Source organism: Lacibacter sp. (genome assembly GCF_057361365.1).
Genome location: NZ_JBMQSG010000022.1, coordinates 1 through 115343 on the forward strand (window position 1 = coordinate 1; position 115343 = coordinate 115343).

105 protein-coding genes and 13 tRNA genes (1 of these 118 running past the window's edge) are annotated in these 115343 nt (G+C 40.4%); 51 read left to right on the forward strand and 67 right to left on the reverse strand.

Going from position 1 to position 115343, the window contains the following annotated elements; translation table 11 throughout:
- Positions 1-379 precede the first annotated feature (379 nt).
- Positions 380-1558: an acyltransferase family protein gene (locus tag ACO1QW_RS18150; RefSeq protein WP_486260806.1), complete on the forward strand. Its 1179-nt coding sequence runs from the start codon at positions 380-382 to the stop codon at positions 1556-1558.
- 228 nt (positions 1559-1786) lie between these two features.
- Here the strand turns inward: ACO1QW_RS18150 and ACO1QW_RS18155 are convergent, their stop codons facing one another.
- Positions 1787-2614 (reverse strand): sugar phosphate nucleotidyltransferase, encoded by an 828-nt coding sequence (locus tag ACO1QW_RS18155; RefSeq protein ID WP_486260807.1) that lies wholly within the window; start codon positions 2612-2614, stop codon positions 1787-1789.
- A gap of 122 nt (positions 2615-2736) precedes the next feature.
- Positions 2737-4191 carry a RapZ C-terminal domain-containing protein gene (locus tag ACO1QW_RS18160; protein ID WP_486260808.1) on the reverse strand — a complete coding sequence of 485 codons (1455 nt, stop codon included), beginning with the start codon at positions 4189-4191 and terminating at the stop codon, positions 2737-2739.
- 188 nt (positions 4192-4379) lie between these two features.
- On the opposite strand from ACO1QW_RS18160, the gene ACO1QW_RS18165 reads away from it, so the two are divergent.
- Both ACO1QW_RS18165 and ACO1QW_RS18170 read left to right on the forward strand, forming a co-directional pair.
- On the forward strand, positions 4380-5471 hold the full coding sequence (locus ACO1QW_RS18165; protein WP_486260809.1) for a metallophosphoesterase: 1092 nt from the start codon (positions 4380-4382) through the stop codon (positions 5469-5471).
- 22 nt (positions 5472-5493) lie between these two features.
- A complete protein-coding gene (locus ACO1QW_RS18170; RefSeq protein ID WP_486260810.1) occupies positions 5494-6264 on the forward strand; it encodes a DUF2490 domain-containing protein in 771 nt (256 codons plus the stop codon).
- Between the two features lie 64 nt (positions 6265-6328).
- Here ACO1QW_RS18170 and ACO1QW_RS18175 read toward each other — a convergent pair whose 3' ends face one another.
- The gene (locus ACO1QW_RS18175; protein WP_486260811.1) at positions 6329-8269 is read right to left on the reverse strand and encodes a M1 family metallopeptidase; all 1941 of its coding nucleotides are present in this window, start codon (positions 8267-8269) and stop codon (positions 6329-6331) included.
- 216 nt (positions 8270-8485) lie between these two features.
- Between ACO1QW_RS18175 and ACO1QW_RS18180 the strand changes: the two genes are divergently transcribed.
- From ACO1QW_RS18180 to ACO1QW_RS18190, 3 genes are read left to right on the forward strand one after another with little or no spacing between them, the layout of a single operon-like run.
- Positions 8486-9331, forward strand: a complete 846-nt coding sequence (locus tag ACO1QW_RS18180) for an alpha/beta fold hydrolase (RefSeq protein ID WP_486260812.1) — start codon at positions 8486-8488, stop codon at positions 9329-9331.
- A gap of 38 nt (positions 9332-9369) precedes the next feature.
- Positions 9370-9861, forward strand: coding sequence for an RNA polymerase sigma factor (locus tag ACO1QW_RS18185; protein WP_486260813.1), 492 nt, complete (start codon positions 9370-9372; stop codon positions 9859-9861).
- Positions 9848-10456 carry a hypothetical protein gene (locus ACO1QW_RS18190; RefSeq protein ID WP_486260814.1) on the forward strand — a complete coding sequence of 203 codons (609 nt, stop codon included), beginning with the start codon at positions 9848-9850 and terminating at the stop codon, positions 10454-10456. Before ACO1QW_RS18185 ends, ACO1QW_RS18190 begins: the two co-directional genes overlap by 14 nt.
- A gap of 66 nt (positions 10457-10522) precedes the next feature.
- On the opposite strand, the gene ACO1QW_RS18195 is transcribed toward ACO1QW_RS18190, so the two are convergent.
- From ACO1QW_RS18195 to ACO1QW_RS18300, 22 genes are all read right to left on the reverse strand, one after another.
- Positions 10523-11968 (reverse strand): RtcB family protein, encoded by a 1446-nt coding sequence (locus ACO1QW_RS18195; protein WP_486260815.1) that lies wholly within the window; start codon positions 11966-11968, stop codon positions 10523-10525.
- 49 nt (positions 11969-12017) lie between these two features.
- Positions 12018-13115: a slipin family protein gene (locus tag ACO1QW_RS18200; protein WP_486260816.1), complete on the reverse strand. Its 1098-nt coding sequence runs from the start codon at positions 13113-13115 to the stop codon at positions 12018-12020.
- A gap of 435 nt (positions 13116-13550) precedes the next feature.
- Positions 13551-13611, reverse strand: a tRNA-OTHER gene (locus tag ACO1QW_RS18205).
- 208 nt (positions 13612-13819) lie between these two features.
- Entirely contained in the window at positions 13820-14971 is a 1152-nt protein-coding gene (locus ACO1QW_RS18210; protein ID WP_486260817.1) for an AAA family ATPase, read from the reverse strand.
- 25 nt (positions 14972-14996) lie between these two features.
- The gene (locus tag ACO1QW_RS18215) at positions 14997-15479 is read right to left on the reverse strand and encodes a ribonuclease H-like YkuK family protein (RefSeq protein WP_486260818.1); all 483 of its coding nucleotides are present in this window, start codon (positions 15477-15479) and stop codon (positions 14997-14999) included.
- A 187-nt stretch (positions 15480-15666) separates the two neighbouring features.
- Positions 15667-15753, reverse strand: a tRNA-Ser gene (locus ACO1QW_RS18220).
- 96 nt (positions 15754-15849) lie between these two features.
- A tRNA-Ser gene (locus ACO1QW_RS18225) sits at positions 15850-15933 on the reverse strand.
- A 75-nt stretch (positions 15934-16008) separates the two neighbouring features.
- A tRNA-Asn gene (locus tag ACO1QW_RS18230) sits at positions 16009-16080 on the reverse strand.
- A gap of 4 nt (positions 16081-16084) precedes the next feature.
- A tRNA-Lys gene (locus ACO1QW_RS18235) sits at positions 16085-16159 on the reverse strand.
- 5 nt (positions 16160-16164) lie between these two features.
- Positions 16165-16236: transfer RNA gene (locus tag ACO1QW_RS18240), tRNA-Val, on the reverse strand.
- A gap of 7 nt (positions 16237-16243) precedes the next feature.
- Positions 16244-16318, reverse strand: a tRNA-Ile gene (locus ACO1QW_RS18245).
- An 8-nt stretch (positions 16319-16326) separates the two neighbouring features.
- Positions 16327-16399: transfer RNA gene (locus ACO1QW_RS18250), tRNA-Ile, on the reverse strand.
- A 7-nt stretch (positions 16400-16406) separates the two neighbouring features.
- Positions 16407-16478: transfer RNA gene (locus ACO1QW_RS18255), tRNA-Met, on the reverse strand.
- A 9-nt stretch (positions 16479-16487) separates the two neighbouring features.
- Positions 16488-16560, reverse strand: a tRNA-Arg gene (locus ACO1QW_RS18260).
- 101 nt (positions 16561-16661) lie between these two features.
- Positions 16662-16734 (reverse strand) — tRNA-His (locus ACO1QW_RS18265).
- A 5-nt stretch (positions 16735-16739) separates the two neighbouring features.
- Positions 16740-16812, reverse strand: a tRNA-Gln gene (locus tag ACO1QW_RS18270).
- 214 nt (positions 16813-17026) lie between these two features.
- A tRNA-Pro gene (locus ACO1QW_RS18275) sits at positions 17027-17099 on the reverse strand.
- 72 nt (positions 17100-17171) lie between these two features.
- The gene (locus tag ACO1QW_RS18280; protein ID WP_486260819.1) at positions 17172-17309 is read right to left on the reverse strand and encodes a hypothetical protein; all 138 of its coding nucleotides are present in this window, start codon (positions 17307-17309) and stop codon (positions 17172-17174) included.
- Between the two features lie 78 nt (positions 17310-17387).
- On the reverse strand, positions 17388-17540 hold the full coding sequence (locus ACO1QW_RS18285) for a hypothetical protein (protein ID WP_486260820.1): 153 nt from the start codon (positions 17538-17540) through the stop codon (positions 17388-17390).
- A gap of 328 nt (positions 17541-17868) precedes the next feature.
- On the reverse strand, positions 17869-18279 hold the full coding sequence (locus tag ACO1QW_RS18290; RefSeq protein WP_486260821.1) for a Dabb family protein: 411 nt from the start codon (positions 18277-18279) through the stop codon (positions 17869-17871).
- A gap of 35 nt (positions 18280-18314) precedes the next feature.
- Positions 18315-19424 carry a PA0069 family radical SAM protein gene (locus ACO1QW_RS18295; protein ID WP_486260822.1) on the reverse strand — a complete coding sequence of 370 codons (1110 nt, stop codon included), beginning with the start codon at positions 19422-19424 and terminating at the stop codon, positions 18315-18317.
- Positions 19425-19581: 157 nt separating this feature from the next.
- Positions 19582-20205, reverse strand: coding sequence for a 2'-5' RNA ligase family protein (locus ACO1QW_RS18300; protein ID WP_486260823.1), 624 nt, complete (start codon positions 20203-20205; stop codon positions 19582-19584).
- A gap of 302 nt (positions 20206-20507) precedes the next feature.
- Here ACO1QW_RS18300 and ACO1QW_RS18305 point away from each other — a divergent pair, with 302 nt between their 5' ends.
- Together ACO1QW_RS18305 and ACO1QW_RS18310 are read left to right on the forward strand one after the other, a co-directional pair.
- Positions 20508-20951, forward strand: coding sequence for a LexA family protein (locus ACO1QW_RS18305; RefSeq protein WP_486260824.1), 444 nt, complete (start codon positions 20508-20510; stop codon positions 20949-20951).
- Positions 20952-20986: 35 nt separating this feature from the next.
- Positions 20987-22348: a Y-family DNA polymerase gene (locus ACO1QW_RS18310; protein WP_486260825.1), complete on the forward strand. Its 1362-nt coding sequence runs from the start codon at positions 20987-20989 to the stop codon at positions 22346-22348.
- 1 nt (position 22349) lies between these two features.
- Here the strand turns inward: ACO1QW_RS18310 and ACO1QW_RS18315 are convergent, their stop codons facing one another.
- From ACO1QW_RS18315 to ACO1QW_RS18325, 3 genes are all read right to left on the reverse strand, one after another.
- Complete coding sequence (locus ACO1QW_RS18315; RefSeq protein WP_486260826.1) at positions 22350-23297, reverse strand: DUF72 domain-containing protein; 948 nt, start codon at positions 23295-23297, stop codon at positions 22350-22352.
- Between the two features lie 9 nt (positions 23298-23306).
- Positions 23307-25916 carry an MGH1-like glycoside hydrolase domain-containing protein gene (locus ACO1QW_RS18320; RefSeq protein WP_486260827.1) on the reverse strand — a complete coding sequence of 870 codons (2610 nt, stop codon included), beginning with the start codon at positions 25914-25916 and terminating at the stop codon, positions 23307-23309.
- Between the two features lie 176 nt (positions 25917-26092).
- Positions 26093-26899 (reverse strand): N-acetylmuramoyl-L-alanine amidase, encoded by an 807-nt coding sequence (locus tag ACO1QW_RS18325; protein WP_486260828.1) that lies wholly within the window; start codon positions 26897-26899, stop codon positions 26093-26095.
- Positions 26900-27036: 137 nt separating this feature from the next.
- Between ACO1QW_RS18325 and ACO1QW_RS18330 the strand changes: the two genes are divergently transcribed.
- On the forward strand, positions 27037-27627 hold the full coding sequence (locus ACO1QW_RS18330; RefSeq protein WP_486260829.1) for a WG repeat-containing protein: 591 nt from the start codon (positions 27037-27039) through the stop codon (positions 27625-27627).
- A gap of 47 nt (positions 27628-27674) precedes the next feature.
- Here ACO1QW_RS18330 and ACO1QW_RS18335 read toward each other — a convergent pair whose 3' ends face one another.
- The 4 genes from ACO1QW_RS18335 to ACO1QW_RS18350 form a co-directional block, all read right to left on the reverse strand.
- Positions 27675-31034, reverse strand: coding sequence for a methylmalonyl-CoA mutase family protein (locus ACO1QW_RS18335; protein WP_486260830.1), 3360 nt, complete (start codon positions 31032-31034; stop codon positions 27675-27677).
- A 126-nt stretch (positions 31035-31160) separates the two neighbouring features.
- Positions 31161-32519, reverse strand: a complete 1359-nt coding sequence (locus tag ACO1QW_RS18340; protein WP_486260831.1) for a RagB/SusD family nutrient uptake outer membrane protein — start codon at positions 32517-32519, stop codon at positions 31161-31163.
- A 23-nt stretch (positions 32520-32542) separates the two neighbouring features.
- Entirely contained in the window at positions 32543-35608 is a 3066-nt protein-coding gene (locus ACO1QW_RS18345) for a SusC/RagA family TonB-linked outer membrane protein (RefSeq protein WP_486260832.1), read from the reverse strand.
- Positions 35609-35796: 188 nt separating this feature from the next.
- The gene (locus tag ACO1QW_RS18350; protein ID WP_486260833.1) at positions 35797-36489 is read right to left on the reverse strand and encodes a zinc metallopeptidase; all 693 of its coding nucleotides are present in this window, start codon (positions 36487-36489) and stop codon (positions 35797-35799) included.
- A gap of 509 nt (positions 36490-36998) precedes the next feature.
- Between ACO1QW_RS18350 and radA the strand changes: the two genes are divergently transcribed.
- From radA to ACO1QW_RS18380, 6 genes are all read left to right on the forward strand, one after another.
- Complete coding sequence (gene radA, locus ACO1QW_RS18355) at positions 36999-38393, forward strand: DNA repair protein RadA (RefSeq protein WP_486260834.1); 1395 nt, start codon at positions 36999-37001, stop codon at positions 38391-38393.
- A gap of 92 nt (positions 38394-38485) precedes the next feature.
- Positions 38486-39190: a ComF family protein gene (locus tag ACO1QW_RS18360; protein ID WP_486260835.1), complete on the forward strand. Its 705-nt coding sequence runs from the start codon at positions 38486-38488 to the stop codon at positions 39188-39190.
- Between the two features lie 65 nt (positions 39191-39255).
- Complete coding sequence (locus ACO1QW_RS18365; RefSeq protein ID WP_486260836.1) at positions 39256-40647, forward strand: choice-of-anchor Q domain-containing protein; 1392 nt, start codon at positions 39256-39258, stop codon at positions 40645-40647.
- A 99-nt stretch (positions 40648-40746) separates the two neighbouring features.
- Complete coding sequence (locus tag ACO1QW_RS18370) at positions 40747-41295, forward strand: glutathione peroxidase (protein WP_486260837.1); 549 nt, start codon at positions 40747-40749, stop codon at positions 41293-41295.
- A gap of 77 nt (positions 41296-41372) precedes the next feature.
- Positions 41373-42548 (forward strand): DNA polymerase III subunit, encoded by a 1176-nt coding sequence (locus ACO1QW_RS18375; RefSeq protein WP_486260838.1) that lies wholly within the window; start codon positions 41373-41375, stop codon positions 42546-42548.
- A gap of 133 nt (positions 42549-42681) precedes the next feature.
- Positions 42682-43770 (forward strand): carboxypeptidase-like regulatory domain-containing protein, encoded by a 1089-nt coding sequence (locus tag ACO1QW_RS18380; protein WP_486260839.1) that lies wholly within the window; start codon positions 42682-42684, stop codon positions 43768-43770.
- Between the two features lie 43 nt (positions 43771-43813).
- On the opposite strand, the gene ACO1QW_RS18385 is transcribed toward ACO1QW_RS18380, so the two are convergent.
- Entirely contained in the window at positions 43814-44770 is a 957-nt protein-coding gene (locus ACO1QW_RS18385) for a UDP-3-O-(3-hydroxymyristoyl)glucosamine N-acyltransferase (RefSeq protein WP_486260840.1), read from the reverse strand.
- Positions 44771-45085: 315 nt separating this feature from the next.
- Entirely contained in the window at positions 45086-45391 is a 306-nt protein-coding gene (locus ACO1QW_RS18390; protein ID WP_486260841.1) for a hypothetical protein, read from the reverse strand.
- Positions 45392-45517: 126 nt separating this feature from the next.
- Here ACO1QW_RS18390 and ACO1QW_RS18395 point away from each other — a divergent pair, with 126 nt between their 5' ends.
- The 10 genes from ACO1QW_RS18395 to ACO1QW_RS18440 all read left to right on the forward strand — a co-directional run bounded on the left by ACO1QW_RS18395 (position 45518) and on the right by ACO1QW_RS18440 (position 55220).
- Positions 45518-46396, forward strand: a complete 879-nt coding sequence (locus tag ACO1QW_RS18395) for a YicC/YloC family endoribonuclease (RefSeq protein WP_486260842.1) — start codon at positions 45518-45520, stop codon at positions 46394-46396.
- Positions 46397-46427: 31 nt separating this feature from the next.
- The gene (locus tag ACO1QW_RS18400; RefSeq protein ID WP_486260843.1) at positions 46428-46931 is read left to right on the forward strand and encodes a gliding motility lipoprotein GldH; all 504 of its coding nucleotides are present in this window, start codon (positions 46428-46430) and stop codon (positions 46929-46931) included.
- The gene (locus ACO1QW_RS18405) at positions 46931-47902 is read left to right on the forward strand and encodes a sensor histidine kinase (RefSeq protein ID WP_486260844.1); all 972 of its coding nucleotides are present in this window, start codon (positions 46931-46933) and stop codon (positions 47900-47902) included. The genes ACO1QW_RS18400 and ACO1QW_RS18405 overlap by 1 nt, the downstream gene beginning before the upstream one ends.
- Positions 47903-47912: 10 nt before the next feature.
- Positions 47913-48626, forward strand: a complete 714-nt coding sequence (locus tag ACO1QW_RS18410; RefSeq protein ID WP_486260845.1) for a response regulator transcription factor — start codon at positions 47913-47915, stop codon at positions 48624-48626.
- A 27-nt stretch (positions 48627-48653) separates the two neighbouring features.
- Entirely contained in the window at positions 48654-49595 is a 942-nt protein-coding gene (locus ACO1QW_RS18415) for a hypothetical protein (RefSeq protein ID WP_486260846.1), read from the forward strand.
- 94 nt (positions 49596-49689) lie between these two features.
- A complete protein-coding gene (locus ACO1QW_RS18420; protein ID WP_486260847.1) occupies positions 49690-50769 on the forward strand; it encodes a glycoside hydrolase family 130 protein in 1080 nt (359 codons plus the stop codon).
- Between the two features lie 38 nt (positions 50770-50807).
- Positions 50808-51197 (forward strand): hypothetical protein, encoded by a 390-nt coding sequence (locus ACO1QW_RS18425; protein WP_486260848.1) that lies wholly within the window; start codon positions 50808-50810, stop codon positions 51195-51197.
- Between the two features lie 167 nt (positions 51198-51364).
- Positions 51365-52144, forward strand: coding sequence for a hypothetical protein (locus ACO1QW_RS18430; protein WP_486260849.1), 780 nt, complete (start codon positions 51365-51367; stop codon positions 52142-52144).
- Positions 52145-52237: 93 nt separating this feature from the next.
- Positions 52238-53335 carry a VIT1/CCC1 transporter family protein gene (locus tag ACO1QW_RS18435; protein ID WP_486260850.1) on the forward strand — a complete coding sequence of 366 codons (1098 nt, stop codon included), beginning with the start codon at positions 52238-52240 and terminating at the stop codon, positions 53333-53335.
- A gap of 169 nt (positions 53336-53504) precedes the next feature.
- On the forward strand, positions 53505-55220 hold the full coding sequence (locus ACO1QW_RS18440; protein ID WP_486260851.1) for a tetratricopeptide repeat protein: 1716 nt from the start codon (positions 53505-53507) through the stop codon (positions 55218-55220).
- An 8-nt stretch (positions 55221-55228) separates the two neighbouring features.
- Here the strand turns inward: ACO1QW_RS18440 and ACO1QW_RS18445 are convergent, their stop codons facing one another.
- Together ACO1QW_RS18445 and ACO1QW_RS18450 are read right to left on the reverse strand one after the other, a co-directional pair.
- On the reverse strand, positions 55229-57010 hold the full coding sequence (locus ACO1QW_RS18445) for a BatD family protein (protein ID WP_486260852.1): 1782 nt from the start codon (positions 57008-57010) through the stop codon (positions 55229-55231).
- A 251-nt stretch (positions 57011-57261) separates the two neighbouring features.
- Positions 57262-57978, reverse strand: coding sequence for an SDR family oxidoreductase (locus ACO1QW_RS18450; protein ID WP_486260853.1), 717 nt, complete (start codon positions 57976-57978; stop codon positions 57262-57264).
- Positions 57979-58063: 85 nt separating this feature from the next.
- On the opposite strand from ACO1QW_RS18450, the gene ACO1QW_RS18455 reads away from it, so the two are divergent.
- Complete coding sequence (locus ACO1QW_RS18455; protein ID WP_486260854.1) at positions 58064-58765, forward strand: YjjG family noncanonical pyrimidine nucleotidase; 702 nt, start codon at positions 58064-58066, stop codon at positions 58763-58765.
- A gap of 91 nt (positions 58766-58856) precedes the next feature.
- Here ACO1QW_RS18455 and ACO1QW_RS18460 read toward each other — a convergent pair whose 3' ends face one another.
- The 4 genes from ACO1QW_RS18460 to ACO1QW_RS18475 are packed head-to-tail and all read right to left on the reverse strand — an operon-like array spanning position 58857 to position 62089.
- The gene (locus tag ACO1QW_RS18460; protein WP_486260855.1) at positions 58857-59513 is read right to left on the reverse strand and encodes a phosphatidylserine decarboxylase family protein; all 657 of its coding nucleotides are present in this window, start codon (positions 59511-59513) and stop codon (positions 58857-58859) included.
- 37 nt (positions 59514-59550) lie between these two features.
- Positions 59551-60213: a M949_RS01915 family surface polysaccharide biosynthesis protein gene (locus ACO1QW_RS18465; protein WP_486260856.1), complete on the reverse strand. Its 663-nt coding sequence runs from the start codon at positions 60211-60213 to the stop codon at positions 59551-59553.
- Positions 60213-61121, reverse strand: a complete 909-nt coding sequence (locus ACO1QW_RS18470; protein ID WP_486260857.1) for a phosphatidate cytidylyltransferase — start codon at positions 61119-61121, stop codon at positions 60213-60215. Before ACO1QW_RS18470 ends, ACO1QW_RS18465 begins: the two co-directional genes overlap by 1 nt.
- A gap of 11 nt (positions 61122-61132) precedes the next feature.
- Complete coding sequence (locus ACO1QW_RS18475) at positions 61133-62089, reverse strand: CPBP family intramembrane glutamic endopeptidase (RefSeq protein WP_486260858.1); 957 nt, start codon at positions 62087-62089, stop codon at positions 61133-61135.
- 43 nt (positions 62090-62132) lie between these two features.
- Between ACO1QW_RS18475 and dusB the strand changes: the two genes are divergently transcribed.
- Both dusB and ACO1QW_RS18485 read left to right on the forward strand, forming a co-directional pair.
- On the forward strand, positions 62133-63173 hold the full coding sequence (gene dusB, locus ACO1QW_RS18480) for a tRNA dihydrouridine synthase DusB (protein WP_486261608.1): 1041 nt from the start codon (positions 62133-62135) through the stop codon (positions 63171-63173).
- 61 nt (positions 63174-63234) lie between these two features.
- Positions 63235-63564 (forward strand): DMT family transporter, encoded by a 330-nt coding sequence (locus ACO1QW_RS18485; protein ID WP_486260859.1) that lies wholly within the window; start codon positions 63235-63237, stop codon positions 63562-63564.
- Here the strand turns inward: ACO1QW_RS18485 and ACO1QW_RS18490 are convergent.
- From ACO1QW_RS18490 to ACO1QW_RS18510, 5 genes are read right to left on the reverse strand one after another with little or no spacing between them, the layout of a single operon-like run.
- On the reverse strand, positions 63561-64079 hold the full coding sequence (locus tag ACO1QW_RS18490) for a hypothetical protein (RefSeq protein ID WP_486260860.1): 519 nt from the start codon (positions 64077-64079) through the stop codon (positions 63561-63563). The genes ACO1QW_RS18485 and ACO1QW_RS18490 overlap by 4 nt on opposite strands.
- Before the next feature lie 24 nt (positions 64080-64103).
- Positions 64104-65174 carry an MBL fold metallo-hydrolase gene (locus ACO1QW_RS18495; protein WP_486260861.1) on the reverse strand — a complete coding sequence of 357 codons (1071 nt, stop codon included), beginning with the start codon at positions 65172-65174 and terminating at the stop codon, positions 64104-64106.
- A complete protein-coding gene (gene trhA, locus ACO1QW_RS18500) occupies positions 65141-65773 on the reverse strand; it encodes a PAQR family membrane homeostasis protein TrhA (RefSeq protein ID WP_486260862.1) in 633 nt (210 codons plus the stop codon). Before trhA ends, ACO1QW_RS18495 begins: the two co-directional genes overlap by 34 nt.
- A 4-nt stretch (positions 65774-65777) precedes the next feature.
- On the reverse strand, positions 65778-66449 hold the full coding sequence (locus ACO1QW_RS18505; RefSeq protein ID WP_486260863.1) for a glutathione peroxidase: 672 nt from the start codon (positions 66447-66449) through the stop codon (positions 65778-65780).
- Positions 66450-66454: 5 nt separating this feature from the next.
- Positions 66455-67954 carry an aldehyde dehydrogenase family protein gene (locus tag ACO1QW_RS18510; RefSeq protein WP_486260864.1) on the reverse strand — a complete coding sequence of 500 codons (1500 nt, stop codon included), beginning with the start codon at positions 67952-67954 and terminating at the stop codon, positions 66455-66457.
- A 20-nt stretch (positions 67955-67974) separates the two neighbouring features.
- Here ACO1QW_RS18510 and ACO1QW_RS18515 point away from each other — a divergent pair, with 20 nt between their 5' ends.
- The 4 genes from ACO1QW_RS18515 (at position 67975) to ACO1QW_RS18530 (ending at position 69953) form a co-directional block, all read left to right on the forward strand.
- Positions 67975-68412 (forward strand): nucleoside deaminase, encoded by a 438-nt coding sequence (locus tag ACO1QW_RS18515; protein WP_486260865.1) that lies wholly within the window; start codon positions 67975-67977, stop codon positions 68410-68412.
- Between the two features lie 4 nt (positions 68413-68416).
- A complete protein-coding gene (locus ACO1QW_RS18520; RefSeq protein ID WP_486260866.1) occupies positions 68417-68719 on the forward strand; it encodes a DUF6958 family protein in 303 nt (100 codons plus the stop codon).
- 110 nt (positions 68720-68829) lie between these two features.
- Positions 68830-69192 carry a hypothetical protein gene (locus ACO1QW_RS18525; RefSeq protein WP_486260867.1) on the forward strand — a complete coding sequence of 121 codons (363 nt, stop codon included), beginning with the start codon at positions 68830-68832 and terminating at the stop codon, positions 69190-69192.
- A 161-nt stretch (positions 69193-69353) separates the two neighbouring features.
- Positions 69354-69953 (forward strand): superoxide dismutase, encoded by a 600-nt coding sequence (locus ACO1QW_RS18530; RefSeq protein ID WP_486260868.1) that lies wholly within the window; start codon positions 69354-69356, stop codon positions 69951-69953.
- Between the two features lie 86 nt (positions 69954-70039).
- Here ACO1QW_RS18530 and ACO1QW_RS18535 read toward each other — a convergent pair whose 3' ends face one another.
- On the reverse strand, positions 70040-70609 hold the full coding sequence (locus ACO1QW_RS18535; protein ID WP_486260869.1) for a DNA-3-methyladenine glycosylase I: 570 nt from the start codon (positions 70607-70609) through the stop codon (positions 70040-70042).
- 56 nt (positions 70610-70665) lie between these two features.
- Between ACO1QW_RS18535 and ACO1QW_RS18540 the strand changes: the two genes are divergently transcribed.
- On the forward strand, positions 70666-71145 hold the full coding sequence (locus tag ACO1QW_RS18540; protein WP_486260870.1) for a GNAT family N-acetyltransferase: 480 nt from the start codon (positions 70666-70668) through the stop codon (positions 71143-71145).
- On the opposite strand, the gene yidD is transcribed toward ACO1QW_RS18540, so the two are convergent.
- From yidD to ACO1QW_RS18605, 13 genes are all read right to left on the reverse strand, one after another.
- Positions 71142-71411 (reverse strand): membrane protein insertion efficiency factor YidD, encoded by a 270-nt coding sequence (yidD, locus tag ACO1QW_RS18545; protein ID WP_486260871.1) that lies wholly within the window; start codon positions 71409-71411, stop codon positions 71142-71144. The genes ACO1QW_RS18540 and yidD overlap by 4 nt on opposite strands.
- Positions 71392-71799 (reverse strand): ribonuclease P protein component, encoded by a 408-nt coding sequence (rnpA, locus tag ACO1QW_RS18550; protein WP_486260872.1) that lies wholly within the window; start codon positions 71797-71799, stop codon positions 71392-71394. The genes yidD and rnpA overlap by 20 nt, the downstream gene beginning before the upstream one ends.
- Before the next feature lie 97 nt (positions 71800-71896).
- A complete protein-coding gene (gene rpmH / locus ACO1QW_RS18555) occupies positions 71897-72064 on the reverse strand; it encodes a 50S ribosomal protein L34 (protein ID WP_182803479.1) in 168 nt (55 codons plus the stop codon).
- Between the two features lie 287 nt (positions 72065-72351).
- The gene (gene murI, locus ACO1QW_RS18560) at positions 72352-73179 is read right to left on the reverse strand and encodes a glutamate racemase (protein ID WP_486260873.1); all 828 of its coding nucleotides are present in this window, start codon (positions 73177-73179) and stop codon (positions 72352-72354) included.
- Between the two features lie 69 nt (positions 73180-73248).
- Complete coding sequence (locus ACO1QW_RS18565; RefSeq protein ID WP_486260874.1) at positions 73249-73761, reverse strand: OmpH/Skp family outer membrane protein; 513 nt, start codon at positions 73759-73761, stop codon at positions 73249-73251.
- Positions 73762-73828: 67 nt separating this feature from the next.
- A complete protein-coding gene (locus tag ACO1QW_RS18570) occupies positions 73829-74344 on the reverse strand; it encodes an OmpH/Skp family outer membrane protein (protein ID WP_486260875.1) in 516 nt (171 codons plus the stop codon).
- A 44-nt stretch (positions 74345-74388) separates the two neighbouring features.
- On the reverse strand, positions 74389-77064 hold the full coding sequence (locus ACO1QW_RS18575) for a BamA/OMP85 family outer membrane protein (protein WP_486260876.1): 2676 nt from the start codon (positions 77062-77064) through the stop codon (positions 74389-74391).
- Positions 77065-77253: 189 nt separating this feature from the next.
- Positions 77254-78021, reverse strand: coding sequence for an undecaprenyl pyrophosphate synthase (gene uppS / locus ACO1QW_RS18580; RefSeq protein WP_486260877.1), 768 nt, complete (start codon positions 78019-78021; stop codon positions 77254-77256).
- A 125-nt stretch (positions 78022-78146) separates the two neighbouring features.
- Positions 78147-79916, reverse strand: coding sequence for a SusE domain-containing protein (locus ACO1QW_RS18585; protein WP_486260878.1), 1770 nt, complete (start codon positions 79914-79916; stop codon positions 78147-78149).
- A gap of 11 nt (positions 79917-79927) precedes the next feature.
- Entirely contained in the window at positions 79928-80788 is an 861-nt protein-coding gene (locus ACO1QW_RS18590; RefSeq protein WP_486260879.1) for a SusE domain-containing protein, read from the reverse strand.
- A 20-nt stretch (positions 80789-80808) separates the two neighbouring features.
- On the reverse strand, positions 80809-82389 hold the full coding sequence (locus tag ACO1QW_RS18595) for a RagB/SusD family nutrient uptake outer membrane protein (protein ID WP_486260880.1): 1581 nt from the start codon (positions 82387-82389) through the stop codon (positions 80809-80811).
- An 18-nt stretch (positions 82390-82407) separates the two neighbouring features.
- Entirely contained in the window at positions 82408-85377 is a 2970-nt protein-coding gene (locus tag ACO1QW_RS18600) for a SusC/RagA family TonB-linked outer membrane protein (protein ID WP_486260881.1), read from the reverse strand.
- A 156-nt stretch (positions 85378-85533) separates the two neighbouring features.
- Positions 85534-88422: an alpha-amylase family glycosyl hydrolase gene (locus ACO1QW_RS18605; RefSeq protein WP_486260882.1), complete on the reverse strand. Its 2889-nt coding sequence runs from the start codon at positions 88420-88422 to the stop codon at positions 85534-85536.
- A 262-nt stretch (positions 88423-88684) separates the two neighbouring features.
- Between ACO1QW_RS18605 and ACO1QW_RS18610 the strand changes: the two genes are divergently transcribed.
- A complete protein-coding gene (locus tag ACO1QW_RS18610; protein ID WP_486260883.1) occupies positions 88685-89530 on the forward strand; it encodes an AraC family transcriptional regulator in 846 nt (281 codons plus the stop codon).
- Here the strand turns inward: ACO1QW_RS18610 and ACO1QW_RS18615 are convergent.
- A complete protein-coding gene (locus tag ACO1QW_RS18615; protein WP_486260884.1) occupies positions 89527-91170 on the reverse strand; it encodes an amidohydrolase in 1644 nt (547 codons plus the stop codon). The genes ACO1QW_RS18610 and ACO1QW_RS18615 overlap by 4 nt on opposite strands.
- A 94-nt stretch (positions 91171-91264) precedes the next feature.
- Between ACO1QW_RS18615 and ligA the strand changes: the two genes are divergently transcribed.
- From ligA to ACO1QW_RS18630, 3 genes are all read left to right on the forward strand, one after another.
- A complete protein-coding gene (gene ligA, locus ACO1QW_RS18620; RefSeq protein WP_486260885.1) occupies positions 91265-93367 on the forward strand; it encodes an NAD-dependent DNA ligase LigA in 2103 nt (700 codons plus the stop codon).
- A gap of 64 nt (positions 93368-93431) precedes the next feature.
- On the forward strand, positions 93432-94001 hold the full coding sequence (locus ACO1QW_RS18625; RefSeq protein ID WP_486260886.1) for an NUMOD4 domain-containing protein: 570 nt from the start codon (positions 93432-93434) through the stop codon (positions 93999-94001).
- Positions 94002-94116: 115 nt separating this feature from the next.
- Positions 94117-94791, forward strand: a complete 675-nt coding sequence (locus ACO1QW_RS18630) for a DUF2461 domain-containing protein (protein ID WP_486260887.1) — start codon at positions 94117-94119, stop codon at positions 94789-94791.
- An 88-nt stretch (positions 94792-94879) separates the two neighbouring features.
- Here the strand turns inward: ACO1QW_RS18630 and ACO1QW_RS18635 are convergent, their stop codons facing one another.
- Positions 94880-95869, reverse strand: a complete 990-nt coding sequence (locus tag ACO1QW_RS18635) for an aspartate-semialdehyde dehydrogenase (RefSeq protein WP_486260888.1) — start codon at positions 95867-95869, stop codon at positions 94880-94882.
- A 316-nt stretch (positions 95870-96185) separates the two neighbouring features.
- Here ACO1QW_RS18635 and ACO1QW_RS18640 point away from each other — a divergent pair, with 316 nt between their 5' ends.
- Together ACO1QW_RS18640 and ACO1QW_RS18645 are read left to right on the forward strand one after the other, a co-directional pair.
- Positions 96186-97904: a lamin tail domain-containing protein gene (locus tag ACO1QW_RS18640; RefSeq protein WP_486260889.1), complete on the forward strand. Its 1719-nt coding sequence runs from the start codon at positions 96186-96188 to the stop codon at positions 97902-97904.
- Positions 97905-97977: 73 nt separating this feature from the next.
- On the forward strand, positions 97978-99021 hold the full coding sequence (locus tag ACO1QW_RS18645; RefSeq protein ID WP_486260890.1) for a hypothetical protein: 1044 nt from the start codon (positions 97978-97980) through the stop codon (positions 99019-99021).
- A 42-nt stretch (positions 99022-99063) separates the two neighbouring features.
- On the opposite strand, the gene ACO1QW_RS18650 is transcribed toward ACO1QW_RS18645, so the two are convergent.
- From ACO1QW_RS18650 to ACO1QW_RS18660, 3 genes are all read right to left on the reverse strand, one after another.
- Positions 99064-99579: a hypothetical protein gene (locus ACO1QW_RS18650; RefSeq protein WP_486260891.1), complete on the reverse strand. Its 516-nt coding sequence runs from the start codon at positions 99577-99579 to the stop codon at positions 99064-99066.
- A 74-nt stretch (positions 99580-99653) separates the two neighbouring features.
- Complete coding sequence (locus ACO1QW_RS18655) at positions 99654-100577, reverse strand: PfkB family carbohydrate kinase (protein ID WP_486260892.1); 924 nt, start codon at positions 100575-100577, stop codon at positions 99654-99656.
- Between the two features lie 131 nt (positions 100578-100708).
- Positions 100709-101185, reverse strand: a complete 477-nt coding sequence (locus ACO1QW_RS18660; RefSeq protein ID WP_486260893.1) for a hypothetical protein — start codon at positions 101183-101185, stop codon at positions 100709-100711.
- A 189-nt stretch (positions 101186-101374) separates the two neighbouring features.
- On the opposite strand from ACO1QW_RS18660, the gene ACO1QW_RS18665 reads away from it, so the two are divergent.
- From ACO1QW_RS18665 to paaD, 6 genes are all read left to right on the forward strand, one after another.
- A complete protein-coding gene (locus tag ACO1QW_RS18665) occupies positions 101375-101965 on the forward strand; it encodes a TetR/AcrR family transcriptional regulator (protein ID WP_486260894.1) in 591 nt (196 codons plus the stop codon).
- Positions 101966-102126: 161 nt separating this feature from the next.
- Positions 102127-103212, forward strand: a complete 1086-nt coding sequence (gene paaE, locus ACO1QW_RS18670; RefSeq protein ID WP_486260895.1) for a 1,2-phenylacetyl-CoA epoxidase subunit PaaE — start codon at positions 102127-102129, stop codon at positions 103210-103212.
- 102 nt (positions 103213-103314) lie between these two features.
- Complete coding sequence (gene paaA, locus ACO1QW_RS18675; RefSeq protein WP_486260896.1) at positions 103315-104271, forward strand: 1,2-phenylacetyl-CoA epoxidase subunit PaaA; 957 nt, start codon at positions 103315-103317, stop codon at positions 104269-104271.
- Positions 104272-104294: 23 nt separating this feature from the next.
- The gene (gene paaB, locus ACO1QW_RS18680; RefSeq protein ID WP_486260897.1) at positions 104295-104660 is read left to right on the forward strand and encodes a 1,2-phenylacetyl-CoA epoxidase subunit PaaB; all 366 of its coding nucleotides are present in this window, start codon (positions 104295-104297) and stop codon (positions 104658-104660) included.
- A 48-nt stretch (positions 104661-104708) separates the two neighbouring features.
- On the forward strand, positions 104709-105491 hold the full coding sequence (gene paaC / locus ACO1QW_RS18685; RefSeq protein WP_486260898.1) for a 1,2-phenylacetyl-CoA epoxidase subunit PaaC: 783 nt from the start codon (positions 104709-104711) through the stop codon (positions 105489-105491).
- Between the two features lie 42 nt (positions 105492-105533).
- Complete coding sequence (paaD, locus tag ACO1QW_RS18690) at positions 105534-106052, forward strand: 1,2-phenylacetyl-CoA epoxidase subunit PaaD (protein WP_486260899.1); 519 nt, start codon at positions 105534-105536, stop codon at positions 106050-106052.
- A 78-nt stretch (positions 106053-106130) separates the two neighbouring features.
- Here paaD and ACO1QW_RS18695 read toward each other — a convergent pair whose 3' ends face one another.
- Positions 106131-107054 carry a hydroxypyruvate isomerase family protein gene (locus ACO1QW_RS18695; RefSeq protein WP_486260900.1) on the reverse strand — a complete coding sequence of 308 codons (924 nt, stop codon included), beginning with the start codon at positions 107052-107054 and terminating at the stop codon, positions 106131-106133.
- Between the two features lie 156 nt (positions 107055-107210).
- Here ACO1QW_RS18695 and ACO1QW_RS18700 point away from each other — a divergent pair, with 156 nt between their 5' ends.
- The 4 genes from ACO1QW_RS18700 (at position 107211) to ACO1QW_RS18715 (ending at position 111223) form a co-directional block, all read left to right on the forward strand.
- Positions 107211-108176: a formylglycine-generating enzyme family protein gene (locus tag ACO1QW_RS18700; RefSeq protein WP_486260901.1), complete on the forward strand. Its 966-nt coding sequence runs from the start codon at positions 107211-107213 to the stop codon at positions 108174-108176.
- 104 nt (positions 108177-108280) lie between these two features.
- On the forward strand, positions 108281-109600 hold the full coding sequence (locus ACO1QW_RS18705; RefSeq protein WP_486260902.1) for a Gfo/Idh/MocA family protein: 1320 nt from the start codon (positions 108281-108283) through the stop codon (positions 109598-109600).
- A gap of 177 nt (positions 109601-109777) precedes the next feature.
- Positions 109778-110419: an MgtC/SapB family protein gene (locus ACO1QW_RS18710; protein ID WP_486260903.1), complete on the forward strand. Its 642-nt coding sequence runs from the start codon at positions 109778-109780 to the stop codon at positions 110417-110419.
- Positions 110420-110446: 27 nt separating this feature from the next.
- Positions 110447-111223: an enoyl-CoA hydratase-related protein gene (locus ACO1QW_RS18715; protein WP_486260904.1), complete on the forward strand. Its 777-nt coding sequence runs from the start codon at positions 110447-110449 to the stop codon at positions 111221-111223.
- Between the two features lie 47 nt (positions 111224-111270).
- Here the strand turns inward: ACO1QW_RS18715 and ACO1QW_RS18720 are convergent, their stop codons facing one another.
- Entirely contained in the window at positions 111271-112722 is a 1452-nt protein-coding gene (locus ACO1QW_RS18720; RefSeq protein WP_486260905.1) for a T9SS type A sorting domain-containing protein, read from the reverse strand.
- A 21-nt stretch (positions 112723-112743) separates the two neighbouring features.
- Positions 112744-114279 carry a hypothetical protein gene (locus tag ACO1QW_RS18725; RefSeq protein WP_486260906.1) on the reverse strand — a complete coding sequence of 512 codons (1536 nt, stop codon included), beginning with the start codon at positions 114277-114279 and terminating at the stop codon, positions 112744-112746.
- A gap of 317 nt (positions 114280-114596) precedes the next feature.
- Here ACO1QW_RS18725 and paaI point away from each other — a divergent pair, with 317 nt between their 5' ends.
- Entirely contained in the window at positions 114597-115010 is a 414-nt protein-coding gene (gene paaI, locus ACO1QW_RS18730) for a hydroxyphenylacetyl-CoA thioesterase PaaI (protein WP_486260907.1), read from the forward strand.
- A 70-nt stretch (positions 115011-115080) separates the two neighbouring features.
- On the forward strand, positions 115081-115343 hold the 5' portion of the coding sequence (locus tag ACO1QW_RS18735) for a hypothetical protein (protein WP_486260908.1). The gene runs 421 nt beyond the window's last position; 263 of the gene's 684 nt are visible here — the first part of the coding sequence; it begins with the start codon at positions 115081-115083; its stop codon lies beyond the right edge, outside the window.

The window sequence follows — 115343 nt, forward strand, 5'->3', positions numbered from 1 at the left end:
AACCGTTAAGTACACGCAACCCATTAATGCATAAATTTGAAAAAAATGATCCTGTATAGCTCCTTTAGGATTACCAGTCCCGGGTGTATAGCTAATCCAGGATTTATTCTCTCACCTGTATAGCTATTTTAGGACTAGACAACCAACTTCGTTCATTCAAGTTCAAGCGTGGATACTCCCTGGATAGAGCCTAGATAAAGCGTACTTAAAGCGTATATGACGTAAAAATCAGACAACAGTTGGACGAGCCAACCGCCTGCTTTCAGGCTGGCTCAACCAACACCAAAAAACAACAACCTCCGTCATAAATCCTCCATCAGAAATCATCCCTCATACCTCACAAATCCTCCCTACATTCATTCTCACAAAACTTTCCGCATTGAACCAGCGTTTTTATTCCCTCGATGTTTTCCGTGGTGCCACCGTTGCACTTATGATATTGGTAAATAATCCCGGCTCCTGGTCACACATATATGCTCCCCTCGAACACGCCCCCTGGCATGGATGCACACCCACTGATCTTGTATTCCCGTTCTTTCTGTTTGCTGTGGGCAATGCAATGGCTTTTGTGATGCCAAAACTTGAACAAGCCGGCAATTCCATTTTTTGGAAAAAAGTAGTTAAACGGACCTTACTCATTTTCCTCATTGGCCTTCTACTCAACTGGAGCCCCTTTGTAAAATGGAATGGAAATATTTTGGAGTTAAAACCACTCGATAATCTCCGGATCATGGGTGTGCTGCAACGCATTGCCCTTTGTTACTTTTTCGCATCGGTGATTGTTTATTACGCCAAACAACGTGCTGCATTTGTGATTGCTGCAATACTGCTGCTTTTCTATTGGATGCTTTCTTTGCTATTGGGCACTCCGGGCGACCCTTATAGTTTAAATGGATGGTTTGGAACTGCTATAGACAAATCCATACTGGGCGAATCTCATTTGTATAAAGGTGAAGGCATTCCATTTGATCCCGAAGGATTGATGAGTTCTTTTGCTGCCATTGTACAGGTGATCTTTGGTTATCTGGTTGGTGATTATATTCAAAAGAAAACCCGTATGGCAGATGCATCAGGTCATCGTAATAAATTTGAACTGGTCGCATCTCTGTTTGTAACCGCTACTATACTCACCGTTACAGGTCTTGTATGGAATACGGCATTTCCTATCAACAAAAAAATATGGACGAGTTCTTATACAGTTTACACGACTGGTCTTGCCATCTACACCATTGCAACACTCATCTGGTTTATTGAAATTAAACAAGCAAAAAACGGACTCACAAAATTCTTTGATGTGTTTGGTAAAAATCCGCTCTTCATTTTTGTGTTGAGTGGTTTTCTTCCACGGGCATTAGGTCTCATTCGTATACCGAACGGAATCAATGCAGAAGGTTTACCAAAATATCTTTCACCATTTGGATGGTTCTATGAAAAGATTTGCAAACAAGTACCTGGTATTCCCGAAAACGGCTCACTGGTTTATGCCATCTGCATGATTATAATGTACTGGGCAATTTGTTATTGGCTGGATAAAAAGAAGATTTACATCAAAGTGTAGTAAGATAAAGAGATAATAGTAAAGCTCACGATGTTGAACATAGGATGATCGTGTGTGTACAATTGCTCTTCACCACAGTAGTACAAATGCTCCATCAAGGCATTTGCAGGAACATGGGGGTATTATGTTCCTGCTTGACTTTTTGGTTCTTTGTGTCAAGACAAAAGAACAAGCATCAAAATAAAAATGAAATGTTGTTGCAGACAGTTATTAATCTTATAAATACGGCTATTGAAAATTAGCTTCCGCCACCTTCACACTCTCCGGCTTCCCCACATCAACCAACTTATCACCACTATGGTCATAACCAAGTATGGTATGCTCAGCAGCAAGATCAAGATATGGTTCAGTTAAAGAAAACTTGCCGTGTTGTTTCACCAATGAAAAAAAACGTTGTTCAAATACCACTACACAGCTATACGCTTTTTCAACCAGTTTTCTCTTTTCGGCTTCGCTATAAAAAACTACCGGCCCCTTCTCTTCACCTGTTGTTATATTACGCCAGCCACATAATTTATCTTCATCGTCAAATAAAAAATTACGTGCTGTCTTTCGATTCGTTACTGCAAATGAAACCAGTGGCTTGCGCTGCCGGTGAAATGCAAGTAGGTCATTAAGATTTAAATCAGTAAGAATATCCACATTGATCGTCACAAATGGTTCTTGGTCTTCTAACAAATGTTTTGCTTTGTATAAACCACCACCGGTTTCCAATACCTCATCTCTTTCATCACTGATGATAATATTACTTCCCCAACCTTTATGTTCTTCAACTGCTTCAATGATCTGGTCAGCGAAGTGATGCACATTCACCACCACATCAGTAATACCATATTGCTGCAGGTATTCAATATTGCGCTGCAACAAAGGTTTTCCATTAACCAACGCAAGGGCTTTTGGATGATGATCTGTCCATGGTTTAAAACGAGAGCCCAATCCTGCCGCAAAAATCATTGCCTTCATACTTGATGTAATTACTTTTATTTTTCTCTGCGTTAACTCTTTTCTCCTTTCTCTGCGGTGAACCAGGAAACAACTTACAAGCCATAAACTCATAACCCATAACTTGCAATTCGTAACACTCCATTAACCATTAACCATTAACCATTAACCATTAACCATTAACCATTAACCATTAACCATTAACCATTAACCATTAACCATTAACCATTAACCATTCAATACGTTTGATTGATCCAGTTCTTTGCATCCTGCACTACATGTTTCAACTCGATCTTCACGCCATATTTATTTTTCAAATGACGGGCCAATGCATCAGCCGCATATACGCTGCGGTGCTGTCCACCCGTGCAACCAAAGCTTACCTGCAAACTCGAGAAATCACGTTGTATATAATCTTCAACAGCAATATCAACAATATTATAAACGCTGTTTAAAAACTGCGGCATCTTTGTCTGCAGTTCAAGAAAATCTTTCACACCTTTATCTCTTCCGGTTTGGGTTTTAAATTCTTCTATACGACCAGGATTTAAAATACCCCGGCAATCAAACACAAATCCACCGCCGTTATCCGTTTCATCTTTAGGAATGCCTGTTGATTTATATGAGAAGCTGTTGATGTGAACAACCAACGGCGTTTCATCTGTTGCCTTTGGCGGTTCAAAGCGACTGATCACTTCATCTTCTACCATTAAGCCAAGCAAACGTTCAAACTCAGGTAACGCAACCCCTATTTGCTTGTTTCTTAAAAACCATTTGAGGTTGCGTAATGCTAATGGAATGCTGGTTAAGAAATGTGCTTTACGTTCGAACAAACCACGAAACCCATACGCACCCAGCACTTGTAACAAACGGATCAGCACATAACCATTATACTGACTCACAAAACGATTGCGATCAATTGTTTTCTTCAATACATCTTCAACACAGTCCATATAAAACTCAAGCAAATCATTTTTCCATTCATCAGGCAACTCTGCTTTCGCCTGCCAAAGCATTGATGCAACATCATATTGCACGGCACCTTTCATACCTCCCTGGTAATCGATAAAATGAACCTTTCCTTCTTTCACCATTACATTACGACTCTGAAAATCACGGAACATAAAATATTTATGTTCAACTCTTGTAAGATAAATACTCAGGTCTTCAAAATCTTCCTGCAGTTTTTCTTTATCATACGGAATCTTCAACGTATCGAGAAAATAATAACGGAAATACAATAGATCAGAAAGAATCGCCTGCCGACCAAACTCTCTTGAAGTAATACACCAATCATAATTAAAATCTACATGGCCATTAATTTGCATATGCGCCAATTGATGCAGGCTTTGTTTAAACAAACCATATACATGATCATTGTATCCATGCGTTTGAAGTTCATCCAGCAATGATTGATCACCAAAATCTTCCTGCAAATAAATCTCATCGTTATCCGATACGATATAAATAGCGGGTACCGGGCAATTACTTTTCTTGAAATGCCGGCTGAATTTTAAGAAGGTTTGATTCTCCTTCACATTCTTACCGGTTGTGGCAATACAAATGGTGGGGCCGATTACACGGTAATACACACGGTCACTTCCACTCTGTGGAATTTTCTCAACTGAATCCGGCGCCTCACCAAACACCTCTTTATAAAGTAATTCTATTTGTTCAACAATCTGGGACATAGCAAATGATTGCGGTAAAAGTAAATGAAATATCCATAAAAAATATTGTGGATTATAACAACAGTATGCTGTTTTTATGGATATACTATCTGGGCGGAATCAAGCGAAAAATATCAAATGAAAAAAAGCTTCACCAATCACTTTTCACACCGCAAAGTTAAATCAGTAGCTAATCGTTAATTTTAGTGATGCGTCGCTTTCTGCAATCTATACTTGTACAACCGGTTAGCCGGCTTGCCAATCGTTTTTCAAGTAAGCCCAATCTTCAACGGGTGCATGACGCATTAACTAAATTGTATGAAAACACATTAAAAGAACCGGGTAAGAAAGGACTCCTGCTGCAAATGAATGCAGAAACAGATCGCTTCATTATTTTTAGTGATCAACATAAAGGAGCAAAGAATGGCAGCGATGATTTTATGATTGCCGAACCCAACTATCTCGCAGCATTGGATCATTATTACCGGGCTGGTTTTCATTTTATTTCATTGGGCGATAGTGAAGAGTTGTGGGAGAATACCGTTTGGCCGGTTAAATCGAAAAATAAACTTACCACGGAAGCAGAGAAAAAATTTCTTGCTGAAAAACGCTATACCAAAGTCTATGGCAACCATGATGTATTCTGGAACAACGATCCATTTGCATCGCTGCACTTGTTGAGCATGTATAAAGAAACAGTAAAGATTTATGAAGGCGTTGTATTGCAAACAACCATCAACAATACAAAGCTGGATATTTTTCTTACGCATGGTCACCAGGGCGATGGGCAAAGTGATGGCAATGCATTTAGTGCATGGTTTGTATCAAGAGTATGGGCGCCTATACAGAGTTATCTCAACTTAAATCCTAACACACCGGCAGCAAGCAGGGAATTAAAAACAGTACACAATCGTTTTATGTATGAGTGGAGCAAGCAGGATAAAAATCCTGTGCTTATTACGGGTCATACACATCAACCTGTATTTGCATCGCTTACACATCTCGAACACTTGTATAAAAATTTGATCGATGCACAACAAAAGAAAGATGAAGCAGCTGCCCAACAAATAAACAAAGAGATACGTTTTCGCCAGGAAGAATATGATTATGTAAATAGCAACTATACCAATATGCGGCCCTTTTATTTCAACACCGGTTGTTGTTGTTATAATGATGGCGATATTACCGGTATTGAACTGGCTGATGGCATGATTCGTCTTATCAAATGGAAAAAGAAAAGCACCGGCCCTGAACGTGAAGTACTGGAAGAAATGAAATTGAGCGATCTGCTCATTTCATGATCTCCCTTTAACTTTGCGGACCATGAAACAATCGATCAAACTTTTTACAGCCGTTGCTTTTTTGTTTATTGCATTTACCGGCTCAGCTCAAAACACAAGACTTAGAGATAATAATAAGATCGGCTGGTATGCCGCCACAGGCACATTTGCATTCAACAAAAAATGGAGTGCGCATCTGGAATACCAGTGGCGAAGAGAAGATTTTATAAAAACCTGGCAACAAAGTTTGTTACGCACGGGTGTAAACTATCACGCAAACAGCAGCACTACTTTAAGAATTGGCTACGCATGGGCTGAAACCTTTGCATATGGCGACTACCCAATCAATGCATTTGGCAAAACCTTTTCAGAACATCGGATATATGAAGCTGCAACGCTTGCTCAACGAACAGGAACACTTGACCTATCACACCGCATCATGCTTGAACAAAGATGGTTACCACGTTATGCGAGTGCAGCATCTGCAAAACCAGATGAATGGTTATTTATGAACCGTGCCCGTTACATGCTTCGTTTACAACATTCATTAATAGGCAAAACACTGGAAGATAATGAACCTTATGTTGCTGCTTATGATGAAATACTTATTGGCTTTGGTAAGAATGTAAATGAAAACATCTTCGATCAAAACCGTTTAGGTTTATTGCTTGGTTATCGTTTTTCTCCGAAGTTCAGATTGGAAGCAGGTTATCTCAGCCAGATTGTACAATTGTCAAGAGAGATTGGCGGACGAAATGTTTTTCAGCACAACAATGGTTTTATTATCAGCAGTGTGTTCAATGTCAACCTTTAGTTATAACTGCATATATAAAAAAGAGACCCGGTCGTTGACCGGGTCTCTTTTTTATCTGAACATTTTATTTTGTCCATTTATTATTCGCTGGGTTCGCATCAGGTAATCTCAACTCAGGATCAACGATCACTTCTTTTATTGCTGCTTTTGTTGCAACAGGGAAAGTCCATGTATCGCCACGCTGCCAAACTTCAACAGGTAGTTTAATGATTTGCTCTCCGCCGTTTACATCAATCACTTTCACTGTTACCGGCATCGGCATTTTCTCAAGCAACTGTAATTTAATTGTAACACCGCTGATGCCGCCTTCGTTAACAGGTTTTACTTCGGTTACTGCCACATCAAACTTCCATGTATTTAATGCCCAGCCACGCCAGAACCAGTTCAGATCTTCGCCGGCAACGTTTTCCATGGTGTGAAAGAAGTCCCATGGAGTTGGATGTTTAAACGCCCAACGACGAACATATTCTTTAAATGCTCTGTCGAAACGTTCTGCACCCAACACTTCATTGCGCAAAACATACAACATCATACCCGGTTTAAAATAAGCAGCCACACCAAGATTCTGTTGCTGCACAACATCAGCACCATTGAGCATGCCATCCATTTTATCGCCAAACACATAATTCGTCATGCCACTTACACTTGGCACTTCTTTGTATTCACCCTTATTAAAGGCTTCGCTTGAAAGGATGTTGATGAACGTATTGAAGCCTTCATCCATCCAGGCAAATTTGCGTTCGTTGCTGCCCACGATCATGGGGAACCAGGTATGACCAAACTCATGATCTGTTACACCAAACAATCCTGCATCTGTTGCACCTGCACTGCAAAACACAATGCCCGGATATTCCATTCCTCCCACAATACCTGCTACGTTGGTTGCAACAGGATAAGGGAACTCAAACAAGTATTTGCTGTAAAACTCAATACTTGCTTTTGTGTATTCAGTTGAACGACGCCAATCGTTACCATCTTTTTTCGATGCACTTTCTCTTGGATAAACACTTACCGCCATTGCTGTTTTGCCACTTGGTAAATTCATACGTGCTGCATCCATAATAAACGCTGTACTTGCAGCCCATGCCACATCACGTGTGTTTTCACATTTAAATTTCCATGTGGTAGAAAGATTGCCGGGACGTGATGAAGCTTTATTCACTTCATCAGCTGAACGGATCACTACCGTCTTATCACTGTTCATTGCTTCGCCCCAACGTTTGATCTGTTCTGCAGTAAAACATTCTTCTGCATTCATCAACCCACCGCTGCCAACAACAATCATGTTTGATGGTGCAGTAATGCTGTATTCGATTGTTCCATATTCAAGATAAAACTCACCTGCACCTAAATAAGGATTCACATTCCACCCGTTAATATCATCATACACTGCTGCACGTGGAAACCATTGCGCCACTTCATAAACCCAGCCATCTTTTTGTTTAAGACGACCCATGCGATCGGTTCCATATTCAGGAACGGTGAATTTATATTCGATCACAACTTTTGTTGATGCACCTGCACTCTTTAATACATCGGGCAACCACACCTGCATGCGTGTATCAGTTACCTGGTATTTTGCATCAACCAGTTTACCGCTCTGCTCAATTTTTACTGATTGAATGATGTTGCCTTCGGTAAACTCTCCATTGGCCCAACGGCCACCTAACGTGGTGGTAGTTGCGGACCCACGAGAATCCTTACGGTAAATATTCTGATCGAGTTGCAACCAGAGAAATCTTAATTCATCCGGGCTATTGTTTACATACTGCAATGCAACTGTGCCTGCTACAGTATGTTTATCAGGATCGATAGTTGCCTGGATATTATAATTGGCCTGGTTTTGCCAATATTTCGGCCCTGGTTGACCACTTGCACTTCTGTATTCGTTACCAAAGTTTGGATAGAAGAACGGATGAAATGCTTCACGATGATCGTACTTACTCTGTGCAAGCAATACAGTGGTAAAACACACACTCACTGCCAGGAAAAATAATCTCTTCATAGTTGTGATTAATAGTAGCGCTAAAGAAACGAAGCTTTGCCAATATGGAAAAGAATATTTTGTTAAAAGGCAGGCCCAGTAAGACTTTATAACTTTTAACAAGCCAGCTGGCAGCGGGCTTAAGAATATTTTTTCTTTTTCCTGTAATAATCCTTCTATCCAAGTATCAAATAGCTGTAAACCACAAAAAACAAGCATTTATAAACTATATCAATCATGAAAAAAGTATTCGCCCTCTTGATCATCAGCCTTATCATCTTTCAAGTAAAGGCACAAAACAATGCCTTTAAAGTAGAAGTTACCGGCAAAGGCAAACCCGTCATTTTAATTCCCGGCTACAGTTGCAGCGGCGAAGTTTGGAACGAAAGCGTTGCTCATCTAAAAGACCGCTATGAATGCCACGTGATCACCATTGCAGGTTATGCAGGCGTACCAAAACTGGATACACCTATCCTAAAAACAGTTCGTAATGAACTCATCAATTATGTAAAAACAAAAAAGCTAAACAAACCCATGTTGATCGGTCATAGTTTGGGTGCATTTATGAGTCTGTGGGTGAGCAGTGTTGAGCCCGACTTGTTTGGAAAGATCATTTGCGTTGATGGGTTACCGTTTGTGTCAGCAGTAGCTGATACTACCGCCAATGCAGAAGTATTGAAAAAAAATCCGCAGTTTAATCCGGAAGCTGTAGCCAAAAATTTTGAAATGATCCCGAACGAGAATTATGTAAAGAATATGACAAGAGCCATGCTTGCTCAAGTAAATGATACGGCCCGTGCACAGCAAATTGCAACCTGGAGCTCACAATGCGATCGTAAAACATTAGGCTATAGCATTGTTGAAATATCAACTACTGATCTGCGTGAGGATATTGCAAAGATCAAACAACCGGTATTGGTGCTCGGCAGTATTTATGGTACTGAAGCAAACAGTCATTTAATGTTGAATCACCAGTTCAGAAAAGTGCCAAACAAAACCATTGAAGTAGCCAACAGCAAACATTTTATTATGTATGATGTGCCTGAATGGTTTTATGCAAAAGTGGATGCGTTCTTACAATAAATTCAACGGTATCAATTTCAATATTATCTTACCGCCGAATGAAACAGGAAGAACAGTTTACAGAATTATATAACCAGTATGCTCCCGGCATACGCAAACTATGCCTTGGTTATACCGGCGATGCAATGCTGGCTGAAGATCTGTTGCAGGAAAGTTTTGTAAAAGTGTGGAAGAATATGGACAAGTTCAGAGGTGATGCAGCATGGAGTACCTGGATCTACCGGATAGCCTCCAACACCTGTTTAACGCACCTGCGCAAAAAGAACGAACAATTTGTAGATGCTGATGAAGAACGATTGGCGATGATACCGGATGATGAACGCAACAAAGAACAGGAAGTACAATTGTTGTATAAATGCATCAGCAAGCTAGCCGAAACAGACAGACTGATCATTACACTCGTACTGGAAGACAAACCTTATGAAGAGATTGCCGAGATTACCGGCATTACCGAAAATAACCTGCGTGTAAAAATTCACCGGATTAAAATACAGCTCAGCGAAATTTATAGCAGTTATGAAAGACTTTGATGCATTAAAAGATTTGTGGCAGCAGTCGAAACCGGCTGAACAAAAAACAGTGGACCTGCAGGTCATTACCCGTCAATCGAAAGATACAAGGACGAAATTATTCCGGCAGTTGCTGTTTGGGGGTATCATTTTATTTTTCACCGTCTTGTTTATCATCTGGACAATCTACTTCAGTAATGTAAAACTCACATGGGTGGTTACACATATTGCGGTATGGATCATTATTACAACTGTTTTGTTGCAATCCATCCTTACACTTTTTACCGCTTACAAAGTGAGTTTGGTTGATGATACGTTAGCGCCTGCTCAACACCTGCAACAATGGGAAGATTATTATAGCTTTCGTAAAAAGCAGATTCAATGGAATAAGCCGCTCTATTTTTTCTTTTTGAATTTAGGAATGGGGTTGTATTTTTTAGAAGTAGTCTATGGCCGTCCGATCGGTTATATTATTCTGCTCATTATTGTGTATTGCGGATGGATGCTGTATGCGTATTTCATTCTTGGCAAACGCATTTTAGCCAAAGAAGAAAAGCGGTTAAAAGGAATTATGGATGTGCTGAAGTTGATTGAAGAGCAGTTGAAGGCGGAATGATTAAATAAAAACTCCTGTTGCTTTTCAACAACAGGAGTTACTGATTACCCTTTCAACTTTTAAAGCCTATTCACCTTCCACTTCTCTCGTCTTCTGCCAAGGCTTTATACTCGGGCCATCCATCTTCACAATCTTCGGAGTAAAGCTTCCTACCACATCCACCAACGATTGCTGACTTTGCATCACCAGGTTGATGTCTTTGTAAGCAAAAGGTGCTTCGTCTAATCCTCCGCCAAACAATTTCACGCCATGTTTTTTCAATTCATCTTTCAATGCATTGTGGGTGATGCTTTGCATGGCTTTGGAACGACTCATTAAACGCCCGGCACCATGCGATGCAGAGTTAACCGATGCAGCTTCACCTTTTCCTTTTACAATAAAACCCGTTGCAGTCATACTTCCGGGAATGATACCCAGCACATCTTTACCAGCGGGTGTAGCACCTTTCCGGTGAACGATCACATCTTTTCCTTCCCACTTTTCTTTCCATGCAAAGTTGTGATGGTTCTCCACCATTTTCATTGGCTTTCGGCCAAGTTGCTTGGCGATCTTGTTATGAATAACGTGGTGACAGGCACTTGCATAATCACCAGCTAAGTTCATGGCTAACCAATATTCCATTCCTTCTTCTTCATCAAGTGTTAACCACGCAAGATTTTTTGCATCCTGTGGTAAACGTCTTTTGCTGATAGCGAGTTTGGTATAATGATTGGCGATGTTTGCACCCAACGCTCTTGAACCGGAGTGACTCAACAGTCCAAGATAGTTACCCGGTGCAACACCCAGCACTTCATCTTTCTCAGCAATTTCAACCACACCAAATTCCACAAAGTGATTTCCACTTCCGCTTGATCCTAATTGTTTCCATGCTCTTGTATGCAATCCTTTCAGTAACGGTAATTGAAAAAACAATTCGTTATCCATTACTTCATGGTTTTCACTTCTCTGAAACTGTGCACCACTTCCAAACAAGGTTGCTTCGCCCAACTCTCTTGCAAAGAATGCTTCTTTCTGTACCAATTCCTTCGGATCGATATCAAAAATGCTCAAACACATTCTGCAACCAATATCTACTCCAACACCATAAGGTATTACTGCATTCTGAGTTGCCAACACTCCACCGATTGGCAAACCATACCCATGATGTGCATCGGGCATTAAGGCACCGGCTACTGCAACAGGTAATTTTGCTGCGGTGTACATCTGGTGCATGGCACTTTGTTCAATATGCTCGCTTCCAAAAACATTAAATTGAATTCCGTTTTGATTCAACGACAACTCTCCTTCACTTTCTTTTTCTTCTGGCATCAATTGTTTTGCGATCAATGCCAGCACGGCATCATCTAAATAATTTGCAGGCGATGCCAACACTGCCTTTAACAGTTCCATCACTTCCTCCTTTGGGTGATGCTTGTAATTTTTCTGCATCACATTCATGGCGACGCTGATCACCGGTCCTTCCGGGTAGCCAATCGCTCTTAATTCTTTTCCTGATATTTTTAACTTACTCATATAATTTCGTTTAAAAGATAGGCTACATTGATTTGCAACCTATCTTATTTTATTTCTGCGGTACGAAGATCTGCTTCAACTGTTCGATCAACACGCCGTTACCGCTTACACTGATGTTGCTGATCTTGTCTGCGATCTTTTCTACATATTCCATTTCCTTCAGTTTCCACAACATCGCATTATCTTCCATCAGCTTGGCAGTGTTCAGCAAGCTACGGGTGCTGGCAGTTTCTTCACGACGCATAATGCTGTTGGCCTGCGCTTTCTTTTCGGCGATGAGCACCTGGTTCATGATCTCTTTTACATCACCCGGCAGGATAATGTCACGGATACCAAAACCAATTACTTCAACACCAAGGGTAGCAGCTTTTTCTTTCACTGCCTCCAATACAAAAGGTGCAAGGGCTTCTTTTTTCTCCAGCAATTCATCGAAGCCATAAGCAGCAATGTATTCACGCAGGGCCAATTGAAATGCCACGTACAATTGTTTATCGTACTCCTTGTTTTGCAACATTGCTTTTTCAATATCAGCAACTTTGTATTGTGCCCATGCATTCAAACGCAAAGCCGCTTTGTCTTTAGTAAGAATTTCCTGCCCGTTGATCTCCAGTTGCTGCAAACGTTTATCTGCTTTACCTACATGCACGGCAATATTGTTCTTCCACCAGTAGTACATACCGCTTTGCAAACGCTTTTGGTATTTACCATCTACAAACAGCAATGCTTCTTCGTAGTTCTCCACGCTGTAGCTACGCACATACGGAACCAGCAAACGGTTTTGCAATACAACACGATCAATGTTTTCATCGATCTCCACTTTGCCAAAGTCGGCCTTTACAAATACATATTCAATAGCACTTTTCCAGTAGGTATAACGACCTGCATTAAGTACCTGCTTCAGCAAACCATTCTCATACATCAACACAATTTCGTTATCCTTTACTTCCACAACCTGCAATGCATTTGCCAGATCAGCATCCTGCAACAGAATGTTCAGTTCAATTGGCGCAACAAATGGCTTGGTTACATCGTACACATACACTTCTTTGTTCCACAACCAATACTTACCTTCTTTCAGCATGTACTTATACACGCCATCTTTAAATACCAATGCCACCTGGTAGGCATTTACTTTTACACGTTTCATATCATTTTACTTGTTTTGTTGCGCATTGCATGCAAGGCACAGATTTTTTAAAAAGAATAAAGCCGGTTGTTTGATCATCCTGTTCTTACGGAAGCAAATAATCTGTATTGCTGTTGCAACGGGTTCATCAAACGCCTGTTGACAATACTTGTATCATCAATTCTGAATGATGAAGCAACTGCTGTTACAATACTTCTTTGTTTACTTTCGGGTAATTACCAGGCCCCTCCAAACCTCCCCAAAGGGGAGGCTTGTAACACTCCGAGTAAAAAGAAATTTCTAATTATCGGAGTGCTTAAAAGTCTCCTCTTTCAGAGGGATTTAGGGGAGGCTCGTCATTCACCCGGCTTTATTTGTCTGGTCAGCATTTGAGAAGCGCTGTACTTCGTTTGCTACATTATCAGTGTAGTGTTCTACCATTGAACTATTCACGCCTAAGTGAAACCGGATTCGAACCGGTACGTTTCTGTTGCTCTACCCACTGAGCTATTCACCTATGCAGGCGAAGAAGGAATCGAACCTCCGACTCACAGTGTATGGAGGGCTCCGCACATTGATGCAACAGCATACAGATAGCTACTGCGTCTGCACTGCAGTGTTTCCTTGAAACACGAACCTGGTTTGCTGTCAACATACTAAAACCCTTCTTGCCGTTAAGCAAGCTCTTGCCCCCATCTCCGAAAGGGGAGTAAGGAAAATTATTCCTAATTCATTAATTCAACCTGTCGCCTGAAACCGATCACTTCCGTTCTTTCAACCGGTTGTGTTTTTTCGGTTGGGTTAGCAATCTCTGCAATGGTCATTGGTTGATCGATGTTCACATCGAACCCAAGATGCTTCGATAGCCGATTTGCCTTTTCAACGCCGAGTTTACCAAACTCATATTTTGCGATCAAACGACCTTTGCGCATTAATGCTGAGTCGATCAGGTTCACTGAGCTGTTGAATGTGCAAATGATCTGAACACTTAAACAATCACTCATCAACCCATCACTTAAATTCAACAGGTTCGATACAGATGAATCACTGTTATATTTCCTGTCCATCATAATATTCTCAGCATCTTCAATGATCAAGACCGAATTTGGATTATCGATCAGCAAATCAATAAACTCAGGATTCATTAAATTTCCTGCAACCGATGGTGAAACAAACAATACTTTCTTTTTCAGTCCGCCAATTAAGTGACGTAAGTAAGTTGTTTTACCAGTGCCGGGCAAACCATGCAAAAGGATAATCCCTTTATCACTTTCTCTATTCAGCCTGGCTTTGATCGTTTCATCCACTTCTTTAAAATCATCGTTATAATACATCCCGATATCAAGAAGCGTTGGTTTAATTTCTACCTGCTTTAACTCTAATCCATCTCTTGAAAGCGTGATGATGTTGATTTCATAAGCTTCCTGTTTTTGAGGAAGTTTATAGGCGCTGAAAATGTTTACCAGGTTGTCTGCTTCATTATACCTGTAATTCGGATACAAAATCCTGGCATAGTCATTCATCAGCTCCACCATCACTCTATTCTTCAAAACAAAAAGCGTTTTACTAAAAACCTGTTTGCTTTGTGTCCAATCATAATAACATGCCTGGTAAATATCTTCCGTTATGTCTTTTGAGTTTTTATCCAGGTATTCAAATGCCTTGTTGATATCAATTTCATCTACATAAGTTGTACAAGGGATTGTTTTAAACCTGTACATGTAAAATGATTTTGCTTCCAGGTAATGATGTTCAAAAATTCCGGCAGTTCTTTTTTCTGATAACTGCCTTAGTTTTCTGCTGATCCACACAGCAACAGGAGGACATACTCCTATTAAGATCCAGATCAACAACATTATTGTTATATATAGCTCCATATAATCTCTTTTATTTTTTACTTAATTATTGCACTACTTTATTTGCACAACTGCTACTGGCAAAGGCTTCAGGTTTTGCTTTGAAAGCAAAGCCCATCCCCATGATATAACCCATTGCTTCTTTCAACGCATCATTGCTTTTAAAAGAAGGGTTAGTGTTAATATCGGCATGCACTTCCATATCTACATTGTACAACGTAAACAACCTGCACAATCCATACGCCACATCAATGCTCATGGCAACTTCCGTTAACATCCGTTGTTTAATGCTCATTTTTTGTTTTGTTGTTTCATTATGGATGTACATGAATCCACCTTTTCCTTTCCGGATAAAAACGATCACGGTTCCAAATTCAGTTTCCTTACTCTTCACCTGGCTATCGGTACCAATGCACACTTTTATTTTGTGTCCCATTTCTTTTTCACGTACCAACACAGCTCTTACTTCGTCCTCAATAGGCCGCCGAATTTTTTCTCCGTTCAATTTTCTCCATTGCCGCTGTTCCATTGTTTTGCGTTTTTAATTTTTCATTCTTCCTTTTTCATTTTAAGTGGTGCTCCGTGGAATTGAACCACGATGTCCGGGATTTCACTCCGGTGCATATATCCATTCTGCCAAAGCACCAGTTGTTTGTTACAGTTACTGACTGATATCTTATTTCCTCATCATCGAACTACACTGTTCCAAACAATTGCGGAGAGTAAAGGAATCGAACCTTTGTACCGAATAAACGATAGCCCAAGCTTAGCAGGCTGGCACATTACCACTCTGTCAACTCTCCTTTTTCTTTTTTGTTCCCGGCAACAAAAACTCCGATCATCTTCGTTGCGTCACACTCTTGTACTGCATATCACAAATCATGTTTTCCAATACACAGCGGAGAGAAAGAGATTCGAACTCTTGAGGTTTTTACACCCAGTCTGTTTTCAAGACAGCATCCATGACCAGCCGGACTCTCTCCGTAAGTGTGAGTGGTTATAAAAGCAGCGGTTTTACAGACCTCTACGACTCCCCAACTTCGTCGCATTTACAATTGCGGATGAAGAAAGATTCGAACTTTCAACCAACGGTCTAACAAACCGCTGCTCTGCCGTTGAGCTATTCATCCATTGTTGGCCCGGTGAGATTCGAACTCACAACCTCCCGGTTAAAAGCCGGGAACATCTATCCAGTTGAGCTACGAGCCATTTTGTTGCGACTGAAAGATTCGAACTTTCAACTATCACCTTGTAACGATGATCTTCTTCCATTGAATTAAGTCGCATTGTTTGTGATGACTGAAAGACTCGAACTTTCAACCTCTACCGTATCAGGGTAATGCTCTCAACCAATTGAGCTAAGTCATCTTATTTTGTTGACCCAATCAGATTTGAACTGATAATCTTGAACGTATAAGGTTCCTGCTCTAACCATTGAGCTATGGGTCAATGATTGTTGCGGCTGCAGGATTCGAACCTGTATCTGAAGCTTATGAGACTTCTGAATTAACCATTACTCTAAACCGCAATGAGTCTGTTGACTTAACAAGAGTCGAACTTGTATCTCTGCGTTCGTAGCGTAGTATTCTCATCCATTGAACTATAAGTCAAATTTGTACGGCTTCCGGATTTGAACCGAATACAATCATCTGCTACTTTCCTCTCAGAAAGCGAGGGAGATGATCGTGTTACCATTACACCAAACCGTATTGGTTGACTCCGGGACTCGAACCCTGTTCTTCACATTCACAGTGTGATGCTTTACCAGATAAGCGAAAGCCAACATTTGCTATTGAGGATAGATTCGAACTATCATCATCAGTGTCAAAGACTGATATGCTAAGCCATTGCACCACTCAATAATTTGTAACCCTGACCGGACTCGAACCGACATTTTCCTTTACAGGAACAGTATGGCTGTAAATGCGCTTCCCTACTTTGTAAAAACATTTCGGTGCAACTGCAAATTCTATTCATCAAAACGATTTGTATTGACGACATCTTCCATACACTTCACGGCTTCGTTAAAACTTTTACCGCAGCTTTTCCTTTTAAGCTACAGGGTTTCAAATTTTGTATAGCAGACAGGACTCGAACCTGTAGTCTCTCCGTTCCAGGCGGAGTATCCAACCAATTGGAATGCTGCTATATGTTTAGTGTTGGAAAAGCGCCCCGTTGCATCTCACGGGGTGCGCTTATTTCCATCCTCTGCACTATAATATCATCGCAATTGATGTGCTGCAGGATGCACTACATTCTCCTGCACATCTACATCATTGTTATTTTTCTCTTCATCATTTTTATTGCTGATCATTTGCAAAAGCAAACGAACGATCAACACAATTACAATCAGTTGCATTTCATCTCCTTTTTTCATCGAACAAAAAAGCCCGGTCGTTTTTTTCGACCGGGCTTTGCTCTTTCACTACATAATTGTCTATGTAGGAATACAATCCGGTCGCTTATGAATAAAATCAAGTACATAACTATTGGGCATACCATTCCTGTTTGGTTGCAGTAACCAACTATGCAATGATTTCATTGCATGTGTTAAACTCATTCGTATGTCTTCTCGTTTTGTTCTGATCATTTACTCATTGTTTTTTAATGGTGTTTTTCATTTCATAGCAACGGCCTTTCATGATGTTTACAAACAAAAAACTGTAAAACAAAAAACCCCGCAATCTCTTGCGGGGTCTGTGTTATAGCGAATTCGTTTCTTCAACTTTATTCAACAGCAGCATGTGCCCCGCAAACAGTACAGTCTCCCTTGGGACTAAACTGATTCACCGTTTCGATATGTGATTGTATGCGTAGCATTTTTTGTTGTCTATAATTTTTGTGAGTGCAAAGATGAATTTATTTTTTTGATGTTGCCAACTTTTTGATCAAATATTTTAAAAATATTTTTTTGAACATCAAACATCAACGGAATCATACACGATCACTTTGCTCCACACATGCGAGCATTCCTCAATAAATTTTAAGTGAATAGGATCGGTTTGATAGCTGGCCTGATCGGCACCGTTAGCAAACTGTACAAACCACGAAACCGCATACCCTGTTTCAATTACTTCACGGTTGGTATCGGCCGGTTTACCGATGTGAAAGTTCTGAATAGTTTTTACATTCGATAATTTTTTTAACCCTTCCACTAACTTGTCACGGTCGGTTTTGCTATCTGCATTCTTCAACCAGAAGTAAACATGGTGAATGAAGATATTTTTTAATTCTTTGCCCATTGGTTTTTGTTTGAACGAAGATAAGCCGGCAATGGCAGCTGTGGCTACAGAAAGTTTTGCGATGAATGATTTGCGGGTTTGTTGCATGGCGATTGTTTGATGCGTTAAGTTACTGCACAATTCTAAAACAAACTCGTCTGCATACCCGGCCTCCGAAATTTTGTTGTGTCCAGGCTCCATTCTTCTGCATTCATGCCATACAGCTTGCCATATTTTGTATACTGTTGCGCTACCATTTGTGCAATAGGCCCTTCGCCACGCATGCGCACACCCCAACGTGTATCGTTCACTTGTCCGTCATGACTGTGTTCAATATGATGCCATACTTTATCGGCACGGTCGGGAAAATTTTTATATAACCAATCGTGGAATAAAAATTTGATCGCACCATTCAAACGAATGAATGTGTAAGCTGTGAATGTTGCACCGTTATCCCTCGCAGCTTTCATGATGCGTTGCATTTCGTGCTCGTTCAATCCGGGAATCATTGGCCCCATCATTACACCCATGCGTACACCTGCGCTGCTGAGTTCGTTGATCACTTTTAGTTTTGCTTTTGCTGTTACAGTACGGGGCTCCATTACTCTGCGCAGATCTTCGTTCAACGATGTAATGGAAACCATTGCCGATACAATATTCTTCTTTGCCATTTCCTGCAACACATCTTTGTCTTTTAGTATCCATGCATTTTTGGTGAGAACACCTACGGGCTGATTAAACTCGTTGCACACTTCAAGCAAACCTCTTGTTAAACGAAATTGTTGTTCGGCTGGTTGATAACAATCGGTATTACCACTGAGCATAATGGGTGTTGCATCCCACTTGGGATGCATTAAAAATTTACGCAGCAACTGCGGTGCATTTTTTTTGACAAGTATTTTCTGTTCAAAGTCTATACCTGCACTGTAGCCCCAGTACTCATGCACATTACGTGCAAAACAGTAAATGCAACCATGTTCGCAACCGGCGTATGGATTCATACTGTAGCTCATTCGCACATCGGGGCTTTCCACTTTGTTGACAATAGTTTTTGGATGCACTTCGATGTATTGTGTTTTGAGACTAGTTTCTTCCCATTCGTCAATGCCTTCAATATGTTCTTTGGTTACTTCGTTCTTTAAAAATCTATTCTTAGTGTTGAACTGTGCGCCACGGCCTGCATGATACGGCTGCGTTTCGTCGGCATCTTTCGGCTTTACTTTATAATGATCCTGTTGTAATTTTTCTGCCATGATGTTTTTATTTTTTTGCCGCAAAGACGGGAAGACGGAAAGATGCACAAAGAAATCTCGTCATGATTCGTCATGTCTTGTAGCAGATTAGATAAATAGAATTGTTGCAGCACAAGAGTGCGACGCAACGAAAGTTTAATTGCAATACAGTTGCTGGTTACCCAAATAATTCTCCCTGCTTTGTTGTAACCGAAAGATTTTGAAATGAAAGCCTTCGAACGATCTGGTAGGCTTTTTCATGAAGCGGTCGCTTTAATAACAACATACCATCGGCAATGAAACGACCTGTGAAATGTTTGTGCGAATATTCAAGCCAACCTTTTTCGTATTGCCAGGGTTGTAGTTTGCGTGCAATGGTGAGATGTGGTTCCAAAATAAAATGTGGTTTGTTTTCATCATTGAGTTTCATGAGTCGCTGTGCTTCGCTGCGGATAGTTTTTACCAATGATTGTATTGGCAACTTGCTCACCACATTGATATAAATTGTGTGCGAAGGAAAGCTACCGTAGTCACGCAACTCCACTTTAACGGGATGAAAACCCATAGCAATCATGTTGAGGCGACTTACCAATCGTTCCTCCATCATTTCGTACTGAAGAAAGTTAGCGAGGATGATGTGAGGCTTGCCCCACTTTGCATGATCGGATTTGTATTTAGCTGAAAATTCTGTTTTCACTTTCACAATTCGATTCGATAATTCTTCATGCGGACTTAACACCAACGAATACTCGTACACACGATAGCCGGGAATAGTAGTGGTGGTGTTTGATTGTAATTGCATAACAAACAATTTTAAATTTTTGATTGACGATTTTAGATATGCAGACGCATTACGCTTTGTTGCGTTGCCTCTATTGATTCAATACAACAGCAGTGCAAACGATGCACAAATAGTTCCGGCTTGTTTGTAGTGTACGTCAATCAGCGTGCTGATTGATTGGGTGAGTTTGAAGTAGTGCAGTTGAAAAAAATAATTGGTTCAATTGCACTACTAAATTACTAAAAGTTTTAGTTTTACCAAACTTTCTTACGAACCCAGACATTCTTTTTTTTCACACTCTTAACGGAGATAAACTTATCACTATGGATGGGGAAGACTTTTTTGGCGCCGCTTACAAAGGAAGCAAGCAGTTTACACAACAACAGGTGCGCAATGCAAATGCAACGGGCTTTGGTGCAGCTGCTGATGATTATGCCGAACGTGGTATTGATTTGAATGAACAACTCATTAAAAACAAACCCGCTACTTTCTTTTTTAAAATGAAAGGTGATGCGATGCAGCAAGCTGGCATTCTTGACGGTGATATTTTAATTGTTGACCGTTCGTTAAAACTAATGAATGGAAAAATTATTGTTGCTGTGCTGAATGGTGAATTGATTGTACGACGGTTTCATAAAAACTTTTCATCGGAATTTTTGATTGCCGAAAACGATCGATACAAAAACATTAACCTGGCGGAGTTTGATGATTTTAAAATGTGGGGAGTGGTAATACACAGTATTCATTCATTTGAGAAACTTGCTTAATGATAGTGGCAGTTCGATGAGCAACAACTAAAAGCATGAATATAACATCAACAATAAATCCAATACAAACAGGTCTGTTTGCACAGCATTCTGTAAATGCAGGCTATCGCAGCATGTACGCCATTGTTGATTGCAACAATTTTTATTGTTCCTGCGAACGCTTATTCAAACCACATCTCGATAACAAGCCTGTTGTTGTACTCAGCAACAATGATGGATGTATTATCAGTCGAAGTGATGAAGCAAAAGCGTTGGGTGTCGATATGGCCGGGCCCTATTTTATGGCGAAGCCATTGATCAAAAAACATGATGTGGCCGTGTTCAGCAGTAACTACAATTTGTATGGCGATTTAAGCATGCGGGTGATGGATACGTTACGGGCCATCATTGGGGAACAGAATGTGGAAGTATATTCAGTAGATGAAGCGTTTGTTGACCTCAGCATTTTTCCAACAGAAGATTTGGAACGTATTGCACGTGACATGCGTGAAACTGTCGAGCAATGGACGGGTATTAAAGTGTCCATTGGAGTTGCTCCAACAAAAGTGTTGGCCAAGTTGGCAAATCGTCTATCGAAGAAAAATAAAAAGGCAACAGATTGTGTGTTGGTGCTTGATACAGATGAAAAAATACGAACAAGTTTAGAACAAACTACCGTCAGCGACATTTGGGGTGTGGGCTATCAATATGCAAAGAAGTTAAAAGAACAATGGTTTATTGATGATGCAGTGCAATTAAGCAAAATGAGTGAAGAATTTGGCCGATTGCATTTAGGTGGTGTGGTGGGTGTTCGTTTAATACGTGAACTGAACGGCATTGCATCGAAAGATATGGAAGATGAACTCGTAACAAAAAAAATGATTGCCACCACACGCATGTTCGGTAGCCCGGTTGATAACATTCACGATATTAAAGAGGCCGTTGCTACCTATACATCAAGGGCTGCGGAAAAATTAAGAAGGCAACACAGTGCAGCCAGCATCATCAGCGTGTTTGTGGTTGCGAAAGGCGAAAACCACAACGTTACATTTAACCGTGGTATTACACACAGCAGGTATGCTACGTTGCCAACTGCTACATCGTTCACCAACGAATTAATTAAACCGGCTGTTGCATTGGTTGATAGTTTGTATAAAGAAGGTACATTCTACAAAAAAGCAGGTGTAATGCTTAGCGGATTAGTACCGGATGCATCTATTCAAGGCAATTTATTCGTGTCCGAAACAAAAAACAATGGGCGGCTGTTGATGGACATGATCGACAACATTAACTTCAGTCAGCGTGACGATGTGTTGAAGTTTGCAGCCAGCGGCACTTCAAGAGACTGGAAGATGCGGCAGGAATTACGCAGCCCACGTTATACTACCAGATGGGAAGAGTTATATGAGGTGAGGTAACCTAAAAATCTTTATCAAACAATCCTCTTTGTTTCGGCTTTGGTTTTTCAGTTACACCTCCTTCAATAAACTTTGGCTTCATTAAATTCAGCCCCATTTCTTTATTCATTTTGTCAACCAGGTAAACAGTTAATTCAGGTGATGTTGCTTCATCGTGCATGTGCATAAAGAAATAGGTTTCTTCCATGCCCTGCTGCATCCAATAATTCATACGCTCTACCCATGCGTCACATCGTGGAAAATCAGAAGGATGCAAACTGTTACCTACATAACGGATAAATACTTTTGGTACAGTTACGTGCATGTGTGCACAATCTCTGCGACCTGCAGTATCGGTGATAACAGCACCAATGTTCATTTGTTTTAACGTAGTGAAGAGTTCGTTACGAATGTCTTCTTTACCAAACCAATCAGGGTGACGAACTTCTAAAAAGAACTGCAGATCTTTTGGCAGCGAAGCCATATAATCAAACAATTCCTGTTTCCGCTTGGGCGAAAATGTATCACTCACCTGCACGAAGATGGGACCAAGATGTTCTTCAAAACCAACAATACCCCGAAAGAATTCATTGGTAAGAAAATCTTTGCCTGTCAAACTTCCACGATGCGTGACACCCTGGTACATCTTTGGGCAAAATTTAAAATCCATGCCCTTCGCTTTTTCGGCCCATTTGCGAATTCCTCCTTCACCATATAGTTTATAATGCGTTGCATTCAACTCGATGCTGTTATAATGCTGCACATAGTGCTGTAGAAAATTTCTCTCTTTTGTTTTCGGTGGATAGATTTTGCCCACCCATTCTGTTCGTCCCCATTTTGCACAGCCGAGATATACTTTCGCATCTTTAGTTGGCTTGCCATTCAACACGGTTTTGTTAAACGCAGGCTCAGCAGGCAATGAAAAATCAATGCTGTTCAATTCCTGTTCATCTACTCTTCCAAACTCCATAGATGCAATTTACTGGAACTCGTGCAGTAATTCAGCAACAAGAGCAGTCCATCCTGTTTGATGATTAGCGCCTAAGCCTTTACCGCTATCGCCATTAAAATATTCATAGAAGTTAATTAAATGTTCATTGCCCGGTTGTTTGTAAAACCAATTGTAATCTTCATAACACCTGCGATCGCCATTCGCATCAGCACTCATCATATTCACAATACGATTCGAAAGTTGCTTTGCCACATCCCGTAGGTTTAAATAGATTCCTGAGTCAGTTGGATATTCAACTTTCACACTATCACCATAAAAATCACCAAAGCTTTTTATTGCCTGGATGGTAAGGAAATTTAATGGCAACCATACCGGGCCACGCCAGTTACTATTGCCACCAAACATATCACTGGTGCTATCGCCGGGATCGTACTTGATTGAATATACATGCCCATCGATCTCTACTGAATAAGGATTATTTTCATGATCCTTTGACAGTGCCCTGATCCCACCTACCGATAAAAACTCTGCTTCATCCAACAAACGTGTAAGGATAGCCAGCAATCTTTCTCTTGGTACCAATGAAATCAATATTTCTTCGCTATCACTTTTTTCTTCATTGGGCCAAAAACGTCCCTTTGATTTCCTGTAATTCTCAAACCAGGAAATACGTTTTCTAAAATCACGAAGACGGGCTAAACTTCCTTTGTGAATTGTTGATACAGCAAACAAACTTGTTAAGCCTACAGCCGACTTTATGCGCAACGGCAAATGACTTCCATCATGCAAAATCAATACATCGTAATAAAATTTATCTTCTTCGTTCCATGTATGCTGCTCATTTAAGGCTTCGGCAATCAATACAAAATGTTCGAAGAATCGTGTAGCTGTATCTTCAAACGCATCATCATACATGGCTATTTCCAAAGCAATGTCCATCATGTTCAATGCATACATGCCCATCCACGCAGTGCCATCAGCTTGTTCTAATTGATGATTACCTGGAATATGATGAGAGCGATTAAATACACCAATATTATCAAGACCTAAGAATCCTCCCTGGAATAAATTATTTCCATTTTCATCTTTCCGGTTGATCCACCAAGTGAAATTGATAATGAGTTTTTGAAAAATGCGTTTCAGGAATTGTACATCGCCTTTACCTGTTCTTCGTTTTTCAATATTGTAAACATACCATGCTGCTGTAGCATGCACTGGTGGGTTAACGTCACCAAAATTCCATTCATATGCCGGTAGCTGTCCATCAGGTTTCATATACCACTCACGCATGATGAGTAATAACTGATGCTTTGCAAACACCGGATCGATAGCTGCCATAGCAATGCATTGAAACGCCAGATCCCATGCAGCATACCAGGGATACTCCCATTTATCGGGCATGGAAATAATATCTGCATTCTTTAAATGCGACCAGTCATGGTTTCGTCCGAATTTCTTTCCATTATTCACCGGTGTTATACCGTCGCTCTTATTGATCCATTGTTCTACATCAAACTCGTAAAACTGTTTGCTCCACAACAACCCCGCATACGCCTGACGTGAAATTCGCTTCTGATCTTCAGTAAGCGACGGAGAAATAACAGCGTTGTAAAATTCATCAGCTTCCTCTTTACGTTGATGAAACAAATGTTCAAAGCCTTCGTAAAATGGTTGATCCACGTATCCATCTACTAACCGCAAGTAAAGTGTTTTTGTTTCATGCCCTTTAAGCCGAAGATCATAAACGGGTGAACACTTAGTGCCGGATTTTCTTTCACGCAGTTTCTTTTTGTTTTTGTGTTTGATGAGTGCATCGTGAAATGCATCCTTCACAAAAATGGATGCGTTAGGAGTTCCATTAAATTTTTCTTTGTTAGTTTCATTTTCCGTAAACCAAAGATCATCTGCATCCGCAAAATAAAAATAATAATCGCCCAACCTGTTATGCCATGCATGCACAGCCTGTTGATTGACGTATTTCAGTATTGGTTTAATCTGCTTTTCATCGTTGCTCCATTTGTTCGAAAACCATAATGTGGGTAACACAGTAAGGTCGGCAGCACGGTGATATCGATTTGTAATATCAATTTTAATAAACAGATCATTACTACTTTGTTTTGCATAAGATACTTGCACATCGAAGTAATGATTATTACGAAAAACGGGTGTATCTAAAATTTCATACTCCGGTTCATGCCGGTTTCGCTTCCTGTTTTCTTCGTACAATTTTTTATAAGGAAAAGCGCTTTGCGGATACTTGTATAAATATTCCATGTAGTAATGCGATGGAACATTGTCGAGATAGTAATATAATTCCTTTACATCTTCGCCATGGTTACCGCTATAATTTCCCACACCAAATAATCGCTCTTTCAGAATAGAATCTTTACCATTCCACAATGCCACACCAAAACACAGGTTCTGAAAATAATCGGAGATACCAGCTAAGCCATCTTCACCCCATAAATAAGAACGATAGTGAGAATGCTCAAATGGAAAATAACCCCAGGCATCGCCGTGTTCACCATAATCTTCACGCACTGTACCCCATTGACGTTCGCTGAGGTAAGGACCCCAGCGTTCAAGTGGAACAGTTTTATTTGCATTATCTAAAAGTCGTTGTTGTTCTGCTGTCATACTTTTTATTTAACCGATGTTTTCAAACAGTACAGGATTTAGCAAAGCGGCAATATATTTTATTCTGCAGTTTCATAAATGCGAAAACTGCATTGCAAACGTTTCCTGTTGCAATCTTTTTTAATATGGAAGCAATAACAGAAGATTATTCAACGAATAACCGGAGTTGATTAAAGTTACAGGTATTTTTTATGCAGTTGATACAGCACTTTGGTTGCTTCGGGAGTCATACCCCTTGTCGTATCCATGAGGAAATGCCGCTTAAATCCAATGATTGCGGCCGATGAATCCTTTATATCATACCCTACAATGCGTATAGCTGTAAGATAGTCGAAATTTTCAGGCACCTGAACATTGCTGGTGTCGCTCCACCATAAACCAAATCCTTTTTCGCTCAACGTTTGCCAGGGGAAACGCCAGTTGGGATCATTTTTCCGTGTGGGCGCTATATCACCATGCCCGATAAAATTTGAAGCAGGAATATTGAATGATTTTTTTAACCGCTCCAATAATAAATTCAAACTGGTAAGTTGTCGTTCATCAAATGTTTCAAACCCGTTATTGTCTAATTCAATGCCAATACTGTTTGAATTAATGTCCGTTGAATTACCCCACCTGCTCACACCTGCATGATGTGCACGCAAATAATCGTTCAACATATGATGCACCGTTCCATCTTTGCAGATCACATAATGTGCGCTCACCTGTGTACGTGGCAGCGTGAATGTTTTCAGCGTTTGTTCACAACTGTTTTGGGCTGTATGATGAATGATAACAAAATTTGGCCTTCGCATGGACAAATTGGTAGTGCCTACAAAATACGGTGCGTTGTTCACCGAATCCTGTAAAGGATATTGCTGCAGCAATTTTGCAAATGCCTTTGTTTGCTTCTTGTACGATTTATTGGTTGTCTTATATGGATTGCTTGAGCAACCCATGGCAACTATTGTTATGTAAAGCCACAACAAGTTGAGTTTTCTCATAGCGGCAAGTTACGTATTTGGCCGAAATGCCATTTTTCTGCTCATCGTCATTGTTGCCGATGCCTGGCATCATTGAAAAAGGTTAAAGGAGTATCTACCTTGAATATGATATTTCTCACACACTAAAAATATGAACAATGAAAAAGTATTTCATCCTGCTCATTATGTTCATTGCTTTAGATTCAACTGCACAAAGCTGGATAAAACAATACGACTATGTAGATGAGTTTGCATTTGGTCTTGCGAAAGTGACCAAAGGCAGCAAATTCGGATATGCTAATGTAAAAGGAGAATTGGTGGTGCCATTGATCTATGATGAAGCAATGACATTTCGTGAAGGCAAGGCAACTGTACGTAAAGACAACAAATGGGGCTACATTGATTCAACAGGAAAAGAAGTAGAAGAATTTAAATACGAGGATGCCGGTTGTTTCCGTGATAGTTTAGCCGTTGTACGTTTACATGGCAAGTATGGATTTTTAAATCACAATTTTAAAGTAGTGATCCCATTTGAATATGAATCGGCCCGAGGTTTTTCTGAAGGACTGGCGCCGGTATCAAATAGCAAAGGACTTTGGGGCTACATTAACCGGAAAGGAAATCTTGTTTTTGAATATCAATACAACTTTGCTGATTTCTTTGTTGACGGACAGGCAAGAGTTATGAAGAATGGCACCCTGATCATGATCGATAAGAAAGGAAAAGAAATAAAAGAAAATGAGCAATGATAGTTTAAGGTGAAAGAAAGGCGCTCAATAGAGTGCCTTTCTTTTTATTACATGTTCCGGCGGTATTGCCCGCCTACTTCATATAATGAATGTGTTATTTGCCCGAGGGAACAATATTTTGCTGTTTCCATCAGTTGGGCAAAAATATTTCCGTTGCTTACAGCTACCTGTTTTAATTTTTTCAGTTCTTCATTGCAACGCTCTTCATTCCGTTTCCAAAACGCCTGCAGGTTACTGATCTGTTGTTCTTTTTCTTCGGTAGTACTTCTTATTACTTCACTGGGAATAGTTGTAGGACTTCCATTCTTATTAAGAAAAGTATTGACGCCTACAATTGGTAATTCACCAGTATGTTTTTGATGCTCGTAGTACAAACTCTCTTCCTGAATTTTATTGCGTTGATACATGCGTTCCATTGAACCCAACACACCACCACGTTCTGTAATGCGGTTGAATTCGTTCATCACTGCATCTTCAACCAGGTCTGTCAATTCTTCAATTAAGAATGCACCTTGATTCGGGTTTTCATTCTTAGCTGTACCAAGCTCACGGTTAATGATGAGTTGAATAGCCATTGCCCTTCGCACACTTTCTTCGGTTGGTGTAGTAATCGCTTCATCGTATGCATTTGTGTGGAGAGAATTACAGTTATCATAAATCGCATACAATGCCTGAAGTGTGGTGCGTATATCGTTGAAATCAATTTCCTGCGCATGCAAACTTCTTCCCGATGTTTGAATATGATACTTCAACATCTGGCTGCGTTTGTTGGCTTTGTATTTGTACTTCATCGATTTCGCCCAGATCTTTCTTGCCACACGACCAATTACACTGTACTCGGGATCCATACCATTGCTGAAGAAGAAAGAAAGATTCGGTGCAAAATCATCGATGTTCATTCCACGGCTTAAATAGTATTCTACATACGTAAACCCATTTGCCAATGTGAACGCTAATTGTGTAATAGGATTTGCACCCGCTTCTGCAATATGATAACCACTGATGCTGACGCTGTAAAAATTGCGAACGTTCTGTTCAATGAAATATTCCTGCACATCGCCCATCAGTTTTAATGCAAACTCAGTTGAGAAGATGCAGGTGTTTTGCGCCTGGTCTTCTTTTAAAATATCTGCCTGCACCGTTCCTCTTACCTGTTGCAATGCAGCTTGGCGACATTGTTCATAAGCATCGGCCGGCAATACTTCATCACCACTTAAACCAAGTAAACGTAAACCAAGTGCGTTGTTGCCTGCAGGCAATTCGCCGGGGAATGACGTGTTGTTGTAGGATGGTTTTGCGCCTTTGCCAAATTTCTTTTCGAAAGCAGCCTCAACTAATTGTTGTTGTCCATTCGCCTCTATCCATTTCTCACACTGTTGATCGATCGCTGTGTTCATAAAAAACGCAAGCAACATCGGAGCTGGCCCGTTAATGGTCATACTCACCGATGTTTTCGGATCGCAGAGATCAAAACCGCTGTAGAGTTTTTTTGCATCATCCACTGTTGCAATGCTTACACCGCTGTTACCCACTTTGCCATAAATGTCGGGACGATGGGCTGGATCTTCACCATACAACGTTACACTATCGAAGGCCGTTGATAAACGTTTCGCCGGTTGATCAAGCGATACATAGTGAAAGCGTCTGTTGGTACGCTCAGGACCACCTTCACCTGCAAACATTCTTGTAGGATCTTCACCTTCACGCTTTAATGGAAATACACCTGCTGTAAACGGAAAACTGCCCGGCACATTTTCCTGTGCCTGCCATCTTAATAAATCGCCCCAGTCTTTGTATTTCGGCAACACCACTTTCGGAATGCGTGAACCACTTAAGCTGGTGCTGAACAATGGTTGCTTGATGATTTTATCACGCACTTTGTATTCATAAAAATCCTGCTGATAGGCTTTTACTTTTTCAGGCCAGTGTGCTATTAATTTTTTTGCAACTGGAGTTTGCAATTCGGTAAGATGATGAATTTGTTTTTCAAGTTCTTCAACAACTGTCGAAGGAGCTTTAGCTGCTGTAAGCGTTTGAATTGCACCCTGCAACTGATAAATTTTTGAAGCAATTGCTGCCTGCTCTTCCACCAGTTGATTATAACCTTTAATGGCTTCAGCAATTTCGCTGAGATAACGCACACGTGCCGGAGGAATGATGAGTGATTTACTTACAGTGTCTTTATGTGTTACATGCTCAACAACGCTAAACTTAGTATTCGTTTTTGTTTCGATTGCATGAATGATTTTTTCAAACAGTTCATTCACACCTCCGTCATTAAACTGCGAAGCTATTGTTCCAACAATCGGCAATTCATCATCCTTCGCCATAAAGAGTTGATGATTGCGTTTGTATTGTTTACGCACATCAGCCAATGCATCTAATGCCCCTGCTTTATCAAATTTGTTGATAGCAATTACATCAGCATAATCGAGCATGTTGATTTTTTCGAGTTGTGATGCTGCCCCGTATTCCGGTGTCATCACATACAAACTCACATTGCAGTAATCGAGAATGGAAGCATCACTCTGCCCAACACCCGCACTTTCCAAAATAATAAAATCAAAGCTTGCTTCTTTGCATATGTCGATGGCTTCCTGCACATGTACACTTAAAGCTTTATCGCTTTCACGTGTGGCCAGGCTACGCATGTAAGCACGTGGACTGGAGATGGAGTTCATGCGAATACGATCGCCCAGCAATGCACCGCCTGTTTTTTTCTTGGAGGGATCAACAGAAATAACAGCAATCGTTTTCTCGGCAAATGCATTTAAATATCGACGAACAATTTCATCTGTTACGGAAGACTTACCGGCACCGCCTGTTCCGGTAATTCCTAATACTGGAATTTGGGTATTGGGTATTTGGAATTTGGAACTTCCGTTACCATTTTCTGCATTCGTGATTTTTCTTGCTACGGTTCTTACATCTTTCAGTTCACCCAAGGTCATTGCTGTTTTGTACTCACCTGTTCCGTTGAGTGACACATCACATTGCTTAATTACATCTTCAATCATTCCTTCGAGGCCCATGTGTCGCCCATCATCTGGCGAATAAATTCTGGTGATGCCATATTGATGAAGTTCTTCAATTTCATTTGGCAGAATAGTACCTCCGCCGCCACCAAAAATTTTAATATGGCCGCAACCGTTCTCTTCCAGCAGATCTTTCATGTATTTGAAAAACTCAACATGTCCGCCTTGATACGAAGTAATGGCAATACCTTGCGCATCTTCTTCAATGGCCGCTTCAACAATCTCAAGTACACTTCGGTTATGACCGAGGTGAATGATTTCAGCGCCTTTGCTTTGCATAATACGGCGCATAATGTTAATGGCGGCATCATGACCATCAAACAAACTGGCAGCGGTAACTATGCGAACTTTATTGGAAGGAGAATAACTCATAATTATTATTAAGGCTTCTTACTAACGGATGTTTGCAAAAGTAGTTAATCTCCTGCAAGGTAATTGGTAATAAAAAAATGCTCCCGATGTGGGAGCATTTTTTATTTTGAATTTACTTTATTAAACTCAGTAGCCCGGATTTTGTGCGAGATCTGGATTCACGTTTCTTTCCCGTAATGGAATTGGGAAAGTCATCTTATCTGAATTCCATGCATTACCGTCAACAGTTAATCTTAAACGTTTTGCATCCCACAAACCTTGACCTTCAAAAGCCAGTTCTAACTCTCTTTCATCTAATATTTGCTGTAACGTAGGTGCTGCAAGTAATGACAATCCGGCTCTCCCTCTGGTTTTGTGAAGATCCGTTTCTGGTGTTGCTCCTGTAGTGGTGCCTAAGCGCCTGTTACATTCTGCTCTTGTTAAGTATGCTTCAGCAAGACGCATCACTTTTACGTTCTTGTAAATATCTCTCCATTTTCCTACTCTCCATTCACCATATTCAAAGAAGAATAGGTTTCTGCGGAGATCATTAGCACTGTATTTATTGTAATGAGCCGCTGTTACTTCAATATCACCATCTCTTGCGCCGTAAGTATCGGTACTAAAAAAAGTAAAATTGCTGTTTGTACCTGCCTGATCAGTCACCTGCATTGCAAATAAATCTTCAGTAGTATTAGTTGAATTATTAAAAGCATTGCTGTAATTAGCTACAAGGGCAAATCCATTTGCTTCTGCAACAGTAATGCAACGATGAGCCGCATCTCTTGCTTCTGCAAATTTGTCTTGCTGTAAGTAAACCCTAGCAAGAGCTAATGATGCTGAAGGTTTATTTGCATAAAACCCATTCTTTGCAGGAAGATCAGCTTCTGCTTGTGTGAGATCAGTAATTATTTGCTGATACACTGCTTCAACTGTTGCTCTTGGGATCAAATATGCAGCATCCTGAGGGCGATTTGGTGGGCCTGGAACTGTAACAAGAGGAACGCCTTTTAGTGTAGAAGCATTACCAGCAAAATAAGGCTTTTCGCCAAAAAACTTAATCAGCTCAAAGTACGCCAACGCTCTTTGAAACTTTGCTTCGGCTGCAACTTTTGCCTGGTCTGCAGGCGCAACTACCGCCATGTTTGCCAAAATATTATTTGAATTAAAGATAACTCGGTATGCCTGAGAGTATGTTGCGGCAACGTTACTATTGCTTACAAGAATTGCCTTACTCCATATTTGCCTTGGTTCAGGAAAAGTACCAACCCAGTTCAAGTCACCGCCACTTGCCATTAATTCACTCATCCATAATGCATCTCCACCGAATAAGGCTGCTGCACCCATAGCTGCATAATTACCAATCAATACTTTTTTCACTTTATCGCCAGTAGAAAACGCATTTTCTGCTGTAATTGATTGCGGGTTGATAAGGTCAAGTTTTTTGTCGCATGCCGTCATGGAAACAATTCCCGACAGCGCTATAAATATTGATATTCTTTTCATGATAATCTTTTTGGGTTGATTAATTAGAGTCCTACAGTTAAGCCAAAAACAACACTTTTAATTTGTGGCGCTGCATAAAAGTCACTTCCCTGGTTAACATTACCCGCACGGTAGTCGGTATTTACTTCAGGATCCCATCCTGGATATTTTGTAAAGGTTAAGAGGTTGACGGCGCTTACGTAAATGCGAACGTTTGAAAGCCTTGCCTTGCTAAGAACATTTGCAGGCAGATTATAACCCAACGTAATATTTTTTAACCGCACATATGTAGCGTCATAAATATATCTTGTGCTCATGCTTGGACTATCGAAATCACCAAATCTGTTCAAACGTGCCTGAGGAACATTGGTAATATCACCAGGTTTTTGCCATCTTTTCAATTGGTCACGTGTTTGGTTATCAAACCAGTCCGCACTTGCACTCATAAATCCACCAGCACCATCCTGAACCTGGTTACCAAATACTCCTTGAAATAAGAAATTCAATTCAAGACCTTTCCATGTGATTGTATTGCTAATACCAGCGATCCAATCCGGATTAGGATCACCAATAATGAACTTACCAGCATCGCCAAAAACATTGGTTGTTGTTTTACCATCTTGTTCATAAAATAATGGATCGCCATTAGCAGGATCTACACCCGCATACTTAGCACCGTAAAACACACCAATCGGCTGACCAATAATTACCGCATTAGCGTAGCGAGCGTCGCTTGGTAGTATTTCTTTTTGTATTCCATCCAGTTTCAGCATCTTGTTTTTATTTCTCGCTGCGTTAAAGCTGGTTGTCCATTTAAAACTGCGTGTAACAACATTTGTGGAGTTGATTGAAAACTCGATACCCTTGTTACCCATTTCTCCGATGTTAGCTAATATTGAAGTTGTTCCCGAATTAGATGGCGTGGGCAGAGCTAACAACATATCAGTTGTCTTTTTATTATACCAGCTAAATTCACCACTTACACGATTGTTGAACAAACCAAATTCAAAACCCACATCAGTTGTTGCGACTTTTTCCCAACGAAGGTCATTGTTACCAAAATTAGTTATAGCTAAACCAGCTCCGGTAGTTCCGTATTTTACACTGCCGTATTGTGGTAACGATGCATAAAATCCGACCCCTGAGTTATTACCCACAATACCGTAACTCGCACGGAGCTTCAAGAAGCTAAGCCACTTGCTATTGCTTAAAAACTCTTCGTCGCTTATGATCCATCCGGCAGACACACTTGGGAACGTACCATACTTGTAGTTACTTCCAAAGCGTGAATCACCATCAATCCTTGCATTTAAACTAATCAAATACCTGTTATTAAAACTATAGTTTGCACGTGCAAAATAAGAAACCAGGTTGTTCATATCATGTGTAGTGCGGCCACCAGTAATGGTACTTGCCCCAGCCAATGTTTTAATGCTTTCGTCTGCAAAATTTTCACCTTCTACAAACGAATACTCATCGTAACGGTTCTCATAACTCATACCTAAAGTTGCGTCTACTTTGTGCTTGTCGTTTATGTTGGTCACATAGTTGAAGTAATTGTTAGTAGTCCAGCGTGTATTACGAAACCACTGTGCCCATGCAGCACCGCCAATACCTGCACCTCCATCTGTACGACTACCCCAGAAACGTTCGTCGCTCTGGTTCACCATATCGAGACCCAATTCATTACGAAGGGTAAGTCCTCTTGCAATTCTACTTTCGGCATAGATGTTTCCTTGATTTCTATAACCTCGTGCATTATTTTCTGCATCTTCCGTATCAATCAAACCATTGTAGTAAGTAGTAGTAGGAGTATTGTATAAAACACCTGCCTGATTTCTGAAAGGAGTTATTGGCGACATTGCCACTAACTGCATAGGAGTGTTGAAAGCGTTATCAGCAGAAAGTCTTTTCCTGTCTGTTTTAGTAAGGCTCATATTCAACCCCATCTTTAACCAATTGTTTAATTGATTATCCATGTTGAAACGCAAACTCATTCTTCTGAATTTATTCGCAATCAAAATACCATCCTGGTTGTTGATACCAGCACTGAAATAAAATTTGTTCTTATCAGTACCGCCTTGTGCACTTAATTCAATATTGCTTGTGCTTGCGTTATCGTTGAAAGCTGCATCTTCCCAATTGTTGTCTGTTTGTAATGTACGCCAATCACTGTACCCACTATACCGTGTAAAACGATTTTCTACATAAGTTGTCATATCTGCAATAGCTGCCGCTTCGCTTGCATAATTTCTCCAGTTACCAGCTCTGTTGTAATGATACTTTGCTGTATTGATGGCAGCCTCTTTAAACAATTCAATGTATTCGGCAGCATTTAAAAAACCTCTTTTGTTAGTTGGATTTTGAATACCATACTGTGTATTCAGCGTAAACTTTGTTTTACCTGCTTTACCTCTTTTGGTAGTAATAAGAATGACACCATTAGCTGCACGACTACCATAGATAGCGGCGGCTGATGCATCTTTCAAAATATCAAAAGATTCAACGTCGTTAAAGTTTATATCAGAAGACGCACTTCCGAAAACACCGCCAACCAGCGGAACCCCGTCTACGACATACAAAGGTTCATTGCTTCCATTGAGTGAACTTGCACCACGCACACGTATCTTAATACCTTCGCCGATCTTACCATTCTGTCCTTCAACAAACACACCTGCAGCCCTCCCTTGTAAGGTCTGAGACAAATCAGCTACTGGCATATTTTGAACCTCGCTTCCTTTCACTCGTGCAATAACGCTAGTTACATCTCTCTTTACCTGCGTACCGTAACCAGTAATTACAACTTCATTAAGGTTTTTTGAAGTTTGGCTAAGGGTAATGTTCGCAACATTGCCTTTTACATCAACTTCCTGGTCATCAAAACCGATACTTGAAAAAATTAGTGAGGTTAATCCTTTGGGCATGACGATGGTAAAAGTGCCGTCTGTGCCAGTGGATGTTCCCACATTGGAGCCTTTTACTTTTACTGATACTCCCGAAAGGGCGGTTCCGGTGGCATCAGTAACTTTCCCTGTTACTTGTTTCGTTTGAGCCAAGAGCTGACCCATCGACAATAGAAGAACTATTGTCATTCCTAGCAGTTTTCTCATTTTGCAGTTGTTTAGGTTTCGAAAATAATGGAAAAATTTTAACAAATCTTTTCCCGTTTAACAGACACTACAATTATAAAGCCTGCTGCATTTAAACTTAAGAAACATTTAATTAATCTGTTCAAGTGACAAAATAGGAAGCCGATAATGGATATTTGTCGAATTTTTACAATTTATCTTGTGAGCCATTAGTCCCTCCTGCTCAAATAAATTAGTATATACTGCACTAAAGTCACAATGGAAGCGATGGCCGCAACAACATAGGTAGTAGCTGCCCATTTCAAGGCGTCTTTTGCACCGGGATGCTCCTCAGCGGTGGTAGCATTCGTTCTTTCAAGCCAGGTCAGTGCCCTGTTGCTTGCATCAAATTCAACTGGTAGGGTGATCAGGGAAAATATGGTTGTGGCGGCAAATAACAAGATACCTATCAATAGCACCGTCGGGTTTCCACCTCCGAACCCTAAAATACCGACACCAATTGCTAATATCCATTGGGAAAGAGTGGTGCTGACCTGAACTATCGGCACAAGGCGGGAACGAAGCATAAGCCATTGATATGCAGTGGCATGCTGCACAGCGTGCCCAACTTCATGTGCTGACACTGCGGCTGACGCAATAGAACGCCCGCTGTATACGTCCGGGCTAAGATTCACAGTTTTATTAGCCGGATTATAGTGGTCGCTCAGGAAACCATCGACCGAAACAACTTGTACATCATAAATTCCGTTTTCCCGCAACATTTTTTCAGCCACTTCTTTGCCACTTAAACCGCTCATGAGAGGCTGCTGACTGTAGTGCTTAAACTTGGATTTTAACCTCATTTGCACTAAAAACCCGATGCCCATAAAAAGAAGAGAGATCAGTAAGATTCCTGGTGTCATATTCTGTTTAAAATTTAATAATACTTATGCATCAAATTCGTTTCCAGATTTTTTTTGCGCCATTTTTTTGCATTTAAAATAAAGCCCTAAGTCGTTTTGACAGAGGGAGTTACGTTTACATGTTGCCGTAAGCAAATAACAGCCTTAAAGTCAAAGCTGTTTTTGTTATAACAGATTGATTTTAAATAACTTAAAATAGATATATGCATCATGTCAGGGAGCTCTCTTTACTAACTCGATTGACGAGAATTTATGCACATCGGCCAAAAATAATTTTGTAATGTGGCGGCAATTTGTAATTTAGCAACAGAATTTAATGGGTTAGTAAGTACAAAGGGTTGGAAGAAATTCCAGCCCTTTTACTTTGTATAAACTTCTTGCTTTTTTCCTATTGTTTTTTCTCTTTTTTCTTTTTTTCCTGCATTTTTTTGCCTCACTCGTTTCAACCAAAATAAATTCTTAATGATCATTTTTTTTAATGCACTTTTATATGATTGATAATTGAACGCATGAGTAAAATAAAAACATCTTTTTTTTGTCAGAATTGTGGATACGAGTCAGCGAAGTGGATCGGAAAATGTCCGTCATGTAATGAATGGAATACGTTTGTTGAAGAATTAATAACAAAAGACAAAACCAATCCCCAAAAACAAAGTTGGAAAGAAACTGTCGGTAACGGCGAAATGAAAACTATTTCATTAAGCGAAGTAAAAAGCAGCGAAGAAAAAAGAATTGTTACTGAGGATGCAGAATTGAACCGTGTGCTTGGTGGCGGAATAGTTCCGGGAAGTATTGTATTAATTGCGGGTGAACCAGGCATTGGTAAATCAACCCTGTTTTTACAAATAGGTTTGCGTTTAAAAAATTGTGTTACGTTATATGTAAGTGGTGAGGAAAGTGAACAACAAATTAAAATGCGTGCCGACCGTTTGCAAATGAGAAACGAAGATTTTTATTTGCTTACCGAAACATCGACCAACACTATTTTTCAGGAAATAAAAAAACTGAAGCCGCAGGTAGTTATCATTGATTCAATTCAAACATTACAAACTCCCTTTATTGAAAGTGGGCCAGGTAGTATTTCACAAATACGTGAAACAGCTGCGGAACTTCAACGTTTTGCAAAAGAAACCAACACACCTGTATTTCTCATTGGCCATATTACCAAAGATGGCAACATTGCCGGACCAAAAATTCTTGAACATATGGTTGATACGGTGCTGCAGTTCGAAGGCGATCGCCATTATGCTTATCGCATTTTGCGTACTATGAAAAACCGGTTTGGATCAACATCAGAATTGGGTATTTATGAAATGACAGAAGCAGGCATGAGGCCTGTTGTAAATCCCAGTGAAATTCTTATCACACAAAAAGAAGATCAACTGAGTGGTATTGCTATTGCTGCAACAATGGAAGGGATGCGTCCTTTATTAATTGAGGTGCAGGCATTGGTAACACAAAGCGTATATGGTACACCCCAGCGAACAGTGACAGGTTTTGATCTGCGGCGTTTACAATTGCTATTAGCTGTACTTGAGAAACGTGGTGGCTTCCATTTCGGCATGAAGGATGTATTCTTAAATATCGCAGGAGGCTTGAAAGTTGAAGATCCTTCAATTGATCTTGCTGTATTGTGCTCCTTACTTTCAAGTTACGAAGATGTTCCCTTAAATCCGCAGATCTGTTTTGCGGGTGAAGTGGGCCTGAGTGGAGAAATAAGAGCTGTTAACAGAATTGATCAACGCATTGCTGAAGCTGAGAAACTTGGTTTTGAAAAAATAATCATCAGCAAGTACAATCTTGGCCAAAGGAAAGAGAATGAAAAAAAGCTGCTGCATAAATATAATATTGAGGTGATCACCATGAGTAAAGTAGAAGAGTTGTACCAATATTTGTTTCAATAGAAAGTTGCAAGCTATAAGCTTATCGCTTAAAGCAAAAACAAACTTCTTCGTTTCTATTTGCAAATTTTCCGGCTGTGTTCTATCTTACTTTCATGATTAACACCCGTAAACTTTTTAACGATTTTGTTCACCTGCTCTATCCGCATAATTGTGCTGGTTGCGCCAGTGATCTGTTGGAAAATGATCAGCCCATCTGTATTCACTGTTACAGCAATCTGCCTGAAACTAATTATGCCGCATTGTCCGGCAATCCCATCGAAAAAATATTTTATGGGCGTTTGAAGGTTAAAGAAGCTACAACAGGTTATTACTTCAGCAAAAGTTCGGTTCTGCAACGATTAATCCATCAACTAAAATACAATGGCAATACCGACGTTGGTCACCAACTGGGTCAATGGCTGGGATTACAACTGCAGAAAAGTAATCGCTTCAACCAAATTGATGCCTTGATCCCTCTACCTCTTTATCCATCAAAAGAAAAGAAGCGTGGCTATAACCAGGCGACAATATTATGTGAAGGAATCAGTGAAGTAATGAACATCCCCGTCCTTGACAACATAGTTTTACGCAAACGATATACAGATACTCAAACAAAAAAAGGCCGTACCGAGCGTTTGAAAAATGTCGATGGAAGTTTTGAACTAAGTGATTCTTCAGCTCTTCAGAACAAACATGTATTACTGGTTGATGATGTTATTACTACCGGTGCCACACTCGAGGCTTGCGGACTGGTTATAAAAGAAGCAAAAGATGTAGAGCTTAGTATTGCCACGCTAGCCTGGTCGAGTGACGATTAAACAGAAAACAAGTTTAACAGCCCTGCTATAACATCTTTACAGTTTGGATGCTTATTTTTACAATTGTGAGAAACTACTTCCCCATACTGCTTATTCTTTCCTTTGCCATGATGATTGGCTGCAAAAAAGAATCGTTTACGAACAGCAGCGAAGCAAAACTGATGATCGGTAACGACAGTTTACAGTTCGATACTGTGTTCACAACGGCTGGATCTGTTACACAGTACTTTCTAATTAAAAATGAAAACAAGCAAAAGGTCAATATCAGCAATGTGCAACTAATGGGCGGCACATCTTCGGCTTTTAAAATAAATGTTGACGGTAGCGAAGGAACACAGTTCCACAACATTGAAATTGCAGGAAACGACAGTATGTATGTGTTTGTGCGTGTGAACATAAATCCCAATGCAAATAACCAGCCTTTTGTTATTCGTGACAGTATAAAAATTCAGTGGAACGGTAATACTTCTTTTAAACAATTGGAAGCGTGGGGACAAAACGCCAATTATATCCGCAGCACTATTTTCCAGGGAAATATCAATTGGACAAAAGATAAACCATATGTAATTCTTGGTGGAATGATTATAGATACAAATTCAGTACTAACTATTCAACCGGGAACAAGAGTTTATTTAAATGCAGATGCGCCATTTATTGTTGACGGCACGCTCATCATCAACGGTACAAAATCTGACAGCGTTGTTTTTCGTAGCAATCGCTTGGATGAGCCGTATCGTGATTATCCCGGTGCATGGCCCGGCATTTATTTCCGTGGTAGCAGTATCAATAATCAACTCAAGTATACCTATGTAACAAATGCCTACCAAGGCCTTGTGGTTGAAAAAGTTGCTTCTAATGCAAATCCTAAACTTACATTGAACAACTGCGTGCTCGATAATGTTTATGATATCGGTTTATTGGCTGTAAACAGTAGTGTTGTTGCCAACAACTGTCTTATCAGCAACTGCGGAACTAATATTGCACTGATTTATGGTGGCAATTATCAATTTAATCATTGCACCGTCGTTTCGTTTTCAAATTCATTTGTGCAACATAAGAACCCCGCAGTGAGCGCAACAAATTTTGTAAAACAAAATAACACGGTATATACGTCGCCGCTTACCGCTTCATTCACCAATAGTATTGTTTGGGGTGATGAGGGATTTGTTGACAACGAAATTGTGGTGCAGAAAGAAGGTACAGCAGCAGTAAATGTTACGTTGAACAATGTTTTATTCAGGACCAAGGTTGATCCTTTAAATACAAGTTTCAATAATGTGTTGAAGAATACAAATCCCGCATTTGACAGCGTAGATGTGATCCGTCGTATTTATGATTTCAGGTTAAAGGCGGGCTCCCCAGCCATTAATAAAGGTATGATCACGCCGTTAACCACGGATTTTAATGGGCTGTCGAGGGTTGGTTTGCCTGACCTCGGGTGCTATGAAAAGCAATAACATCCTAAAATTTGATGGAAGGAAGATCAAATCCACGGATTCGCATGATCTTTGAACATTCATTCAGAAATCCTGTTATTTACTAAACAATTAATTTTTATGATACGTTTACTTCTTGCCCTTGTGGTATTTGTTTCGTTTGCTTTTACGATCACTGAGAAAAAAGCAGTTAGCGCTTCTCCAACGGTTTACAATTTTAAAGTAGAAGGCCTTGAAGGTGGTGTGATCGATTTTTCAAAATACAAAGGAAAAAAGATCCTGATTGTGAATACTGCATCTAAGTGCGGATACACAAAACAATACACCGAACTGGAAGAGTTGTATAAAAAATATCAAGACAAATTAGTGGTAATTGGTTTCCCGGCGAACAATTTTGGCGGACAGGAACCGGGAACAAATGCAGAGATCAAAGAATTCTGCACCGGCACCTACAATGTTACATTTCCAATGGCAGCAAAGATCAGTGTAAAAGGTGATGATATGCACCCCCTCTACCAATGGCTTACTAGCAAAGAAAAAAATGGCGTGCTTGATGCCGAAGTAAAATGGAACTTCAACAAATTTTTACTCAACGAAAAAGGTGAGCTTGTTGCGTACTTTCCAAGTAAGGTAACGCCAATGAGTGAAGAGATTACCAGTAAGTTGTAACAAGACAACAATGTATTTTCAGAAAGCAGGAGCGATACTCCTGCTTTTTTCTTTTCGGCAAATCCTATCTTCGCCCAATGCAATTCTCTCACATTATTGGACAGCAGCCTGTGATTCAGCAACTGCAGGAAATGGTGGATCATAACCGCCTCAGCCATGCATTGCTGTTCATTGGAAAGGAAGGCAGTGGAGCATTGCCGCTTGCACTTGCTTTTAGTTCTTATGTAGTAATGCAAAGCGAAAAAAATAAACCTGTTGCAACCACAGCTGGTTTATTTGGTGATGAACCAGTGGCGGCACCTGCAAGTCATGGTGCTGAATTAGCTGAACAATATATTCACCCCGATATTCATTATAGTTATCCCGTTATTCCAAGAAAGAGTGGCGATAAACCTGTGAGTACCGATTACATTACTGAATGGCGTGAGTTCATTAAACAATATCCGTATGGTAATGTGTATGATTGGTTGCAATTTATTGGTGCCGAAAATAAACAGGGCAATATTACAGCCGCAGAATGTGCAGACATTATCCGCAAGCTTAATCTTAAAAGTTTTGAAAGTGAATACAAGATTCTTTTATTGTGGATGCCTGAGTATCTTGGCAACGAAGGAAACAAACTGTTGAAACTGATCGAGGAGCCCCCTCCTAACACCCTATTTATATTAGTAGCCGAAAACGAAAGTCTTGTTTTACCAACCATATTAAGTCGCTGCCAAACAGTTCGCATTCCGCCAATTGGTTTAAAAGATACTGCAACTGCCTTAGTGCAACGTAGTAAACTCAGCGAAGAACAAGCCATGCAAATTGCTGGTGTAAGTGAGGGCAATTACCGTGAAGCGTTACAACTTATTCAACATGCGGAAGAAGACTGGCAACAGTTATTAAGAGAATGGCTGAATGCAGTTTTAAAAACCGGCCCGGTTGCACAAGTAAAGTGGGTGGATGTTGCCAGTGCACTTGGTCGTGAAAAGCAAAAACAGTTCCTCCGTTACTTTACACATTTGCTTGAGCAAAGCATTCGCCTGCGAACGATGGGTGAAGAACATTTGCCCCTTACCGGCGCTGAAAAAGATTTTGCGATACGTTTAAATAAATTATGCGATATCAGTCAGCAGCAAGCCATCACGCAATTACTTGATGAAGCTGCATATCACATTGAGCGTAATGCAAACGCAAAAATGTTGTTCATGGCGCTAACCATTAAGCTTTATCACATCGTCGCAAATAAAACGGTGATAGAAATGAGTTAAGGTTCTTTCACACAGCTTGCACCAAGTTTTTAAACACCCTGCGCATTGCCCCCTTTAAACTCAACAGGTGTGTTTCTGCAAAACTTTATTACGGCCTGAAAATTGTTTATTTTTATCCATCTCAATGAAAATCATGAAAACAATCCTCTCCATTATCCTTACTCTCCTATTCTTTTCGGGTTCGGCACAATCCTATTTCTATATTAAAGGAAAAGTAATTGACGATAGTACAAGATTGCCATTAGAAGGTGCATCTGTGCTTTGTCAAAACACCACCAAAGGAACCATTACGAATAAAGAAGGTGAATTCAGGATGGAGTTGCCGGCAGGTGGTCATAACCTCGTTGTTACGTATACTGGTTACGAAACTGAAAGTGTACGTATCAGTTCTTCACAAGACAACAGCAACGAACTCAATATCATTTTAAAGAAAAAAGAAAAGAAACTGGAAGAAGTAGTTATACAGGCCAGTACAGAAGTAAAAGATGGCTGGACCAAATACGGAAAACAGCTCTCAGATTATTTTATCGGAAGTACACCTTTTGCAAAGCAATGCAACATTGAAAATCCTGCTGCTCTCAAATTTTATTTTTCCCGCAAACGAAATGTATTAAAAGTGAAAGCTGAAGAGCCAATTGTTGTCATGAATTATGCATTGGGTTACCGCATCAGCTACCAGCTCGATTCATTTATTTATGACTACAACAGCAAGTTCAGTTCTTATGCAGGCGTAGCTTTTTATGCAGAGCTTGATTCCACAGCTGAACAAAAAAATGTCTGGTTGAAGAACCGGGAGAAAGCTTATTTGGGTTCAAGATTGCATTTTATGCGTTGTTATTACGACAGCACTCTGGCTGATAACGGATTTGTAATAGAGCATGTTTACAACGACACCATCACCGCAAAACCGAAGATCCGCACCGTAGAAAATCCATACGACTCTGCCGTATATGTTTTAATAGATAGTGTTGATAGAGAAATCAATCTCTTTGGGAAATACAGGATCGTGTACACGTTGCAGCCAATGGAAAAAGAATACCTGGTTGCTAACAAATATCCACTAAGTGCAAAAGAACAACTCTCCACATTGGAATTGCTCAATGGATTTGTGATAACAGAAAATGGTTTCTTTTATGAACAACACGAAGTGATCAACAGTGGTTACTGGGCATGGAAAAATTTAGCTGATCAGTTACCGTATGATTATTGGCCGGAAGATTAACAGACAGTTCTAAGTTCTGAGCTTTTGAGTTGGGTAGAAAACATTATTCTTTTCCTTCAAGCCTTTTTACTTTCTCCCACAATTCAGGAATACGTTTTACCCAAACGAGCTCCTTTCTTTTTCGTAATGCATCATCAACTGGCGTACCGAAGTAGGTTTTGTTTCCTTCAATAGATGATGGAACACCGCTTTGTGCAAACACAACAGCATTTTCTCCAATCGTCAACGTTTTACTTACGCCTGCCTGTCCCCACAATACGACTCCGTCTTTAATAGTAACGGCACCAGCTACACCAACCTGTGCTGCGAACAAACAATTTTTCCCAATAACACTATCATGACCAATATGCACCTGGTTATCGAATTTGGTACCCCGGCCAATAACTGTATCATGAGTAACACCTTTATCAATGGTGCAACCAGATCCCATTTCTACGTCATCTTCAATGATCACTCTGCCGCAGCTTTCCATCTTTTTATACCAAACGTCACGATTCTTTTTTGTGTTGAAGTAAAATGCATCGCTGCCTATAACTGTTCCGGCATGCAGAATGACATTGTTGCCAATTACAGTGTGATCGTAAATTGAAACATTAGGATGAATAATACAGTTTGTTCCAATGGTTACATCGTTGCCAACAAATGCACCGGGCATAATAACTGTTCCTTCGCCAATAACGGCAGACTTGCTTACCAATTGACCAGACGGGGTGAACGGACGAAAGTGTCGCACAATTTTTAAATAGGCTTCAAAAGGTTCCTCGCAAACAAGCAATGCTTTTCCTTCGGGAACTTCCGTTTCTTTATTAATGATGATAAAACTTGCTGCCGACTGAATACACTTATCATAATATTTTGGATGATCAACAAACACAAGGTCACCTTCTTCCACTTTATGTATTTCGTTAATGCCTGTTGCTAATCCACTTTTATTTCCTGTAACAACTGCGCCAATCAGTTCAGCAATCCATTGTACAGGAACGGGAGAAGGAAACTTCATACATTGATTTTTGCCAAAGGTAATATGTTTCTGTGTGCAGCAACAAACCATGAAATGAGTGGTAACAATTGTTGACAGCAGTTGAAATTTTCACAGGCATATGAATTGCACTACCTAAAAACTAATAACACCAAATCGACGACTGAAACCAAAAATGTTCTGCAAAACCAGAAAAACAACCCTTCGGGAAAACTTTTTTTAAAATTTTTTTTTCGGCAATTTTTGCGGTTTCTCATGTCAACAAAACAACTTGTTTCTTCAACTTTAAAATATCATTTCAAACATTCGTCACCATTACAAAAACAAAATGCATATTTACGCACTACGCTGAAACCATTGTAAACACAGCATTTCAGAAGAAATGTTTTTTATAACAAGAAGTAGCATTCGTTCATGAAATAAAAAATAAGCATTGTAGTTACATTCATTTTTATCTTTAACTGCTTCAAAAATGCATAACCCTTTTCCACACGCAAATTCAAAATGTGAATAAAATTTTTTTGAAAAATTTTTTATATCGGAGAAATTATTTTTAATATTGTGCAGGGAAAGAAATTTCCTGGTACTTACTAACCCATCCATCATAAAAGCTCGGTGTCTTCCGGGCTTTTTATTTTTCATCCATCTTCATTTTTAATCACAACAATCGCTGCTAACAAAACAAGTGTCGTTGTTATACTACACAAGCTTGTTTCAATTAAATGATTCTGTACAAACGAAATTCTTTACATTGCTTAAAAATAAGCTATGCTTAAATCAATGACCGGTTTTGGAAGAACCGAAGAGGCTGCCGGTGATAAAACATTCCTGGTTGAAATTAAATCGCTAAACGGAAAACAGTTTGAACTTAATTTAAAACTTACTCCGTTATTAAAACCATACGAGTTTGCTATCCGCAATACTTTATCAGAACAATTACAACGTGGCACTATCGACTGCAGCATTTCTTTAAAACAAAATGGCGGCAGCGGTGCAATCACTATTAATAAGGAAATGGCAAAAGCTTATTTCCATCCGCTCAAAGAAGTGGCTACTGATCTTGGCCTCGAGTTAAGTGAATATGTTTTAGCTGCTCTGCTCCGTTTGCCTGATGTGGTAGTGCCCAACACCGATATTTTAAGCGAAGATCAATACGGGCAGTTTAAACAAACCCTGCAAAACGCCATCAACGCCATTAACAAGCACCGCCTGCTTGAAGGCTCTGCACTGGAAAAAGATCTCGTTGAACGAATTAATAATATACTTGCCTACCAGGAAAAAATTTCTGAACTCGAACCTCTTCGTCAACACAAAATGAAAGAAGAGCTCCGCCGCAAAATGGAAGAACAAGTGGGTAAAGAGAATTATGATGCAAACAGGCTGGAGCAGGAAATGATCTACTATATTGAAAAGATCGACATCAGCGAAGAGCAGGTGCGTTTACGCAACCATTGCGATTATTTCCTCAACATTATGAAAGAAGGAGAAGAGTCGAAAGGAAAAAAACTCGGCTTTGTATTGCAGGAAATAGGTCGTGAAATTAACACCACCGGCGCAAAAGCTTACGACTCTGGTATTCAGAAACTGGTGGTACTTATGAAAGACGAACTGGAAAAAGCTAAAGAGCAGGTGTTGAATATTCTTTAATGGAGCCCATATATTTGTAAAAACATTTCGCTTGAAATCATTGCAACGTTTACATACCCGTGCAACTTCACTCTTTGCAGGTTCACTCATCATTTCCACTTTGTTGCTGGCCGGTTGCAGTTCTATTGATGCCTTTGAAAAAAATGCAGAGATACCTAAGCACGAATGGGCTTATAGTTTTCAGCCGGAAGTTCAGTTTGATATCACCGATACTATTTCACCTTATAATGTACTGGTTACTTTACGCCATACAGATGCGTATGCCTATAAAAACATCTGGCTTTTTCTTTCAACCCGCCAACCCGGCGATAGCACGTTTCAGAAAGAACGTTTTGAATTAACACTACAAGACCAGGAAGGCAAATGGATAGGAACAGGTATGAGCGATATTTGGGAAGTACGTTACCCGTTATTTAATAATATAAGGTTTACCAAAAAGGGTATTTACACTATCAGGCTGCAACAAACAATGCGTGACAATCCGTTGTTACACGTAATGAACGCCGGCATACGTATTGAAAAAGTAAAATCATAATGGCTTATACCAACAAAGTATATAGTTTCCGCAATTTCTCCTTCTGGTTCTGGATTCTTTTAATTTATGTAATAGCTGCGTTGGTGTGGTGGTTTATTTCGCTTGAACGGCAAAGTGCCGACATGACTACATTAAAACTTGCCCAACTAAAACTCGACGATCCGAAATATGATCTTTTACGTGAGGAAACACTTCTTTTCCAAAAAAGACAATCGGCAAAATACGTGGGCGAAGGCTTGACATTTCTTGCCTTGATTCTTGCGGGCGCAGTGTTTGTCTATCGTTCTATCCGTAAGCAAATCGAAGTATCGGCACTCCAGCAGAATTTTATGATGGCCATTACGCATGAATTAAAAACGCCTATCGCTACTACCCGTCTTAGTATTGAAACGGTATTACGTCGTAAGCTGGATGAAGTGCAGCAACAAAAATTATTATTGAGTGCTTTGAGCGAAACAAACCGGTTAAACATTCTCACCAATAATATTCTCCTTGCATCGCAAATGGAAGAAAAGAATTTTCAGCGTGAACATGAAGAAGTAAACCTTGCCGATGTGGTTGAAACCGTGGTAAGCGATTATAAGAATCGTTACCCCGGCCGCCGTATTGAAGCCAGTGCAGATAAAGACCTTTATATAGAAGGTGATGAATTGCTGATCCAGATTGCGTTGAGTAATCTTATAGATAATGCCTTGAAATATGCACCTAAGGAAAGCCCGGTGTATGTCGATTTAATGGATGATAATGAAACAACGCAGATTAAAGTAAGCGACGAAGGCATGGGTGTACCCGACGAAGAAAAGAAAAAGATATTTGAAAAGTTTTACCGCAGCGGCAACGAAAACACACGCAAAGCAAAAGGAACCGGTCTGGGTTTATATCTCACCCGCAAGATCATTACCGATCACAATGGTGATATATTTGTGATGAACAATACGCCACGTGGAAGTATTTTTGTAATTCAGTTTTAAACCTGCACACATGTCGGCCACAAACAAAGCCTCCATTTTATTGGTGGAAGATGAAGAGCATTTATCAGATGCATTGAAACTAAACCTTGAACTCGAAGGTTATGAAGTAACAACAGCAGGCGACGGTGTAGCTGCTCTTAAGGCTGTGGAGAATGAATATTTCGACCTGATCATTATGGATGTGATGATGCCCGAAATGGATGGCATCAGTGCCACTGAAAGTATTCGCATACGTAAAAACGATGTGCCTATTTTAATGCTGAGCGCAAAGAACACATCACATGACCGTGTGCTGGGTTTAAAGAAAGGTGCCGACGATTATCTTACGAAACCTTTTAACCTGGAAGAGTTGCTGCTTCGTGTTGAAAAGCTGATTGACAAGAACAAAAAGATCCAGGATAAAGATACCATAGGCGAAACCTACAGCTTTGGCAATAACAATATCGATTTTAAAGCGCAGGAAGCAACCAACTTTAAACGGGAAAAAATACAATTGAGCAAAAAAGAAAGCATGTTGCTACACCTGCTTATTGAAAATAAGAATGAAGTTGTAACCCGTGAAAAAATTCTGCAGGTTGTTTGGGGTTACAATGTTTATCCTACCACCCGCACCATAGATAACTTTATTCTCAACTTCCGTAAGTATTTCGAAGAAGACAGCCGCAACCCTGTTTATTTCCATTCCGCAAGAGGTGTTGGGTATCGTTTTGTGGAGGGAGAGTGAGTCGAACTGAAAAAAATACATGGCGATATGAGGGATCATCTAATTTTGATTTTACTCATTTTACTTCAACTTGGTTGTTCAACAAAACACTATAAAGATGAGGTTGAATATATTAAGATAATTACTTTTTCACATGCCGATAGTGTAACCCCCTATAACAAAGGACAAGGGTTATTTAATTATTTGTATTTCGACCCCAAAAAGGATTCGGTCATACTTAGAATTCCAGTTCGTATCGAAAGCGATACTATAATTTATAAAACTTCAATAGGTCAATTCAACGACTACCTTTACCTTGACACACTATTTTCTGCAGTAAAAAAATTGAGACGAGAACATGTCGGCATTATACCTGACCGTAGTGGCTATGGGGATGCTGGCTATTCTGGCCCTACATTTTATTTTGAATTTAAAGACAAGGACGGTTTATTCTATTACTATTTCCAATTAGATGGTAATGATACCCTTTATCGGTTTAGTAAGTTTTTTCATCGGCTTGATGAATTGTCTTGGAAAAGAGAAACAGTTAAAAACAGGCTTATTAATAGCGATAGCGAAACAGTGTCGGCATTTAAACGGTTGGGAGTCTATGAAAAAATAGAGGCTCCTTACATTCCACTGCCGTGTGAATCTAGCATTGATTTTTCGAAAATACATGGCAACTGGAGATCGGTTGGCGATAAACATAATAGAGATCTAAAAAGATACCTTAAACTTACTCTAAGCAAAAATGGCACATTTAGTTTTGTGCGATTACCTACTGACTCTTCATCTATTGTAGTTTCCGGAAATTTCATTTTGAACGCAAAAAGGAATACTGTTACTTTAAGTCGCAATCAGTCAAAACGAACATATCAAATCCTGAAACTTTCTGAGACTTGTTTTGAATATATAGATCTTGAAAAATCCGATACAATAAGAATGGACAGGCTTTCAACAACATTGAATGTTCCGTCTAATTTCGAATAGTCGTTGTCACCCCCGGAGGAAGGCGATTTGAAAACAAGCTAAAGCAACAAATTCTCTATCGCCATTTTTCCTACCTTCCTGCAAACTTGCCATCATGAACAAGGTCTTCATTTTCCTTTTCACCGTTCTTCTCTATAACTGTACCGAACAACAAAAGCAATCAACAAACAGCAACGGTTGGGCCATGCTCAACTTTGTAAAAGTGGATAGTCTCAATCCAATTCTGCAACCTGATTCTTCGCAGCAATTCAATTGCCCAGTGAGCAAACAAACGGTAAACTGGGAAGAACGCAATGTACTCAATCCCTCTGCCGTCGTTAAAGATGGAAAAGTGTATTTGCTCTATCGTGCACAGGACAGGCATATGACTTCACGCCTGGGACTTGCAGTGAGTGATGATGGTTTGCATTTTACCAAACTGCCACAACCGGTTTTCTTTCCCGATAATGACAGTATGAACATCTACGAATGGAAAGGTGGTGTGGAAGATCCTCGCCTCGTTGAAAGTGAAGATGGCACTTATGTTCTTACTTATACTTCTTACGATGGCAAAACAGCACGGCTTTGTTTAGCTACATCAAAAGATTTGAAAACATGGGCCAAGCATGGATTGGTGTTGAATAATGAAAAGTATAAAGACAGCTGGTCGAAATCGGGAGCTATTGTTGCCAAACAAAACGGAGAGAAAATCGTAGCTACAAAGATCAACGGAAAGTATTGGATGTATTTCGGCGATACGGATCTGTTCATGGCATCGTCTGATGATCTCATTCACTGGACCGTTGCTGAAAATGAAGAAAGCAAAAAACTCATTGAAGTATTACATCCACGCATGGGTTATTTCGATAGTCGGTTAGTTGAGCCCGGTCCTTATGCGCTGTTGCAGAACGATGGCATTCTCTTGATTTACAACGGCAGCAATGCTGCGAATTTTAACGACAGCAGCATGCCGAAGTTTACTTATGCAGCAGGACAGGCTTTGTTCGATAAAAATGAACCCTGGAAATTGATCAGTCGTACAGATTCCAATTTTATTCGTCCTGATAAAGACTATGAACGTATTGGCGAAGTGAATGAAGTATGTTTTGTTGAGGGACTTGTTTACTTTAAGAACAAATGGTTTTTGTATTACGGAACAGCCGATTCAAAAATTGCAGTGGCGGTGAAGGAATGATTCGTGAATATTATTTTACTCCTATTACAAAGAGACACGTGAAAAAATTCGGAACAGTTTCCTTACTGGTTTATACCGTGATCATAGGGTTAATGATTCCACTGATATTGCTTTTAAAAGAGGCTTCATTCAACAAAGATTATTATCCAACTGAATTCATTCTATTTATTGCCTTTTTAATGCTTGATTTTGTCTCTCTTTTAAGTTTTCATGGTTTCAAAAATAAAGCATCATTTGTAAAACAAGTATTCCAATACCTTTCGGCAACTCTTATTACAATTGGGTTTGCTATACAGACAATAGAATCGATTGACTTCTTTTATGATATTAGTTCTGCTTCCGCAGATATTATTGTTTTGACTTGCTTTATCTTGTTTTGGCTAATCAGCATTGGATCTATCGTTGCTCTTGTCAAATTTCATAATTAGCCCTTCTTAGTATCGTTCGCAAACTTCCAATTTATTAAATTTTTTTACGGGTTGATTGGATATCCTTTCTAACCTAGCAAGTAAGAGTAAAAAACTTCTTTAACTCATGGCTAGTGGGACAACATAGAATTCGTTAAATTGAGCATAGAATTACAATCGGTCTATACATGAGAAAAATGTTCCTGCTTGCTTTGCTATTGCCTGTACTGTCGTATAGCCAGGTATTGGTGAAAGAGATCAAAGAAAACCATCCGGTTGAAAAAGACGAGATTTATATTTTCCCCACCGTTAAAGCAAAAAGCAAAAGCGTAACTAGCAGTATCAATAACACATTGGTCAGTGATTTTCTTGACATCGAAAGGAACAAGATCAAGAAAAGCATTTTTGAAAATATATGGCCGAATGAAGAGAACAGCAACGGACGGCTTTCAGATATATCCTACGAGGTATTGCAAAATAGCAAACGTATTTTCAGCATCAGCATTTCAACCGAGGGTTGTGGCGCTTATTGCGAACCGTTCACCCGTTATTACAATTTCGATTTGCAAACGGGCAAGTTATTTAAACCCGAAGTCTTATTCACTCCTTCGGGCCAAAAATTATTGCTTGCAGCAATAAACAAACAAAAGAAAGAATTACTGCAGCAGAAAATAAGATCGGCCAAAGAATTATTATCAAAAAAAGGTTCGGCGATTGATAAGGATGACCAGGAATACTATCAAGAAATGATTGAAGTTTACAGCAACTGTCTCGACACTCAATTGTATACTTCTCTTGAATACATACAATTCAGCCTGCAGGAAAAAACACTGGTTGTATTTACCGGCCGTTGCTCTGCACATGTAAACCGCAATGTTGATGAATTGGGCGATTTTGAATTTGGCTTCTCGCTTGCCAACTGGAAAAAACATTTCAGCGAATACGGGCTTTCATTACTCAGGAAATAAGCAGGTGAATGCCTTTATCAATCAGTTCGCCAGCCAATCAACATCATCGCTGTTTACGATTTCTCTCTCTATCTTAACTCCTCAACTTATGTTATGAATCTGAAAAATATTCAAACAGAAATCGATGCTGCTTTTCTTTACCAGAAACTGGCAACGCATGAAGACGATCCGGTTATTGCCAATGTGTTCAGGCAAATGAGTGAAATTGAAAACAGTCATGCCTTAGCGTTTGCTGCAAAGGAAAAGATCGACGCTTCACTTCTTCCCAAACCATCGTGGCGGGCAAACAGCTTAAATCTTATCGGCAAAATATTTGGTTATGATTATGTGCTTGGTGCGTTGATGGATACAGAGAAAAGTATTTCAAATGCCATTGTTCAAACCAAAAAGAAAAACAAAGAAGAAATCACCGGCAGCGAAACAACGCATGTAAAAATTCTTCGCAGCATTTTAGAAAAAGAAACACAAGTATCGGGCAAGCAACTATCGAGGTTTGAAAAGAAACATCGTACTGTTGGTGGCAACGCTATTCGGGCAGCAGTGTTGGGCGGTAACGATGGATTGGTTTCTAATTTCAGTTTGGTGATGGGTGTTGCTGGTGCCACACAAGGTCAACAAGGAGTTTTATTAGCAGGTCTTGCAGGATTACTGGCAGGTGCTTTATCGATGGCATTGGGCGAATGGATCTCGGTAAAAAGTTCGCAGGAATTATACGAAAACCAGATGCAACTGGAAATGGATGAACTGGAAACAAATCCTGAAGGAGAGAAAAAAGAAATTGCCTTGATCTATATGGCAAAGGGAATTGATGAACAGCAAGCTTACTTTCTTGCTAATGAAATCATGAACGATAAAACAAAAGCGCACGAACTGTTGGTGAAAGAAGAACTGGGTATTGATGCAGAAGAATTAAAAGGATCGGCTGTTGAAGCGGCTGTCTATTCCTTTATTTTATTTGCCATTGGTGCTATAATACCCGTTGCACCTTTTTTATTTACAACCGGCTTTACAGCTATTTCCATAAGTGTTGCTGCAAGTGCTGCGGGTTTGTTCCTGATTGGCGCTGCTATTACTTTGTTCACCGGAAGAAATGTTTGGTTCTCAGGTTTCCGTCAAGTATTATTTGGTTTACTTGCTGCAGCCATCACCTTTGGCATTGGTAAGTTGATCGGTGTATCTATTGCAGGATAAGCAAAACAAAAACGAGCGGATAAAATTGTTTCGCAGTTTATACGTTCAGTCGACTCATTGTTGTTTTAATTATCCACGTCTCCCTAATACCACTAATTTTTGTGTAGCTTGATCTGGTACAGCAACATTTTTACAAATTTCTGGCGGTAGTTTTTAAAAAAACATGGTCATGAACAAACTATTTCAAGATTTTACTGCACTGATTTTGGGGTTAATTGTGATGCTGTTTGCTGCATGTAAAGAAAGAAGTTCAGCCCCATCAAAAGAAGAAATCAGTGAAATCAATCTTAAACGTGGCAATGTTGTTTTGTGTGGACCTTCCGATGAACAATTCGGCACTGTTGAATTTATCACTTCGTGCTCCCCAAAAACCAAAAAAGACTTTGACCTGGCGATTGCCTTATTGCATTCGTTTGAATATGATGAAGCAGAAAAAGTATTTGCAAAAGTAATTGAAGAAGAACCAACCTGTGCCATGGCTTATTGGGGAGTGGCTATGAGTAATTATCACCAGGTATGGCCATCCCCGCCAACAGAAGCAGAGCTGAAGAAAGGAACAAAAGCCATCTTAATTGCACAAGGGTTAAAGAATAAATCAAAAAAAGAAACAGATTACATTGATGCGATGGCATTGTTCTACAAAGACTGGAGTACCATCGATCATCGTAGCAGAACACTCTTTTTTGAAAAAGAAATGGAAAAGCTTTACACGAGCTACCCTACAGATAAAGAAGTTGCTGCGTTTTATGCCCTGTCACTTGTAGGCGCTGCAGATCCTGCTGACAAAACATATACCAAACAACGGAAAGCAGGAACCATCTTAACGGCTCTTTATCCGAATGAACCTAATCATCCCGGAATTGTGCATTACATTATTCACACGTATGATTATCCCGAGCTTGCGTCGCTTGCATTGCCTGCTGCAAGAAAATATGCATCTATTGCTCCATCGTCGGCACATGCACAACATATGCCTTCGCATATTTTTACACGCCTTGGTCTGTGGGCTGAATGTATACAATCAAATCTTATTTCAACTTCGTCTGCAAAATGTTATGCAGAAACGGCTGGCATCAAAGGTCATTGGGATGAAGAACTGCATGGTATGGATTATCTCGTGTATGCTTATCTGCAGCGTGGGGAAAATAATTTAGCTAAACAGCAATATGAGTATTTGAAGACTATAACAGAAGTATATCCTGTTAATTTTAAAGATGCTTATGCATTTGCAGCTATTCCCTCCCGCTATTATCTCGAAAATAAATTATGGAAAGAAGCGGCGGGCATGGAAATGCACCCAATTGATTTTCCATGGCAAAAATTTCCGTGGCAAAAAGCGATCACCCATTTTACACGGTTGATGGGAGCTGTTCATACTAACAAACTTGATGCAGCAAAAACTGAATTGAAAAATCTGGACAGCATGCGTCAATTACTGATCGCAGAAAAAGACATGTACAAAGCCAACCAGGTGTTGATACAATTAAAAACAGGCGAAGCGTGGATACTTTTTAAAGAAGGAAAAACAAACGAAGCCTTAGTTCAAATTACAGCTGCTGTTGAATTGGAAGATAAAACAGGAAAAAGTCCTGTTACTCCTGGGGAAATTATTCCTGCACGTGAATCAATGGCTGATATGTTATTGCAGATGAATAAACCAACAGAAGCATTGGCAGCTTACGAAGCAAATTTGAAAACTCATCCGAACAGGTTCAATGCTTTGTATGGTGCCGGATTAGCAAGTGAACTCTCAGGTGATAAAGAGAAAGCAAAACACTATTACAGCCAGCTGCTCACAACAACTAATTCTCCAAACAGCAACAGACCTGAAATTGAAAAAGCAAAATCCTTTTTAAAGAAAGATGTCATCGCTATGCGAAAGTAAATGTTGATTTATGATCGCTTATCCACTTCCTGCATCAACTCTTTTGACTTTTCCATCAGCAGTTCCCTGTTATCTGTTATTTCTATTGGACTAAACACAGCTAACTCACAAGCTTGTGAAAGTTCCTGGAATTGTGTTGCGAGGTCGGGCCAGCTTTTTTGCTGCAGTGCCTGCACCAGTTGTGTATTGCTGATATTTTTTGTTTGCAGATCGAGGCGTTCAATTAAGAAATCCTGCACACCCTGCATCAGTAATGTGTAAAACTGTTTTGGATGGAATCCCTGCAATACATAAGCTGCAGGTTGCAAATAAGCATCCATTGGTTTTTGTGGTTGAATATCTTCTTCAACCGGTTGCTGAACAACTTTCTTTTCTTCTGCTTTCTTTTCCTTTTTGTGTTGAACGAAAAAGATTCCAATGATCAATACCAGCAAACCACTGCCGACGCTTGCTACCCATACCCAACGTGGTAACCCTTCTTTTACAATTGGCTCATCATGTAATACAGGCGTTTTTCGTTTAACTGCTGCCGTTACGTTCAATTGCAGACTGTCGCTTGAAACTGTATGATAAGTTTTTGTTTGTTCATCAAAATAAGAAAAGTTGATGCGTGGTATAACAAATGTTCCTGGCTTTGAAACAGCGAAAGGAATATCAAAAGTCTTCGCTCCGCTGATAGGTGCATTGTGTTTGTCAATTTCTTCGCTCAGCTTTGCATCAAACGAATCAACACCCGTTGGCCAATGAACAGTTGGAGCAGTGATCATTGGTAAATTGCCTTTCCCTTTAATCACCACACGCAGAGTAGCATAATCATTTGCCGCAATACTTGTGTTGAGTAGCGATGCCTGCATGCTGAAATTACCCACAGCACCATCAAAACTTTCAGGTTTATTATTTTCCGGCAAATCACGCACCGTTACTTTTAATGAATCACTTTTCAGAATGATGGTTTCCTGGATGACGTCGCCATTGCTGTATTCTTCTTCTTTTACTTTTTCCATAACAGCATCAAGCCAGGTGTTGGTTTCCTTCGAGCTCCTTGCCTTTGCCTTGATCATGCGTACCAGGTTTTCCACTTCAACGGGTTCAATTACCAATTGTCCCGATTGCAAAGGGAACAATTGTACTTTACGAATAAGATAACAGTTATACAATTTTCCATTGTACATCTCTTTCGAAAAAATACCTGTTTCCGGTTGCTCCATATCCACTACCGAAAATCCGTTGAGCGATGGTCGCTTTACAATTTTCGATTCGCTGTCGAGCCGTGTAAATAATTTAAACGTAGCAAGCACCGGTTCGCCTACGAAGCAAGTATGCTTGTCTACAGTTGCTTTAATAAAAAGGTTCTTTGCAACTTTATCTTTCAAATTTTCATTTGGCATCAGGTAATAATCGGGACGCTCTTCTTCCAGTTGCGTTGCAGCACCTGCTTCCTTCACAAAAATGAAAATGGGTGATGACGTGGCGATTTTTCCTTTTGCCTTTACAATGGCTGAAGCAATGGGCAAGCGTCCTTTTATTTTTGGACGCAGTGTGATGGTGTAGGTAATATATTCTGAAAGTGAGCCGTTCACCCATGTCCATCCATTGGTTTGATCGAAGCCGCTCATCTGTTCAAAATTGCGGAAGGATGGCGGCGTAAAATCATCGATCTGGTTGGCACCTTCCACGACAAACTGAAGTTGAAAACTTTCATTTTGCTGCACAACTGTTTTACTGGGAATAACTGACAGTTTCACTTGTGCTGTTGTACCAAAAGACAAAAGCAGAAACAAGATGAACATAAGGCGATATGATTTACAGCCAAACATGTGTACACAAATTTAACGCAAGTGCATGGTTAGGAAATAGCCGTTGGTGTAAGTTGATGTTAAAAAGGACCGCAGATTTGTTGATGTGTGTGATGATAATGATGAAACCAGTTGAGAAGAATGGGCAATTGGCAATAAGCAATGGGCAAATCTGTAAGCTTACGAGTTCATCGGCGGCTATCATTTAATCATTATCATCAATGGTTATCATAAATCATCACCGGTCAGAGATCGCCCAATTGCGGCCTGATGATGATATCTTCCACGCAGGCCTGCGGCGATAATTGCGAACTGGCATAAACCATTTTTGCAATATCATCGGCCTCCATAATACGCTTGTCGGAATTATCGAACCCACTCCATGAATCGGTCATAACAGCACCGGGAAAAACTGTTGTTACTTTTATGAGATGGGGTTTCATTTCTTCACGAAGGTTTTTGCTAAACCCATGCATGGCGTATTTGCTGATGCTGTACGCTCCACCATTTTTATAAGCATGTAACGATGCAATAGAACACATGTTGAAGATATGACCACGGGAACCATTTGTCGCATCCTGTTTCATCAGTTGAGGTAACAGTTTTCGTGTGAGATGATAAGCACTGTACAGATTAGTAGCGATCATTTCTTCGAGGCAACCCTCTTCTTCATTGTGAACGCTACCCGGCAGAAAGTTGCCTGCGTTATTCACCAGCACGTCGATGTTGAAATTATTTTCCAACACCCATTTGCCAAAATCGTCAACTTGTTCCCGTTTACTGAGATCTTTTGCTTTGGCTTTGATTGAGACCGTTGGATATTTTTCCTGCAGTTCCGCCACTGCCTTGTAAAGCGCTATTTCATTTTTTGAACTAAGCAACAAGCCATGACCATTTGCTGCAAATATTTCTGCAATGGCTTTTCCAATTCCCCGTGATGCGCCGGTGATAACAACGTTCATAGTTAAGTTCGATTTACGAAATACGAAGTACGAACTTTTTTAGTTGTAACGGTACTTCTATCTTCGCAGCCTGTAGTTTTCAATTATGAAATACCGTCATATCTTTTTCGATCTTGATCATACCCTCTGGGATTTTGATGCCAATGCAATGGAAACACTGGCTGATGTGTATAAAGCACTCGATCTTCAGGCAGCAGGCATTAACGATTTTGATTTGTTCTGCAAACATTACCTGCATCACAATGCTTTACTCTGGGATCGTTACCATCATGGTTATATTTCAGCCGATGACCTTAAATGGAAGCGGATGTGGCGCACGTTGCTTGAATTTAAAAATGGCAGCGAAGAACTGGCCCGTAAAATGAGCGGCTACTTCCTGGATGTGTTACCTACCAAACAAAACCTTTTTCCACATACACATGAAATATTGAGTCATTTAAAAGAGAAGCAATACAAGCTGCATCTTATCACCAATGGTTTTGAAAAAACGCAATGGCGTAAGCTCGATAACAGTAAGCTTGGACATTACTTTGAAGAAGTGATCACGAGCGAAGGAAGTAACAGTGTGAAGCCTAACAAAGAAATTTTTGAATATGCACTTCGTGTTACAGGCGCAGAACTTAAGCAAAGTATTATGATTGGTGATAATTTAGATGCAGACATTCAAGGCGCTATCAATGCAGGAATGGATTCCATTTTTGTAAATCATATCAACGCTGAGTTAAAGAACGTAAAACCAACTTATGTGATTTATCATTTGAGAGAATTGGAAACTATTTTCGTATAGGCAATTGTCAACAATCACTATGCACAAAAGCCTGACTTAACGGTCAGGCTTTTATTTTTCAATTCATTATTGTTAATTATCGCTGGAATAATCAATATTCCGCTAACACTGTTACACCACCTTTCACCACTTCGTTCAACTTCACATTGATCTTTGTTCCGGGAGGCAGCAGTATATCAACACGTGAACCGAATTTGATAAATCCGAGTTCACCACCTTGCTCTACTTTTTGTCCGGGTTGCAAATAGTTAACGATGCGTTTTGCAACAGCACCTGCAATTTGTTTTACGAGAATCACAATCCTGTCGTTGCTTAAAACCACGCTATGACGTTCATTTTCTGTTGATGATTTTGGATTCCATGCAACAAGATATTTTCCTTTGTGGTATTGCGAATAATTTACTTCGCCCGCAATAGGATTTAAGTTAACATGTACGTTTGCAGGGCTCATGAACACACTTAACTGAATGCGTTTGTCTTTAAAGTATTCAACATCGGTTATTTCTTCAATAACTACCACCTTTCCATCGCAGGGACTGTAAATAGCGTGTTCATTTTTGGGCGTAACACGTTTGGGAATTCGAAAGAAGGAAACAATAAACAGGAAAAAAAACAAAGTAACTGCAAAAATGAGCCAGGCAAGTGCAGGTAAATTCGGACTTATAAAATTAAATGCAAGCAGGTTAATGATCACAAATAATACCGCTGCAATAGATATACTTTTAAATCCTTCTCTGTGAATAGTCATGAAACAAATTTGAATAGCGAAAATACAAAGATTCGCCCTATTGATATTGTTGTTTACCAAACTTCTGCCAATGCTCAATTGCATAGCTTAGAAAAGCCTTCGGAGCTTTGCTGAAGGCTGTATCTGCTTTCCAGGTTCCACCAATGGAATCTTTTTGCATGAGCATTAATTCTTCCCCACGAATAGCGTATTTCTGCCCGCCTTCATACATGAGCAATTTTTTCTCATTGGGGCTTACATCACCTTTACAACTCAAAGCATATACCATTGTAATTTCAGCAAGACCGTTGCTATCAAGATCAGTAATCGTTAAATGATCATCATAAAAAGAACACACAATATCTAGTTCACAATTATTTATCTGATCCATCATTTTCCACTTTGTAACAAACCCGCTATCTGTTTTCTGGTAAAGCACAGCTGATAATTTTGCCGAAGCGTTGGTTTGTCCTTTTTCAATATACGCCCCGGTTTCATAAAGCACCAACCAGTTTTCGCCAGATACATCATGCCATTTCTTTGCACGTTTCAATTGATAAGAACTCGGCAAAGGCAACAAAGCACTTACGGCTGCCGTAACTTCTTCCACTTCCGATACAACTTTTTCTTCCTGCACCACCGTTGTATTGCTTTCCTGTTTTTTGTTTTTACAGGAAAGCATAAGAGAGAATAATAACAACAGTATGCAATAACGCATCATTAGCTTATTAGTTTTAATAACAACCACACAAAAGGTGTTGCCAGTAATAGAGAATCGAAACGATCGAGAAAACCGCCATGGCCTGGCATAATACTTCCACTATCTTTTACATTGGCCAAACGCTTAAGTTTACTTTCAAGCAAATCGCCAAAGGTACCAGCAATGGCTGCAACTGCTGCAATAACTGCCCACAACCACACCGAAGTTGATTGACTGAAATAACCCAGTAACCACATCACTGCCACCGCTAAAATAATACCACCAACAGTTCCTTCCCATGTTTTTTTAGGAGAGATGGGGCTGAGTGGTGTCTTGCCAATGAGCGAACCAACTATATAAGCCATTGTATCATTGATCCAGATGGAGCCGATAATGATAAGCGGTATGGCATAGCCGCTGATTTTCGCCAGCAGCGTTGAGATATTCGTAAACGAATCTTCATCAGTGCCTGTCGGCATCCACATTGCACCACTTCGCAAGTGAAGCAATAATCCCCAACTTAGCGAAATGTATAATAATCCAAATATTGAATGAGCGATGTATTTTATGTTGAAGTGTTTCGAAAACAATAATTCACTGATAGGTACCAGCAAAAAACCAACAAGCATCAATGCCCATCCAGCAGAATGAAGTGAAACATTGTTAGCAATATACCAATCGGCAGTAAAGAATAACATCAAACCATAACCACCAATCATTACACCATACTTATGAAATGGATTAATAGTTTGATAGCCTTTATCAATTAACCCAACGAGTTTCTGGTATTCGAACCAGCAACCAAAATGAACCACACTGAATAACAAAAGGAAACTCCATTTATTCCACAACAAACCAAACAACATCACCACAACAAACAAAATAGCTGTGAGTGCACGTGTGCGGAATGTTTGCCAGTTAAATGCCATGAAGAAATTTGTTATTTAAGATATTGGTTTTGCGAGGTTGGCTCTTGTCCGGCTGCAATACTGTCGGGATATACTTTGGTTGCAGTAATTTTTTTCAGCAGTATAAATAATCCCACCAATACAGCCGCACTAATTAAACCCGCCCACCAGGGAGCGCTGTCACCAACTTCCATATCCACTTTTTTATTTTTCATGTACTGCCAGTAAAGAATAGTTACCATTAACGCATTATTAAAGAAGTGCGCAATAATGCTGTACCATAAATTGCCGGTGTAATAAAAAATATAACCGAGCACCATACCCAATGCCACACGTGGAATAAATCCATACCAGGAAAAATGGATGGCGCTGAAGATAAACCCTGTGATAAAAATAACGAGCCATGGAATTTTAAACCAGCGCATAAAAATGCTTTGCATAGCGCCCCTGAAAAAAACCTCTTCAACAATTGCCGGCATCAATGCAATAATGAATAGTGCGATAATATAATCCGTGGGGGTTTTGAATGTCGCCATCAGTTTCACCTGTTCAGCATATTGCGATTCCATTGCATCAAACATCTTTTTCATTGATGCTGTAATAGGGATTGCTTTATTCAGCTCTGCCAAAAACCCTACAAAAGGTAAAGCTGCCAACATGATGAGAATTGATACAATTGCCCTGTTCACATGCAATCCTTTCCTGAAACCAAGTCGCTCAAACGGCTGTTTCGACGCAATTCTTGCAGTAATAAAGGCCGGAACAAAAAAGATGATAATGGTTGAAACCACCTGCATCATTTTCACTGCATCCACATTTGCCGGGTTAAACATCTCTTTTTGCATGTCGAAAAGCGATTTCCCTGTCATCCCGATCCAGATGGGAATGGCTGCCACACTGCCTAACACAAAACATCCTACCCAAATGCCGATGAGGATCAAGAACTCAACGGGCGGCTCTAATTTGCGCTGATACTGATTTTCGTACATAACTACTGGTGAAAACTGATTAAATTTGCAGCTCTTTTTGAACGTGGTAAAGATAGGTAACATATCGCTTCCTGAATTTCCGCTCCTTCTTGCGCCCATGGAGGATGTGAGTGATCCGCCATTCCGTGCAGTTTGCAAGGATAATGGTGCCGATCTCATGTTCAGCGAGTTCATCAGCAGTGAGGGTTTGATCCGTGATGCGATCAAAAGCCGTCAAAAACTTGATTTTGAGGAAGAAGAACGTCCATTTGGTATCCAGATATTTGGTGGCGATGAAGAAGCATTAGGAATGAGTGCCCGCATTTGCGAAACGGTCAATCCCGATTTAGTTGATATAAACTTTGGTTGCCCCGTTAAAAAAGTGGCGATGAAAGGTGCCGGTGCCGGTGTGCTGAAAGATATTGACCTGATGGTGCGTTTAACAGCTTCCGTGGTAAACTCCACTTCACTTCCGGTAACTGTTAAGACAAGATTGGGCTGGGATGACGATACAAAGAATATTGAAGAAGTTGCGGAACGTTTGCAGGATGTAGGTATTAAAGCGTTGAGCATTCATGGCCGCACCCGCAGCCAGATGTATAAAGGAGAAGCTGACTGGACACTGATTGCTAAAGTGAAGAATAATCCCCGCATTAACATTCCAATTTTCGGTAATGGCGACATTGATAGTGCCGAAAAAGCGCTGGAGTACAAGAACCGTTATGGAGTAGATGGCATCATGATTGGACGAGCTGCAATTGGCTATCCCTGGATTTTTAACGAAATCAAACATTTCGTAAAAACGGGTGAGCATCTTGCACCGCCAACTGTTGAGCAGCGTGTTGAAGTTTGTCGAAAACATTTACATAAAAGTTATAAATGGAAAGGACCGAAAGTGGGCATCTTTGAAATGCGTCGCCACTATGCTAATTATTTAAAAGGTCTTCCGAATATTAAAGAATACCGATCAAAACTTGTTACAATGATGACGGTGGAGGAAATCGATTCGGTGTTGGATGAAATTGTAGCGAAGTTCGCCGGTTTTGAATTTGCTCCTGCAAAAATTGAATTAATCAATTACCACGAGAAATGCCCGGTTGATTAGGAGGGAATTGTCTCACCTGCTCGAACATTAATCTTAAAACTATTCAATCCAACAATTATCCATGAATTGGATCATCCTCATCATTGCTGGTTTATTTGAAGTAGGCTTTGCTACCTGTCTTGGCAAAGCAAGAGTTACCAGCGGTTCAACTTCTGTTTACTGGATGGTCGGCTTCTTCGTTTGTCTCAGCATCAGTATGCTGTTACTTTATAAAGCCACGCAAACACTTCCTATCGGAACAGCTTATGCTGTATGGACAGGCATTGGTGCTGTTGGTACTGTGATCATGGGAATTGTTTTCTTTAAAGAACCTGCCGATTTCTGGCGCTTGTTCTTTATTACAACACTTATTGCTTCTATTATTGGGTTGAAGGCTGTATCGGCGCATTAAGGTTTTTTATTTAAAAAGCTTTCCAACCCCTTGGTATAAACCACTCCTCTCCGCTGAGCAGAAATATCAAGGATTAATGCAACGAAGGCCACGATCAGCAAACCCAATCCTATGCCGCTCCATAATTGCTGTGATGCATTTGTTCTGAAATTAAAGAAGAGAAAGAGTGCGACAATAACAAGCACAACTTCTGTAATAATGATTACCCCGAAACTCTTCATCACTTTTTGCATACGTGGATATTCCTTTTGTTTCAAATCATCAGGATTGAGATCATAAGCGTATACATTCCTCACTCTGTCTTCATCGCTACGTTTATAGATAGTAAATCCAATTCCTCCTGCTATTAAGCCTACAATGATCATTGGAATAGCTGCTCCCTTATAAAAAGGCGTTTTCAAAACAAACAGCAAAATCAGGGCTGCAATAACTGCTACAATGCCAAAGGAAAGAAAAATAAGTCCGGCTTGTTTTTCAGCAGCAAAGTATTGTTCAATATCCGTTTTACTGAACATAGTAATTGATTTTACAGTAAGATACTATAAGTGTAATTTCTTTCCGATAGAAAGATGATTCACTGAAGTAATACCCAGTTTCTCCTGAAGCAATTGCATTTCCTGTTTGGGATAAAAGATGGGCTCATCACTTAAATCAAATGTGCCATAATGCATGGGTATAAGTTGCTTTGCTTTCAATTGTTCAAACGCAAGCAAGGCATCTGCCGGGCTGGTGTGTGCTGTAGCCATAAACCATTCAGGCTTGTATGCACCAATACCCAATATGGCTACATCAATATTGGGAAACAGATCTGCAATCTCAGGGTAATGAATACCCAGTCCGCTATCGGCGCCAAAATAAATGGTTTTCGTTGACGACTGCAGCATAAAACTTCCCCAAAGCATATCATTCATATCATGTAACCCCCTGCGGTTCCAGTGTTTGGCCGGCAGGTATGTTACTTCCACATCGGTTTCCAACTGATACCGTTGATACCATCCCGCTTCAATAATTGTATTGGTAATGTTCCAGCTTTGGAGCAGCGGTGCAATATCTAATCCTGTGAGTATAATGGCGGATGGATTCATTCCGCAAAGCTGCGTCAAGCTTTTTTTATCTGCATGATCCCGATGATTGTGTGATAATAAAATATAATCGATTTGCTTCAACGCCACTACATCGCAAGGCAATGCCGTAAATCGTTTTAACGGACCAACATTATACAACACCGGATCAACAATAAACTGCTTTTTGTTTAACGTAAACACAAAGCTTGCATGACCAAGCCATGTAATCCCATCTTCTTTATCCTGTGTGATTTGTTGATTAAATACCACTTCAACATTTGTACGTTGATTTCGCTTCAATGGTTTCAAAGGATTTTTTTCTGTTTGCCATTTTAGCAACTCTGCAAAAGAACGTTCCGAAGGGCCGTCAAGATTTATATACTGCTGCTTTTTATTCAACGGGTTGCCATTCCAGTTTTTCTTTATGAATGGAAGCGAGGGATTATGTGTTGGTATTTGTGCCATTGTTTCTACAGACGACCAGGTTTGTTTATTACTCTTGTATTCAAATTTTAAACCATTAACAGAACTGCTACATAGTGACATATGGCAGCACTCAAAACAAAGAGGTGCCAAATCACATGATGATAAAGCCATTTCTCCCAGAGATAAAAAATAACACCAATGCTATATAGTACCCCGCCAATGATGATCATGATCATTACATCAGATGGAATGGCATCAAAAAATTGGCGACCGCTAAACAACAAGATCCAACCCATACCTAAATAGATTACGGTTGAAACATAATTAAACCGGCCGGTAAAAAATATTTTAAAAAAGATACCAATCAATGTTAGTCCCCATAACACGCTCAGCATAATAATACCTGTTGTGTTAAGCATATAATTCAACAGAAAAGGCGTGTAAGTTCCGGCTATTAGAAAATAAATACTTATATGATCAAACACATGCAGAACACTTTTCACTTTAGGATTCTGAAAAGCATGATACAGGGTTGAAAATGTAAACAACAATAAGAATGAAAAGCCATAAACAGATGCGCCAACAACTGCTATTGTATGGTCTTTATTTGCAGCAAATGCACTCAACACCGGTAACGCAGCAATACCAAAAATAATCCCGATGCCGTGAGTAATGCTATTTGCAATTTCAAGACGAAGAGTAGTATGCTGATCTGTCATGCGTTTATTTTTCTACTTCCTTCAACAGCTGTTCGCTCATTGGCGAAACCGAAGGATCAAAATAATGAGTCAGTACGCCTTCTTCATTCACCAGGTATTTTGAAAAATTCCAACTGGGAGCTTTGCTGTTCCAACCATTCTTTGTTGAATCAGTAAGCCACTTGAATATTTCATTCTGATCGGGATCTTTTTTTACTGTACTCTTCTTCATCAAAGGGAAAGTAACACCAAAGTTCAGTTTGCAAAATTGAGCGATTTCTTCATCCGTTCCTTTTTCCTGTTCTTTAAAATCATTTGCAGGAAAGCCAATTATCACCAATTTGTTTTGAAATTTTTCATAGAGTTGTTGAAGGTCATCAAACTGGTTTGTGTAGCCACAATCACTTGCGGTATTCACCAGCAACACCTTTTTTCCCTTCAATTGAGAAAAATCAAAAGTGGCTCCGTTGTTCATTGTTCCTTTGAGAGAATGAAAAGCAGCGTAAGGTGCATGATGCGAATTTTCCAGCACTTCTGCTTTCTTTCCTTGCATCCACATGAAGATGGGATACACTGCTTTTAAAAATTTTTGTCTCGTTGTCATACCTACGCTGTTTCTGTTAACATAAAAGAAATAAATAGTTCCTGCCATTACAGCAATCAATAAAACAATCGTCAATCGTTTAAGTTTACGCATCTGAATTATTTTCTTCCCAAGGCCAAACGCCAAAGACGGAGTTTTGATTTGCTAAATGGTGGATAACGGAAAAAAGGTTCAAACCAATTCACTTTTTTTACAATACCCTTGTAGTGAGTAAAGGTATCGAATGAAAATTTTCCCAGGTGTCCGCCGTGACCGCTTGTACCAATGCCACCAAAAGGAATACTGCTACTTCCAAGTTGATAAATGGTTTCGTTAATGCAGCCTGCACCAAAACTTATCTTTTCAATAAAATAATTCTGCGTGGCTTTTGATGTGCTGAAGATATAAACCGCCAATGGGTTGGGATTGCGATCAACAAGTTTCAACACTTCATCATTCTGCTGATAAGTAAATACAGGCAATACCGGGCCAAATATTTCTTCATTCATAACAGCAGCATCGGGTTTTACATTATCAATAATCGTTGGACCAATATGTCTTGTTTCTTCATTCACATCTCCACCATAAACAATAGTTCCATCTTGCAAATAGTTTAGGATCGAGTGATAGCGACGTGTGTTTATTATACAACCATAATTATCATTTCCTTCCTTGTCAGTTCCGTAACACTCTTCTATTGTTTTGATGATTGTTTGAATGAGGTTGTCCTTGATCTTTTCGTGCACGACAAGATAATCAGGCGCTACGCATGATTGTCCGCAGTTGAGCAACTTGCCCCACACAATTCTTTTCGCAGCCATTTTAAGATCAGCGGTTTCATCAACAATGCATGGACTTTTACCTCCCAACTCCAACGATACGGGTGATAATTGCTTTGCCGCCATACCCATGATCTTTTTACCGATCTCTGTTCCTCCGGTAAAAAATACATGCCCAAAGTGAAAATGTTCTAACAACTGCGGCACCACCGTTACGCCATCGCCACTTACAGCATGCATAAATTCCGCAGGAAAATGTTGGTTGATGAGTTGCTCCATCAACGTTGATGTATGATGACTTAATTCAGAATGTTTAATGATGATTGTGTTACCCGCAGCAATTGCACCTGCCACTGCACGATAGGTTAACAGAACAGGATAATTCCAGGGAGAAATTATAATGACATTGCCCACGGGTTCAGGATAAAGTTTCGTGACCGATGGCAACAGGTACAACGGTGTGTCAACAGTTTGTGGTTGCATCCACTGACGCACGCCTTTCAGTTGGGTTTTTATTTCTTCATATATCGGCCCAAGCTCTGTCATGTATACTTCCTGCTTATGCTTACGTAGGTCTTTATACAATGCTTCTTCGATCTGTTGCTCGTTGTTACGAATCAATGATTCGAGTTTTTTTAATTGCTCTTTACGAAACGCAAGTGACTTCGTAGCACCTGATTTATAGTAAGCAACCTGGCTATCGTATAAATGTTGATATGGATTCATGAATGGCTTTCGTGTTTTGTCTGATGAAGCAACCGGCAAGATGTAAGTGGCCTTACAAATGTAGCAAAGCTTTATTCTTCTTTTCTCTTTCTGTTCCGGTATTAGGTATGCCATACCTTTTCTAACTTCGCTCCATGACCGACGAATATTTCATGAAACAGGCATTAAAAGAAGCTGAATTGGCATTTGAAGAAGACGAAATTCCTATTGGTGCGGTTGTGGTTGTAAACAACAAAATCATTGCCCGTGGACGGAACATGACGGAGCGGCTTAATGATCCAACGGCTCATGCAGAAATGATCGCATTAACATCGGCTTTCAGTCATATTGGGGCGAAATATCTACCCGAAGCTACTTTGTATGTAACGGTTGAACCTTGTTTGATGTGTGCAGGCGCTCTCTACTGGAGTAAAGTAACACGAATTGTGTGGGGTGCTGATGATGAAAAAAATGGTCACAAACGTGTTACAAAAGATGAATGGCCTTTTCATCAAAAGGCAGAAGTTATCCAGGGAATTTTAAAAGAAGAATGCGCCCAGCTGATGAAAAATTTCTTTAAAGACAAACGATAAGCTCATGGCAAAAGCAACATCCAAAAAAATCATTGTTACGCATCCGGTTACCGGTACCGAGCGGAAGTTTGATGCTGATGTATACGAACCAATTAAAGCCGCTATCCTCAAAAGCCTGAAAGGAAGTAAGGGGAAAACGTTCACCGAACTTTCCGATGATGTTGTTAAGATCATCCGTAAACAGATGCCCGACTTTAAACGCTCCATACCCTGGTACACCATTTCTATCCGGCTCGACCTTGAAACTAAAGGGATTGTTGAAACCTTTACCGAGAAAGGCGTAAAGCACAATCGGCTCGCAAAATAATCCTCTCCCACCGCCGCTTTTCTTTAACAAAACCTTCAATTGAAGAACACAACTTTTTGTGTGCACAGCCATCTATTCTGTAATCGATTCACAAGTAAAAACTGAATCATATGAACAGAATAGTTGGATTTCTACTTATAAGCCTCTTGTTTTTATCGGCCTGTCGCAAAACCGATTTGCAGCCAGTTGCTATTGATGAGTCACAATGGTTGCGTAAGGAACGTGGCGTGGTTGTGTTTTCAGATTTTGATTGCGATCACATCGTGATTGAAACATCTAACGGTTATACCGTAGCCGAAAACTGGTCCTTTCGTGCCACAGTTGGCGAAGTACTCTATGGCGACTTTAGTTTTTACGGCACTAAAACGATATACAATCGAAGCCGTGGCAACTTAATGACGGTAAACATCCGGGATGTCTGGTTAAGCTATTACCAGGCACAGGATCAAATTAATTGGTACTGTTCTCAATAACCCCCAAAAGCCCAATGGAGACAAGGAGTGCAGCAATGCATTCCTTTCTTTTTTGGAGTGTGCTAATTGCTGTAAGTTTAATCGATCAGAATTTTAAATGATCTGGTTGTACATTTGTTGTCCATTCAAACTATTTCGTCAAATTTTAAAACTTACAGAACATGGCATTTACATTAGCACCTCTTCCATATGCACATGATGCACTGGAGCCTCATATCGACACAACTACCATGCAGATACATCACGGCAAACATCACCAGGCTTATGTTGATAATCTCAACAAAGCAGTTGCGGGTACTGAGCACGAAAACAAAACCATTGAGCAATTAGTTGCTGCTGCAGGAAGTATTTCTCCTGCTGTACGTAACAACGGCGGTGGTCACTGGAATCATACTTTTTTCTGGGAATCATTAGCAGCTAATGCAGGCGGTACACCAACAGGCGCATTGGCCGATGCAATTAATGCAGCATTCGGTTCTTTTGATGCATTCAAAGAAAAATTTGCAGCAGCAGGTATGACACGTTTCGGCAGTGGCTGGGCATGGTTGATCGTAAAAGATGGTAAACTTGAAGTTAGCTCTACACCAAACCAAGACAATCCCTTAATGGATGTTGCTGAAGTAAAAGGCACACCAATTCTTGGTGCTGATGTTTGGGAACATGCTTACTATTTAAAATACCAGAATCGTCGTGCTGATTATTTAGCTGCATTCTGGAATGTAGTTAACTGGAGCAAGGTATCGGAGCGCTTCGGCAAATAAGATTAGAAGTCTCACCAATAAACATAGCCCTCTCAGTTTTCAGAGGGCTATGTTTTTGATAGCATCATCCGAATCAATTCATCAAATCATCTGCGGTTCTTTTTCCAACAATTATCTGCATGATCATTCACCATTCCGCTAGCCTGCATAAACGCATAACAAATAGTTGAACCCACAAACTTAAATCCACGTTTCAATAGATCTTTGCTCATGGCATCAGAGATTTCTGTTTTTGCCGGAACATCGCCTAAGCCTTTTACTTTATTTACAATCGGTTTGCCGCCAACAAACTGCCAGATGTATTTATCAAAGCTGCCGAACTCTTTTTGTATGGCGAGATAGGTTTTTGCATTTTGTACAAAGGCGTTTACTTTTAAACGATTGCGTACAATACCTGCATCCTGCAGCAATGCTTCTATTTTCTTATCACCATACTTCGCCATCTTCTTTGCATCAAACCCATCAAATGCCTTGCGATAATTTTCACGCTTGTTGAGAATGGTGTACCAACTCAAACCTGCCTGCGCTCCCTCAAGACAAAGCAACTCAAATAATTTGTCGTCATCATGCAAGGGTGTTCCCCATTCCTCATCATGGTATGCCTTATACAGATCATCTTTTAAACACCAGCTGCAACGTATCTTTTCCTTTGCCATAATTTTTACTTTGTACTCTTGCAAAGTAATTAATTTCACAGTCCTTAACATCGGAAATGATACGAAAAGCAACCAGCAACGATTTTGGTTTTCTTTATTACCTCTACATGCATCCGCAGGTAAATCCTTTCTTGTTGTATGAGTTTATGCATCCAGAAGATTTCCGCACTGTATTTAACGAATTACAAAACAAAGGCGTGTTGTATATTTTTGAAGATGGCGATGAAGCAGTGGGCATGTTTAAACTTGTGCCGCAACATTATCGTAATACACATATTGTTTATTTAGGAGGCCTTGCAATTGATCCTGAAAAAGCCGGTAAAGGTTATGGCTTGCGAATGATGGAAGAAATAAAAGAATATGCGAAACAACATGGCTTTCTCCGCATAGAGTTAACAGTTTCTACTGCCAATGAAAAAGCAATTCAACTTTATCTGAAAGCAGGTTTTCATCATGAAGGTGTGTTGAAGAAATACACGTATTTAAAGAGCAAGAATGAGTTTGTTGATGAAGCCGTGATGGCCTATTTGTTTTAATCAGGAACCGGATCGTAACCACTTCCTCCCCACGGATGACATCGGCCAATGCGTTTTATTGTCAACCACAAACCTTTAATTGGCCCGTGTTTTTTTAATGCTTCAATGCCGTATTGACTACAAGTTGGCGTATACCTGCACTTTGGACCAATTGCCGGACTAATAACATACTGGTAAATCCTTATCAACAAAATGAATGGAAAGCTCAGCACTGTTTTAATGCGACTATACTTCTTTTGAGTTGTATCAAGATGTTGGCTGCACACTAAGTTGTTCCAGTTTTTGTAAAGCTATCGCTGTTTTTTCAGCAATCAATTTATAATCCGGTAGTTCTTTGCCTGTGAAAATAAAAAACACATGCATCTGCATATTTTTCTCTTTTAATTTTTGCTGCAGTTCATTTTTTTGCAAGCGCCAGGCTTCACGAATCAATCGCTTGATACGATTTCGGTCAACTGCTTTTTTAAAATTACGAGTACCTGCAGCCACACCAAAAAGCATTGGGCTTTGATCATTTGTTAGTGGATGCAGAGAATAATAGATACGTAAAGGCGAAACATTCAAGGTCTTCCCTTCTTTAAACAGAAGTTCGATCTGCTTTCGGCTTTTCATCCGTTCATGTTTGCCAAGTGTGTATCGTTGAATCGTTGCCAATTTATAAAAGTGTAAAAATAAACAGTTTACGAAGCTGTCATCAAATAAAAAAGTCTCCCTAAAGGAGACTTCAAAATATCTTCAGATCGAAAGAGTATTATTTCTTAGCGCCACGCTCATCAGAAATAGTGAGCTTATGACGACCCTTTGCACGGCGGCTGTTCAAAACTTTGCGGCCATTAGCATCTTGCATACGCTTGCGAAAACCGTGTGTAGTTTTTCTGCGACGCTTCGAAGGCTGGTATGTGCGTTTTTTTCCTGGCATTGTTTGCTGTTTTACTTCTTTAAAAAATACCGGGGAGAAACCGGAAATTTCATATCACCCAGTGAGAACACCACTTCCCGCTGTTTGTGAAAGGACGGCAAAGGTAAGGGAAAGAGCCCGAAAACACAGTGTTTGAGCCAAGAAAATTCTGTTTGATACGAGCACTTTTGCTGATGGCATCGCCTGTTGCTTCGCAAACTCTTGTACGTTCAGTACCATCTTCATCTAAAACCACTGCTGGCATTCAGCCCTTTGTGTAAATGCTTTCACTCTTCCATGTGTAATAATCAGCCTGCAAGCTCAACATGGGCTGCTTTAATATCGGCTCCGTAAAACAAGCGGGCATGTTTGTCAAAATCTGTAATTGAATCGGTTGTAAAAAATTGCCTGTTACTTCCTTTAGAAAGCCGTTCTTCCATTTCCGGGTGGCGCTTCAGGTAATCGGCCAGGCTTTCGGCCACTATTTTTCCCTGCGACAATAACTGCACATCAGCGGGCAACTGTTGCTTTATCTTTTCACTCAGCAGAGGGTAATGCGTGCAGCCCAGCAACACCGTATCAATACCTTGTGATTGCTGCATTAATTCATCCACATATTCTTTTACAAAATAATCAGCACCTGCATTTGTATGTTCATTGTTCTCGATCAATGGCACCCACATAGGGCATGCCTGTTGAAATACTTTTACATCGGGAAAAAACTTCGTGATCTCGATTTCGTATGATTCTGACTGCACAGTACCTGCTGTTGCAAGCACGCCTACATTTTTTGTTTTACTATACTGTCCGATCACTTCTGCAGTTGGCCGAATAACTCCTAACACTCTGTTATTTGGATTGAGCTGCTGCAAGTCGTTTTGCTGAATGCTTCGTAATGCTTTTGCCGACGCAGTGTTGCATGCAAGAATAACCAATGGGCATCCCTGTTTAAAAAACCATTGCACACATTCTAATGTGTAGCGATAAACTGTTTCGAAACTACGTGTTCCATAAGGAGCACGGGCATTATCACCAAGGTAGATGTAGTTGTATTGAGGTAACTGTTGTACAATTTCTTTCATAACAGTTAAACCACCGTAACCTGAATCAAATATGCCTATAGGCCCTTTGTGCATGCTGCTAATGTAAGCACAAAAAAAATCCCCCGATAAACCGGGGGATCAATATTGTAATTCTTAAGCTTATTATTTGGCTGGTGTTTCAGGTATCTTCAGAAACTTCTTCACCAATGGTAACAAATCATCTGTTGTTGGCACCACTAATAAAGCATCTCTTGAAACAACATATGCATAACCGTTTGCTTTAGCAACAGCTTGTATAGCATCTAACGCAACTTTTTGTACAGGAGCAAAAAACTCTTGTTCCTTCTGTTGTAAAAATTGTTGTGCTGAAGTTGAATATTGTTGAACTGCATCAGCTAAGTCCTGGAATTCTTTAAAACGGATTTGCTTAATAGCCGGGCTCCATTTAATTGAATCAACTCTGATAACGCTGTCTTTTTCTTGGTATTCTTTAATCAACTGTGCATATACAACGTTGAGTGAATCCTGTGAATTTTTTAATCTATCCTGAGCTTTCTTCGTTTCAGGCATTGCCACTAACAAATCGTTTGTGTTAATGTGACCAATTTTTTGTGCATTCACTGTTACAGCTGTTCCCATAAGCGCTACAACTGCCAGAACAATAATCTTTTTCATTTTTCTTTTTTGTTTTAAATAAAGTGTGCTTACTCCCTCCAATGGTTGTGTGTGCACGGGGTTTTTATTAAAGTTTAACACCCAGTATTTTCAGCACATCGTCGCTTTTGTCCAGTTTAGGGTCGGCAAATATAACGGTAATTCCCTCACTTTTGTCCAAAATAAAATCGTATAATCTTTCAGTTGCAAGACGCTGAACGGCGTTGTAAACCTTATCCTGTATGGGTTTCACCAATTCCTGCTTTTTGCGGAAGTAGTCGCCTTCAAAGCCAAAACGGCGGCGTTGTAATTCACGAACCTGCTTCTCTTTATTAAAGATCTCATCTTCTCTTTTTTTCAAAAGTTCGGGTGTGAGCATTGCCTTTTCAGTTTCCAGCTGGCGATACATTTTATCCAGATCGGCCTGTTGCAGATCAATTTCTTTTTGCCATGCATCAGCCATTTCTTCCAGTTTTTTATTGGCATCTTTGTACTCAGGAATTTTATCGAGTACATACTTGGTATCAATAATTGCATAGCGTTGCGCATTTGCACCAAATGCGGTAAGCATTAAGCTGAAAGCTGCAATGAAAAATGTCTTCATACAATTGTTTTTATACATGATGGATGTTGCAACAAAAAAGTTGTCTATTCCGGTTCAAAGCCGAGCATAAAGGTGAACTTGGAAATATCCCTGAATCTTGCGCCGGGATATGTTCTGTCTAAACCAACACCATAATCAAACCCGAGCAAACCAAACATTGGTAAGAAGAAACGCATACCCAAACCAGCACTACGACGAAGTTTGAACGGGTTGTAATCTTTTACATCGTACCAACCATTGGCTGCTTCAAAAAATGCCAAACCAAAAATAGTACTGCTTGGATTGGTGCTTAATGGGTAACGCAATTCCATGCTGTACTTATTAAAGATGGTAAAGAATTGCGTGGCTGATGTTTGGTTGGCGTTATTAATTCTTGGATTTGAATTATCATACACAGGATAACCTCTGTGGGCAATAATGTCGAAACCAATAATACCAAAGTTGTTTTGCAAACCAGCATCACCCACCTGGAAACGTTCAAATGGAGATATTGGTAAGTCTTTGTTGTAACGACCAAGGAAGCCAAACTTCGCTGCAGCCTTTAAAACAAACTGGCGGTTCTTTTCAGCGCCTGCCGGTTTACCGATTGGTATAAACCATTCATAGTTCAAACGCCATTTGTGATATTCAACCAAACGATATTTCTCAGCAGGATCGTTATACTTACTTGCATCACGGAACAAACTCCATGGTGGCGTAAACGTAGCCGTTAAAGAGAAGGTTGAACCTGAACGTGGGAACGTTGGCTGATCAACACTTGAACGGATGATCTGGAAACGAAGGTTAATGTTATTTGATACGCCGCTATCAAGTTCAGGAAAAATTGGATAATCCTTCAGCTTATACTGAGTATAGTTAACAGAAGTGATGAGGTTGAAAAAGTCATCGGGCCATTTCAATTGTTTACCTAACGATACGCTTGCGCCAAACGTGCGAAGGAACTGTGCGTCTTCTGACTTTTTACGCAATGGTAATCCGGTTAACGGATCGAATGCATTGGCAAGTTTTGTACGGAACAAACTCAGCGTAAGATTATTTCTTTTCTTACCACCTAACCATGGTTCAGTAAACGAGAAGTTTTGTGAACTGAATGATGGACCGTTTGATTGCACACGAATAGACAAACGTTGTCCATCACCACTTGGCAAAGGTTGCCATGCCGATTTTTTGAAAATATTTTTTGTAGAGAAGTTGTTGAACGTAACACCAAGTGTTCCTGTTAAACCAATCAAACCACCCCAACCAGCACTCAACTCTAACTGATCGCTTGATTTTTCTTCGAGTGTATAGTTGATATCAACAGTACCATCGTCAGGATTAGGAACGGGGTTTGGATTAATTTTTTCAGGGTTAAAATAGTTCAATGCCGATAATTCACGAATAGAACGGATCATATCGCTACGGCTGAACTTTTCACCTGGAATTGTACGCAACTCACGACGAATTACATACTCTTTTGTTTTATCGTTACCGTAAATATTGATGGCACGAATTGTTGCCTGTGGACCTTCTGACAAACGGATTTCGTAATCGATCGTGTCGTTGTAAACTTTTGTTTCAATCGGTTCAACACGGAAGAATAAATAACCATCATCCATGTAAAGACCGCTGATATCGCCACCTTCTGCTGAAAGTTGTTTACCTAATTTCGAATTGAGCGTTTCAAGATTATAGATATCGCCACGTTGTATACCAAGGATATTGTTCAGTACGGAATCGCTATACTTTGTATTTCCTCTCCATGTAATATTACCAAAATAGTATTGGCGACCTTCCTGAACCTTCACATCAATAACAAGATTTCCTTTACTGTTGTAGTACGTTGTATCTTTTTCAATAGTTGCATCACGATAACCAAGTGAGTTGTAGTAAGCAAGTATTTTTTCTTTGTCTTCGATGTATTTATTCTGGTTGAATTTAGCCGCTGAAAATTTAAGGCGGAACCATGGATCAAGAAAGTCTCTCACTTTTGAAAGTGATAAAAAGCCACGATCTTTCATGAACTGCTTGAACGTAACCGAATCTTTACCACCATACACAGAAGCATTTGATTCAGGATAAAGGTTAAAACGCAAACGCTCTTTTGTTCCCTTCAGTTGCTTTTTAATTTTAAGATCGGTTACCACTTCATTACCTGAAATGAATATTTCGTCGATCTTAACTTTCTTACCCTTGTTCACATTAAACGTAAGGTCGATAAAGTTGGCATTAACTGCGTTCTTTGTTTCGGTAACATCTACTTCAATTTGCCTGAAGCCTTTTTCGGAATAAAATTTTTCAATGCGTTCAATACTTGTGCGACGAAGATTTTCTGTAATTACTTTGTTTGGTGTAAGTCCAACTTTTTCTTTCAACTCATCTTCTTCACCTTTCTTAATTCCTTTGAAAAAGAAATTGCCAAGCCTTGCACGTTCAGTTACACTTATTTCAATGTAAATATCTTTCCCATCAACTTTTGTAATATAGATAGCAGCGTCATCGAAATATTGCTGACGCCAGATAGATGCAATGGCTTTGCTGAACAGGTCGCCGCCGGGCAAATAAACTTTATCACCCACAGCAATACCTGTAATAGATACCAGCAATGCAGAATCAAATGTTTTGGAACCACTAACGGTAATGCCGGCAATAACATATTCTCTCGGCACCTTTGAGTTCATGATTGCTTCCAGTTCAGGATCTACTGAAACAGGTTTAGTGGTGTCGGTTTGCTGTGCCATCGAAGGCAGGTAAACACTGGAGCAAATCAGAATAAGCAGTAATAATTTTCTATTCAAACGCATCAAAATTCAGTTACGGTTATGTTGTATAACGGGTTATAAAAATGCCGCTCACGCCTGTTACAGCCGGGCGGCAAAATAGTTGGTTTTGCTGAAACTCTTTGTTAAAATGGCCGTCTTCACACACTCTTAGGATTGTGTTATAGGTTGGCCGGTTTTCAATTGTTCTCCCGTCTTTCCAAAACGCCTTTCCCGTCCCTGGAAATCCAGAATGGCTTCATATAAATTTTCTTTCCTGAAATCGGGCCAACGCACATTTGTAAAATACAATTCTGCGTAAGCCAGTTGATACAAAAGAAAATTACTGATGCGGTACTCACCGCTGGTGCGAATCATTAACTCCGGATCGGGAAACTCACGTGTGGTGAGATAATCCTTGATGGTATCCTGGTCAATTTCAAATGGTTCCAGCTTTCCGGTCTTTACATCGGCCGCAATATTCTTAATGGCATTCACAATTTCCCACCTGCTGCTATAACTAAGAGCCATGATAAGATTTAAGCCTTTATTATCTTTCAACTCATCTACACTTTCCTGCAATTCTTTTCTTGCGTAATCGGGTAACATATTGGTATCGCCAATTACATGCAATTTGATCTTGTTCTTATTCAGCGTGGCAGTTTCTTTCCGGATAGTATCAACCAGCAATTCCATTAAGCCGGTTACTTCTTCTATTGGCCGGTCCCAGTTTTCGGTGCTGAAGGCATATAACGTGAGATATTTTACACCCAACTCAGCACATCCTTCCACAATATCCCGCACACTTTCAACGCCATGAAAATGACCAAACAGCCTGTCCTGTCCCTGCTCCTTTGCCCAACGACCGTTACCATCCATAATGATGGCAATGTGCTGCGGCAACCGCTCAATATCTAACTGATCTCGCAAGGAAGGCATAACCTTAGAAAAATTAAGGGCACGAAGGTAATGAAAATAAGGGCTGACGGATGTTTTGCCAAAGGGAAATAAAAGAAAAAGCCGACAGTTGATTGCTGCCGGCTTTATTATTTGCAAAACGTCAATTATTGTATGGTTACTGTTTGTGCATGCTCGTCTAAGGTAATGGTGTACGATCCAGTTGAAACAGGTGTTTTAAAGTTCTCACCTCCTTCCCATTTAATTTTCCGGGCAACACCTGTAGCTGTGCTCAAGCCGCTGTTGTCCTCATAGTCAAATGCTCCCCAATCATTGCCGGCAAGGAATTTAATATCCTTTCCAGCAACTAGTGTCAGGGTGATTTGCCATTTGCCAGCGCCGATATAGGTCATTTGAGGGCTTGCTCCCGGGTTCCAGTCGGGCACGCCCTGAATACCGTTACCTACAACCCGCATTTCTGTCGCTGGTGATAATTCGTATTTAATATTATCTGCGTTACGTCCATCCCATATTGCACGGTAACGACCTGCTGTGGTAATATTAGGGAAATTGCCGCCATTTACTTCCATGGTACTGCCGCTTGGTCCGCTTGCACCATAACTGCGGGCATTGGTAACATTAATATCACCATTGTTCCAATCGTTGTGGTCAATCATTTTCCATGGACCAGTTGCGAACGTGGTGATTCCCACAAACAGGTTGGTTGATGCCAGGCCCATTGCATAATTAGGGAATGCAGTGCTGGGACTCCAGCCTGCACCGCTTGCATCACCCACAAAGCCCATACGACCTTCACGAATATCATATTTCAATGAAGTGCGGTCAATAGAAATACGGTAGTACCCGGCATTCGTCACTTTGAGATTATCGTTTGATCCCTGCACCAAGGTACCTCCGGTGCCACCATAGTTCACATCCCAGCTGCGCCCCTGTGTTACTTTAAACTCAGTATTTGCGGGCAACCAAATGTAGATGTAGTATAGCTTATTCAATGCACCAGGACGAAGATCACGAACAAGTTCAGGAGCTGTGGCTGGTGTCCAGTTTTCACTACCATACCCTGAACCAATTTGGTAACTACCGGGCAGGTAAAAACGCAGTAACGGAATGTAAGTATTGATGGTAACCGAAACAGTGTTAGAATAAGAAACGGCTCCTTGTGCAGTAACTGCTTTCACACGAAAATCAACTTTACCTGGAGTACCACCGGCAACGCCTTCAGTTAATGCAGCATCATTCATTTCGCCCACATTTAATTGCTTCAGGTAGGTATCAGTTCCAACAGCAATATCGTGCAGCGATGCAAAGTTCTTACCAGCAGAATCGTATTGCAATGTGTATGTAACTGCACCGCTGTACCCTGTAAATGAACGGGTCCAGGTGAATTTATTCGATGCATTACCTGCACTATTCAAATCTCCGGAAACTGTTGTTTTTTCTGTAGTCAGTACAGAAGGATCGCTGTAAGGAGTTACCCGCACTTTTAAAATATTCGACTTATACTGCTCATTGTTGTTGCTGTACGATGAGGTAATGCGGAAATCAAGATCAACCGGCACCCCTAATGCAAATCCGTAGTTCAACAGCATATTGTTGATTTCTTTGCCGGTGAACGTTTTAACCCTCGCACCTGTTTGCGTAATTACATTCGGTTTCGTGAAATTCTTGGTGCTTGAATCAAGCTCAAGAATATACTTGTATGTATTGCTGTCTGTAGCATAAGCAGGACTGGTCCAATTCAACGTAAGGATGACCTTGTTCGAGTCTGCCGCAGTAGGTGCAATAGATGTTGCCGAAGAAGACAAACTAACAGCACTGCCGTTGTTGTGATACTTCAGCTCGGGAGCTTTTGCACAACCAGCCAGCACAAGCAGCAGCACCAAGTGAGAAAAGCGTATATGGTTTACTAATTTCATTTTAATGTGGTTTATTGTTTCACAACTGTGTATTCGCCAAGCTGAAAATCAACTGTAATTTTATAAGTGCCGGCTGATGGTGGGCCAGGGAAAGTGGGGTCGGCATTTTTCTTTTCAAATTGACCGCCTGCCCAGGTTCCAACAGTCATATGGTATTGTGTATCCCAGTTGCCATCCGTTTGAATTAATTTATACCCGCCCCCGCCAGGTAAGGCAATAGTCAATTCGTATAATGTTTTTGACTTTTTGGTAAACTTATGAGACGTTTTATATGTTGCCTGAAGGGGATTGGCCCAGCCATTTGGCGAAGCATCACCCACAATCCATAACTCTCCATCATTGTAACTGTTGAGCGGCGTGCCTGGAGGTTCCACTTTGGGAGGTGGAATAAAAGGACTTGCTGTAAACGTAATGATGTTTGATGTGCGGGGAACGGCATCGGACCCTATTCCGAGGCTGGAAGTAATTCTTGCCTGGAAAGTAAAAGTGCGGCGTGGATCGAGCGGCAAGCGCATATCATTTCCCATAATGCCATTCAGTTCAGTAACAGTGTACGTTTTAGAAAGCTCCTTTGAAAACACTGTCACAAATTTTCTTGCACTACCAAAGTTTGCACCGAGTGTATCAAGTTCCAATGTGTATTTCACATCATGAGAACTGATACCAGTTGAAAAATTGTAGTTAGGATTTGTCCAGTTTAAGCGAAGCGCTGTATTGGCTTCACTGCCTGGTTGCAGCGTAACTGCATTAGTGCTGGCTGTTAATACCGGATCAGTTCCGCCGACGAAGTTGATCTTGTTCTCAGCTTTTTCGCAGGCAAACAAAAAGAGGATGACGGCGAAGAGCGAAAAACGGTTGATGTATGATTTCATATTTCGTTCTTTTAATGTGATTAATAACCTGTGTTCTGCGTCAGGTTGGGGTTGGCTGCAATTTCTGAATCAGGAATCGGGTAAAGTTTACGAATGGCAGAAACTCCTGTACCACTTTTCACTCCCCCTTTCCAGGGCCACAAATATGTGCCCTCTACAAAACGGTTGAAGCGAATAAGATCAGTCCTGCGGAAACCTTCCCAATACAATTCTCTTGCACGTTCATCAATAATGTAATCAAGGGTATAAAATCCTAAAGGTGCTGCAGTAACCTGCGCTCTTGTACGCAATGCATTCAAATAAATCAATGCTTGTGCTTCTGTACCGCCTGTTCCTCCACGCTTTACTGCTTCGGCATAGATCAGGTACATTTCTGCTAAACGGAAAACGGGAAAATCAATATCGGAGAATGTTTTTTCCGGATCCTGGCCAAAAGCTCCGCTACGAGTTTTGTTGCGATATTTGATCACAGCAAGACCATCCTTAAACTCCGAAATATTATTGATATCAAGTTTTTGAGAACCGGTTGTGAACTGTGCCCGTTTATCACCATTACCATTTACATCAGGAAAAAGATCAGGCAGGTTTCTTGTTGCACGAATGCCACCCCAGGCACCAAGCCCTGAAACATTTTTATCCATATCGCCACCAACAGATGCATTTACCAGGAAGGTTGTACCTCCGTAGTTTTTTGATCTGATACCGTCATAGTTTAATGTCCAGATAAATTCGGGGTTGCTGATGTTATTATCAGCTAATCCCAACCAACGATAATCACTAAGCAAACCATACCCCGCATCGATCACTTTTTTTGAGTAAGTAACTGCTTCTGTATTTTTTTCGGTGTTGATGTATGTTTTTGCATTCAAATACAACCTGGCAAGCAAAGCCCATGCTGTTGCTTTATCGGCCCGGCCGTATTCCGCAGCACGTGCGTTTGATAAGTCAGCATCAATGGCTTTCAACTCAGTTTCAATGTAAGTAAACAGCTTCGCCTGATCTGTTTGCGGTGGATTGAATTTACCGATAGGATCAGCCTCTGTAGTAAAGCCAGGCTTTCCATACAAATCGAGCAAAACCCAATAAGCAAAAGCTCGAACAAATCTTGTTTCAGCACGCATACGTTTGATATTATCAGCGCCTGCACCGGTAATACCACGGCCGCCTACTTTTGCCGGATCACTTTCACGAATGAATTCATTACAAAGTGTAATGATGTAAGTACAACGATAGTATAAGCCTTTGGTCATTGCATTACTTGAACTCCAATTCATGTTATGAAAATCCTGGATGCCCGGATCATTCCATGCAACCACAGCTTCATCAGTACTTAATTCCTGTGCTTTCCAGAACAAACGCAGGAAGTCAGAAGTACCCTCATCAATCCCAGCCACGTCGCCATTACCTGCAGGGCCTTGGTTTCCTGTAAGCGCCATGCTTCCATATACTTTCGCCATTACCTGTAAGTAACCGGCTTCAGATGTGTAAACATTACCCGACGGCAAGCTGTTAGGTGGTGTTCTGTCGAGTTGCTTATGGCAGCTCGTGAGAAGCGCCACACCCAACAGTAATGAACTTATATAAACTGAAATACGTTTCATATTGCAGATATTTATTTTTTAAAAATCAAAGTTTAAACCCAATACATACGTACGAGGGCGTGGATAGATTGTGTTATCAATACCACCTGAAATTTCAGGATCGAGGCCTCCATATTTGGTGATCACAAACACATTCTGAATATTCGCAGTAATACGCAAACGAACATTCTTTGCAATTTCACCTGCATCATAACCCACATTGATATTATCCATGCGCAGGAATGAAGCATTCTTAATATAGTAATCGGAGAAATATTGATTATTAAAGAAGCCTGTATGTAAATAATCTTTGGTTCCGTTTGCAAGGAAGCCCAGCGGATTAACGATTTGGCGATAAACACCCATGTTTGAGTTTAAGTTATCGTACATGTAGTTACCAATACTTCCACGCATTACAAAACCTGCCGTAAACCTGCCAGCAGTTACATTTGAAGTGATACCAAGAAAATACCTTGCTTCCGGTGCCTGATAGATGTAAAGATCTTTTTCATTGATGATACCATCACGATTCAGATCTTCATATAAACCTTCAATTGGTTTATCGTTTGCATCATATACCTGTTTGTATACATAAAACGAAGAAGGACGTTCACCAACGATATGACGCTGGATAGTGTTACCTGTACCGCCACTGATACCACCCACTGCCACACCAGTGAAGTTTGGATCTTCATTTACGAGCAGGTTGGTAATTTTAGGAACAACATAAGTAAAGTTGGCACCAATTTCCCATTCTACTTTTTTATTGCGAACCGGCACTACATTCAATGTTAACTCAACACCTTTACTTTCAATGTTACCTACGTTGGTAAATAACTGGTTTGTAAAGTTTGAACCTGCAGGGATTGGCACGGTGCTCAACAGATCTTCTGTTTTGCGAATAAATCCTTCCACTGTACCATTAAACCTGTTGTTCATAAAACCAAAGTCAACCGCTGCGTTTATATTGGTTGTTGTTTCCCAACGCAAGTCAGCATCATAAGCACTTGGACGAAGAAGATTAATAAATTGATTCCCCAACTGATATTGCGCTTGATTATTACTCAAACCATATACTGGAATATATGCGTAAAAAGGGATACCATCCTGCTGACCAGTTACACCGTAACCAGCACGTAATTTCAGATTAGAAACTACCGCAGAATTTTTCAGGAAATTTTCTTCATTTACCTGCCACGCTACAGCTGCAGAAGGGAAGAAGCCCCAACGATTGTCTTTATTAAATTTCGAAGTGCCATCGGTACGTGCATTTAATGTAACGGTGTATTTGTTTGCCAATGTATAAACAAGACGACCGTAGTAAGAGATCAACGTATAGCCAGGAGCTTGTGAAAGAAAGTTTGGTATTGATCCCGGAACAACTTCGCCATTGAATCTTCTGTCGGGATTATTGAAGCTGTAAAATTCGAAATCCTGGTAACCCGTACCAACAGTAAAATCAACACGACTGTTAATTGACTTAACATTGTTGGCGTAGTTAAAGTAGAAATCCATCAACTTATTTGTGCGTTCCTGGTGGTAAGGATTGTAATTGCCTTTACGACGGTATGTATCGGCTGCACTATCGCTTACAATATTTACTCCACTACCCTTTGAAACATCATAACCAAGGTTAAGATTTGCACGCAATCCTTTTACAAAAGGAATCTGATAATCGAATTGAATATTACCAATGCTGCGGTATACTTCGCTTGTATTTTCACGATTATTCAATAAACCTACAGGGTTGCGATTCGAAAGCTGCGTGGGCAAACCATCTGGATCTAACCACTCCCAATAGCCACCATACCTTGCGCTGCTTGACTTTATTGGTTTGGTAGGATCAAATGTTATGGCATTACCTATAGCTCCTTCATTAGCAAAAAAGTTAGTAGTGCGTGAGCCTTTAAGGTTCAGATCTACCTTCAACTTATTATTGAAAAAGCTTGGGTTGAGATTTAAAGCACCAGTTAAACGCTGGAAGTTGCCGGTTTTTAAAATTCCATCCTGGTTAAGATAGCCTCCTGATATACGGAAGGGCCATTTGCCGCTGGCAAACGCTCCTGTTGCACTCAAATTAATATCCTGTGCAAATGCATTTCTGAAAACCTGGTCTTGCCAGTCGGTGCTTTCTTTACCTAATAAAGCAGCCTGAGCCGGTGTGCCCTTTGCACTTACAATTGAACGCACTTCATCAGCACTTAATACATCTACTTTTCCTGCAGGAGTCTGTACAAATCCTTGAGCACTGAAATTAAATCGTGTTTTTCCTTTCTTACCTTTTTTGGTTGTGATCAGGATTACACCGTTCGATGCACGTGAACCGTAGATAGCAGCTGCTGATGGATCTTTCAGAATGGTGAATGTTTCAATATCATTCGGGTTGATAAGGTTGAGCGGATTTGCTGCACCTGAAATGCCGCCATTATCAACCGGTACACCATCAATAACAATTAACGGATCGTTACTTGCGTTTAATGAAGCACCTCCACGAATTCTGATGCGGCTACCACTTCCGGGAGCACCACTGTTTGGTGTGATTTGTACACCTGCAACTTTACCTGCAATCAACTGCTCCGGCGTTTGAATTGCGCCTTTTACAAAGTCTTTTGAAGATACAGTTGCCACAGAGCCCGAGAGATCTCTTTTACGCTGTGTACCATAACCTACAACAACAACTTCGTTTAAAGTGCCTTGTGCTGCAGCGAGCGAAATGGCAAAATCAGTTTGTGCGCCAACCGTTAATTCATATGCCGTAAAACCTACGGATGAAATAACAAGCACGGCGTCGTTGTTGGGAACTGCAATTCTGAAATTACCACCTGCATCAGTGGTTGTACCGGTGTTGGTACCTTTAATTGTTACGGAGGCATTTGCAACCGGGGTGCCATCTTTACTGTCGGTCACTTTCCCTGTTACAGTTTTACCTTGCGCAAACACGTTCATTGCCAAAACCACGAGCAGGAAGCTGAGCACTCCTGCCCTGGCAAGCAGACGATGAAGGGTCATAATCAATAGTTGGGGTTTTGAGATTTACAATTTATATCTGTCATAATGCAGTTTAGTTTAATGATTTACCTGGTAAAACCGGGTAAGCTCTCATCAAAAAATCCAGCATGTTTTTCCAAAAAAATTAAGCAGCATAGTAAGACAAACCCTATGGCCTTACTGCTGCACCATCAGCTTTTCATAACGCACAACATTATCAACCCGCACCTGCAACACATATTGGCCTGCCGTTAAAGGCACGCCTCCAAAACTGTTGCGATCAATTTCAAACACCTGCATTCCTTTCAACTGGAAACCCATACTTTTCGACACAATTACCTGCCCCTGTAAATTGATCAATTGCACATTTACCTTTCCACTCTGCGGCAACTCGTATTTTACAATGGCTGATTGTTGTACAGGGTTAGGATAAATGCTTACTCTAAAATCTTTATTTGATGCGACAATATCTCTGACGTTTGTCACAACCCCACCTGATACATTTTGGTTCAAATACACTTTATACTGACCCGGAGCCAATGTTATCGCCTGTTGATTGCCAGTTACTGTAATTGTTCCTCCATTGGTATAATCGTAAAATGTTCCGTTTGCAGGAAATGTAACCGTCGGCGTTTGTTGCACAACATCAAAGTTGGCTACCACTACATACTTAAGATCAGTATGGTCAACCACAATTGTTTTTACTAAGCTTGATCCAAGATTGGTTCCTATCGCAAGACTTGGTGTGCGGAATGTATTTTTATAAAGATTGCGCAGCTTTGCCATGGCAGCATAGGTATCATACAACTTCTTACGACGAGCCTGTTGATAATAATCCCAACGAATGGGTTTATTTCCTAAACGACCTCCGAAGTTGATATCGTAATCATAACCAAGTTCACCAAATTGCCAGATCATTTTCGGCCCCGGTAAACCCATCAATATTGCAGCCATTGCCTCAGTTCTATAAAGAGCAACTGTTGTGTCTCTTACGTTGTGTGCGCTGTTTGATGTATTGCCCGCAGTAATGTTTTCATACATGATGCGCTGTTCATCATGACTTTCAGCATAGGTAATTAAATGCGGTTTGTCATTAAAAGATGCATCACTCCAAACGCTCCTGTTTTTCCAGAATGCACGGTTAAGGTCTATTTCGCTTGAAAGACCTTTTGTATTTCGTGCGAAATTGTAATTCATGATTCCCCACAACAGCATGCCTCGTTTTGCAAGCTCCGCTTCTTCATCATCATTCCCTAAATGTTCAAGTATGCAATACGAACCCGGGCTCACTACCTGCATACTATCATAATATCGTTGCCAGGTATTGATACGATCCTGGTTGTATTGATTCCAGACATTTACATCAGTGGTATAGTTATTCGTAAACCCTTTGCTCAAATCCCAACGAAAACCATCCATGCGGTATTCGGTTAACCAATGCCGTATGAAACGGGATACATGATATTTTGTGGGAGCAACATTATGATTGAAATCGTGAAATACATTAAACGGATGCTGTGCAGTTTCGTAGAAGTAAGGATTGTTTGCCGCAGTTTGATTTGCCCCTGCATTCCACCACATGGCTGCTAAAGGTGATGCACCGGTTGCATGGTTGAAGGCAATATCCTGGATAACAGCAATACCCAAACTATGCGCCTGGTCGATAAATGCTTTCAAGGCATTTTTGCTACCATAATATTTATCGGGCGCAAAGAAATACATTGGGTTGTAACCCCAGCTTTCATTTCCATCAAACTCATTAATGGGCATTAACTCCACTGCATTAAAACCAAGATTTTTAATGTAGTTCAAGGTATCTTTTAATGTTTGCCAATTATGCGTTGCAACAAAATCACGAACAAGCAACTCATAGATCATCAAATCTTTTTTATCGGGACGAACATAGCTGTTGCTAGTCCAGTTGTATGCCGCTTCACCCGGAGAAATTACACCCACCATTCCGCCTGTTGTTTTCCCAGTTGGGTATGCTGGCATGTTTGGATAAGTAGATGATTGAATAAACTGATCGTTATTAGGATCAAGCACCAGTTCGCTATACGGATCGGCAATGCGTATAGCATCATCAACAATATATTGAAAGCGGTATTGCGTTCCTGCAGTAAGACCTGTTACTTCTGTCCAGAAATAATCACCGTCTTTTTTCATTTGGCCCGAACATGTTTGTGTCCAGTTATTAAAATCACCGATGATCGAAACTTTAGTTTTCAATGGCGCATATAAAATGAAAACTGCTTTTGTATTGTTGTCTTCAAACGTAATTCCATCTTTACGGCCTGCTGGTCTTACGCCAGTCGAATTGCTGGTTTGTGGTACAAAAAAGTTGAACGTGTCTCTTTTGATATTTACGGCATCATCGGCCTCAACTGTAATCTGCTGTTCGCAGGTAGTGGTAACGTTGGCTGTACCATTGATTGTTTGTGCGGCCGCAGCTGTTGCAATTTGGGCGCCGTTAAAACGCAACGTTAGGTTTGCATTTTTAGATGACACGGCTGTTACCGGCAAAGTGAAGGGAGGCGTACCCAAGGTTAATGGTTCGGCAGTGGGTACATAAGTTGGCTGCATAGCAGGTGAAGTAAACTTCACTGCAAATTCATTGGCAGCATATACTTTAATATACATATCACTGCCATCAATATTACGCTGTACAAGATTGCCTGCTTCGTTACGGAAAAGAATGGTGATGTAACGGATTGTTTCCCCAACGGGCACCCCGTAGTAGCTTCGGATATTGGTGATGGTAAATTGCCAGGTATTGGGTTTGTTCACCGGATCGGGCCTGGTAGCGATAGGAGCCGTTGAGGTTCCCCATGTTCCTTTGGTATATTTCCAGTCTGTAGCAGAAGTACTGGCCGATGTAATGAGGCCTGTGTGCAGATAAACGGCACCCGTAAATCCTTGCAAGCCTTTGTTGCCTTTGCTGGCATCCATGGTAATTACAATAGTACTTGCATCTGTAGGGAAAGCGATATCGGTAGATAATAATTGGGCATAGCCTGCACCGGCTGCAAAGCAGAATAGAATAAACGCAAGCAAAAATTTTCTCATACCGCAATCCTTTTACATCAAACCAAATGAAACAATGATCAATGAAATTTTGTTGGATTATCGTTGTGATCGCAATCAGTAAGAAAGATTCTAGTCTTTTATATAACAGCCGGTCGTAAAATCAACCCCCTCTTCATTTCCGCAATCAAAACGCATACAAAACTATAGTTTGGTAGCCGCCTCAAATTGAACTAAAATTCCAATTTCTGGCACTATATTGCCAACTTATCTTATTTTTACTTTCTCACCTCATTTAAGGATTATGAAGGCCGAACTCGAAAAAATTGTTCCTGGAAATGACAAGCCCGTGTTGGTGGCTTACCCCATGAGCCTTCCTTACCTGGAATTCTACTGGCATCATCATCCTGAATATGAACTCACCTTTAAGATCAATGTTTCAGGTAAACGTATTGTGGGTGACAGTTACGAAGAATTCGAACCCGGGGACCTCGTGTTGATCGGCCCCGACCTGCCACACACATGGGTATCGGACAAAAAAGTAAAAGATAAATCCTGTGATTTTGTGGTGATCCAGTTTTCGGGCTCCCTGTTCAACAGCTTTACAGGCTTGCCGGAGTTTGAAAATATTAAACGCCTGTTGCAAAGTTGCCGGCACGGACTACATTTTAAAAACAGCCGGCCTTTTAAAGATTTGATTTTATCGCTGCCCGGTAAAACCGGCGTTGAAAAGATAACGGGGTTAATCAGTTTACTAAATCAACTCTCACAACAAAAGGGAAGAAAGCTTGCATCAGCCGAGTATGATATTTCGCAGGCCAAAAACAGCGAGCCTCGTATTAATAAGGTTTGTACTTATGTTGAACAGAATTTTGCGAAGCCCATTACTATTAATGATGCCGCATCCATCATCAATATTTCGCCAAGTGCTTTTTGTAAATTCTTTAAACGGGCAACGGGCAAAACTTTTTCTGATTATGTGAATGATTTGCGTGTTGGGTATGCTTGCTACCAGTTGATTGAAACCGATAAGCAAATTTCAACCATAGCACGCAGTGCAGGTTTTGAATCACTCACCTACTTCAACCGTGTGTTTGCCCGCAAGAAACACAGTACTCCAAGAGAATTCCGAAACGAAGCCGTTTATTAATTTTTACTGAAGACGACTTCGCCTCCGCAAATAGTTTTGAGCACTGTTGTTTTAAGCACCTGTTCAAACGTGGCCGTCATCAAATCAGTATCAAGCAAAACAAAATCAGCAAACTTCCCTTTTTCAATACTTCCTTTTTCGGCTTCTTCAAAATTTGAACGTGCCGCCCAAATGGTCATGCCACGCAACGTTGCTTCTCTTGTTAATGCATTTTCTGTTTGATAACCCTGGGCTGGCCATCCTTTTGCATCTTTACGGAATACTGCTGCGTAAAAAGTTTTGAGCGGATCAATATCCTCAACAGGAAAATCAGTACCCAGCGGAATCCATCCATTTTGTTTCAAGAGATCATTAAATGCATAAGCGCTTTTCACACGCTTAGCTCCGAGGCGTTGCTCTGCCCAATACATGTCACTTGTTGCATGTGTGGGTTGCACACTCGGTATAATACTGTACTTGCCAAATAAATTGAAATCATTTTCATTTACCACCTGTGCATGTTCAATACGCCAACGCAGATCGTTGGTTTCTTTTAAATACTTACCATAAATGTTCAGGATCGTCCTGTTGCCACTATCGCCAATTGCATGCGTGCACATCTGGAATTGATTTTTATACAATACAGCTGCAACGGAATCGAAATGTTCCGGATTGCTTAATAAAAAACCGGTGTGGCCGGGTTTGTCCGTATAAGGTTGCAGCAAACAAGCACCTCTTGAACCGAGAGCACCATCGCCATACACTTTAAAACTGCGAACGTTCAATCGATCAGTTTTTATTTTGCCCCGTTTAAAAATAGCATCATAGTTTTTCTTTGCATCGCTCAGCATTACATACAAACGCATTTTTAAATCGCCGCTTGCATTTGCCTTTTCTATCTGCAACACATCGTCATAATCAATTCCACAATCAACAATGGTTGTTAAGCCGGCTGCAAAACAATTTTGTTGGGCCGTTAATAATGCCGATTTAATTTGTTCATCTGTTGCAGGTGGAATTTTTGCCGATGCTAAGTCAATGGCATTATCAATTAGCAAACCGGTGGGTTTACCATGTAACAGCACAACTTCGCCTCCTGTTAATTTGGTTTGAGCTGTGATGCCTGCCTCCGCTAAAGCAAGATCATTTACAATGGCGGCATGCCCATCAACTCTTGTCAGAATCACGGGATTATCAGGAAACATTTCATTCAGCTTTTCATTTACAGGGAACTCTTTTACTTGCCAATCATTCTGATCCCAACCACGGCCGATGAGCCATTGCCCTTTTGCGGGTGCTAATCCTTTTTTAAAATCATTCAGTAACTGAAGAATATTCTCCCAGCTGGTTGAGCCTGTAAGATTTGCTGTTTGCAAACCCAACCCGTAGCGGTAAAAATGAGCATGTGCATCAATAAAACCAGGATATAAAAATTTGCCTTGAAGATCGATCACTTCTTTTGCAGCGAATTCCTTTTGCAATTGAGCTGTTGTTCCTGTGGAAACAATCCTGCCATCTTTTACAGCCACAGCTTCAGTTTTTGAAAAAGCAGAATCAACAGTGTACACTGTTCCGTTAATGAGCAATTGATCAACAGTTGATTTTGAATTGCACTGCGAAAACAAAATTGTTATGGCTAAAAGAAAAAACAATCGGATCATAGTAAATGGTTGTAATGGCATAAATTAAAATGAACATGAATTTAATTTGTTTTGTGCTTCATCCTTGTATTTTTACTACCTGATTTTTATTACTATGTATTCAGCCGATAATATCAACCAGCTTCAGCAAAGCACCACTGCCTTGTTGCATCAAATGAAAAGTTCATCAATCGATAAAGAACGAATTGAAGAATTGAGAGACGTACTGCGTTTTCATGAATACCGTTATTATATTCAAAACGATCCGTTCATCAGCGATTTTGAATATGATCAGTTATACAAAGCTTTGGAAAAAATAGAAGCGGCCGATCCTTCACTCATCAGCAGCGATTCACCCACGCAACGTGTTGCCAAAGGTTTGGGTAATGATTTTAAGAAAGTGCAGCACCTCGTTCCCATGCTGAGTCTCGAAAACTCGTACAATGCGGATGATCTGATTGATTGGGACCGCAAAGCAAAAGAAGCAAGCAAGCTTGATAAAATTGAATACTGTGTTGAACCAAAATTTGATGGCGCCAGCATTTCACTTATTTATGAAGATAATAAACTGGTTCGTGCAGCAACCCGTGGCGATGGTACAGAGGGTGAAGAGATCACAACCAATGTGCGGCAGATACATTCCATTCCTTTATATGCCGGGTTTTCAAAATTTGCCATCAAACAAATTGAAATACGTGGTGAGGTATTGATGAGCAAGAAAAATTTCAAAGCGTACAACGATCAACTGGCTGAAGAAAACTTACCGCCTCTCGCAAATCCACGCAATGCTGCAAGCGGCAGCTTACGTATAAAGGATGCGAAAGAAGTGGCACGCAGAAATCTTGAAGCATTTTTATATCATGTAGGTTATGTGGCAATGGCCGACCGGAAACAATCGACCTATGAAGTGTTGCACACGCATAGCGGTGCATTGAAAATGATGTGGGAACTCGGCTTTCGCAGCCCTGAAAAAGAAAAGAAGATTTGCAAAGGCATACAACAAGTAATTGATTACTGCAATGAGTTTGAACAAAAGCGTGATGAACTTCCATATGAAATTGATGGTATGGTTATTAAAGTAAATGATCTGCAGTTGCAGGACCAAATGGGCATGACCAGTCACCATCCACGTTGGGCCATTGCGTATAAATTCAAAGCAAGACAAGGCACAAGCAAGTTACGTGCGGTTGAGTACCAGGTTGGTCGTACAGGAGCAGTTACTCCTGTTGCCAAGATCGATCCGGTTGCTATCGGTGGTGTAACGGTAACGAGTATCTCTTTACATAACCAGGATTTTATTGCTGAAAAAGATCTTATGATCGGCGATACAGTATTGGTTGAACGTGCAGGTGATGTAATTCCTTACATCGTTAAATCAATGGGGGAATTACGTACAGGTAAAGAAGAGAGTATCATTTTCCCCACTCAATGCCCCGTTTGCAACAGTGTATTAGTAAAACCCGCAGAAGAAGCTGTATGGCGTTGCAATAATTATCAATGCGAAGCGCAGGTGGTTGAACGCATTATTCATTTCAATAGTAAAGATGCCATGGATATACGTGGCATGGGCGATGCAAACGTGCGCAAGTTTTATGAACTCGGTTTTTTAAAAGACATTCCGTCTTTATATCGTTTACCTTTTGATAAGATCCAGGCACTGGAAGGTTATGGTACAAAGAGTGTCGACAATCTACAGGCAGCTATTGAAAATTCGAAGAAGCAACCTTTGTTTCGATTGATCTATGCTTTGGGTATTCGCTTTGTTGGTGAAGCAACTGCAAAAACATTAGCCAACTCCACAAAATACTTGTTGGATATTGCAGGAAAAAGTTTGGAAGAATTACAGCAGTTGGAAGATATTGGTCCGAGAGTTGCAGGAAGTATTCATGATTTTTTTAGCAATGAACAGAATCTTGAATTACTGAAAGAACTTGAAGCATTGGGTTTGCAGTTGAAGAATGAACAGAAAGAAAGTAAGCATGAAGGCAATTTAACGGGGGTTACGTTTTTATTTACCGGAACCTTACCTACCTTGAAGAGAAGTGATGCTGAGCAAATGGCAGAAGAACATGGAGGAAGCATACTGAGTGGCGTAAGTGCAAAACTTAATTATCTTGTTGTTGGCGAAGATGCAGGCAGTAAACTGGAAAAAGCAAAAAAAATCAGCACAGTAAAAATTATAACCGAAGAAGAATTCCTGGCACTGTTAAAAAAATAATATAGGATTTCACTTGCAGGTACAGGGTTTGCTGTTGTATATTTAATATCTCCAATCTTTTTGTATGATCAAGAAACTCCCCGGAGAAAAATGGAAACAATTGCAATTTGCCGGTTGGAAACAATTACGTCGCAAGTATGCAGTTTCAAATCTTGGCCGTTGTGCCAGTTTTACTTCTGATGTTTCAGAAGATGGAAAATTACTCAACGGTTCCATCACTACCGGTTATCGCACATTAAACCTGCATCGTGCAGATAATAAAGGAACTATTTATCTGCATAGGGAAGTAGCAAAACTTTTTTGTGCAAAGCAATCAGCAAAAAGCAAATTTGTGATTCATCTGAATCACAACAAAAAAGATAACAGGGCTGCTAATTTAAAATGGGCAACCTTAGAGCAGATGTCGGCTCACCAGCAAAAGAGTCCGCAGAAGATTGCTTATAAAAAATTGCAGAAAGAACGTAGCAGCACACAAAAGGGATTAAAACTATCTCCATTACAAGTGAAGACGATCAAAAAGATCATCCAGGATCCAAACCGCAATGTTACGTACAAACAACTGGCAAAAAAATACAGCGTCAGCGAAATGACATTGTACAGGATAAGAAGTGGTGAAAACTGGGGAGCAGTTTAAGATGCACCTTTTGCTCTAAGCTTCCGATTTATCGCTTTCATACATCTCCTCAAAATTTGTCTAGCATACTATTACTTGGTGTTGCAAATTTGCATCAGCATAAGATTGTTTATTTATGTTACAAGCCTCTACACTCAAGTTTTTAAAAGATATAAAAAAGAATAACAACAAACCTTGGTTTGATGCGAATCGAAAAGCTTACGAAGCGGCTAAAACCGACTTTGTGGCGTTCATCGATACTGTTATTGAAAAGCATGGCAAGAAAGATCCTTCCATTGCTCATCTTGCTGCAAAAGACTGCATCTTCCGCATAAACCGGGATGTACGTTTCAGTAAAGACAAAAGTCCATACAAAACAAATATGGGCGCTTACATGAATAAGGATGGCAAGAAAGGCATCACTGCCGGTTATTATATTCATTGCGAACCGGGCGCTGCATTTGGCGGCGGTGGATTGTACGTACCTCCACCGGAGTTGCTAAAAAATGTGCGGCAGGAAATTGATTACAACTGGAAAGAATTTCATAAGATCATCAGCAATAAAAAATTCAAATCCATTTTTGGCGATTTGTCAACAGAAGGCGATTTTAAATTAACTCGTCCCCCCAAAGGATACGAAGCAGATAACCCGGCTATTGAATACCTGAAGCTGAAAAGCTGGGTGGCGTTGCAACCTTTTACTGATACGGATCTTACATCAAAAGATCTTGTAAAAAAAGTATGTACCAATTTTGAAACGCTGCAACCTTTATTGTTGTTTCTGAACGAAGGCTTACATGCGGGTGAATAATAAACCGAAGTTTTCAATAAAATAAAAAGAGCGCTTCACTCGGAAGCGCTCTTTTATTATTGTTAAGCTTTACTATTTCCATTCATTCTTACAACAAACCTTTACCCTGGAGGTATTCGGCAATTTGCACGGCATTAGTTGCAGCACCTTTGCGAAGGTTGTCACTAACGATCCACATGTTCAATGTATTTGGTTGTGTTTCATCTCTACGTAAACGACCAACAAACACTTCATCTTTTTCATGTGCATCCATTGGCATTGGATATTGTTGTGTTGCAGGATCATCCACAACCACAATACCTGGTGCTGAGCTGAGCAATGATTTTACTTCGTTCAGATCAAAATCATTTGCAAACTCAACATTCACACTTTCACTATGGCCACCCATTACCGGGATACGTACTGTTGTTGCAGTTACTCGAATAGAGTCATCGCCCATGATCTTGCAGGTTTCTTTCACCATTTTCATTTCTTCTTTGGTGTAACCATTGTCAAGAAACACATCGATCTGTGGAATCACGTTCAGATCAATTGGATATTTATAGGCCATTTCACCAACAACACCTTTACGTTCATTCAACAACTGGTCAACTGCTTTTACACCAGTACCTGTTACACTTTGGTAAGTGGAAACAACCACACGCTTAATCTGGTATTTTTTGTGCAGTGGTTGCAAGGCCACCACCATCTGAATTGTAGAACAGTTAGGATTTGCTATTACTTTATCGTCTACTGTTAACACATCAGCATTTACTTCAGGCACCACTAGTTTTTTTGTTGGGTCCATGCGCCATGCACTGGAGTTATCTATCACTGTAATACCGGCTTCTGCAAACTTTGGTGCCCACTCAGTTGAAGTACCACCACCGGCACTGAATAAAGCTACAGCAGGTTTGGCAGCTATTGCATCGGTCATGCTTACCACTTTGTATTTCTTTCCCTTGAACTCAACTTCTTTACCAACGGAACGCTCACTTGCAACGGGAACTAATTCAGTAACCGGGAAATTTCTCTCTGCTAATACCTGTAACATTTTGGTTCCTACAAGACCTGTAGCGCCAACTACTGCAACTTTCATTTTGTTTTTTGTTTTGTTTCTGTCCGACGCCCTCGTCTGACAGAATTTTTTTGTTTGATTAATAAATCCATCAGACGAGGGCATCAGATGGGGGTTAAAAAATAAGGCCTTCCGTTTCGGGAAGGCCTGTTATTATGTTTACAACACAACGTACAATGTTACCTTCCCTTGCGGAACTGTTTCTTTGTGCGTTTTGTATGTTTCATTGTCATCATGAGGCTCAAAAGTAAAGCTGAATGAGCGTTTCACCAAATTGTTTTTAGAATTTTCGTAGAGGTATTTACGCAATCGTTTGATTAATGTTATTTTTAAGTACATGCTGCAACCTAAACTCCTTATAACAATTGTTTGTTTGTTGATGCTGCACACAAACATTGCCTTTACTCAAAACAGATACAGTATTGTCATCAGTGAAATCATGAGCGACCCTGCTCCGCAAATTGGATTACCAAATGTTGAATGGATCGAGATACGCAACACAACTACATCAGCTATCAACTTACAAAACTGGCGGGTGGGTGATGCAAGTGGCGTAAGTGGCGCATTACCTAACTTTTTATTACAACCCGATAGCAGTGCCATTATTTGTGGTACAACTGCAGCAGCGACCATACAACAGTATGGCCGAACTTTCGGTGTTACAAGTTTTCCTTCATTAGATAATAGTGGTGAAACGATTTTTCTTCGAAATGCTGCTGGTTCTGTTGTTCATGCAGTTGAATACAATCTGAGTTGGTTCAACAATTCAGTAAAAAGTGATGGCGGCTGGTCATTAGAAATGGTCGATATTAAAAATCCGTGCAGCGGCGCCAGCAACTGGCGTGCAAGTGTTGACACGAGAGGAGGTACACCGGGCATTAAAAACTCAGTTGATGGAATTAATAATGATCAAACTGCTCCTGCTTTAGTAAGAGCTTTTGCAATTGATAACAGCTCTGTTCTGTTAACTTTTGATGAATCGTTGGATAGTTTATCAGCCGCTACTGCTGCCAACTACCAGTTAAATAATGGAATTGGTATAGCTACAGCAACTTGTACTGCACCACTTTTTAATACAGTGCAACTCAGTTTGAATAATCCATTGCAGCCCGGCACCATTTATACAGCAACTGCAACAAATGTGAAAGACTGTAGTGGAAACAACATTAGTGCTTTTAATAACACAAAGCTTGGACTTGGTGCAGCTGCTGTTGCAAATGATATCATCATCAACGAATTCCTGTTCAACCCAACAAGCGATGGCACTGATTATGTAGAAATTTACAACCGCAGCAATAAGATCATCAACTTAAAAACTTTACTCATCGCCAACAGAAGTAGCGCTGGTGCTATTGCCAGTATGCGTGCATTAACTATAAGTGACCGAGCTATGTTTCCTGGTGAATATCTTGTGTTAAGTGAAGACGAAGCAATTGTAAAACGAAAATTCACTGTAAAGAATCTTTCTGCTTTCCTCAACATTTCTTCCATGCCTTCTTACCCCGATGACAAAGGAAATGTTGTGCTCACAGATAACGGAGGTTTAGTGATTGATGAGTTGGCCTATGATGATAAATGGCATTTTGCTTTGATCAATAATAGTGAAGGCGTGGCACTTGAGCGTATTGATCCAAATGCAGCCACACAAAACAAAGATAATTGGCATAGCGCTGCTAAAGATGTGGGCTATGGTACGCCTACTTATCAAAACTCACAATTCCGGTTAGATCTCCAGGTGCAAGGCAATATAACAACAACACCTGAAGTGTTTTCTCCCGATAATGACGGCAATGATGATTTTCTCACCATCACTTATCGCTTTCCTGAAACAGGTTATGTGATGAATATTACGGTGTATGATGCTGGCGGCCGACAGGTAAAAGCATTGCAGCGAAACGCCATATGCAGTCAGCAGGGAAATTTTCGCTGGGATGGGCTGAATGAAAAACTTCAACAATTACCGCTTGGCCCTTACGTGATCTTTACTGAAGTGTTTAACCTGCAGGGAAAAGTAAAGCGATTTAAGAACCAGGTAGTACTGGCAAGAAGACTCTGATGATTTAAATCAGACATGGGCACAAGCATCAACATGCAAAGTTTGATTAACTTGAAGCTTGAAGTGAATTGTCATGATCAGCCGTAAAAAAATATTTTATCCTCTTAGTGAACCATTGCATCATTACTTGCGGTTATATCACCAGGAGTTAACGCTACCGGTATCGTATGATGATTTGAAGTATTATGCAGAAGCCATCCCTTTACTTGATAAGTTTGGGAAGGACACGCTTTGGGAAACAGTTATTTATCCGCAATCTGAAGTAGCAAGAGTGCATGAACATATAAAAGTGATCTATGCCAAACTAAAAGCAGCCGGCGATCTAAAAGCATTAAATCACCTTTACATTGAACGTATTGATTATTGCACATTTGGAAACTCCCATCCTTATCGTATCAAGATCGTAAATAAGTATAATGATGTGTACGATTATTTTTACATTAAAACGGCTGACGCTTCACGTATTTATGGATTAGAACTGGAGCAGTTGCTGTCGCCTAATCCTGTGCATTATTTGTGCGATGGAAATACATTAGTTGAAGAACATATTGCAGGTATTCCGGGCGACCAATTTTTAAAACTTATTCCACGCCGGCCTGAATACAATCTGAAAAGAATTGCCAAAGAGTTTGTCAAGTTTAATGAACGTTGTTTCCTGCGTTTACTTGGCGACATGCGTGCTTATAATTTTGTGATCATCATTACCCCCGATTTTGATGACTATAAATTCTTTATTCGTGCCATTGATTTCGATCAGCAGTTTTACGAAGGCAGTAAGAACATTTACCTGCCGCAGTTTTTTAAAGAAAACTATCCTTTTGTTGAATTAGTGCAGAAACATTTGAATCGTGAAGTAGTGCAACAATACCAGCAGGAAGAAAGGGCTGTGCTCGCACGCCGTATTCGTGAAGAACGTTACCGTTTAAGAGACCTGCGTGATGTGTTAGTAAAGGATGAGATTTCTACACCTGAAAAAATTCAACAGTTAGGTCATGAGCTTGCGCTGCATTATGATGATCCGGTGTTTGCACGCTGCAAAAGCATGGGCGAAATAATTGACCGGAGTTTAAAACGGGTGTTGATCAGAACACATACAAAAGAGTTTAAGATTGGATGAGGTTGGATTTCTTTCATTCAAGCAGAACGAGTACAGCTTTTGCTACCATCTATCCAGAAGCATCCTGTTTTCAACCTTCGAACATATAGTGTTGACTAAATCGTCAAATGGGTTCCTTTGCTTTAACCCCCTTGCTCCAACTTCGATAATATCCAAACCATCACTTATCTCAATCGTTTCTATTGTTCCAAAGCCATTCTCGCCGGATAAGGTATCTTTTAAAAGTTCGTCGCATTCATAAATAAAAGACTTTATAAAAACCTGAAAAGAAGAGTCGAAAACTTTTCCATCTAAAACTTTCACGTCATTTCTAAAATAGGAAATGGCAATATTTTTATCCAACTTCTTAGAAATTTCTATTCTTTGGGTTTCTTCATTAACACAGCCTTTGGAATATTGTTTAAATACCAAATCGCTGCCATCCAAAGCAATTACAGAAGAAATGTAATTGCTTTTATATTCGACATTGTGTGTCTCGGTTGGTACACGATCAATATCATTACAGGAGATAATAAATAAAGTGAGTAAAGCAAATTCTATGACAATGATTTTATACATTTCAAGCACAAAATATTACTATAAACAAAAAAAGCAGCATCGCTGCTGCTTTCAAAGTTTTATTTAACAACTTCTCACACCAACTCAATATCAAAATTCACCAATTGTACAAACTGCTGAATGCGTGCTTCAATATCTCCTTTTGAAATTTCTTTTAAACGTGTAGTACCGAATTTCTCAACGCAAAAACTTGCCATTGCACTTCCTACAATAATGGCTGTTTTCATGTTTTCGAAACTGATGTCTTTTGTGCGGGCAATATGACCAATAAAACCGCCTGCAAATGTATCGCCTGCACCTGTTGGATCGAACACATCTTCTAATGGTAACGCAGGAGCGAAAAACACTTTGTCTTCATGGAAAAGTAAGGCACCGTGTTCCCCTTTCTTAATGATCAGGTATTTCGGCCCCATATTCATGATCACTTTAGCTGCTTTCACTAATGAAAATTGTCCACTCAGTTGGCGGGCTTCGCTATCATTCACCATCAGTACATCTACTTTCTTCAATACATTCTCCAGGTCAGGCATGGCAATTTCCATCCAGAAATTCATGGTATCGAGCACTACCAGCTTGGGTTTATTCTTCATTTGATCGATCACCGCATTCTGCACGGCGGGCACAAGGTTACCCAGCATCAGGAATTCACAATCCTGGTAACTGTCGGGCACAACCGGGTTAAAGTTAGCCAGTACATTTAATTGTGTGTCCAATGTGTCACGTGTATTCATATCTAAATGGTAGCGGCCGCTCCAGAAAAATGATTTTTCGTTTTCTTTTATCTCAACGCCTTCTGTTACCACACCACGGGCTTCGAGCATTTGCAATTCTTCTTTTGGAAAATCGCCACCTACCACGCTCAGTTGTTTAATGGGTTGCGTAAAGTTGGAAGCACTCCAGGCAATATAAGTGGCTGCGCCGCCAATGATCTTATCGCTTTTACCGAAAGGAGTTTCAATTGCATCAAAGGCCATAGAGCCCACAACTACTAAAGACATAAGGAAAGTTTGTTTTTTGTTTACCGCATTTTACGGATGCGGACAAAGGTAATGGCTGACAGCTTACTTACGAAAAAGACATAAAAAAAGCACCGCCGTTGCCAGCAGTGCTTCACAGAAACGAAACCCGTTTATTTTTTATCACTTCTAACCAGGTCAAAAAACTTGTTATCGCTCATGCCCAGCCATATCATATCAATCTGGTTTATGTCGAATGCTTTGTCGAAACAGATATACTGCACATGGTTCTGGCCAGCCTGCACCGTCCAGTTACAAGACAGATCGCCATCTTTTGCCTGTGTAGTATAGTTGTAAAACATATCGTTATTCTTAAGCTTCACGTAAATTTTGTAATCGCTCCATTTGAAAGGTTCGGCACCTTCCTGGTTAATAACAGCCATGCGCATTTTTGTGTAACCGGTTCCATCATCACGAGTAATAAATTCATTCTTTGTTACGTAAACGCCAATAAGAAAATTGATGGTTTTACTTGGGTTTGAGATACTCTCGTAGTAATAGTAATCGCTACTTTGAGCTTTAGAAGTTGCAGGAGCAAGGGTAAGGAATGCTCCACAAATCAGGGCCAGGAAAAGGAGTCTTTGTTTCATTTTGTTTCGTTTAATTGTTTTTGGGTTCAAGTGCAATACAAGCAAATGCAATGCGGGATAATCTTTTTTTTTGCAGCATTTTGCAGATATCACATGTTGTAAACTTTTATGCTTCAAATGTATCAATCAACTGTGTTCATTTCAATACCCACAAGACGGTATTTTACTTAAAACAAAGTACATTTGGGCATGGGAAAACTGAAAGTGCCAAAGAATGGCAACCGCAAAGACCTCATTGTAAAAGCCGGCGCAGCCCTCTTCAGGGAAAAAGGTTTTGGCGCAGCCAGTATGCGAGACCTGGCCGAAAACCTTGGTATTGAAGCCGCAAGCTTGTACAATCACATCCGTTCCAAAAATGAGATATTGGAGTCGGTATGTTTTAATGTAGCCAATCGATTTAACCTGCATCTGGATGAAATTGAAACCGGTAGTTTAACGCCGATCAAAAAGATCGAAACCCTGCTTCGTTTTCACATTCAGCAAATGATCGAGAACTACGAAGAAGTAATGGTGAGCGACAGAGAGTGGAAACACCTTGATGAGCCTTACCGTTCTAACTTCCACACACAACGTCGTAATTACAGAAAACGACTTGCTTTGATCATTGAAGACGGCATGAAAAAAGGCGAGATCAAAAAAATTGATGCGCCAACAGCAGTAGTTATTCTGCTCCATTCCGTTAGCGGTATTGAAAGCTGGCATCGTTCCACTGCAAAGATCAGTGGCAATGAGCTGGAAGACAATATGGTGCTGATCATGATTGATGGGTTAAGAAAATAAGATTGCTGCTCTCCGTTTTTTACTACACATCAAGCTGCTTGCTTTTCCAATGAAATACCTTCTATTTGTGTTGCGTCTTTCAAATCGATCGTAAAGACGCAATCGGATATTTTTTGCTCCAATCTAAAACGGGAGCGATTGCTGACTAATTTGATTGCTGTATGTCTATTCATTTTCATGCGTTGAAGGTTAAAGAAGTAAAGAAAGAAACCAATGATTGTGTTTCCGTTCTGTTTGATGTACCTGAGCATTTGAAAGAAAATTTTCAATTTACACAAGGGCAAAGCCTTACCATGCGTGCAATGCTGAATGGAGAAGAAGTAAGACGAACTTATTCCATTTGCAGCAGCCCGTTGGAACAACAGCTGAAAGTAGCCATCAAAAAAGTAGAGGGGGGAGCATTTTCCATTTTTGCAAATGATGTGTTGAAACAAAACGATGTGTTGGAAGTGATGCCTCCTATTGGTCGTTTCTACACAACACTTGATGCAGCCAACAGCAAACAGTATGTTGGTTTTGCAGCGGGCAGCGGTATCACGCCTCTTCTTTCTATCATCAAAACAACATTGGCAGCTGAGCCGGAAAGTTCTTTCACCTTGGTGTATGGAAACAAAACCCGTTCTTCTATTATCTTTTTTGAAGAGTTGGAAGGGCTGAAGAATAAATACATCAACCGATTTAACCTCATTCATATTTTAAGCAGAGAAAGAACAGATGCAGATCTGAACTTCGGAAGAATTACGAAAGAGAAATGCAATGACCTCTTCAATAAGTTGCTTGATATTAAAACGGTGGATGAGTTTTTTATTTGCGGGCCTGAAGACATGATCTTTTCGGTAAAAGATTTTTTAGAAAGCAAGGGCATAGGTGAAAAGAAAATTCATTTCGAATTGTTCACTACACCGGGACAGAATAAGCCGTCAGTCGTAAGGCGTGAGTCGTTAGTAACTGAAGGCGGGGTTCAAAGCAATATTAAAGTGCGCCTTGATGGAAGAAGTTTTGAGTTCTCGATTCCAATCAACAGCGATACAACTATACTTGATGCAGCCATGCAACAAGGTGCTGATGTTCCTTATGCCTGCAAAGGCGGTGTGTGCTGCACCTGCAAAGCCAAACTGTTGGAAGGCGAAGTAAAGATGGATGTTCATTGGGGATTGGAAGAAGAAGAAATTGAACAGGGATATATCCTCACCTGTCAAAGCCATCCCGCTACTCAAAAGGTAACAGTCGATTTTGATGTGAAGTAAGCGCTCACATTTTGCATGAGATTTATCAGTACAGACAAACTTTAAACAAAGTTCACAAACAGACGTTAGTTCTCGTTAAATTTGTGACCCAATGGGATTGTTATGTCAGTACATGATTTAGAAAATACGTTTCAACAAAAGATCGATGACGAAGTGAAGATAGAGCCGAAGGATTGGATGCCTGAAGCTTATCGTAAAACCAATATTCGTCAGATCAGTCAGCATGCACACAGCGAAATTGTGGGGATGTTGCCCGAAGGCAATTGGATCTCCCGTGCTCCATCACTGAAACGCAAAGCAATATTGATGGCAAAAGTGCAGGACGAAGCGGGTCATGGTTTGTATCTCTATTGTGCTGCCGAAACATTGGGCATGAGTCGTGAAGAAATGATCAACGATCTGCACAGCGGCAAAGCCAAATACTCTTCCATTTTTAATTATCCCACCTTAACATGGGCCGATATGGGTGCCATTGGCTGGTTGGTTGATGGTGCTGCCATTCTCAACCAGGTGATGTTGTGCCGTACGAGCTACGGACCATATGCAAGAGCCATGGTGCGTATTTGCAAAGAAGAAAGTTTCCATCAGCGGCAGGGTTTTGAATCGTTGCTGGTTTTATCGAAAGGAACAGATGAACAAAAAGCCATGTGCCAGGATGCGATCAATCGCTGGTGGTGGCCCAGCCTCATGATGTTTGGCCCAAAGGATAGCGAAAGCACCAACAGCGATCAAAGTATTAAATGGAAGATCAAACGAAAAACAAATGATGAGCTGCGCCAACAGTTCGTGGATATGTGTGTGGAGCAAGTGAAATTATTAGGGATGACATTACCTGATCCTGATTTAAAATGGAACGAAGAACGTGGTCATTATGATTTTGGTGAGATCAATTGGGAAGAATTCTGGAATGTGGTAAAAGGCAACGGACCGTGTAACAAACAACGCCTTGATGCAAGAAGAAAAGCGCACGATGATGGAAGGTGGGTTCGTGAAGCAGCAGCAGCACATGCAAAGAAAAGAAAAACCCAAACCCCTAAAGGGGCTTTAGCAGCAGCTTGATAAATTTCAAAAAACTCTGAATGATGAATTTTCAAATAAGATGTTTTTACTACGGTGATATTCCTGATACGAATGCAGGTGGTAGTAATTATGAATCAAAAGCTGATACTGCTGCGTGGCCTTTGTGGGAAGTGTTTATCAGAAGCAAGCAAGGCCTTGACCATAAACATGTCGGCAGTTTAAAAGCTGCCGATGCACAAATGGCCATTGAAAATGCACGTGATGTGTATACACGCCGCATGGAAGGTGTAAGCATTTGGGTTGTCGAAAGCAAATACATTCATGCAAGCAATCCTGATGAAGCGGAAAGTTTATATGATCCGGCGAATGATAAGGTGTACCGTCATCCTACTTTTTACGATTTACCTGATGAGGTGAAACATATGTAAAAGCCCCTCCAAACCTCCCCAAAGGGAAGGCCTAATACACCCGAAATAATGTCAATACAATCAAATAATGCGGAGTCTTCAAAAGTCCCTCCTTTGGAGGGATTTAGGGAGGCTTATACTTTACACTTAGCGGATACTACACTTATTCTTTCGCAACGAAATAGCGAATGGTGTGGACATGGACCAATACTGGAACAGGACATTGCGATCACGAATATTTCGCTGGACCTTTTAGGCCAGGCCAGAAACTTTTATCAATACGCAGCCGCAATAAAGAACGATGGCTCGACAGAAGATTCATTGGCGTATTTAAGAACTGAACGTGAGTTTAAAAATTTGCTATTGGTTGAACTGGAGAACGGCGATTGGGGACAAACCATTTTACGGCAATATCTTTTCAGTCAATATCAATTGTTGTTATTTCAGCAATTGCAGCAAAGCAGTGATGAACAAATAGCTGCCATTGCAACAAAAGCCATTAAAGAAACAACCTATCATGTTCGTTGGAGCAGCGAATGGGTGATCCGCCTGGGCGATGGTACAGATGAAAGTCATCAACGAATGTTACATGCTATTGATGAACTGTGGCGCTACACCGGCGAACTGTTTGAAGCGGCAGATTATGAAACAGCGATGGGCATTGATTTGGCAGCCACCAAACAAATATGGACAGAAAAAGTTACTGCTGTTTTTGACGAAGCAAAATTACCCGTGCCGCAAAATGTATTTGTACAAAAAGGCGGCAAACAAGGCGTGCATACTGAACAGCTGGGTTATATCTTAACCGAATTGCAATACCTGCAACGAACGTATCCGGGAGCGAAGTGGTGACCCCACCTAACCTCCCATCAAGGGGAGGGATAATTCAACAGCATGAATAATATCGAACAACATATCAACGCATCAACGGCAGAACAAAAAATCTGGTCGATACTTGCAACAGTAGTTGACCCGGAAGTTCCTGTGTTAACGGTGCTTGATTTGGGAATTGTTCGTGATGTGAAAGTAAACGATGATGAGGTTGAAATCATCATCACACCTACTTACACCGGTTGTCCTGCAATGGATATGATTGCGATGAACATCCGTTTAGCATTAGCCGAGCAAGGCTATAAACAAGTGAAAGTAATTTCGGTACTATCTCCTGCGTGGACGACTGATTGGATGACAGAAGCAGGAAAAGAAAAGCTGAAACAATACGGCATCGCTCCACCTAATCCCAAGCAACAGGTTTGCAGCGATCAGTTATTTGCGCCAAACGAAGCGGTGCAATGCCCGCACTGCAATTCGTACCATACCCACCGCATCAGCGAATTTGGTTCAACGGCTTGTAAAGCATTATATCAATGCGATGATTGCAAAGAGCCGTTCGATTATTTTAAATGCCACTAAAGATTTCGGATATGTGATTGATGATGTCGGATTTGAATTTCGGCAACAAATCAGACATCATATATCCTATATCAGTCATCAGAAACTGTCTGCTTCACGGTATGCCTTGATCAACGCCAATTCACCTTCTTTACCGGGTGCAGCATTACCATGTTCCATTCCCAGAATTCCTTTGAAGCCTTTTTTGTAAATATGTTTGAAGATGTTCTTGTAATTCATTTCACCAGTGCCCGGTTCTTTACGACCAGGATTATCACCAATCTGGAAGTAAGGAGTTTCGTCCCAAACTCTATCAATGGATGCAATGATGTTGCCTTCGTTACGCTGCATGTGATACATATCAAACAAAAACTTGCACGACGGACTATTCACTGCTTTACAGATCATATACGTTTGATCGGTACCACGTAAAAACAGATCGCTGTTATCGCTCAGTGCTTCCAGCACCATTACCAAGCCATGTGGTTCCAATATAGCAGCGCCTTTGCGTAATGCAGTTATTACATTCGCTGTTTGCATATCCATTGATAACCGTCTGTCGTAGTTACCAGGAACAACAGTCATCCATTTTGCATTGCAACGCTTGGCCACTTCAACTGCTGTTCTGCAATCTTTCTCCATCTTATCGATCCACTCCTGCTTACCGCTGGTGAGCGATGTGATCCAATGCCAGTTATCGGAAGTGATCACAAACACACCCATACGCATACCCAGCTTTGCAAGCAATTCACCAATTTTCTTTTGCTCGTCGGCACTGCGACCCATCATACCATTATCTTCAATACTGCGGAAGCCCTGGTCATATGCCCAACGGATCTGATCGAGAAAACTATCTCCGCCATGATTTTTAAACATGCCTGCATGAAAAGCGTAATCGAGTTGAAAAGGTTTTTCTGCAAGAGTTGAAGCATCTTGCGAAGATGATCCCGCCATTGCAGTTGTTCCTGTTACTGCGGCTGCGCCTGCCAATACCGATTGCTGAAGAAATTGTCTCCGTTGCATAGTAGTTTGTTTGAATGTTGAATTTAGGAAGTATGTACAAGAATTCAGAAATCCATTTTCTGTATTGCGCAAACGGTTTCGCAAATAAAATCGTTGTCATTTGCATTTCGCTAACATTCGTAACCATTAGTTTCAGTAATTTCCATTCCTGCTATTATGAACAAGAAAAACTTTTTGTCGCTTTTTTGCGTGTTGGGTATTGCTGCTGTACAAGCGCAGTCAACCGATACTTCGTTCCGTACTTATCTGCAAGTGATTCCTTCCAGTAACCTGCAGAGTAAAATGGTAGCTATTCCTGCAGGCACATTTAAGATGGGCAGTGCGGATGCCGACAAACAAAAAGAAGCCGATGAAACACCACAACGTGAAGTAAGTGTAGGTGCTTTCTGGATGGGTGCATATGAAGTAACCTATGATGAATTCAATGCATTTTTTTTGGATGAATCCATCAGTCAGAACACAGCAGTTGATGCAGTAACAAGACCAAGTTCTCCTTATATTGATATGACATTGGGCATGGGTAAAGCAGGTGGTTTCCCGGCCAACAGTATGCAGCAATACGGTGCACTCATGTATTGTAAATGGTTGTATAAAAAAACTGGCATCTTTTTTCGTTTGCCAACCGAAGCTGAATGGGAATATGCTTGTCGTGCAGGTGCAACCACAACGTATCCTTTCGGTAACGATGCAAAAGAGTTAGGCAACTATGCATGGTTTAAAACAAACAGTGAGAACCGTTATCATAAGGTGGGTGAGAAAAAACCAAATGCATGGGGTTTGTATGATATGCTGGGCAATGTAGGCGAATGGGTGTTGGATCAATACAGCGAAACGTATTTCACGACCATTGGCGACAAAGCAAACAATCCATTGATTGAACCAACGAACCGTTATCCAAGAACAGTGAAGGGTGGAACGTATCAGGATGAAGCAAAAGAGTTGCGAAGTGCCAACAGAACAAAGTCTGATCCTGTGTGGAACCGTCGTGATCCGCAGATACCAAAAAGCAAATGGTGGAATGCTGATGCACCATTTATCGGCTTCAGAATTATTCGTCCGTTGCAGCAACCAAGTGCAGAAGAAGCAGAAGCGTTCTTTCAAAAATATCTTGGGGAAGATTGATGATTGAGTGATGAATGATGAGTAATGAGTACGAACACTCCGTGTTCTCCGTGTCTCCGTGGCAAAACAAAAAACAACAAACAATAAATATCTAAACCTTCAACATGAACAACGATAACAATTCACGCAGGGAGTTTGTAAAAACTTCTTCGCTGCTTGCCGGTGGTCTTATCATGAGTCCGCTACTGTCAAAAGCCAATTTCTTTTCAGGTGCCGAAGAAACCATTAAAGTAGCATTGGTTGGTTGCGGTGGCCGTGGTACCGGTGCTGCCATGCAGGCATTGCTTACCAAACAAAACGTAAAGCTGGTTGCAATGGCCGATGCTTTTCGTGACCGTCTCGACAACTGTTATAAAACATTAACGAGAGATGATGGCTCAGGCTCATCTGTAAAAGCAAAAGTGGATGTTCCGGTTGAAAGAAAGTTTGTTGGATTTGATGCTTATGCAAAAGCAATTGCTCTTGCCGATGTGGTGATCTTAACCACGCCTCCCGGTTTCCGTCCCATCCATTTTGAAGAAGCAGTGAACAAAGGCAAGCATGTGTTTATGGAAAAACCTGTTGCAACAGACCCTGTTGGTATCCGCAGAGTACTGGATGCTGCTGAAAAAGCAAAACAACAAAAGCTGAATGTGGTTGTTGGTTTGCAACGCCGCTATCAAAATTCATATCGTGAGTTGTTTAAGCGTAAAAACTTAATTGGTGATATTACTTCTGCACAGGCATGGTGGAACAACGATGGTGTGTGGGTGAACAAACGCAAATACGGACAAACAGAAATGGAATACCAGATGCGTAACTGGTATTATTTCAACTGGCTTTGCGGCGATCATATTGTAGAGCAACACATTCACAATATTGATGTGGTGAACTGGTTCAAAGATGCCTACCCTGTAAAAGCACAAGGCATGGGTGGCCGACAAGTACGTAAAGGAAAAGATCACGGTGAAATTTTCGATCATCACTTTGTTGAGTTTACATATGCTGATGGTTCTGTGTTAAACAGTCAGTGCCGTCATATTCCCGGTACCATGAGTCGTGTTGATGAATTGATCATTGGTACAAAAGGAAGTATTAAAGGTGATGCAGCAACGATCTTAGATGCAAAAGGAAAACCTGTTTACCAGTTTGATAAAAAGGGAGAAAACAATCCTTATCAAAATGAACATGACGAACTGTTTGCAGCCATTGCCAAAGGCGAATACAAATTTGCTGATGCAGAAATTGGTGCAAAGAGTACACTCACATCTATTATGGGACGTATGGCAACATACTCAGGTCAGATACTTGAGTGGGATAAAGTACTTGCGTCAAATCTTGATCTGCAACCAAAGAGATATGATTGGGATGCTGCACCGCCAATTCTTCCTAATGATGACGGTTACTATCCTGTTGCAGTACCGGGTGTAACAAAATATTTTTGATACTGTTTGATTAATAAGCAAAGGCCATCGTTAAACGATGGCTTTTTGTTTTGGCTTAAATATGTACTATTTAAAACAACTTGATAAAACTTATCCGTTCATTAGAAATATAGCATACCTGTAGTGCTGTTGTAATTACATTCACTAACTTGTTCTTTGTTTTAAAGGATATAGCTTATGGATATTACCATCTATTTAGAAGAAGCCGCACAGGTGTCTATTGCATTCATCATTGGTGCAGTTATTGGGCTTGAACGTGAGTTCAGAAGCAAGCCTGCCGGTTTTCGTACCATGATCTTTATTTGTGTGGGCTCCTGTTTGTACACCATTCTTTCAAAAGAAAGTAATACAATTAGTCCGGACCGTATTGCCAGTAATATTGTAACAGGTATCGGTTTTATTGGTGCAGGTGTCATTTTTAAAGAAGGTATTTCGGTTAACGGACTAACTACTGCTGCATTGATCTGGATCACTGCTGCATTGGGCATGGCTATCGGTTATCACAACTACCCATTAGCGGTTGTTGTGAGCAGCATGGTGGTGGTAGCTTTGTTTGTGCTGGAACCGGTGCAGCGTTTTATTAACCGTTTACATAAAGTAAAAGATTACAAAGTAAGAACCAGCGATACCAGCGATGTATTTAAAAAAGAGCTGGAGGATTTTTTTACCAAACACGACATTAGTTTTCGTTGCATGAAAATGAACAAAGAGAATAGCGATGCTGTTTATCTTTATCGCATTGGTGCACCCAAACATGATTATGATATTGTAAATGATTTTTTGTTGAAACATAAAAGCGTTAACAGTTTTGATGTATAGTTTCGTTCATCCAATTCAACTATTGTTATGTCATCTATTCTTTTCGAAATAAAAAATTCGGTAGCCTGCATCACTTTGAATCGTCCGGATAAATTCAATTCCTTCAATCGGGAAATGGCATTGCTATTGCAAAACAAACTCGATGAATGCGCATCGCTGCACGAAGTACGTTGCGTGTACATTACCGGCGCAGGCAAAGCCTTTAGTGCAGGACAGGATATTGGTGAACTGGTAGGTGAACATAAAATTGAACTGGCACAAATTTTATCAGAACATTACAATCCCGTTGTTAAACGCATCCGCAATTTGCCCAAGCCTGTCATTGCAGCAGTGAATGGAGTGGCCGCTGGTGCGGGTGCTAATATTGCTTTGTGCTGCGATATTGTTGTTGCTGCAGAATCGGCTTCGTTCATACAGGCATTTTCAAAAATAGGTTTGATTCCAGACAGTGGCGGTACATTCACTTTACCACGTTTGATCGGCTGGCAAAAAGCTAGTGCATTAATGATGACGGGTGATAAAGTTTCAGCAAGCGATGCAGAAAAAATGGGCATGATCTATAAAACATTCCCTTCAGATCTGTTTGAAGCAGAAAGTAAAAAGATTGCTCACACATTAGCAAACATGCCAACCAAAGGTTTGGCATATACAAAGCATGTATTGAATTATTCGTTTAATAATTCATGGGAAGAACAATTGCAACTGGAAGATCAGTTTCAACAGAAAGCTGCATCAACAGAAGATTACCAGGAAGGCATCAATGCATTTCTTGAAAAAAGAGTTGCAGAGTTTAAAGGAAAATAAAAAGCCCGTTACAACTGTAACAGGCTGTAGGTATTAAGCAAGTAGTCTTAGTTTGTTTTAATGAACTGGAACGTTTGCACATTGCCCGCATCATCTTTCAACTGAAGATTATACATTCCTGCAGGCAGCAGCCTCAAATCAAGATTCATTTTATGATCACCTTGTGAAAAGCGTTGGCTGCTGGTATACAACAGCAAGCCTGATGCGTTAGTTACATTTACTGTTACAAACGTGTTTTGCTGTGTACTAAAGCTGATGGCCGTTTTATCTATTACCGGGTTAGGATAAAGTGATGCCGCTTTAATTGCCGCAATATTTATCCGAATAATTTTTGAATAGGTTATTGCTCCGTCAGCATCTACCAATTTAATACGATAGTAAAAAGATCTGTTGTTGATATGCTGATGCGTAAACCTGTAATCCTTTGTATTGTTACTTTGTCCAGCCGCATTTACTTTACCTGCTTCAGTAAAATCTGTTCCGTTCAAAGAAGTTTCAACAGAAAAATAAGCAGTGTTGGTTTCCGATGAAGTGCTCCAGTTAATTAAATTATCGTCGCCATTATTACGACCTGATAATTCAATGGAACCTGCAGGCAAAATTGCCATCAACATTGTTACTGTAAATGGTGAGAAACTGGTGAACCCGGCACGTGTTACTGTGTAAGGATTTGATCCGGAAGCCATGATATTCACCAAACCATAATTCCATGCCGAAGAAGTGTAATGAGCAAGTCGGCTGAAAAGCCTGTTGAAGCCAGTCAATTCAATTCCTGATGGCCACTGACAGGTAAGTGTTGCGACAGAACCTCCGTCTATAGTTTCCGAAACCATCCATGTTGCATTCACTACGTTTGCATTCATCACACTTCCGCTTGTTCCGCCGGAATAAACAACAGGCAACATGCGAACGTTAAAAACATCTGTTGTTGATAATAAAGATAGGGACACAGTAACCGGTGTATATGAGCCGGATAAACCAACTGGAAATAATGTAGAGCCACTGGCTTGCACCTGTTGCTTTAATACACCTGTTCCAACTGCCACTACATAATTATTAGTTCCTGCGCCTAAAATAGAAGCGCTATTAGCAATAGTAAGATCATAGTTGCCAAGCGACAGTTTACCTGCCGTTAAATTCAATGTATGATTTACTGCTATTGCTGAAGATAAGTATGCTAACCCCGATGATTTATTGACAGTAAGCTTATAAAAAGGTGAATTACTTGTTGTGCTGATATTTTGTGCGCCCGTACCGGTTAGAAATAATTCACCTGTACCAACTGTCCATGCACTTTGATTGTTGGTGAAGTTTTGTTTTGCATACACTTTGCCATTGTTGGAGAACGTAGCCGATGAACTATTTGTAAAATTACCAACCACAGTAAGCGTATCGGTACTGCTTCCGGTGATATACAAAGTGCCGTTGTTGGTAACATCAACCTGTGCATACGTAATCAATGCACAAAAAAATAAACAGAAGCAAAATATTTTCTTCATGAGATTGAATATTGATGCTGCTTATTTAATAGTAAGGTTGAGTGTCTCAACGGTCATGCTACTGGCATCAGATGTATTAGCTGCCCACACTTCAATATAATCGTTGGTTGACAGTTGTACGGTACAGCTGATGGTTAATGAACCTTTATCTACACCGGTTGACAAACGCATAGCCTGTTCTGATTCGGGAAGTTTTACACCGTTCTTATAAATGTAAAAAGAGAAATTCTTGTTTGCTGATTGCGCTGTAACACTCATTGAAGCTGTAACTGCAAATCGGCGTGTCTTAATACCGTCATACACCAGCCGGTTATTTGTTGGGGAACTCACTCTGAACAGACCAACTGCTGTAGTTGTGCACAGCGCTTTCGTTGGAGTGTTAATTGCCGAAAAAGAAGTTGACGTAGCGGAGGTGAGATAAATATTACCAGTTGCTACATCATCTTTTTCGGTTGTAATACCGGGGCACTCTACTTCCCACTTTCCTGAAAAGCTGCCATTCACACGAGTGCCTGATCCCATCATGGCTGTATTACGCATGGTAGCAGCATCGCTGATAGAAGTAAGGCCACTAACATCTAAACCAACAGCGGAGTTTGTACTTACTGCATTACTAAAGCCACCAAGTTTTTCAATCATGCTGAAACTACCAACTAACTTTTCAAAAGTATTATAGTTTGTAGGAAACCATGCCGTATTATCAAGCAATAAATTACTTACATCCTGGTAGGTAATTCCATTTGTATTGCCGGAATAGTTTACTACGCTAAAGAAAACGATGTAACCACCTTTCACTAATCCAACATCTTTACAACTCGCTACCACATTGTCTCTGAAAACAAGATTCTCGGTAGCTGCAAGATCTAAATTAAACAGCTTGGCACCTGTAGTGATAGCGGCAAGTGTTAATGTTTTTACTGTTCCACCTTTTGTACCAGTGAAAAGTTCACCGCTACCAGGAGTATAAATAATTTTATCATTATTGGCATCCATACCAACGAGATAACAACCATTGAGGTTGATCTTGCTGGTTAAATAGATGGTACCATTTATTTCATAGGTTGTACCTGCGGCTAATGTAATAACACCAGAAACGGGTGTTGGCAGATCAGATACAGACTGCACCAGTACATAATTATTTCTTGTTTTACCAACGCCTGAACTAATGATATTCCAATTAGATCCATCGCTGATAACAGAAAGAACTTCTTTTGAATCGTTCAACAACCAAGATGAACCACCATCAATTGTTTGTGATGATGTTGTTGCAATTGTAAGCACGGGCAAAGGACTTGTTGTACTCACATTTTTAATGGAGTATGTTCTGCCTGCACAACCTGTTGCATCAGGTAATGTAAGTGTGGCTGCTGAAGTACCGGCAAACAACAAATTATTGTCTGTTGATGCAGCTGTAGTTGAAACCGTAAATGATCGGTAATTAAGTGAAAGCGATCCCCTCACATCCAAAGTAGAAGTAGGAGACGTGGTTCCTATTCCAATTTGGGCACTTGCGCTCAGCACACAGGCACAAAGAAGTAATGTAAATAATTTTTTCATCGGGTATTGGATATTGGTTGATGATTAAGTGAACCATTGGTTCTATTAAGGGGTAAAAGTAGCCGAACTAAACAGTTTCACTTATAGAACAAGCACCTGTTGTGAAATCGGCATGTCTACTACAGGTTTTGACGAAGTACTTATATCTTCTACCGGTTTATACTTAATCGGCTTGTAAAAAATTGGCTGCCATAGGTGTTTTTGTATGATGATTGCCGAATCGTACTTACAGCTGTAAGGTTTACTTCTTTTTGTCATTTAACTTAGCCGGAGTTTGCCAGCTACAACACATTGTCTAAAATTCTAAATAACAACATATGCCGTCATCAAAAGAAGTAGTCGATCATATGATGCAACACGATCTGTTCAGCCAATGGCTGGGTATACAGGTGGTCGAGATAAAAGAAGGTTACAGCAAGATCAGCATGACCGTTCGTACGGAAATGATCAATGGGTTTGGCATTGTGCACGGCGGCGTTGCTTTTTCGCTGGGCGATAGTGCTTTTGCATTCGCTTGTAATAACCGGAACAATTTATCGGTGGCATTAGATACATCCATCAACTTTATTAAACCGGTGCATGTGGGTGATGTGTTAACAGCTGAAGCAAAGGAATTGCACAACGGACGATCAACTGGTTTGTACCATATACAGATATTCAATCAGAACGATCATTTGGTGGCGCAGTTTAAAGGAACTTGTTACCGAACAGGTAAGTCACTTGTATCATAGTGTCGTTGCAAAAGCAGCCGTTTTTTTCTACATTGCCTTCAGACCATTTCACATTATAAATTCACATTGTATGAAACAGCTATCTTATTGGGCAAAATCAAACCCTCGTTCAGCAAGGTTTTTCATCGTTCTGATTTATATCCTGGTTAATATTACCGCCATTATTGCCGGCTCTTTATTATGGTCAATGGAAATTGAACTGCAAGAAAGCTTTTTGTTTATCCTTGCGCTCGCAACTGTTTCACTTTATCTTCTTTATCCAGCAAAAGCATCCTATTACAAAAGAAAAGCTTTTCATGTGCTGATGGCTGTGTGCACATTTCTCATCATTAC

Coding starts and splice junctions, on each gene's coding strand:
- ACO1QW_RS18495 (WP_486260861.1), bottom strand. CDS start 65,174: ATGTCACTATGTAGCAGTTCTGTTAATGGTTTAAAATTTGAATACAAG.
- ACO1QW_RS18490 (WP_486260860.1), bottom strand. CDS start 64,079: ATGTTCAGTAAAACGGATATTGAACAATACTTTGCTGCTGAAAAACAA.
- ACO1QW_RS18350 (WP_486260833.1), bottom strand. CDS start 36,489: ATGACACCAGGAATCTTACTGATCTCTCTTCTTTTTATGGGCATCGGG.
- ACO1QW_RS18615 (WP_486260884.1), bottom strand. CDS start 91,170: ATGATCCGATTGTTTTTTCTTTTAGCCATAACAATTTTGTTTTCGCAG.
- ACO1QW_RS18470 (WP_486260857.1), bottom strand. CDS start 61,121: ATGGCATTTAACTGGCAAACATTCCGCACACGTGCACTCACAGCTATT.
- ACO1QW_RS18430 (WP_486260849.1), top strand. CDS start 51,365: ATGAGAAAAATGTTCCTGCTTGCTTTGCTATTGCCTGTACTGTCGTAT.
- ACO1QW_RS18410 (WP_486260845.1), top strand. CDS start 47,913: ATGTCGGCCACAAACAAAGCCTCCATTTTATTGGTGGAAGATGAAGAG.
- ACO1QW_RS18445 (WP_486260852.1), bottom strand. CDS start 57,010: ATGTTCATCTTGTTTCTGCTTTTGTCTTTTGGTACAACAGCACAAGTG.
- ACO1QW_RS18530 (WP_486260868.1), top strand. CDS start 69,354: ATGGCATTTACATTAGCACCTCTTCCATATGCACATGATGCACTGGAG.
- ACO1QW_RS18325 (WP_486260828.1), bottom strand. CDS start 26,899: ATGAGAAAACTCAACTTGTTGTGGCTTTACATAACAATAGTTGCCATG.
- ACO1QW_RS18525 (WP_486260867.1), top strand. CDS start 68,830: ATGAACAGAATAGTTGGATTTCTACTTATAAGCCTCTTGTTTTTATCG.
- ACO1QW_RS18165 (WP_486260809.1), top strand. CDS start 4,380: ATGCGTCGCTTTCTGCAATCTATACTTGTACAACCGGTTAGCCGGCTT.
- radA (WP_486260834.1), top strand. CDS start 36,999: ATGAGTAAAATAAAAACATCTTTTTTTTGTCAGAATTGTGGATACGAG.
- ACO1QW_RS18600 (WP_486260881.1), bottom strand. CDS start 85,377: ATGACCCTTCATCGTCTGCTTGCCAGGGCAGGAGTGCTCAGCTTCCTG.
- ACO1QW_RS18485 (WP_486260859.1), top strand. CDS start 63,235: ATGAATTGGATCATCCTCATCATTGCTGGTTTATTTGAAGTAGGCTTT.
- ACO1QW_RS18575 (WP_486260876.1), bottom strand. CDS start 77,064: ATGGCACAGCAAACCGACACCACTAAACCTGTTTCAGTAGATCCTGAA.
- ACO1QW_RS18435 (WP_486260850.1), top strand. CDS start 52,238: ATGAATCTGAAAAATATTCAAACAGAAATCGATGCTGCTTTTCTTTAC.
- ACO1QW_RS18595 (WP_486260880.1), bottom strand. CDS start 82,389: ATGAAACGTATTTCAGTTTATATAAGTTCATTACTGTTGGGTGTGGCG.
- ACO1QW_RS18705 (WP_486260902.1), top strand. CDS start 108,281: ATGAACAACGATAACAATTCACGCAGGGAGTTTGTAAAAACTTCTTCG.
- ACO1QW_RS18340 (WP_486260831.1), bottom strand. CDS start 32,519: ATGAAAAGAATATCAATATTTATAGCGCTGTCGGGAATTGTTTCCATG.
- ACO1QW_RS18505 (WP_486260863.1), bottom strand. CDS start 66,449: ATGCGTAAACTTAAACGATTGACGATTGTTTTATTGATTGCTGTAATG.
- ACO1QW_RS18475 (WP_486260858.1), bottom strand. CDS start 62,089: ATGTACGAAAATCAGTATCAGCGCAAATTAGAGCCGCCCGTTGAGTTC.
- ACO1QW_RS18215 (WP_486260818.1), bottom strand. CDS start 15,479: ATGGAACAGCGGCAATGGAGAAAATTGAACGGAGAAAAAATTCGGCGG.
- ACO1QW_RS18440 (WP_486260851.1), top strand. CDS start 53,505: ATGAACAAACTATTTCAAGATTTTACTGCACTGATTTTGGGGTTAATT.
- ACO1QW_RS18300 (WP_486260823.1), bottom strand. CDS start 20,205: ATGCAATTACAATCAAACACCACCACTACTATTCCCGGCTATCGTGTG.
- ACO1QW_RS18585 (WP_486260878.1), bottom strand. CDS start 79,916: ATGAAATTAGTAAACCATATACGCTTTTCTCACTTGGTGCTGCTGCTT.
- ACO1QW_RS18725 (WP_486260906.1), bottom strand. CDS start 114,279: ATGAAAAAATTATTTACATTACTTCTTTGTGCCTGTGTGCTGAGCGCA.
- ACO1QW_RS18315 (WP_486260826.1), bottom strand. CDS start 23,297: ATGGAGTTTGGAAGAGTAGATGAACAGGAATTGAACAGCATTGATTTT.
- ACO1QW_RS18645 (WP_486260890.1), top strand. CDS start 97,978: ATGATCAGCCGTAAAAAAATATTTTATCCTCTTAGTGAACCATTGCAT.
- uppS (WP_486260877.1), bottom strand. CDS start 78,021: ATGCCTTCCTTGCGAGATCAGTTAGATATTGAGCGGTTGCCGCAGCAC.
- ACO1QW_RS18190 (WP_486260814.1), top strand. CDS start 9,848: ATGAAAGACTTTGATGCATTAAAAGATTTGTGGCAGCAGTCGAAACCG.
- trhA (WP_486260862.1), bottom strand. CDS start 65,773: ATGACAGATCAGCATACTACTCTTCGTCTTGAAATTGCAAATAGCATT.
- ACO1QW_RS18390 (WP_486260841.1), bottom strand. CDS start 45,391: ATGAAAAATAAAAAGCCCGGAAGACACCGAGCTTTTATGATGGATGGG.
- ACO1QW_RS18565 (WP_486260874.1), bottom strand. CDS start 73,761: ATGAAAAAGATTATTGTTCTGGCAGTTGTAGCGCTTATGGGAACAGCT.
- ACO1QW_RS18715 (WP_486260904.1), top strand. CDS start 110,447: ATGTCATCTATTCTTTTCGAAATAAAAAATTCGGTAGCCTGCATCACT.
- ACO1QW_RS18635 (WP_486260888.1), bottom strand. CDS start 95,869: ATGAAAGTTGCAGTAGTTGGCGCTACAGGTCTTGTAGGAACCAAAATG.
- ACO1QW_RS18720 (WP_486260905.1), bottom strand. CDS start 112,722: ATGAAGAAAATATTTTGCTTCTGTTTATTTTTTTGTGCATTGATTACG.
- ACO1QW_RS18630 (WP_486260887.1), top strand. CDS start 94,117: ATGTTACAAGCCTCTACACTCAAGTTTTTAAAAGATATAAAAAAGAAT.
- ACO1QW_RS18160 (WP_486260808.1), bottom strand. CDS start 4,191: ATGTCCCAGATTGTTGAACAAATAGAATTACTTTATAAAGAGGTGTTT.
- ACO1QW_RS18175 (WP_486260811.1), bottom strand. CDS start 8,269: ATGAAGAGATTATTTTTCCTGGCAGTGAGTGTGTGTTTTACCACTGTA.
- ACO1QW_RS18610 (WP_486260883.1), top strand. CDS start 88,685: ATGAAGGCCGAACTCGAAAAAATTGTTCCTGGAAATGACAAGCCCGTG.
- ACO1QW_RS18370 (WP_486260837.1), top strand. CDS start 40,747: ATGATACGTTTACTTCTTGCCCTTGTGGTATTTGTTTCGTTTGCTTTT.
- ACO1QW_RS18455 (WP_486260854.1), top strand. CDS start 58,064: ATGAAATACCGTCATATCTTTTTCGATCTTGATCATACCCTCTGGGAT.
- ACO1QW_RS18345 (WP_486260832.1), bottom strand. CDS start 35,608: ATGAGAAAACTGCTAGGAATGACAATAGTTCTTCTATTGTCGATGGGT.
- ACO1QW_RS18510 (WP_486260864.1), bottom strand. CDS start 67,954: ATGGCATACCTAATACCGGAACAGAAAGAGAAAAGAAGAATAAAGCTT.
- ACO1QW_RS18330 (WP_486260829.1), top strand. CDS start 27,037: ATGAAAAAGTATTTCATCCTGCTCATTATGTTCATTGCTTTAGATTCA.
- ACO1QW_RS18155 (WP_486260807.1), bottom strand. CDS start 2,614: ATGAGTTTATGGCTTGTAAGTTGTTTCCTGGTTCACCGCAGAGAAAGG.
- ACO1QW_RS18540 (WP_486260870.1), top strand. CDS start 70,666: ATGATACGAAAAGCAACCAGCAACGATTTTGGTTTTCTTTATTACCTC.
- paaI (WP_486260907.1), top strand. CDS start 114,597: ATGCCGTCATCAAAAGAAGTAGTCGATCATATGATGCAACACGATCTG.
- ACO1QW_RS18320 (WP_486260827.1), bottom strand. CDS start 25,916: ATGACAGCAGAACAACAACGACTTTTAGATAATGCAAATAAAACTGTT.
- ACO1QW_RS18170 (WP_486260810.1), top strand. CDS start 5,494: ATGAAACAATCGATCAAACTTTTTACAGCCGTTGCTTTTTTGTTTATT.
- rpmH (WP_182803479.1), bottom strand. CDS start 72,064: ATGCCAGGAAAAAAACGCACATACCAGCCTTCGAAGCGTCGCAGAAAA.
- ACO1QW_RS18195 (WP_486260815.1), bottom strand. CDS start 11,968: ATGAGTAAGTTAAAAATATCAGGAAAAGAATTAAGAGCGATTGGCTAC.
- ACO1QW_RS18210 (WP_486260817.1), bottom strand. CDS start 14,971: ATGGAGCTATATATAACAATAATGTTGTTGATCTGGATCTTAATAGGA.
- ACO1QW_RS18385 (WP_486260840.1), bottom strand. CDS start 44,770: ATGAAGTTTCCTTCTCCCGTTCCTGTACAATGGATTGCTGAACTGATT.
- paaD (WP_486260899.1), top strand. CDS start 105,534: ATGAATAATATCGAACAACATATCAACGCATCAACGGCAGAACAAAAA.
- ACO1QW_RS18295 (WP_486260822.1), bottom strand. CDS start 19,424: ATGGCAGAAAAATTACAACAGGATCATTATAAAGTAAAGCCGAAAGAT.
- ACO1QW_RS18515 (WP_486260865.1), top strand. CDS start 67,975: ATGACCGACGAATATTTCATGAAACAGGCATTAAAAGAAGCTGAATTG.
- ACO1QW_RS18335 (WP_486260830.1), bottom strand. CDS start 31,034: ATGAGTTATTCTCCTTCCAATAAAGTTCGCATAGTTACCGCTGCCAGT.
- paaB (WP_486260897.1), top strand. CDS start 104,295: ATGAATTTTCAAATAAGATGTTTTTACTACGGTGATATTCCTGATACG.
- paaE (WP_486260895.1), top strand. CDS start 102,127: ATGTCTATTCATTTTCATGCGTTGAAGGTTAAAGAAGTAAAGAAAGAA.
- ACO1QW_RS18290 (WP_486260821.1), bottom strand. CDS start 18,279: ATGCAACAAACCCGCAAATCATTCATCGCAAAACTTTCTGTAGCCACA.
- ACO1QW_RS18520 (WP_486260866.1), top strand. CDS start 68,417: ATGGCAAAAGCAACATCCAAAAAAATCATTGTTACGCATCCGGTTACC.
- ACO1QW_RS18380 (WP_486260839.1), top strand. CDS start 42,682: ATGAAAACAATCCTCTCCATTATCCTTACTCTCCTATTCTTTTCGGGT.
- ACO1QW_RS18700 (WP_486260901.1), top strand. CDS start 107,211: ATGAACAAGAAAAACTTTTTGTCGCTTTTTTGCGTGTTGGGTATTGCT.
- ACO1QW_RS18405 (WP_486260844.1), top strand. CDS start 46,931: ATGGCTTATACCAACAAAGTATATAGTTTCCGCAATTTCTCCTTCTGG.
- ACO1QW_RS18655 (WP_486260892.1), bottom strand. CDS start 100,577: ATGTCTTTAGTAGTTGTGGGCTCTATGGCCTTTGATGCAATTGAAACT.
- ACO1QW_RS18285 (WP_486260820.1), bottom strand. CDS start 17,540: ATGATCAGAACAAAACGAGAAGACATACGAATGAGTTTAACACATGCA.
- ligA (WP_486260885.1), top strand. CDS start 91,265: ATGTATTCAGCCGATAATATCAACCAGCTTCAGCAAAGCACCACTGCC.
- ACO1QW_RS18660 (WP_486260893.1), bottom strand. CDS start 101,185: ATGAAACAAAGACTCCTTTTCCTGGCCCTGATTTGTGGAGCATTCCTT.
- paaA (WP_486260896.1), top strand. CDS start 103,315: ATGTCAGTACATGATTTAGAAAATACGTTTCAACAAAAGATCGATGAC.
- ACO1QW_RS18465 (WP_486260856.1), bottom strand. CDS start 60,213: ATGATGCGTTATTGCATACTGTTGTTATTATTCTCTCTTATGCTTTCC.
- ACO1QW_RS18640 (WP_486260889.1), top strand. CDS start 96,186: ATGCTGCAACCTAAACTCCTTATAACAATTGTTTGTTTGTTGATGCTG.
- ACO1QW_RS18450 (WP_486260853.1), bottom strand. CDS start 57,978: ATGAACGTTGTTATCACCGGCGCATCACGGGGAATTGGAAAAGCCATT.
- ACO1QW_RS18420 (WP_486260847.1), top strand. CDS start 49,690: ATGAACAAGGTCTTCATTTTCCTTTTCACCGTTCTTCTCTATAACTGT.
- ACO1QW_RS18395 (WP_486260842.1), top strand. CDS start 45,518: ATGCTTAAATCAATGACCGGTTTTGGAAGAACCGAAGAGGCTGCCGGT.
- ACO1QW_RS18305 (WP_486260824.1), top strand. CDS start 20,508: ATGGATGGGGAAGACTTTTTTGGCGCCGCTTACAAAGGAAGCAAGCAG.
- ACO1QW_RS18665 (WP_486260894.1), top strand. CDS start 101,375: ATGGGAAAACTGAAAGTGCCAAAGAATGGCAACCGCAAAGACCTCATT.
- ACO1QW_RS18185 (WP_486260813.1), top strand. CDS start 9,370: ATGAAACAGGAAGAACAGTTTACAGAATTATATAACCAGTATGCTCCC.
- ACO1QW_RS18650 (WP_486260891.1), bottom strand. CDS start 99,579: ATGTATAAAATCATTGTCATAGAATTTGCTTTACTCACTTTATTTATT.
- ACO1QW_RS18310 (WP_486260825.1), top strand. CDS start 20,987: ATGAATATAACATCAACAATAAATCCAATACAAACAGGTCTGTTTGCA.
- ACO1QW_RS18375 (WP_486260838.1), top strand. CDS start 41,373: ATGCAATTCTCTCACATTATTGGACAGCAGCCTGTGATTCAGCAACTG.
- paaC (WP_486260898.1), top strand. CDS start 104,709: ATGTCAATACAATCAAATAATGCGGAGTCTTCAAAAGTCCCTCCTTTG.
- ACO1QW_RS18570 (WP_486260875.1), bottom strand. CDS start 74,344: ATGAAGACATTTTTCATTGCAGCTTTCAGCTTAATGCTTACCGCATTT.
- ACO1QW_RS18360 (WP_486260835.1), top strand. CDS start 38,486: ATGATTAACACCCGTAAACTTTTTAACGATTTTGTTCACCTGCTCTAT.
- ACO1QW_RS18280 (WP_486260819.1), bottom strand. CDS start 17,309: ATGCAACTGATTGTAATTGTGTTGATCGTTCGTTTGCTTTTGCAAATG.
- ACO1QW_RS18625 (WP_486260886.1), top strand. CDS start 93,432: ATGATCAAGAAACTCCCCGGAGAAAAATGGAAACAATTGCAATTTGCC.
- ACO1QW_RS18605 (WP_486260882.1), bottom strand. CDS start 88,422: ATGAGAAAATTTTTGCTTGCGTTTATTCTATTCTGCTTTGCAGCCGGT.
- ACO1QW_RS18460 (WP_486260855.1), bottom strand. CDS start 59,513: ATGACTATTCACAGAGAAGGATTTAAAAGTATATCTATTGCAGCGGTA.
- ACO1QW_RS18535 (WP_486260869.1), bottom strand. CDS start 70,609: ATGGCAAAGGAAAAGATACGTTGCAGCTGGTGTTTAAAAGATGATCTG.
- ACO1QW_RS18415 (WP_486260846.1), top strand. CDS start 48,654: ATGAGGGATCATCTAATTTTGATTTTACTCATTTTACTTCAACTTGGT.
- murI (WP_486260873.1), bottom strand. CDS start 73,179: ATGCACAAAGGGCCTATAGGCATATTTGATTCAGGTTACGGTGGTTTA.
- ACO1QW_RS18695 (WP_486260900.1), bottom strand. CDS start 107,054: ATGCAACGGAGACAATTTCTTCAGCAATCGGTATTGGCAGGCGCAGCC.
- ACO1QW_RS18710 (WP_486260903.1), top strand. CDS start 109,778: ATGGATATTACCATCTATTTAGAAGAAGCCGCACAGGTGTCTATTGCA.
- ACO1QW_RS18200 (WP_486260816.1), bottom strand. CDS start 13,115: ATGAAACGTGTAAAAGTAAATGCCTACCAGGTGGCATTGGTATTTAAA.
- ACO1QW_RS18180 (WP_486260812.1), top strand. CDS start 8,486: ATGAAAAAAGTATTCGCCCTCTTGATCATCAGCCTTATCATCTTTCAA.
- ACO1QW_RS18590 (WP_486260879.1), bottom strand. CDS start 80,788: ATGAAATCATACATCAACCGTTTTTCGCTCTTCGCCGTCATCCTCTTT.